At 67.2% G+C, this 113235-nt stretch carries 108 protein-coding genes (2 of these 108 cut by a window edge); 49 read left to right on the top strand and 59 right to left on the bottom strand.

Going from position 1 to position 113235, the window contains the following annotated elements:
* The 3 genes in view from NFE57_RS01290 to NFE57_RS01280 are tightly spaced (at most 37 nt apart) and all read right to left on the bottom strand, a layout consistent with a single transcriptional unit that may run on beyond the window.
* Positions 1-390, bottom strand: the 5' portion of a protein-coding gene (locus NFE57_RS01290; protein ID WP_252133743.1) for a VOC family protein. It extends 6 nt beyond the left edge of the window; 390 of the gene's 396 nt are visible here — the first part of the coding sequence; its start codon is at positions 388-390; the stop codon falls past the left edge of the window.
* 37 nt (positions 391-427) lie between these two features.
* On the bottom strand, positions 428-883 hold the full coding sequence (locus NFE57_RS01285; RefSeq protein ID WP_252133742.1) for a vgr related protein: 456 nt from the start codon (positions 881-883) through the stop codon (positions 428-430).
* Positions 884-887: 4 nt separating this feature from the next.
* Entirely contained in the window at positions 888-1340 is a 453-nt protein-coding gene (locus NFE57_RS01280) for a copper chaperone PCu(A)C (RefSeq protein ID WP_252133741.1), read from the bottom strand.
* A 166-nt stretch (positions 1341-1506) separates the two neighbouring features.
* Here NFE57_RS01280 and dnaK point away from each other — a divergent pair, with 166 nt between their 5' ends.
* Together dnaK and dnaJ are read left to right on the top strand one after the other, a co-directional pair.
* A complete protein-coding gene (gene dnaK, locus NFE57_RS01275; protein WP_252133740.1) occupies positions 1507-3417 on the top strand; it encodes a molecular chaperone DnaK in 1911 nt (636 codons plus the stop codon).
* Positions 3418-3540: 123 nt separating this feature from the next.
* Positions 3541-4671 carry a molecular chaperone DnaJ gene (gene dnaJ / locus NFE57_RS01270; RefSeq protein ID WP_252133739.1) on the top strand — a complete coding sequence of 377 codons (1131 nt, stop codon included), beginning with the start codon at positions 3541-3543 and terminating at the stop codon, positions 4669-4671.
* A gap of 565 nt (positions 4672-5236) precedes the next feature.
* On the opposite strand, the gene purB is transcribed toward dnaJ, so the two are convergent.
* Positions 5237-6538, bottom strand: coding sequence for an adenylosuccinate lyase (gene purB / locus NFE57_RS01265; protein ID WP_252133738.1), 1302 nt, complete (start codon positions 6536-6538; stop codon positions 5237-5239).
* A gap of 138 nt (positions 6539-6676) precedes the next feature.
* Positions 6677-7360, bottom strand: coding sequence for a RadC family protein (radC, locus tag NFE57_RS01260; RefSeq protein ID WP_252133737.1), 684 nt, complete (start codon positions 7358-7360; stop codon positions 6677-6679).
* A 110-nt stretch (positions 7361-7470) separates the two neighbouring features.
* Between radC and NFE57_RS01255 the strand changes: the two genes are divergently transcribed.
* From NFE57_RS01255 to NFE57_RS01180, 16 genes are all read left to right on the top strand, one after another.
* On the top strand, positions 7471-10665 hold the full coding sequence (locus tag NFE57_RS01255; protein ID WP_252133736.1) for an intermembrane phospholipid transport YdbH family protein: 3195 nt from the start codon (positions 7471-7473) through the stop codon (positions 10663-10665).
* 47 nt (positions 10666-10712) lie between these two features.
* Positions 10713-10898, top strand: coding sequence for a YnbE family lipoprotein (locus tag NFE57_RS01250; RefSeq protein ID WP_252133906.1), 186 nt, complete (start codon positions 10713-10715; stop codon positions 10896-10898).
* A 17-nt stretch (positions 10899-10915) separates the two neighbouring features.
* Positions 10916-11287, top strand: coding sequence for a YdbL family probable chaperone protein (locus tag NFE57_RS01245; protein ID WP_382279252.1), 372 nt, complete (start codon positions 10916-10918; stop codon positions 11285-11287).
* Between the two features lie 218 nt (positions 11288-11505).
* Entirely contained in the window at positions 11506-11811 is a 306-nt protein-coding gene (locus tag NFE57_RS01240; RefSeq protein WP_252133734.1) for an AtpZ/AtpI family protein, read from the top strand.
* Positions 11812-11821: 10 nt separating this feature from the next.
* Positions 11822-12580 carry a F0F1 ATP synthase subunit A gene (locus NFE57_RS01235; protein WP_252133733.1) on the top strand — a complete coding sequence of 253 codons (759 nt, stop codon included), beginning with the start codon at positions 11822-11824 and terminating at the stop codon, positions 12578-12580.
* A 33-nt stretch (positions 12581-12613) separates the two neighbouring features.
* Positions 12614-12838 carry an ATP synthase F0 subunit C gene (gene atpE, locus NFE57_RS01230; RefSeq protein WP_119037020.1) on the top strand — a complete coding sequence of 75 codons (225 nt, stop codon included), beginning with the start codon at positions 12614-12616 and terminating at the stop codon, positions 12836-12838.
* Between the two features lie 26 nt (positions 12839-12864).
* Positions 12865-13347, top strand: coding sequence for a F0F1 ATP synthase subunit B family protein (locus tag NFE57_RS01225; protein WP_252133732.1), 483 nt, complete (start codon positions 12865-12867; stop codon positions 13345-13347).
* A 10-nt stretch (positions 13348-13357) separates the two neighbouring features.
* Complete coding sequence (locus tag NFE57_RS01220; RefSeq protein ID WP_252133731.1) at positions 13358-13915, top strand: F0F1 ATP synthase subunit B family protein; 558 nt, start codon at positions 13358-13360, stop codon at positions 13913-13915.
* Positions 13916-14103: 188 nt separating this feature from the next.
* Positions 14104-14424, top strand: a complete 321-nt coding sequence (locus tag NFE57_RS01215) for a DMT family transporter (RefSeq protein ID WP_252133730.1) — start codon at positions 14104-14106, stop codon at positions 14422-14424.
* Between the two features lie 44 nt (positions 14425-14468).
* Positions 14469-16415: an excinuclease ABC subunit UvrC gene (uvrC, locus tag NFE57_RS01210; RefSeq protein ID WP_252133729.1), complete on the top strand. Its 1947-nt coding sequence runs from the start codon at positions 14469-14471 to the stop codon at positions 16413-16415.
* Positions 16416-16542: 127 nt separating this feature from the next.
* Complete coding sequence (locus NFE57_RS01205; protein ID WP_252133728.1) at positions 16543-19350, top strand: DUF3857 domain-containing protein; 2808 nt, start codon at positions 16543-16545, stop codon at positions 19348-19350.
* A 351-nt stretch (positions 19351-19701) separates the two neighbouring features.
* Positions 19702-20658, top strand: coding sequence for a polysaccharide deacetylase family protein (locus NFE57_RS01200; protein ID WP_252133727.1), 957 nt, complete (start codon positions 19702-19704; stop codon positions 20656-20658).
* Positions 20655-21569, top strand: a complete 915-nt coding sequence (locus tag NFE57_RS01195; protein ID WP_252133726.1) for a GNAT family N-acetyltransferase — start codon at positions 20655-20657, stop codon at positions 21567-21569. Before NFE57_RS01200 ends, NFE57_RS01195 begins: the two co-directional genes overlap by 4 nt.
* Positions 21570-21603: 34 nt before the next feature.
* Positions 21604-22335, top strand: a complete 732-nt coding sequence (gene recO, locus NFE57_RS01190; RefSeq protein ID WP_252133725.1) for a DNA repair protein RecO — start codon at positions 21604-21606, stop codon at positions 22333-22335.
* A gap of 55 nt (positions 22336-22390) precedes the next feature.
* Positions 22391-23443, top strand: a complete 1053-nt coding sequence (gene leuB, locus NFE57_RS01185) for a 3-isopropylmalate dehydrogenase (RefSeq protein ID WP_252133724.1) — start codon at positions 22391-22393, stop codon at positions 23441-23443.
* A complete protein-coding gene (locus NFE57_RS01180; protein WP_252133723.1) occupies positions 23440-24543 on the top strand; it encodes a glycosyltransferase family 2 protein in 1104 nt (367 codons plus the stop codon). Before leuB ends, NFE57_RS01180 begins: the two co-directional genes overlap by 4 nt.
* Positions 24544-24647: 104 nt before the next feature.
* Here the strand turns inward: NFE57_RS01180 and NFE57_RS01175 are convergent, their stop codons facing one another.
* The 3 genes from NFE57_RS01175 to NFE57_RS01165 all read right to left on the bottom strand — a co-directional run bounded on the left by NFE57_RS01175 (position 24648) and on the right by NFE57_RS01165 (position 27708).
* On the bottom strand, positions 24648-25655 hold the full coding sequence (locus NFE57_RS01175; RefSeq protein ID WP_252133905.1) for a sugar kinase: 1008 nt from the start codon (positions 25653-25655) through the stop codon (positions 24648-24650).
* Positions 25656-25747: 92 nt separating this feature from the next.
* Positions 25748-27121 (bottom strand): Nramp family divalent metal transporter, encoded by a 1374-nt coding sequence (locus NFE57_RS01170; RefSeq protein WP_252133722.1) that lies wholly within the window; start codon positions 27119-27121, stop codon positions 25748-25750.
* The gene (locus NFE57_RS01165) at positions 27091-27708 is read right to left on the bottom strand and encodes a DNA-3-methyladenine glycosylase family protein (RefSeq protein WP_252133721.1); all 618 of its coding nucleotides are present in this window, start codon (positions 27706-27708) and stop codon (positions 27091-27093) included. Before NFE57_RS01165 ends, NFE57_RS01170 begins: the two co-directional genes overlap by 31 nt.
* A 66-nt stretch (positions 27709-27774) precedes the next feature.
* Between NFE57_RS01165 and NFE57_RS01160 the strand changes: the two genes are divergently transcribed.
* A complete protein-coding gene (locus NFE57_RS01160; protein ID WP_252133720.1) occupies positions 27775-28092 on the top strand; it encodes a 2Fe-2S iron-sulfur cluster-binding protein in 318 nt (105 codons plus the stop codon).
* Positions 28093-28238: 146 nt separating this feature from the next.
* Here the strand turns inward: NFE57_RS01160 and NFE57_RS01155 are convergent, their stop codons facing one another.
* Positions 28239-29369, bottom strand: a complete 1131-nt coding sequence (locus NFE57_RS01155) for a hypothetical protein (protein WP_252133719.1) — start codon at positions 29367-29369, stop codon at positions 28239-28241.
* A gap of 326 nt (positions 29370-29695) precedes the next feature.
* On the opposite strand from NFE57_RS01155, the gene NFE57_RS01150 reads away from it, so the two are divergent.
* Complete coding sequence (locus NFE57_RS01150; protein ID WP_252133718.1) at positions 29696-29977, top strand: type II toxin-antitoxin system Phd/YefM family antitoxin; 282 nt, start codon at positions 29696-29698, stop codon at positions 29975-29977.
* Positions 29978-30050: 73 nt separating this feature from the next.
* A complete protein-coding gene (locus NFE57_RS01145) occupies positions 30051-30374 on the top strand; it encodes a hypothetical protein (RefSeq protein ID WP_252133717.1) in 324 nt (107 codons plus the stop codon).
* A gap of 590 nt (positions 30375-30964) precedes the next feature.
* On the opposite strand, the gene NFE57_RS01140 is transcribed toward NFE57_RS01145, so the two are convergent.
* From NFE57_RS01140 to uvrA, 3 genes are all read right to left on the bottom strand, one after another.
* The gene (locus NFE57_RS01140; RefSeq protein ID WP_252133716.1) at positions 30965-31150 is read right to left on the bottom strand and encodes a hypothetical protein; all 186 of its coding nucleotides are present in this window, start codon (positions 31148-31150) and stop codon (positions 30965-30967) included.
* Positions 31128-31682, bottom strand: coding sequence for a hypothetical protein (locus NFE57_RS01135; RefSeq protein WP_252133715.1), 555 nt, complete (start codon positions 31680-31682; stop codon positions 31128-31130). Before NFE57_RS01135 ends, NFE57_RS01140 begins: the two co-directional genes overlap by 23 nt.
* A gap of 61 nt (positions 31683-31743) precedes the next feature.
* On the bottom strand, positions 31744-34611 hold the full coding sequence (gene uvrA / locus NFE57_RS01130) for an excinuclease ABC subunit UvrA (protein WP_252133714.1): 2868 nt from the start codon (positions 34609-34611) through the stop codon (positions 31744-31746).
* A gap of 199 nt (positions 34612-34810) precedes the next feature.
* On the opposite strand from uvrA, the gene NFE57_RS01125 reads away from it, so the two are divergent.
* Entirely contained in the window at positions 34811-36421 is a 1611-nt protein-coding gene (locus NFE57_RS01125) for a DNA methyltransferase (RefSeq protein WP_252133713.1), read from the top strand.
* A 42-nt stretch (positions 36422-36463) separates the two neighbouring features.
* Here the strand turns inward: NFE57_RS01125 and NFE57_RS01120 are convergent, their stop codons facing one another.
* The 5 genes from NFE57_RS01120 to NFE57_RS01100 form a co-directional block, all read right to left on the bottom strand.
* On the bottom strand, positions 36464-38110 hold the full coding sequence (locus NFE57_RS01120) for an MFS transporter (RefSeq protein ID WP_252133712.1): 1647 nt from the start codon (positions 38108-38110) through the stop codon (positions 36464-36466).
* 282 nt (positions 38111-38392) lie between these two features.
* Positions 38393-38584: a hypothetical protein gene (locus NFE57_RS01115; protein WP_252133711.1), complete on the bottom strand. Its 192-nt coding sequence runs from the start codon at positions 38582-38584 to the stop codon at positions 38393-38395.
* Entirely contained in the window at positions 38581-38796 is a 216-nt protein-coding gene (locus tag NFE57_RS01110) for a hypothetical protein (protein WP_252133710.1), read from the bottom strand. Before NFE57_RS01110 ends, NFE57_RS01115 begins: the two co-directional genes overlap by 4 nt.
* Positions 38797-39120: 324 nt before the next feature.
* Positions 39121-40515, bottom strand: a complete 1395-nt coding sequence (gene fumC, locus NFE57_RS01105; RefSeq protein ID WP_252133709.1) for a class II fumarate hydratase — start codon at positions 40513-40515, stop codon at positions 39121-39123.
* A gap of 149 nt (positions 40516-40664) precedes the next feature.
* Positions 40665-41144 carry an SspB family protein gene (locus tag NFE57_RS01100; protein ID WP_252133708.1) on the bottom strand — a complete coding sequence of 160 codons (480 nt, stop codon included), beginning with the start codon at positions 41142-41144 and terminating at the stop codon, positions 40665-40667.
* A gap of 73 nt (positions 41145-41217) precedes the next feature.
* Here NFE57_RS01100 and hisB point away from each other — a divergent pair, with 73 nt between their 5' ends.
* From hisB to hisF, 5 genes are read left to right on the top strand one after another with little or no spacing between them, the layout of a single operon-like run.
* Positions 41218-41805 carry an imidazoleglycerol-phosphate dehydratase HisB gene (hisB, locus tag NFE57_RS01095; RefSeq protein WP_252133707.1) on the top strand — a complete coding sequence of 196 codons (588 nt, stop codon included), beginning with the start codon at positions 41218-41220 and terminating at the stop codon, positions 41803-41805.
* The gene (locus tag NFE57_RS01090; protein WP_252133706.1) at positions 41805-42119 is read left to right on the top strand and encodes a YciI family protein; all 315 of its coding nucleotides are present in this window, start codon (positions 41805-41807) and stop codon (positions 42117-42119) included. The genes hisB and NFE57_RS01090 overlap by 1 nt, the downstream gene beginning before the upstream one ends.
* Complete coding sequence (hisH, locus tag NFE57_RS01085; protein WP_252133705.1) at positions 42116-42721, top strand: imidazole glycerol phosphate synthase subunit HisH; 606 nt, start codon at positions 42116-42118, stop codon at positions 42719-42721. Before NFE57_RS01090 ends, hisH begins: the two co-directional genes overlap by 4 nt.
* A complete protein-coding gene (gene hisA, locus NFE57_RS01080; protein ID WP_252133704.1) occupies positions 42709-43446 on the top strand; it encodes a 1-(5-phosphoribosyl)-5-[(5-phosphoribosylamino)methylideneamino]imidazole-4-carboxamide isomerase in 738 nt (245 codons plus the stop codon). The genes hisH and hisA overlap by 13 nt, the downstream gene beginning before the upstream one ends.
* Positions 43443-44213 carry an imidazole glycerol phosphate synthase subunit HisF gene (gene hisF, locus NFE57_RS01075; RefSeq protein WP_252133703.1) on the top strand — a complete coding sequence of 257 codons (771 nt, stop codon included), beginning with the start codon at positions 43443-43445 and terminating at the stop codon, positions 44211-44213. Before hisA ends, hisF begins: the two co-directional genes overlap by 4 nt.
* Positions 44214-44354: 141 nt before the next feature.
* On the opposite strand, the gene rdgB is transcribed toward hisF, so the two are convergent.
* Positions 44355-44990 carry an RdgB/HAM1 family non-canonical purine NTP pyrophosphatase gene (gene rdgB, locus NFE57_RS01070; protein ID WP_252133702.1) on the bottom strand — a complete coding sequence of 212 codons (636 nt, stop codon included), beginning with the start codon at positions 44988-44990 and terminating at the stop codon, positions 44355-44357.
* Entirely contained in the window at positions 44987-45703 is a 717-nt protein-coding gene (gene rph, locus NFE57_RS01065; protein ID WP_252133701.1) for a ribonuclease PH, read from the bottom strand. The genes rdgB and rph overlap by 4 nt, the downstream gene beginning before the upstream one ends.
* 181 nt (positions 45704-45884) lie before the next feature.
* Between rph and hrcA the strand changes: the two genes are divergently transcribed.
* Together hrcA and grpE are read left to right on the top strand one after the other, a co-directional pair.
* Positions 45885-46931, top strand: a complete 1047-nt coding sequence (gene hrcA / locus NFE57_RS01060) for a heat-inducible transcriptional repressor HrcA (RefSeq protein ID WP_252133904.1) — start codon at positions 45885-45887, stop codon at positions 46929-46931.
* 113 nt (positions 46932-47044) lie between these two features.
* Positions 47045-47593, top strand: coding sequence for a nucleotide exchange factor GrpE (gene grpE / locus NFE57_RS01055; RefSeq protein ID WP_252133700.1), 549 nt, complete (start codon positions 47045-47047; stop codon positions 47591-47593).
* A gap of 135 nt (positions 47594-47728) precedes the next feature.
* Here grpE and NFE57_RS01050 read toward each other — a convergent pair whose 3' ends face one another.
* Positions 47729-48895 carry a PrnB family protein gene (locus tag NFE57_RS01050; protein ID WP_252133699.1) on the bottom strand — a complete coding sequence of 389 codons (1167 nt, stop codon included), beginning with the start codon at positions 48893-48895 and terminating at the stop codon, positions 47729-47731.
* Positions 48896-49062: 167 nt separating this feature from the next.
* On the opposite strand from NFE57_RS01050, the gene NFE57_RS01045 reads away from it, so the two are divergent.
* Complete coding sequence (locus NFE57_RS01045; RefSeq protein WP_252133698.1) at positions 49063-52371, top strand: PAS domain-containing protein; 3309 nt, start codon at positions 49063-49065, stop codon at positions 52369-52371.
* Here NFE57_RS01045 and queG read toward each other — a convergent pair.
* Positions 52346-53488 (bottom strand): tRNA epoxyqueuosine(34) reductase QueG, encoded by a 1143-nt coding sequence (gene queG / locus NFE57_RS01040; RefSeq protein WP_252133697.1) that lies wholly within the window; start codon positions 53486-53488, stop codon positions 52346-52348. The genes NFE57_RS01045 and queG overlap by 26 nt on opposite strands.
* Before the next feature lie 74 nt (positions 53489-53562).
* Between queG and NFE57_RS01035 the strand changes: the two genes are divergently transcribed.
* The 3 genes from NFE57_RS01035 (at position 53563) to NFE57_RS01025 (ending at position 57060) form a co-directional block, all read left to right on the top strand.
* Positions 53563-54480 carry an ABC transporter ATP-binding protein gene (locus tag NFE57_RS01035; protein WP_252133696.1) on the top strand — a complete coding sequence of 306 codons (918 nt, stop codon included), beginning with the start codon at positions 53563-53565 and terminating at the stop codon, positions 54478-54480.
* Positions 54477-55697, top strand: coding sequence for an ABC transporter permease (locus tag NFE57_RS01030; protein ID WP_252133695.1), 1221 nt, complete (start codon positions 54477-54479; stop codon positions 55695-55697). Before NFE57_RS01035 ends, NFE57_RS01030 begins: the two co-directional genes overlap by 4 nt.
* Positions 55698-55827: 130 nt before the next feature.
* The gene (locus NFE57_RS01025; RefSeq protein ID WP_252133694.1) at positions 55828-57060 is read left to right on the top strand and encodes a cytochrome P450; all 1233 of its coding nucleotides are present in this window, start codon (positions 55828-55830) and stop codon (positions 57058-57060) included.
* Between the two features lie 128 nt (positions 57061-57188).
* On the opposite strand, the gene NFE57_RS01020 is transcribed toward NFE57_RS01025, so the two are convergent.
* The 5 genes from NFE57_RS01020 to NFE57_RS01000 form a co-directional block, all read right to left on the bottom strand.
* Positions 57189-57746: a CHAP domain-containing protein gene (locus NFE57_RS01020; protein ID WP_382279126.1), complete on the bottom strand. Its 558-nt coding sequence runs from the start codon at positions 57744-57746 to the stop codon at positions 57189-57191.
* Positions 57747-57899: 153 nt separating this feature from the next.
* On the bottom strand, positions 57900-59813 hold the full coding sequence (locus NFE57_RS01015) for a M1 family metallopeptidase (RefSeq protein WP_252133693.1): 1914 nt from the start codon (positions 59811-59813) through the stop codon (positions 57900-57902).
* Between the two features lie 83 nt (positions 59814-59896).
* Complete coding sequence (locus tag NFE57_RS01010) at positions 59897-61759, bottom strand: M61 family metallopeptidase (protein ID WP_252133692.1); 1863 nt, start codon at positions 61757-61759, stop codon at positions 59897-59899.
* Positions 61760-61829: 70 nt separating this feature from the next.
* Positions 61830-63293: an MFS transporter gene (locus NFE57_RS01005; protein WP_252133691.1), complete on the bottom strand. Its 1464-nt coding sequence runs from the start codon at positions 63291-63293 to the stop codon at positions 61830-61832.
* Positions 63290-64120 (bottom strand): SDR family NAD(P)-dependent oxidoreductase, encoded by an 831-nt coding sequence (locus tag NFE57_RS01000; protein ID WP_252133902.1) that lies wholly within the window; start codon positions 64118-64120, stop codon positions 63290-63292. Before NFE57_RS01000 ends, NFE57_RS01005 begins: the two co-directional genes overlap by 4 nt.
* Positions 64121-64266: 146 nt before the next feature.
* Here NFE57_RS01000 and NFE57_RS00995 point away from each other — a divergent pair, with 146 nt between their 5' ends.
* From NFE57_RS00995 to NFE57_RS00985, 3 genes are all read left to right on the top strand, one after another.
* Complete coding sequence (locus tag NFE57_RS00995) at positions 64267-65454, top strand: acyl-CoA dehydrogenase family protein (protein ID WP_252133690.1); 1188 nt, start codon at positions 64267-64269, stop codon at positions 65452-65454.
* Between the two features lie 114 nt (positions 65455-65568).
* On the top strand, positions 65569-66357 hold the full coding sequence (locus tag NFE57_RS00990) for an SDR family oxidoreductase (RefSeq protein ID WP_252133689.1): 789 nt from the start codon (positions 65569-65571) through the stop codon (positions 66355-66357).
* Between the two features lie 50 nt (positions 66358-66407).
* Positions 66408-67898, top strand: a complete 1491-nt coding sequence (locus NFE57_RS00985) for a DUF4403 family protein (RefSeq protein WP_252133688.1) — start codon at positions 66408-66410, stop codon at positions 67896-67898.
* Between the two features lie 181 nt (positions 67899-68079).
* Here the strand turns inward: NFE57_RS00985 and NFE57_RS00980 are convergent, their stop codons facing one another.
* The 3 genes from NFE57_RS00980 to NFE57_RS00970 form a co-directional block, all read right to left on the bottom strand.
* On the bottom strand, positions 68080-70341 hold the full coding sequence (locus tag NFE57_RS00980) for an NADP-dependent malic enzyme (protein ID WP_252133687.1): 2262 nt from the start codon (positions 70339-70341) through the stop codon (positions 68080-68082).
* Between the two features lie 65 nt (positions 70342-70406).
* Positions 70407-71897, bottom strand: coding sequence for a tryptophan 7-halogenase (locus NFE57_RS00975; RefSeq protein ID WP_252133686.1), 1491 nt, complete (start codon positions 71895-71897; stop codon positions 70407-70409).
* A complete protein-coding gene (locus tag NFE57_RS00970) occupies positions 71894-73402 on the bottom strand; it encodes a tryptophan halogenase family protein (protein WP_252133685.1) in 1509 nt (502 codons plus the stop codon). Before NFE57_RS00970 ends, NFE57_RS00975 begins: the two co-directional genes overlap by 4 nt.
* 131 nt (positions 73403-73533) lie before the next feature.
* Between NFE57_RS00970 and NFE57_RS00965 the strand changes: the two genes are divergently transcribed.
* Positions 73534-74430, top strand: a complete 897-nt coding sequence (locus NFE57_RS00965; RefSeq protein WP_252133684.1) for an ROK family protein — start codon at positions 73534-73536, stop codon at positions 74428-74430.
* A gap of 102 nt (positions 74431-74532) precedes the next feature.
* Here NFE57_RS00965 and NFE57_RS00960 read toward each other — a convergent pair whose 3' ends face one another.
* The 8 genes from NFE57_RS00960 to NFE57_RS00925 all read right to left on the bottom strand — a co-directional run bounded on the left by NFE57_RS00960 (position 74533) and on the right by NFE57_RS00925 (position 84485).
* A complete protein-coding gene (locus tag NFE57_RS00960) occupies positions 74533-75588 on the bottom strand; it encodes a glycosyltransferase family 2 protein (protein ID WP_252133683.1) in 1056 nt (351 codons plus the stop codon).
* On the bottom strand, positions 75585-78074 hold the full coding sequence (locus NFE57_RS00955; RefSeq protein WP_252133682.1) for a DegT/DnrJ/EryC1/StrS family aminotransferase: 2490 nt from the start codon (positions 78072-78074) through the stop codon (positions 75585-75587). Before NFE57_RS00955 ends, NFE57_RS00960 begins: the two co-directional genes overlap by 4 nt.
* A 56-nt stretch (positions 78075-78130) precedes the next feature.
* On the bottom strand, positions 78131-78940 hold the full coding sequence (locus NFE57_RS00950; RefSeq protein WP_252133681.1) for a class I SAM-dependent methyltransferase: 810 nt from the start codon (positions 78938-78940) through the stop codon (positions 78131-78133).
* Complete coding sequence (locus NFE57_RS00945; RefSeq protein ID WP_252133680.1) at positions 78940-81315, bottom strand: hydrolase; 2376 nt, start codon at positions 81313-81315, stop codon at positions 78940-78942. The genes NFE57_RS00950 and NFE57_RS00945 overlap by 1 nt, the downstream gene beginning before the upstream one ends.
* An 84-nt stretch (positions 81316-81399) precedes the next feature.
* The gene (locus NFE57_RS00940) at positions 81400-82572 is read right to left on the bottom strand and encodes an acetyl-CoA C-acetyltransferase (protein ID WP_252133679.1); all 1173 of its coding nucleotides are present in this window, start codon (positions 82570-82572) and stop codon (positions 81400-81402) included.
* A 63-nt stretch (positions 82573-82635) separates the two neighbouring features.
* Positions 82636-83166 (bottom strand): DUF488 domain-containing protein, encoded by a 531-nt coding sequence (locus tag NFE57_RS00935; protein WP_252133678.1) that lies wholly within the window; start codon positions 83164-83166, stop codon positions 82636-82638.
* 7 nt (positions 83167-83173) lie between these two features.
* A complete protein-coding gene (locus NFE57_RS00930) occupies positions 83174-83386 on the bottom strand; it encodes a hypervirulence associated TUDOR domain-containing protein (protein ID WP_252133677.1) in 213 nt (70 codons plus the stop codon).
* A 34-nt stretch (positions 83387-83420) separates the two neighbouring features.
* Positions 83421-84485 (bottom strand): alpha/beta fold hydrolase, encoded by a 1065-nt coding sequence (locus NFE57_RS00925; protein ID WP_382279112.1) that lies wholly within the window; start codon positions 84483-84485, stop codon positions 83421-83423.
* Positions 84486-84499: 14 nt separating this feature from the next.
* On the opposite strand from NFE57_RS00925, the gene phaR reads away from it, so the two are divergent.
* Both phaR and NFE57_RS00915 read left to right on the top strand, forming a co-directional pair.
* Positions 84500-85045 (top strand): polyhydroxyalkanoate synthesis repressor PhaR, encoded by a 546-nt coding sequence (gene phaR, locus NFE57_RS00920; protein ID WP_252133676.1) that lies wholly within the window; start codon positions 84500-84502, stop codon positions 85043-85045.
* A gap of 18 nt (positions 85046-85063) precedes the next feature.
* Positions 85064-85255: a hypothetical protein gene (locus NFE57_RS00915; RefSeq protein WP_252133675.1), complete on the top strand. Its 192-nt coding sequence runs from the start codon at positions 85064-85066 to the stop codon at positions 85253-85255.
* A 21-nt stretch (positions 85256-85276) separates the two neighbouring features.
* On the opposite strand, the gene NFE57_RS00910 is transcribed toward NFE57_RS00915, so the two are convergent.
* Complete coding sequence (locus NFE57_RS00910; protein WP_252133674.1) at positions 85277-86461, bottom strand: aspartyl protease family protein; 1185 nt, start codon at positions 86459-86461, stop codon at positions 85277-85279.
* A 153-nt stretch (positions 86462-86614) separates the two neighbouring features.
* Positions 86615-88147, bottom strand: a complete 1533-nt coding sequence (locus NFE57_RS00905) for a TadA family conjugal transfer-associated ATPase (RefSeq protein ID WP_252133673.1) — start codon at positions 88145-88147, stop codon at positions 86615-86617.
* A gap of 133 nt (positions 88148-88280) precedes the next feature.
* Here NFE57_RS00905 and mutS point away from each other — a divergent pair, with 133 nt between their 5' ends.
* On the top strand, positions 88281-90848 hold the full coding sequence (mutS, locus tag NFE57_RS00900) for a DNA mismatch repair protein MutS (RefSeq protein WP_252133900.1): 2568 nt from the start codon (positions 88281-88283) through the stop codon (positions 90846-90848).
* 28 nt (positions 90849-90876) lie between these two features.
* Here mutS and NFE57_RS00895 read toward each other — a convergent pair whose 3' ends face one another.
* Positions 90877-91782 carry a glycoside hydrolase family 130 protein gene (locus tag NFE57_RS00895; RefSeq protein WP_252133672.1) on the bottom strand — a complete coding sequence of 302 codons (906 nt, stop codon included), beginning with the start codon at positions 91780-91782 and terminating at the stop codon, positions 90877-90879.
* Entirely contained in the window at positions 91779-92549 is a 771-nt protein-coding gene (locus NFE57_RS00890; RefSeq protein WP_252133671.1) for an SDR family oxidoreductase, read from the bottom strand. Before NFE57_RS00890 ends, NFE57_RS00895 begins: the two co-directional genes overlap by 4 nt.
* Positions 92550-92657: 108 nt before the next feature.
* Here NFE57_RS00890 and NFE57_RS00885 point away from each other — a divergent pair, with 108 nt between their 5' ends.
* Positions 92658-93197 carry a glycoside hydrolase family 108 protein gene (locus NFE57_RS00885; protein WP_252133899.1) on the top strand — a complete coding sequence of 180 codons (540 nt, stop codon included), beginning with the start codon at positions 92658-92660 and terminating at the stop codon, positions 93195-93197.
* A 79-nt stretch (positions 93198-93276) separates the two neighbouring features.
* Positions 93277-93690 carry a holin family protein gene (locus NFE57_RS00880; RefSeq protein ID WP_252133670.1) on the top strand — a complete coding sequence of 138 codons (414 nt, stop codon included), beginning with the start codon at positions 93277-93279 and terminating at the stop codon, positions 93688-93690.
* Positions 93691-93839: 149 nt separating this feature from the next.
* On the opposite strand, the gene NFE57_RS00875 is transcribed toward NFE57_RS00880, so the two are convergent.
* Positions 93840-95042 (bottom strand): Yip1 family protein, encoded by a 1203-nt coding sequence (locus NFE57_RS00875; RefSeq protein ID WP_252133669.1) that lies wholly within the window; start codon positions 95040-95042, stop codon positions 93840-93842.
* 141 nt (positions 95043-95183) lie between these two features.
* On the opposite strand from NFE57_RS00875, the gene hslV reads away from it, so the two are divergent.
* Together hslV and hslU are read left to right on the top strand one after the other, a co-directional pair.
* Positions 95184-95738: an ATP-dependent protease subunit HslV gene (hslV, locus tag NFE57_RS00870; RefSeq protein WP_252133668.1), complete on the top strand. Its 555-nt coding sequence runs from the start codon at positions 95184-95186 to the stop codon at positions 95736-95738.
* Positions 95739-95775: 37 nt separating this feature from the next.
* A complete protein-coding gene (gene hslU / locus NFE57_RS00865) occupies positions 95776-97074 on the top strand; it encodes an ATP-dependent protease ATPase subunit HslU (RefSeq protein WP_252133667.1) in 1299 nt (432 codons plus the stop codon).
* A gap of 52 nt (positions 97075-97126) precedes the next feature.
* On the opposite strand, the gene NFE57_RS00860 is transcribed toward hslU, so the two are convergent.
* The 13 genes from NFE57_RS00860 to NFE57_RS00800 form a co-directional block, all read right to left on the bottom strand.
* Complete coding sequence (locus NFE57_RS00860; RefSeq protein ID WP_252133666.1) at positions 97127-97540, bottom strand: hypothetical protein; 414 nt, start codon at positions 97538-97540, stop codon at positions 97127-97129.
* 8 nt (positions 97541-97548) lie between these two features.
* On the bottom strand, positions 97549-97950 hold the full coding sequence (locus NFE57_RS00855) for a hypothetical protein (RefSeq protein ID WP_252133665.1): 402 nt from the start codon (positions 97948-97950) through the stop codon (positions 97549-97551).
* A gap of 55 nt (positions 97951-98005) precedes the next feature.
* A complete protein-coding gene (gloB, locus tag NFE57_RS00850) occupies positions 98006-98740 on the bottom strand; it encodes a hydroxyacylglutathione hydrolase (protein WP_252133664.1) in 735 nt (244 codons plus the stop codon).
* Between the two features lie 2 nt (positions 98741-98742).
* Complete coding sequence (locus NFE57_RS00845; protein ID WP_252133663.1) at positions 98743-99198, bottom strand: VOC family protein; 456 nt, start codon at positions 99196-99198, stop codon at positions 98743-98745.
* 66 nt (positions 99199-99264) lie between these two features.
* Positions 99265-100017: a tetratricopeptide repeat protein gene (locus NFE57_RS00840; protein ID WP_353653855.1), complete on the bottom strand. Its 753-nt coding sequence runs from the start codon at positions 100015-100017 to the stop codon at positions 99265-99267.
* Positions 100014-100748 carry an alpha/beta fold hydrolase gene (locus NFE57_RS00835; RefSeq protein ID WP_252133662.1) on the bottom strand — a complete coding sequence of 245 codons (735 nt, stop codon included), beginning with the start codon at positions 100746-100748 and terminating at the stop codon, positions 100014-100016. The genes NFE57_RS00840 and NFE57_RS00835 overlap by 4 nt, the downstream gene beginning before the upstream one ends.
* A 277-nt stretch (positions 100749-101025) precedes the next feature.
* Positions 101026-101232, bottom strand: coding sequence for a helix-turn-helix transcriptional regulator (locus NFE57_RS00830; protein WP_252133661.1), 207 nt, complete (start codon positions 101230-101232; stop codon positions 101026-101028).
* Complete coding sequence (locus NFE57_RS00825; RefSeq protein ID WP_252133660.1) at positions 101229-101645, bottom strand: hypothetical protein; 417 nt, start codon at positions 101643-101645, stop codon at positions 101229-101231. Before NFE57_RS00825 ends, NFE57_RS00830 begins: the two co-directional genes overlap by 4 nt.
* An 81-nt stretch (positions 101646-101726) precedes the next feature.
* A complete protein-coding gene (locus NFE57_RS00820) occupies positions 101727-101984 on the bottom strand; it encodes a hypothetical protein (protein ID WP_252133659.1) in 258 nt (85 codons plus the stop codon).
* A gap of 1 nt (position 101985) precedes the next feature.
* Positions 101986-102519: a GNAT family N-acetyltransferase gene (locus tag NFE57_RS00815; RefSeq protein WP_252133658.1), complete on the bottom strand. Its 534-nt coding sequence runs from the start codon at positions 102517-102519 to the stop codon at positions 101986-101988.
* On the bottom strand, positions 102516-103304 hold the full coding sequence (locus tag NFE57_RS00810) for a LysR family transcriptional regulator (RefSeq protein ID WP_252133657.1): 789 nt from the start codon (positions 103302-103304) through the stop codon (positions 102516-102518). Before NFE57_RS00810 ends, NFE57_RS00815 begins: the two co-directional genes overlap by 4 nt.
* Before the next feature lie 10 nt (positions 103305-103314).
* On the bottom strand, positions 103315-103713 hold the full coding sequence (apaG, locus tag NFE57_RS00805) for a Co2+/Mg2+ efflux facilitator ApaG/CorD (protein ID WP_252133656.1): 399 nt from the start codon (positions 103711-103713) through the stop codon (positions 103315-103317).
* The gene (locus NFE57_RS00800) at positions 103710-104915 is read right to left on the bottom strand and encodes a trans-sulfuration enzyme family protein (RefSeq protein WP_252133655.1); all 1206 of its coding nucleotides are present in this window, start codon (positions 104913-104915) and stop codon (positions 103710-103712) included. The genes apaG and NFE57_RS00800 overlap by 4 nt, the downstream gene beginning before the upstream one ends.
* A gap of 49 nt (positions 104916-104964) precedes the next feature.
* Between NFE57_RS00800 and NFE57_RS00795 the strand changes: the two genes are divergently transcribed.
* The gene (locus tag NFE57_RS00795; protein ID WP_252133654.1) at positions 104965-106263 is read left to right on the top strand and encodes a glycosyltransferase family 39 protein; all 1299 of its coding nucleotides are present in this window, start codon (positions 104965-104967) and stop codon (positions 106261-106263) included.
* Positions 106264-106362: 99 nt separating this feature from the next.
* Here NFE57_RS00795 and NFE57_RS00790 read toward each other — a convergent pair whose 3' ends face one another.
* From NFE57_RS00790 to NFE57_RS00780, 3 genes are all read right to left on the bottom strand, one after another.
* A complete protein-coding gene (locus NFE57_RS00790; protein ID WP_252133653.1) occupies positions 106363-107652 on the bottom strand; it encodes a homoserine dehydrogenase in 1290 nt (429 codons plus the stop codon).
* A gap of 134 nt (positions 107653-107786) precedes the next feature.
* Positions 107787-108740, bottom strand: coding sequence for an isopenicillin N synthase family dioxygenase (locus NFE57_RS00785; protein ID WP_252133897.1), 954 nt, complete (start codon positions 108738-108740; stop codon positions 107787-107789).
* Between the two features lie 78 nt (positions 108741-108818).
* Entirely contained in the window at positions 108819-109322 is a 504-nt protein-coding gene (locus NFE57_RS00780) for a hypothetical protein (protein ID WP_252133652.1), read from the bottom strand.
* 91 nt (positions 109323-109413) lie between these two features.
* Between NFE57_RS00780 and NFE57_RS00775 the strand changes: the two genes are divergently transcribed.
* The 4 genes from NFE57_RS00775 (at position 109414) to NFE57_RS00760 (ending at position 112652) form a co-directional block, all read left to right on the top strand.
* Complete coding sequence (locus NFE57_RS00775; RefSeq protein ID WP_252133651.1) at positions 109414-110658, top strand: multidrug effflux MFS transporter; 1245 nt, start codon at positions 109414-109416, stop codon at positions 110656-110658.
* A gap of 94 nt (positions 110659-110752) precedes the next feature.
* Entirely contained in the window at positions 110753-111121 is a 369-nt protein-coding gene (locus NFE57_RS00770; protein ID WP_252133650.1) for a DNA primase, read from the top strand.
* Positions 111122-111200: 79 nt separating this feature from the next.
* The gene (locus NFE57_RS00765; RefSeq protein WP_252133649.1) at positions 111201-111881 is read left to right on the top strand and encodes a hypothetical protein; all 681 of its coding nucleotides are present in this window, start codon (positions 111201-111203) and stop codon (positions 111879-111881) included.
* Positions 111882-112082: 201 nt separating this feature from the next.
* Complete coding sequence (locus tag NFE57_RS00760; RefSeq protein ID WP_252133648.1) at positions 112083-112652, top strand: opacity protein; 570 nt, start codon at positions 112083-112085, stop codon at positions 112650-112652.
* Between the two features lie 66 nt (positions 112653-112718).
* On the opposite strand, the gene NFE57_RS00755 is transcribed toward NFE57_RS00760, so the two are convergent.
* Positions 112719-113235 carry the 3' portion of a glucokinase gene (locus NFE57_RS00755; RefSeq protein WP_252133647.1) on the bottom strand. 455 nt of this gene lie beyond the right edge of the window, so the window shows 517 of its 972 coding nt (coding positions 456-972); the start codon falls outside the window, past its right edge; the stop codon is at positions 112719-112721.

Below are 113235 nucleotides of genomic sequence, written 5' to 3'. Positions count from 1 at the left end.
CTCAACCAACCGGCTCGGCCAGCCGATCCGCACCAGCAGCCCGTCCGGCCCGTGGAGCGCGCATTCGTACATCCCCCAGGGCTTGTGCTCGGGCGCCTTGCCGGGCTCGATGACAAAGCCGCGCATCGCCGCGGCGATCTGCGCGACGCGGCGCGTGTAGAGGTAAACGCCGAACGGATTGTGGCTCGGCACCACCCATCCCTCGGCCGATTGGTTGAGGTGCACCTCGCTGCCCTCGTCGTCGGCAAGCATGCGATAGCCGGGATAATCCTGATCGGGCGGGCGCCGGAAGCCGAGCCGGTTCCACCACGCCTCGGCGGCGTCGAGATCGTTGCAGGGGATGATCGCCACAAGGCGCGGTTCGCGGTCGGATATTTCGCGGTCGGACATGGGGCTGTTCCTGCCGAGTCGATCCGCCGATCATGCCTCACACGCGAAACGGAAGCACGCTTTCATATTGGCCGAGCGGCGGCGCCCCCGCCACGATCGCGCCGGCGCGCAGCAGGAAGGCGTGGCGGACGATCTCGGCCTGCTGCTCGATCCCGTAGCGCACGAGCGGCCAGCCGGGATGGAGCGCATAGCCGTAGCGGCAGAAGGGGTGTCGCGCGATCGGCAGGAAGATGCCCTTCTGGTGCTGCCACACATGCGTCATCTCGTGGATGAACAGCCCCTGGTCGATGAGCGCGGCGGCGGCGAAATCGTCGCGATAGAGCGTGCCTCGGGGATGGAAATGGATGCAGCCCGATGGCGCCATCACCACACGGCGCGGCTGGAAAAACGCCCATTTCGTCCGCGCGATCGTCGCCTGGCGGTAATCGATCGCGTCGCCGAACACGCCGCGGGCGAGCGCGATCTCGCCGCTGGTGAGCGGCCGCGCGGTCAATCGCTCACTTGTCCTTGAACGGCGCGGGATCGCCCGCGGCGACCACGACCGCATCGACTTCGATCCGCGGGAAGCCGGTGAAGGTCAGCGTCAGCGGGATCGTCGATCCGGGTTTGACCGACGGATTGACGTCGAACAGCATGACGTGCTTGCCGCCGGGCGTGAACGCCACGGTCGATTTGGCGGGGAGCGGCACCGCGGTGATCGCCGCCATGGTCGACATGTTGTCGTGCGTCATCGTCTCGTGGATCTCGGTGCGCAGCGACACCGGGTTGGCGACGTCGATCAGCGTCGAATCCTTCGAATAGCCGTGCAGCGTGAAATAGGCCGCCGCGGGGCGGCCCTCGACCGCGGCCAGTCGCACCCACGCATCGGTGACATAAATGTCATCCTGCGTCTGGCAGCCGGACAGCGTGGCAACGGCCGCAAGGGCAAGGGCAACGGGGGCAAGTTTCAACGTAAGCTCTCTTGTGCAGCTTCGGGACAAGCGCATTCTACGAGCGCGGCAATCTTGCGGCAAGGACAAGCCCCCCTATATCCGATCACGTAACGGTTGCGCGCGCCGTCGCTTCGGCGGCGTGTGCAGCCGAATCTGTTTTAATAGTCGGGGCCAACGAGGGATTATGGCTAAAGTTATCGGAATCGATCTGGGCACCACCAACAGCTGCGTTGCAGTGATGGAGGGCGGCAAGCCCAAGGTCATCGAAAATGCCGAGGGCGCACGGACGACGCCGTCGGTGGTCGCCTTCGCCAAGGATGGCGAGCGGCTGATCGGCCAGCCGGCCAAGCGCCAGGCGGTCACCAATCCTGACAACACCATTTTCGCGGTCAAGCGGCTGATCGGCCGCCGGTTCGACGATCCGTTGACCAAGAAGGACATGGAACTCGTCCCCTATGACATCGTCAAGGGATCGAGTGGCGATGCCTGGGTGAAAGCGGGCGGCCAGGATTATTCGACCGCGCAGATTTCGGCCTTCATCCTTCAGAAGATGAAGGAAACCGCCGAATCCTATCTGGGTGAGACGGTGACGCAGGCGGTGATTACCGTGCCGGCCTATTTCAACGACGCCCAGCGCCAGGCGACCAAGGATGCCGGCAAGATTGCGGGCCTCGAAGTGCTGCGCATCATCAACGAGCCGACCGCGGCCGCGCTCGCCTACGGGCTCGACAAGAACGAGAACAAGACGATCGCGGTCTATGACCTCGGCGGCGGCACGTTCGACATCTCGATCCTCGAGGTCGGCGACGGCGTGTTCGAGGTGAAGGCCACCAACGGCGATACCTTCCTCGGCGGCGAGGATTTCGACGCCAAGCTGCTGAAATTCCTCGCCGAGGATTTCAAGAAGGCCGAGGGGATCGATCTCACCAAGGACAAGCTCGCGCTCCAGCGCCTCAAGGAGGCTGCTGAAAAGGCGAAGATCGAGCTGTCGTCGGCGCAGGCGACCGAGGTCAACCTGCCCTTCATCACCGCCGATCAGAACGGTCCCAAGCATCTGGTGAAGGCGATCACCCGCGCCGATCTCGAGCAACTGGTCGAGGATCTCATCAAGCGCACGCTCGAGCCCTGCAAGAAGGCGCTCAAGGATGCGGGGCTCAAGCCCGATGCGATCGACGAGGTCGTGCTCGTCGGCGGCATGACGCGGATGCCCAAGGTCCGCTCGATCGTGAAGGATTTCTTTGGCAAGGAACCGCACACGGGGGTCAACCCCGATGAAGTGGTGGCGATCGGCGCCGCGATCCAGGCGGGTGTGCTCCAGGGCGACGTCAAGGACGTGTTGCTGCTCGACGTGACTCCGCTGAGCCTCGGCATCGAGACGCTCGGCGGTGTGTTCACGCGCATGATCGATCGCAATACGACGATCCCGACCAAGAAGAGTCAGACCTATTCGACCGCCGATGACAACCAGCAGGCGGTGACGATCCGCGTGTTCCAGGGCGAGCGCGAAATGGCGGCGGACAACAAGATGCTCGGCCAGTTCGATCTGGTCGGTATCCCGCCTGCGCCGCGCGGCGTGCCGCAGATCGAGGTCACGTTCGACATCGACGCCAACGGCATCGTCAACGTCTCCGCGAAGGACAAGGGCACCGGCAAGGAACAGCAGATTCGCATTCAGGCCTCGGGCGGCCTGTCGGATGCAGACATCGAATCGATGGTCCATGACGCCGAGCAGTTCGCCGAAGAGGACAAGAAGCGCCGCGAGGCGGCCGAGGCGAAGAACAACGCCGAAAGCCTGATCCACACCACCGAGCGCGAGCTGGCCGAACATGGCGACAAGGTCGATGCTGCGCTCAAGGGCGAAATCGAAGCGGCGATCGCCGAGGCCAAGACGGCGGTCGAGGGCGGCGATGCCGAGGCGATGAAGGACAAGGCCAACGCCCTCGCGCAGGTCGCGATGAAGCTCGGCCAGGCGATCTACGAGAAGCAGCAGCAGGCCGAAGCCTCGCCCGATGCGGGTGCGACGGGGAGCGAGGCGGGCGCCGACGAGGATGTGGTCGACGCCGAATTCTCGGAAGTGGACGACAACAAGGCATAAGCGAATGCGCACCACCCGTCATTCCCGCGCCAGCGGGAAGCTGGCTCCTTGCCGTCCCACGCGATGGATGAGGATGCGGGTTCCCCGGATCGCCGGGGATGACGGGGTGGGCGGGGGCCGACGATGACCAGCCAGATCGATTATTATGAGCTGCTCGGCTGCGCGCGCGATGCGGATGCGGCGACGCTCAAATCCGCCTATCGCCGCCTCGCGATCAATCTGCACCCCGACAAGCACGGCGGGTGCAAGGAGCACGAGGCCAAGTTCAAGGCGGTCAACGAGGCGTATGAATGCCTCAAGGACCCGCAGAGGCGGGCCGCGTACGATCGCTTCGGCCATGCCGCCTTCACCAACGGCGGCGGCGGCCATCGTGGTGGCGGCGGCGCGGGCGATTTCGGCGCGTTCAGCGACATTTTCGAGGATATTTTCGGCGAGTTCATGGGCGGTGGTGCCGCGCGTGGTCGCCCGCAGGCGCGCCGGGGCGCTGATCTGCGCTACGATCTCGAAATCACGCTCGACGAGGCGTTTCACGGCAAGTCGGCCGACATCACGATCGACGTGTCGGGTGCGTGCGATACGTGCGAGGGATCGGGCGCCACGCCGGGCACCGAGGCCCAGACCTGCCGCACCTGTGGCGGCATGGGCAAGGTGCGCGCGCAGCAGGGCTTCTTCGTCGTCGAGCGCGCCTGCCCATCGTGCGCGGGGGCGGGCGAGACGATCGCCGATCCGTGCCGTCATTGCCGCGGCGAGGGCCGGGTCGACACGACCAAGACGCTGAGCGTCAATATTCCCGCCGGGGTCGACGAGGGCACCCGCATCCGCCTGTCGGGCGAAGGCGAAGCGGGCGCGCGCGGCGCGCCGCCGGGCGATCTGTATATTTTCATCCACGTCGCACGCCATGCGCTGTTCGAGCGTGAGGGGACGACGCTTTATACGCGCGCGCCGATCAGCTTTACCACCGCTGCGCTGGGCGGCACGATCGACATTCCCAATCCCGACGGTGAGACCTACGAGATCAAGATTCCGGCGGGAATCCAGTCGGGGCGCGAATTGCGCCATCGGGGTGCGGGGATGCCGGTGTTGCAGGGCAGGGGGCGCGGTGATCTGGTGATCCGGATCGAGGTCGAAACGCCGACCCGCTTGAGCGCGCGCCAGAAAGAGTTGCTTCAGGCGTTCCGCGAGACCGAAACCGGTGAGGAATGCCCTGAATCGACGGGCTTTTTCGCGAAGATGAAGAAAGCCGTCGGCGGCTAGCCTCGATCCGGTTCTGATCGAACCGCCTCGGCGCTGAAGTATCTTTTGTTTGTCGTTATTTCCGAGCCGCCGGACGATTCCATCTGGCCCGAAATCGCTGTAACGCGATAGCGCGTCGGGTGGACTCACACCGGGCGCTGTGGCCAATCGCGGTCATCGAAGAAAAGAAAAGCGTCGGTTGCCGCCCACCGCACCCGATGGTGCGGTAGGCGGGATCGCCGAAACCTGTTTAGGGCGCGAAGATCGCGGCCACGACCAGCGCCTGGGCAATCAGGGCCACGGCGCCGAACGCCGTCGTCTCATATTTGCTCATGTACGGTCTCCTCATCTTGCCGAGCCCCTTGCCCGGCCTCCGCTCCGTTGCGGTGCAACATAGATAGGTACGGCAGAAAAAAGGACAACCGCAAAGAGCTTCTTCGCACTTGCAGCAAACGCATTCGCAGGCGTAACGATCTGCATCACGCCGACGATCGGACAAACGAAAGCGGCGCCGGCCTGCTCCCGCACCGTTTTTGGGTGACAGGGAGCGGGCCGGCGCCGCCGCGATGCAGCCTTGGGTTAGCGCTTAAGCGCCGAACACGCGCGCGAAGATCGTGTCGACATGCTTGAGGTGATAGTCGAGGTCGAAGCGCGCCTCGATCTCGTCGGCCGACAGCGCGGCGGTCACGTCGGGATCGGCCTTGAGCAACTCCATCAGCGACAGCGTGCCGTCCGAATCCCACACCTTCATCGCGTTGCGCTGCACCAGCCGGTACGCGTCCTCGCGGCTCACGCCGGCTTGCGTCAGCGCCAGCAGCACGCGCTGCGAATGGACGAGGCCGCCCATCCGATCGAGATTCTTCTGCATCCGCTCGGGGTAGACGACCAGCTTGTCGATCACGCTCGTCAGCCGCGCGAGCGCGAAATCGAGCGTGATCGTGGCATCCGGCCCGATGAAGCGCTCGACGGAAGAGTGCGATATATCGCGCTCATGCCACAGCGCCACGTTCTCCAGCGCCGGGGTCACATAGCCACGCACCATCCGCGCCAGGCCGGTCAGATTCTCGGTCAGCACCGGATTGCGCTTGTGCGGCATCGCCGACGAGCCCTTCTGGCCGGGCGAGAAATATTCCTCGGCCTCGAGCACCTCGGTGCGTTGCAGGTGGCGCACTTCGGTCGCCAGCCGCTCGATCGAACTCGCAATCACGCCCAGCGTCGCGAAGAACATCGCGTGGCGGTCACGCGGGATGACCTGGGTCGACACCGGCTCGACGGTGAGCCCCAGCTTTTCGGCGACATGCGCTTCGACAGAGGGGTCGATATTGGCAAAGGTGCCGACCGCGCCCGAAATCGCGCAGGTCGCGACATCGGCACGCGCCGCCTTCAATCGCGCACGGTTGCGGTCGAACTCGGCATAGGCCTGCGCGAGCTTGAGCCCGAAGGTGACGGGCTCGGCATGGATGCCGTGGCTGCGGCCGATCGTGGGAGTGAGCTTGTGCTCGAACGCGCGCCGCTTGATCGCCGCGAGCAATTTGTCGAGATCGTCGATCAGGATATCGCTCGCGCGCGCCAGTTGCACCGCAAGGCAGGTGTCGAGCACGTCGGAACTGGTCATGCCCTGATGCATGAAGCGCGCGGGCTCGCCGACATGCTCGGCGACGTTGGTGAGGAAGGCGATGACGTCGTGTTTCACCTCGGCCTCGATCGCGTCGATCCGATCGACCTCGAACGCGCCCTTTTCCCAGATCGCCCTGGCGGCTTCCTTGGGGACGACGCCGAGTTCGGCGAGCGCGTCGGTCGCGTGCGCCTCGATCTCGAACCAGATGCGGAAGCGCGATTCGGGGGTCCAGATATCCGACATCGCGGGGCGGGCGTAACGCGGCACCATGCGGGCAAATCCTTTGCTGAAATGTTGTTGCAGGGCGTCTCGTTGCAAACCGGGCTCGGAGTCGCGGCGAGGGGCGCGGTAGCAGGGACCGGCCGCGCCGACAAACCACGGGGCCATGCCGCCCCGTGCCCCGAACGATCAGATCAGCCCCATCGACCTGAGGCTGGCATGGCCGCCGCGGCCGATGATGAGGTGATCGTGGACGGCGATCCCCATCCGTTTGCCCGCTTCGATCACGTTGCGGGTGATCTCGATATCGGCGCGGCTCGGTGCGGGATCGCCCGAGGGGTGGTTGTGGACGAGGATCAGCGCCGCCGAGCCCAGCTCGATCGCGCGGCGGATCACCTCGCGCACATAGACTGCCGATTCGTCGATCGACCCGCGACTCATCTCCTCGTCGCGGATCAGGATGTTGCGCGTGTTGAGGTGGAGTACGCGCACGCTTTCGATCGTCTGATGCGCCAGCCGCGCGGTGAGATAATCGATCAGCGCCTGCCAATTGGCGAGCACGGGCTGCGCCGATGCTTCCGCCTGGAGCACGCGCAGCGCCACCGCCTGCGCGATCTTGATCGCCGCGACCACGCTGTCGCCGGCATCCTTCACTCGCGCGATCGACCCCGCATCGGCGGCGAGCAACTCCGCCATCCCGCCGAATTCGGCGAGCAGCCGCTTGGCGAGCGTCTTGGTGTCGCGCCGCGGCACCGCGAGCATCAGCAGATATTCGATCAGTTCGTGGTCGAGCAAACTGTCGCCACCGCCCGCGATCAGGCGCGCACGCAACCGGCTGCGATGGCCGATATAATCTGGCGAAGGCGCATCCATGAATGCCTAGGATTACGCAGCGCCGGGGGTCTATGCAATTGTGTCTGCGTTCATCTTGCCTATGCTTGAAGGACGCCCGCGGATCAGACGGGTGAGGAGTTCCGAACGGCGTGACGCGTGACGATGACGATGACGAGGCGGCCGTCGCGCCCGCACCGGCGCCGCGTCGTCGTTCCGTGCCCCGGATCGGGGCGCTGCGCTGGTGGCTGATCGGCGGTTCGGCGCTGGTGCTCGTGCCGCTGGTCGGGCTGTGGACGCAGCGCAAGCCGATCGCGGCGAGCTATGTCGATGCGTTTCTCGCGGCAAAGGGCGTCACCGCGCGCTATCACATCGCCGATCTCGGGCTGGGCCGCCAGCGGCTGACCAACCTCGTCATCGGCGATCCCGCCCACCCCGATCTGGTCGCCGACTGGGTCGAACTGTCGACCGGGATCGGCCTGTCGGGCGCGTCGGTCACCGCGGTGCGCGCCGGGCATGTCCGGCTGCGCGGGCGGCTGGTCGATGGGGCGCTGTCGCTGGGCACGATCGACAAATTGCTGCCGGCGCCTTCGGGCGCGCCGTTCGCGCTGCCCGCGCTCGATATCACCGTCGCCGATGCCGGGATGCGGCTTGAGACGCCGTATGGCGTGATCGGCCTCCATGCGAGCGGCAGCGGTCGGCTCGACGACGGTTTTTCGGGGCGCGTCGCGGCGGTGGCGGAAACGCTCGATCTGTCGGGTTGTACGGCGGGGCGCGCGGCGGCGCTGCTGCGCGTGTCGATCGCCGATGCACGCCCCACACTGGCCGGGCCGGTCAGCGCGGGCAGCGTGGTGTGCGGCGATACCCGCGCCGGTGGCGCGCACGCCGACATCGCGGTCACGCTGGGCGAACGGCTCGATCGCTGGCAGGGGCGCGCCGGGGTCAAGCTGGCCGATCTACGCGCGCCGATCGGTCACCTGCGCGCGCTCGCGGGCAGCCTCGATTTCAATGGCTCGCCGACGCGCACCTCGGGGACGCTCAATCTGGCAAGCGGCGCGGTCACGGCCGATCGCGGCGGTGCGGCGCGGCTTGCCCTGGCGGGCGGCTATCGCATCGAAAACGGCTTCGTCGCCTTTCAGGGCAGCGCCGGCGCGCGCTCGGCGCAACTCGCCGATGCCGGCCGCGCGGCGATCGTCCGCGCGGGGGCATCGGCCGAAGGATCACCGGTTGGCCCGCTGGTCGCCCGGCTCGCCCGCGCCGGGGCCGCCGCGGCGGGCGATTTCAATGTCACCGCCAATATCGATGCGCTCCATGCACGCGGGCAGGGCCGGGTCGGCGTGTCGCGGCTGATCGTCTCCGCGGCAAGCGGGGCCAGCGCGACGCTCGCCGGCGGCGACGGCATCCAATATGGCTGGCCCGATGCGGGGCTGCGCGTCGATGGCCTGCTCACGCTCAGCGGCGGCGGGATGCCCGAGGCTGCGATCCAGCTCCATCAGACGCAGGCGCGCGCGCCGATGACGGGCAATGCGTTGATCCAGCGCTACGCCGCCGATGGTGCATCGCTCGCGCTCACCCCGGTCACATTCACCGCCCATGCCGATGGTTCGACCCGCTTTTCGACCAACGCGACGCTGTCGGGGCCGCTCGGCGACGGGCGGATCGAGAAGGCGTCGCTCCCGATCAGCGGCGTGTGGAACGGCGCGGGGCGGCTCTCGATCAATCCGCGCTGCGCGCCGCTGGCGTTCGATCGGCTGGCGGTATCGAGCCTCGTGCTCATGCCGACCCGGCTCACGCTCTGCCCGGTGGGCGGCGCGCTGGTCGCGGTCGATGGCGGCAGTGTCACGGGCGGCGCCCGGGTCGCGGCGTCGCATCTTCAGGGCCGTCTCGGGCAGACGCCGCTGTCGCTCGATGCCTCGGGTGCCGAACTGGCGCTGGGCACGCGCGGCTTCGTGCTCCGCGATGTCGCGGCCGTGCTGGGCGCCGAGGGCAGCCAGACGCGGATCGAGGCCACGCGGCTCGATGGCCGACTTGCCGGGAGCGCGGTTGCAGGCACGTTCGCGGGCGCGCGCGGGCAGATCGGCAATGTCCCGCTGTTGCTCTCGGAAGGCGCGGGCGACTGGCGCTTTGCCGCCGGCAAGCTCGCGCTTGCCGGCGGCCTCACCGTTGCCGACGCGGCCGAGGCGCCGCGCTTCAATCCGCTGGTCACGCACGATGTGGCGTTCGATCTCGTCGCCAATCGCATCACCGCCACCGGAACGCTTGCCGAACCCGAAACCGGCACCAAGGTCGCCGACGTCACCATCGCGCACGATCTCTCGTCGGGGGCGGGCAGCGCCGATCTCACCGTGCCCGGCATCACCTTCGGCAAGGGCTTCCAGCCCAATCTGCTAACGCGCCTCACCTATGGCGTGATCGCCGACGTTGCCGGCACGGTGCGCGGGCAGGGGCATATCGCCTGGACCCCCGAGGGCGTGACAAGCACCGGCACGTTCGGCACCGACGCCACCGATCTCGCTGCCGCCTTCGGCCCGGTCGAAGGGCTGGCGACCGAGATCCATTTCACCGATCTGTTGGGGATGGTCACCGCGCCCGGCCAGCGTGCGACGATCGCCTCGGTCAATCCCGGCGTTGCGGCGACCGGCGGCGTGATCCGCTATCGTCTGCACGGCCCCACGCAGGTCGAGATCGAAGGCGGGCGCTGGCCGTTCGCGGGCGGCGAGTTGGTGCTGGAGCCGACGCTGCTCGATTTCGCCGAACACCGGAAACGCCACCTCACCTTCACGATCACCGGCATGGATGCCGCGCAATTCCTCCAGCAGTTCGATTTCAAGAATCTGAGCGCGAGCGGCGTGTTCGACGGCACGATGCCGATGGTGTTCGATGAAAGCGGCGGCAGGATCGAGGGCGGGCACCTCGCGGTACGCGCGGGCGGCGGCGCGCTCGCTTATGTCGGCCCGGTATCGCAGGAAAATCTCGGCACCTGGGGCGACATGGCGTTCCAGGCCCTCAAGGCGCTTGATTACAAGAGCCTGACGATCACGATGAACGGTCCGCTGGCAGGCGAAATGGTCACCGAGGTCCATTTCGCGGGCGTCAATCAGGGGCAGGGCACCAAATCCAATTTCCTGATTCGCCGCCTGTCGCGCTTGCCGCTGGTCTTCAACGTCACGATCCGCGCGCCCTTTCGCGGTCTGATCGATTCGGCGCGCGGCCTCTACGATCCCACGCGGCTGGTCGAGCGCAACCTGCCCCAACTCATCGAGCGCCAGAACGAGGCGGGCGCCGCGCCCTCGACAACCCCCGCCGAACATCCCATTCAGCCCACCGAAAGCGAGACCGTGCCATGATCGAAACAGAATTGATGCCCATCGACAGGAGGGTGACCACGGCAGGGATGAAGGGCGCCATCGCGGCGCTGCTCGTGATCGGCGCAGGTGCCGCCACCAGCGGCTGCATCACGGTGAACGCGCCCGACAAGCCGATCGAGATCAACCTCAATATCAAAATCGACCAGGAAGTGGTGTATCGTCTCGATGGGGAGGCGAAATCGCTGATCCAGGACAATCCGGGAATTTTCTGATGAAGCAGGGTAAAATGATGTTCGTCGCGGCCCTGGCGGTCGGCACGCTTGTGGTGGCGGGTCTCGCCACCAGCGCCTATGCCCAGCGCGACCCGGCCTATGCCGCGGCGCGCGCCGGTGGCCAGATCGGCGAACAGCCCGACGGCTATCTCGGCATCGTCGGCGCGGCGACGCCCGATCTGCGGGGGCTCGTCAACAACATCAACATCCAGCGCAAGGCCGCTTATACCAAGCAGGCCGCAAGCGGCGCGACGGTGGAGCAGATGGCGTTCGTCGCCGGCTGCAACCTGATCCTCAAGACGGTCGCGGGCGAGAAATACAAGGCGCCCGACGGCACCTGGAAGACGCGCGGCGCCGCTGCCCCCGAACGCGATCCGCGCTGCGTCTGATTACCGGTCATGCCAGCGCAAGCTGGCATCTCCCGGCCATCGCGTGACGCCGGCTGTGGCTGGGGCGATCGGTGCCGCACGCGGCCGGGTCACAAGAGTTGACTCGGTCTCGCCCCTTTCCTAAACGGGCGCCGCAACGGGGGCCTTACGTCCCCCGATGCCGTTTTCGTCGCCGGCAGTTGCTTGGCGGCGTTTCTATATCAGGGTGTATTCGAGCGTTGGCTGACGACCGCCAGAACGAGTCCGATGATCTGGACCGCCGCATCGCGCAGGCCAAGGCCGCGCATGAGGCGCCGGTGAATCGTGCCGGCGGCTCGGCCGAAACCAAAGGTTGGGCGGTCGGCATCGAATTCGTCGGCACGATACTGGTCAGCGCGCTGATCGGCTTCCTGCTCGACAAGGGGCTCGGCACCGCGCCCTGGATGATGATCGTGTTCCTGCTGCTCGGCTTCGCCGCCGGGCTGCGTCGCGCGATCAAGACGTCGAAGCAGTTCGACACCGATCCGACCAACGATAACGAGTAGAGCTGAAGCGATGGCCGGCAACAATCCGATGGAACAGTTCGCGATCCGGGTGCTGCACCCGATCCCGCCGGTGGCGGGCGTGGATCTGTCGTTCACCAATTCATCGCTGTGGATGCTCATCGCGCTCGGCGTGGTGGCGGTGTTCCTCTATGCGGGCACCGCGCGTCCGACGCTGGTGCCGAGCCGGATGCAGGCCGCGGTCGAAACGATTTACGGCTTTATCGTCGGCATGATGGATGAAAACGTCGGCCCCAACGGCCGCCGGTTCGTGCCGCTGATCTTCGCGATCTTCATTTTCGTGCTCGCGCTCAACATCCTCGGGCTGATCCCCTGGGTCGGCGCGTTCACGCCCACCAGCCATGTCGCGGTGACGCTCGCGCTTGCCTTCATCATCTTCGGCATCGTGCTGATCGTCGGTTTCTGGAAGCACGGGCTCCACTTCTTCACGCTGTTCTGGCCGAAGGGCGTCAATGTGGCGCTCGGCATCGTCATCCTGCCGATCGAGGTGGTGAGCTTTCTTGCCCGCCCGTTCACGCTGGCGGTCCGGCTGTTCGCGAACATGACCGCAGGGCACGTACTGCTGAAGGTGTTCGGCACCTTCGTCGTCGCGCTGGGGTCGTTCGAGGCTATTCCGGTTGTGTTTGGTATTCTGCCGCTCGCGGTCAACGTCGCGCTCGCCGCGCTCGAACTGCTGATTGCGCTTATCCAGGCTTATGTTTTCGCCCTGCTCGCGTCGATCTATCTCAACGACGCGATCAACCTCCACTAAGTCACTGACGTTTAATCCAAGGGAAGAGAGATCATGGATCCAGAAGCAGCCAAGTTCATCGGTGCCGGCCTCGCGGCGATGGGTGCGGGCCTCGCCGGCATCGGTGTCGGCTATGTGTTCGGCAGCCACCTCCAGGGCGCGTTCCGCAATCCCGATGCCGAACCGCGCATCTCGGGTCGTCTGTTCCTCGGCTTCGCGGTGGTCGAAGCGCTTGGTCTGATCGCGGCGGTCGTGTCGCTCTACCTCGCGTTCGCCTGACCCTCGTACACTAGAGTCCCAGTCCGATGCCTCAGTTCGAGCTCGCCAATTTCGCACCGCAGATGGTTTGGTTGTGCATCGCCTTCGCGATCCTGTTTTTCGGGATCGTGATGCCGACGTTGCCCAAGCTCGGTCGCGTGGTGCAGGCGCGCGCGGACAAGGTGTCGGGGGATATCGATTCGGCGGCGAAGGCGAAGGCCGATGCCGATGCCATCGCCGCCGACTATCAAGCCGGGATCGCGTCCGCGCAGGAATCGGCGCGGGCCAGGCTCGACGAGGCACGCGGTTCCGCCGCTGCCGCGCTCGAGGCGAAGCTCGCAGAGTCCAAAACGGCGCTCGATGCGCGCACCGCTGCGGCTGACAAGGCGCTCGCCGCCGCCCAGGCCAAGGCGATGGGCGAGATCGAACGTGTTGCCGCCGATGCCGCGACCCAGATCGTCGAGAAGCTGACGGGCGTCCGCCCCGACACCGATACCACCACCGGCGCCGTCCGCGCCGCGCTGGCGTAAGGAGGCGTTGATGCTGCTTTCGCTCGCTGCCGCCGCGCATGCCGATGCCGGCGCCCACGGCATCACCACCGGTGAAACCATGCTCGGCCTCAACGCCGAGGGCTGGGTCTATGTCAGCCTGACGATCTTCATCGTTGCGATGATCTGGTTCGGCCGCGCGCATCACCGCGTGCGCGACGCGCTCGACGCCCGGATCGCCGACACCCGCCGCGAACTCGACGAGGCCGCCCGGCTGCGCGCCGAGGCCGAGGCGCTGCTCGCCGAAGCGCAGAAGCGCAACGCCGCGAGTGCCGGCGACGCGCAGGCGATCATCGCGCAGGCCGAGGCCGAGGCGAAGGGCCTGCTCGCCAAGGCCGAGGCCGATGCCAATGATCTGGTGGCGCGCCGCGCCGGCATGGCTGAGGACAAGATTGCCGCCGCCGAACGTCAGGCAATCGCCGATGTCCGCGCGCGTGCCGCCGAGGCTGCCGCGGCTGCCGCAGGCGATATCATCGCTCGTCAGCACGGCGCCAAGGCGGACAAGCCGCTGATCGACCGCACGATCGCGGGCCTCGGCCGCCCGAACTGACCGCCCCGAACTGACTGCTACGTCACCCCGGACTTGTTCCGGGGGCCAACGCGCCGCAAACGCGGATATTTGTGGCAAACAGGTGCCGTGCCAAGCCCGGCATCGCGTCGCTAGCCATGCAACGCGCCCCGCCTCTTTACGGGTTTCCGGCGGCTGCGCCTTTTCTTCGAGCCCGTGGGAGCAACCCCATGTCCTGGCTCATCCTCGGCATCGCCGTGTTCACCGAAATCTGCTGGGCGCTCAGCCTCAAATGGGCGGCGACGGTCGCGACCTGGCAGGCCTCGTCGGTCCCGATCGTGCTGTCGTTCGTCAACATGGGGCTGCTCGCGCTGGCGATGCGCGGGATTCCGGCGGGCACGGCCTATGCGGTGTGGACCGGGCTGGGCGCGGTCGGGGTCATCATCGGCGGCATGATCTTCTTCGATGACAAGGTGAGCGGCGTGCAGGCCGCCTTCATGGCGCTGATCGTGATCGGCGTCGTCGGCACCAAGCTGTTCGCCGCCAACTGAACCCGGCGGTGGCGTGCGGCGGCGCGATTGCCTACATCCACGCCATGCCGCCCAGCAAAGCCGACCGACCCGATCGACCCAACGCCGCCTCGCGCTTCAACGAGGCCAAGCAGACCTATATTGTGCGCGGCGCGGGCCAGCCTGATCTCGAGGCGGGGATTGCGGCGATCCGCAACGTCCTCAAGACGCTGCCGACGCGCCCCGGGGTCTATCGGATGCACGATGCGCGCGGCGACATCCTCTATGTCGGCAAGGCGCGCGCGCTCCGGAACCGCGTCACCAACTACACCCAGGTCGATCGCCTCCCCAAACGCCTCCAGCGCATGGTCGCGCAGACGCGCAGCATGACGATCGTCACCACCAATAACGAGGCCGAGGCGCTGCTGCTCGAGGCGCAACTGATCAAGCGCCATCGCCCCGCCTACAACGTGCTGCTGCGCGACGATAAGAGCTTCCCGTTCATCCTGCTGCGCGCCGATCACGCTTACCCCCGCATCCAGAAGCATCGTGGCGCGCGGCGGGCGAAGGGCAATTATTACGGCCCCTTCGCCAGTGCGGGCAGCGTCAACCAGACGCTCAACGCGCTCGAAAAGCTGTTCCTGCTGCGCAGTTGCACCGACGGCTTCTTCAAGAGCCGCGATCGGCCGTGCCTGCTCTATCAGATCAAGCGCTGCTCGGCGCCGTGCGTCGGCCGGATCAGCGAGGCGGATTATGCCGAACTGGTCGACGATGCGAAGCGCTTCCTCTCGGGCAAGGCCACCGACGTTCAGGCCAAGCTCGGTGCCCGGATGGAGGCAGCGGCCGAGCGGCAGGATTTCGAACTCGCCGCGATCCTGCGCGATCGGCTCAAGGCGCTCACCTTCATCCAGGGCAGCCAGGCGATCAACGCCGACGGCGTCGGCGATGCCGACATCTTCGCGCTGGCGGCGAAGGAAGGCGTGATCGGCATCCAGGCGTTCTTCATCCGCGGCGGGCAGAATTGGGGGCATCGCAGCTTCTTTCCCGCGCACACCGCCGACGTGCCCGAGGCCGAGGTGCTCGCGAGCTTTCTCACCCAATTCTACGAAGACGTGCCCCCTGCACGCACGATCCTGCTCGATCGCGATCTGCCCGAAGCCGCGCTGATGGCGGAGGCGCTGGCCGCGCGCGCGGGCGGCAAGGTCGCGCTCTCGGTCCCCCAACGCGGCACCCGCCGCCGCCTGATGGAGCAGGCGACGCGCAACGCCGCCGAAGCGCTCGACCGCCGCCTCGCCGAATCGACCACGCAGGCCAAATTGCTGCGCGAGGTCGCCGATCTGTTCGAGCTGGGCGAGCCCCCCAACCGGATCGAGATCTACGACAACAGCCACATTCAGGGCACCAATGCGCTCGGCGCGATGGTGGTCGCGGGGCCGGAGGGCTTCCGCAAGGGCCAGTATCGAAAATTCAACATCCGTGGGCAAGACATCGTCCCCGGCGACGACTTCGCGATGATGCGCGAGGTGTTCCAGCGCCGCTTCGCGCGCGCGCAGGCCGAAGACCCCGATCGCGATGGCGACACCTGGCCCGATCTGGTGCTCATCGACGGTGGCCGGGGTCATCTGAACGCGGCCAGGGCGGTGCTCGAGGAGATGGGGATCGAGGATATCTGCCTCGTCGGCGTCGCCAAGGGGCCGCACCACGGCCGCGAGGGGCGCGAAATCTTCCACCTGATGGACGGTCGCGAACTGACGCTGCCGGTCAACGCGCCGGTCCTCTTCTACCTCCAGCGGCTGCGCGACGAGGTGCACCGCTTCGCGATCGGCGCGCACCGTGCCAAGCGCGCCAAGGCGATCGGCGCGAGCCCGCTCGACGAGGTGCCTGGCATCGGCCCGGCGCGCAAAAAGGCGCTGCTGATGCATTTCGGCACCGCGCGCGCGGTGCGTGGCGCCAGCCTCGAAGACCTCCAGCGCGCGCCCGGCGTCAGCGTGGCGGTCGCGCAACAGGTCTATGATTTCTATCACGCGCAATAAGGCAAGGTGGCCTTTGTGGCGACCTTTCTGCTGAAATGGCGTCACTTCATCGTGGCATTTGCACGGATTGTCGCTTGCCTGAGCTCGGCATCGCGCTACACCGTGACGATGCAATGAGGGCAAGGTGATGTTTCGTAAGGCTGTTTTCGTCGCGGCGTTGCTTTGTAGCGCCGGTGTTGCTCAGGCCAGCGACAAACCGGTTTATGCCGCGGTGCCCGAGTGGGTGAAGCCAGCACCCGCGATCGATGCCGCTACGCTTGGCGATGACGCCCCCGTGCTTCTGATTCTCGATCGACAGCAGCGAATCGCGGACGGGCAGGTCTGGTCGTACCAGGATACCGAAACGCGCGCGGCCAGCCCCGAAATCCTGTCGCAGATCGGTACTGTGTCGTTGCGTTGGTCGCCCGATAAGGGGGATCTCATCATCCACCGCGCAGAGATCGTTCGCGGCGGTGAGCATATCGATCTATTAAAGGCTGGCGATCCCTTCACTGTGCTGCGGCGCGAGCAGCAACTCGAGCAATTCCAGCTCGATGGGATGTTGACGGCGACGATGCCTGTCAGTGGTCTGCGCGTCGGCGACGCGTTACGGTTGACCTACTCGACCACAGAGAAGGATCCCACCCTCGGCGGCAACGTCCAGTTGGCCGCGCCGATCGTCGCCGATCCGTTCCGGGTTCGTTTCGCACGCGAGCGCATGGTGTGGCCCCGCGGTACCGATCTTCATTACCAGGTGTTGGGGGACAAGATCACCCCAACCTTGTCGGCCGTGGGGGGCTATAACGAACTGGTCATCACCGAGCCGGTCGCCAAACAGCCCGAAACACCCGAGGACGCGCCGCCGCGCTATAAACGCGGAACGATGATCGAAGCCACGACCTTCCCCGATTGGGCATCGGTATCGAAGGTGATGGCGCCGCTCTACGATACCAGCGGGTCGATTGCCGCCGGCAGTCCGCTCGCGGCGGAGGTCGCCCGCATCGAACAGGCGACCATCGATCCGGCGCAGCGCGCGATGCTTGCGCTGCAATTGGTTCAGGACAAGGTCCGCTACCTGTTCAATGGCATGGATAACGGCAATTACGTGCCGCAAAAGCCTGCTGATACCTGGCAGTCTCGTTACGGCGACTGCAAGGCGAAGACCATGCTGCTCCTCGCGCTGCTGCATGCGATGAAGATCGACGCGGAACCGGTGCTGGCATCGAGCCAATTGGGGGATGCGGTTCCGGTGCGGTTGCCGATGCCCGGCGCGTTCGATCACGTGCTGGTCCGCGCCATGATCGGCGATAAGTCGGTCTGGCTCGACGGCACTGATATTGGCGCGCAGCCCGTTGATATCGCCGATATCCCGGCGTTCACGAACGTTCTGCCTTTGCGCGCCAATGGGGCGGCGATCATGCCGCTGCCGGTTCCAGCCACGGCTCGCCCCGATGCCGTCATCGATATCGTCTTTGATCAGTCGGCCGGGCTCTCGTTGCCGACGCTCTACACCCTAACCATGAAGACGCGCGGGCAAATGGCCCAGATGGTTCATGCGGCAAAGAGCCAGGCGAGCGACGACCAGATCGAATCTATGGTGCGGGCGACTATTCAGCCTTATGTCGGTCAGGCTGTCATTGCCGATCACGCGATCGCCTATGACGCGGCGGATGCCACCGCGACGATCACGGCATCGGGCTTACTCGCGACAAAATGGAACCGACAGGATCAACGGTACCGGACCACGCTCGATTATTTTATCGACAATCTTAACTTCAATCCGGATCGCAGCCGTCCCGCGTGGAAGGACATTCCCGTCTCGGTCAACCAGTCGTTCAACCTGTTATTGCGCACGACAATGATATTGCCCGATGGCGGCAAGGGTTTCTCGGTGGAAGGCGACAAGACGCTATCCGCCGATCTTGCTGGTGGTCGAATCGAACGGCGCTTTTCCTTCGGTGAGGGCAAGGTTTCAGTCGAGGATCACGTCAGGTCCAGCGAACGCGAAATCGCCGTGGCGGATTTGCCGCACGTGCGTGCGGCGGTCACTGCCGCCAAATCCCGTATGCTCCGCGTCTTGGCGCCCAGCGAATATCCGACGCACTGGCAGGTGGCACAACGCCTGGCGCGCGATGACGGGGCGAAGGCGATCCTTGGCGTCTATGCCAAGGCACTCGCCAAACAGACCGACGATGCGGACAAGGCTTGGGCATATGGCAACCGCGCCTATTTCGAGGCTGGGATCTACGATTATCATGCGGCGGTCGCCGATCTCGATCGGGCGATCGCCCTGCAGCCTGGTGCCGATCTGTATCGGCGGCGCGCGGCGCTCTACAATACGCTCGGGGATCAGCCCAAGGCGCTGGCCGATTATCAGGCGGCCCAGGCACTTGATCCCGGATCGGACGAAACCATCGGTGCCTTCGCGACCCTTGAGGCCGATGTCGGCAATACCGATGCCGCGCTAGCGCTCGTGCAGCCGCGGATCGACGCCGGCGGCAAGGAAAAGCCCGTCTTTCTCTCGCTCAAGGCTGATATCCTGAGCCGCGCTCATGATAAGGACGCGGCACTGGCGTCAATCGACGAGGCGATCACTGCCAGCCCCGGCAACGCGAACCTGCTCAACAGCCGGTGCTGGATCAAGGGGACGCTGGGCGTCGCGCTCGATACCGCGCTCAAGGATTGCACCAGGTCGATCGAACTTGCCGATTCGTCCGCCGCCGCGCTCGATAGCCGCGCGCTCGTGTATTTTCGGATGGATCGGCTGGACGAGGCGCTCGCCGATCTCAACGCCGCGCTCGACGCGGCACCGGGGCAGGCGGCGAGCATGTTCATGCGCGGGGTGATCCACAAGCGGCAGGGCAATGCCGCGAGCGCCGCCGCCGATCTTGCCGCGGCACGCCTGATAGAGCCGAAGATCGACAAGGATTACGCCCGCTTCGGCATCAAGCCATAAGGGGCGGTCACATCATGTATGTCACCCCGGACCCGTTCCGGGGCCCAACGTGACTCAGGCGCTGACGCCTGCGAATGGTTGAACGCCGGAACGAGCCGGGATGATGTGGCAATTCGTCCTGTCCTACAAGCAGGCGGTCATGGCATGGTCGTCACCGCTCTTTGACGTCGTCGACTCGCTTGCGCCGCATGCGCCCGTGCACGCGCTCGGCGATACCCCTTCGTCACCGTCAACTTTGTCAACTTAGCCCGATCGCGCACGGGCACCGGATACGAGCTTTGCCGCGGCTTCTTCGCTATTTATCGCCGTGCATTGGCAAATTCTTCACTTGCCCGGGCTAGCACTGGCGTCATGCCTACTCCCGTGTTTCTCACCGTCGATACCGAGATTGCGTGGCGCCACCACGCCGCCGGGCTCGATCCCGCCCAGATCGTCGAGCGCTCGCTCGATCCCGCCGGGGTCGGGGTGCGCTACCAGTTGGAACGGCTCGGGATGCACGGGCTCAAGGCGTGTTTCTTCGTCGATCCGATGCCCGCGCTGGTGTTCGGGCTCGAATGGCTCAAGCCGCTTGTCGCGACGATCCTCGGGCACGGGCAGGAAATCCAGCTTCATCTCCACCCCAATTGGGCGGGCGCGCGGGCCGGTGACGGTGGCGCGGTCCACGCTCGCTTTGAGATGGTCGAATATTCGGCCCACGAACAGCGCGATTTGATCGCCGGCGCGATCGACCTGCTTACCGCCGCCGGCGCGCCGCAACCGATCGCCTTCCGGGCCGGCAGCTATGGCGCCAACGATGAAACGCTGGCCGCGCTCGCCGCGCTGGGGTTCGTCTACGACAGCAGCCACAACGGTGCCGCGACCCCCTGGCCTAGCCAGATCGACCTGCCCGCCGCAGCGATCGCGCCGGTCGTCCGCGCCGGGCTGGTCGAGCTTCCCGTGACGCTGATCGAAGACGCGCCGGGCAGTCTGCGCAACGTTCAGGTCTGCGCCTTGTCGATCGGCGAACTCCGCGCGGCGCTCGATCATGCCGTCGCGGCGGATCACGCCGCGGTGACGATCGTCAGCCATTCGTTCGAGCTCGCCAACCGCGCCGGCACGCGCGCCAACGGCATCCACGTCCGCCGTTTCGAGGCGCTGTGCGAGATGCTGCGCGCACGCCGCCACGACCTGCCGACCTGCCATTTCACCGATCGTCCGTTGCTGCGCTTGGGCGCCGCCGATCGCCCGCTCGCGCCCAACACGCTGCGCACGCGCTGGCGCCAGGCCGAACAGCTCTGGTCGAACATGGTCGAGGAACGCGCGGCGTGACCGCGGTCGTCCTGCCGCTCAAATTTCAGGTCGGCGCGCGTACCTTGTGGTCGATCCCGCGGCGCTTGGTGCGCGTACCGCAGGCGCTCGCCGACGTGCTCGAGCCGCGCGCGATCCAACTCCCGTTGCTCGACGATACGGCCGACGGCATCCTCGTCACGTCGCTGCCCGAGGCCCGCATCGCCGCGGTGGCGGCGCAGGCGCCCGATCTGCTTGCTTTCGTCCGCCAACGCTACACGCGCTATTTCGCCGATCTCACCGGCGGGTTCGATGCCTATTTTGGCAGCATGTCGTCGGGCACGCGGTCCGGCCTCAAGCGCAAGGCGAAGAAGCTCGCGACGCGGTGTGGTGGCACGCTCGATATCCGCGCCTATCGCACCCCCGATGAACTGGCGGTATTCCACCCGCTGGCGCGTGCGGTGTCCGAACTGACCTATCAGGAGGTGTTGCTCGGCAGCGGCTTGCCTGATTCGCCCGTCTTCGTCCGCACGATGCTCGCCGCTGCGGCTGCCGACGCGGTCCGCGCCTGGCTGTTGTTCGTCGATGGGCGTGCGGTCGCCTATCTCTATTGCCCGGCCGAAGGCGATACGCTGCGCTACGACTATCTCGGCCACGATCCCGAGGTTGCGAACTGGTCGGTCGGCAGCGTGCTTCAGATCGAGGCGATGCGCGCCTTGTTCGCCGAAGGCCGGTTTGCCCGGTTCGACTTCACCGAGGGCGAGGGCCAGCACAAGCGCCAGTTCGCGACCGGCGGAGTGGAATGCGTCGATCTGATGTTGCTGCGCCCCACGCTCGCCAACCGCGCCGCGATCGCCGCGCTGTCGGGGTTCGATGCGGCGATGGCGCTTGCCAAGCGCGCGACCAAGAAGATGCGTGCCGAAGCATTGGTGCGTCGCCTGCGCCGCCGCTGATTGCGCTTCGGCTCGGCTCGGCTATGCCGGGGCCATGCACTTGCGTGCCGAAGCCATCGTTCTTGCCGTCCGCGCGCATGGGGAGCACGGCGCGATCGTCCGCGCGCTCACCCCGGCGGACGGGCTGCGCGCGGGCTATGTACGGGGGGGGCGGTCGCGCACCCTGCGGCCGATCCTCCAGCCCGCCAACGTCGTGCGTGGCGAATGGCGTGCTCGCACCGACGATCAGCTTGCGCAGCTCGCGGTCGAACTCGTCCACAGCCGCGCCCCGTTGTTCTCCCAGCCGCTGCCGGCCGCCGCGCTCGATTGGGTGACCGCGCTCACGGCCACGGTGTTGCCCGAAAGCCAACCCTATCCGGTGGTGCACACTGCGCTCGTCGGGATGCTCGATGCAATCGAGGCGGCGCCCGCGGCGCGGGGCTGGGCGGTGGCGCTGGTGCGCTACGAACTGCTTCTGCTCGCGCAACTGGGGTTCGGGCTTGCGCTCGATCGCTGCGTGATGACGGGGGGCGCCGACGATCTCGCTTTCGTCAGCCCCAAAAGCGGTGCCGCGGTCAGTCGCGCCGTGGGTGCCGGTTATGCCGACCGCCTGTTTGCCTTGCCGCCGTTTTTGGTCGCCGGAGGCATAGCCGATTGGCCCGACATCCTCGCCGGGCTGGCGATCACCGGGCATTTCCTCGCGCGTGATCTGTTCGGCGATCGTCGCGTCGATACCCTGGCGGCCCGCGCGCGGCTGGTCGACCGGCTCAAGAGAGCGGTTGCGTGATCGGGCGCCGCGCGGCTAGTCGGGCGCGATACGTAACCTGCCGGGGAAAAGACTGATGCCGCTTGTCGCGATTCTTGCTGGAGACGGGATTGGCCCGGAAGTAACCGCTGAGGCGCGGCGCGTGCTCGATGCCCTCGATCTCGGGATCGATTTCGAGGAAGGGCTGGTCGGCGGGGCCGGCTATCACGGCGCGGGCCATCCGCTGCCGCCTGAAACGCTGGCGCTCGCCAAGCGTGCCGATGGCGTGCTGTTCGGTGCGGTCGGCGACCCGACCTGCGACGCGCTCGATCGCGCGCTGCGGCCCGAACAGGCGATCCTGGGCCTGCGCAAAGAATTGGGCCTGTTCGCCAACCTGCGGCCCGCGACGCTGTTTCGCGGGCTCGAGGATGCCTCGGCGCTGCGCCCCGAGGTTGCGGGCGCGATCGACATGGTGATCCTGCGCGAGCTGACCGGCGACGTTTATTTCGGGGAAAAGGGCATCCGCACCACCGATGCCGGTCTGCGGCAGGGCTATGACATCATGGCCTATGACGAGGCCGAGGTACGGCGGATCGCGATCGTGGGTTTCGAAATGGCGATGCGGCGCAAGAAGCGGCTGCATTCGGTCGACAAGGCCAATGTGCTCGAAACCTCGCAATTGTGGCGCGACGTGGTGAGCGAGGTTGCCGCGGGTTATCCCGAGGTTGCGCTCGTCCATATGTATGCCGACAATGCGGCGATGCAGCTCGTGCGCAATCCCGGCCAGTTCGACGTGATGGTGACGGGCAATATGTTCGGCGACATCCTGTCCGACCTCGCCAGCATGTGCGTGGGCTCGATTGGCATGCTGCCCTCGGCGGCGCTGCGTGAATGGGCGGGCGCGTGCGGCCTGTACGAACCGATCCACGGCAGTGCGCCCGATATCGCCGGGCAGGGCAAGGCCAATCCGTGCGCGGCGATCCTGTCGGCGGCGATGCTGCTGCGTCATTCGCTCGATATGCCCGAGCCCGCCGATCGGATCGAAACCGCGGTGGCCGCGGCGATCGCCGGCGGCGCGCGGACGCCCGATCTCGGCGGGACGCATTCGACCACGGCGATGGGCGATGCGGTGCTTGCCGGGCTTGCATGACCGCCGGGCGCATCGAGCTGGCGGTCGTTATCCCGACCTTCAACGAATCCGCGAACGTCGCGGCGCTCGTTGCCCGGCTCGATGCGGCGCTCGCGGGGCATAATTGGGAAGCGATTGTCGTCGACGACAATTCGCCCGATGGCACGGCCGATGCGGCGCGCGACATCGCCCGGCACGATCGCCGGGTGCGGGTGATCCAGCGGATCGGGCGGCGCGGGCTCTCGACGGCGTGCATCGAGGGCATGTGCGCCACCGCTGCGCCGCTGGTCGCGGTGATCGACGGCGATCTCCAGCATGACGAGACCTTGCTACCCCGGATGCTCGATGCGCTGGAGGGCGATCCCGCGCTCGACATCGTGATCGGTTCGCGCTTCGCCGAAGGCGGCGGGACGGGCGATTGGGACCGCGACAGGATTGCCAAATCGGCGCTTGCGACGCGGCTCGCGCGCCACGTGCTGCGCGCCGATCTCACCGATCCGATGAGCGGTTTCTTCATGGTGCGCACGGCGATCGTTCGCCGCCTCGCCCCCGACCTGACGGGGATCGGCTTCAAGATCCTGCTCGATATCATGACCACGAGCCCACGTCCGCTTGCCTTTGTCGAGCTTCCCTACACCTTCCGCAGCCGCACGCAGGGCGAGAGCAAGCTCGATCACGTCGTCGCGATGGAATATCTGATCGCGCTCTACGATCGCATGTTCGGGCGACTGATCCCGGTGCGGTTCGCGATGTTCTCCGCCATCGGTTTGCTCGGCGTCGGGATCCATATGGCGGCGCTGTCGCTCTTGCTGTTCGCGTTCGGCACGACCTTCGTCGCCGGGCAGATTATCGCCGCGACGGTGGCGATGACCGCCAATTTTTTCCTCAACAACGCGCTGACCTATCGCGACCGGCGCCTTCGGGGGCTGCGCCAGCTCGCCGATGGCTGGGTGTCGTTCTGCGCCGTCTGTTCGGTAGGGTTGGTCGCCAATGTCGGCGTTGCGTCCTTCCTTCACGAGGCGCGCAGCGGCACCTGGGCGGCGTCTGCGCTCGTCGGCGTGCTCGTCGGTGCGGTGTGGAACTACGCGCTGTCGTCGCGCTTCACCTGGGGGCGGTATTAGCTGTACCGGCCCGCTCGCCCACCCCGCCTCCCATGCAGCATAATGACTTGGGAGGCGGGGTGGGCGAGCGGGCCGGTGCGGCTAAACCACGACAGTGGATCGCGCTAACGCCGGACGTCGACGCCGTCGGCGGTGAAGGCGTCGAGATCGGCGCGGCTGAACAGGCTCGCGTCGCCGGGCAGCGAATGTTTGAGGCAGGTAAGCGCCAGGCCGTCGGCCGCTGCGCGCTCGATGCTTTGATCGAGCAGCAGCGCGTGGAGCACCCCGGCGGCAAACGCATCGCCCGCGCCTATCCGGTCGACAATCCCAGACAGCGCGATTTCCTCGGTCTGGACGAAGGTGTCGCGCGCGTCGATCCGCGCCGAGAGGCGGTGGCGGTCGGCATCGACGACGTGGCGCGCGGTCGAGGCCATGACGCGCAGTTTCGGGAAAGCGGCGAACGCGGCCTCGGCGGCGGCGCGGCGGCGATCTTCGCCGTCCTCGCCGAAATCGCGGTCGAGCAGCAGCGCGATGTCGCGGTGGTTGCCGAACAGGATGTCGGCATGGCCGACGAGTTCGGTCAGGATCGTGCGCGGATCGCTGTCCCAGGCTTCCCACAGCCGGGCGCGGTAATTGCCGTCGAACGAGATCGGGATGTTCCGTTCGGCGGCGGCGCGGGCGGCGGCGAGTGCGCTTGCGGCGGGCACCGGGCCAAGCGCGGGGGTGATCCCCGATAGGTGCAGCCGGGTTACGCCTTCGAGCAGGACGTTCCAATCCCATGTTTCGGCTGGGGTTTCGGCAAAGGCGGAGCCGGTACGGTCATAGACGACGTCGGTTGGGCGCAGCCCCGCGCCGGGGGTGACGAAATAGAGCCCCATCCGCCCCTCGCGGCGGATGACGCGGCGGCAATCGACCCCGTGCCCGCGCAGCGTCCGGATGGCGGAATCGCCGAGCGCATTTTGGGGGAGGGCGGTGGCGAGAGCGACATCGTGGCCCAGCAAGGCGAGCGCGGTCGCGACATTGGCCTCTGCGCCCGCGATCCACACGTCGAGATGCGGGGTCTGGAGCAGTAGTTCGCGGTTGGGCGGCGACAGCCGCAGCATGATTTCCCCAAAGGCGAGGAAGCGCCCCATCATCATCTCCCGGTTCGCGCCGCGCGGACGCGGCGTCGGTTCACCATGCGCATAGCGGGCGATGACACCGATGGCCATTGCCTGCGTTCACATCAGAAAAAGCCGATCACCAGCGTCAGGTTGAGGCCGATGATGACGAGCGCGATCGCCCAGGCGAGCGCCGCCAGCCAGCGCGGATTGACGAATTCGCCCATCAATTTGCGGTCGCCGGTGAAGGCAACCAGCGGCACGATCGCGAAGGGAAGCTGGAGGCTCAGCACCACCTGGCTCATCAGCAATAGCTCGGTAGCCGATCCTTCGCCGGCGATCGCGATCATCACGACGGCGGGGATGATCGCGAGCAGCCGGGTCACCATCCGCCGTGCCCAGAAGGGGAGGCGGAGATCGAGGAAACCCTCCGCGACGATCTGGCCGGCGAGCGTGCCGGTGATCGTCGAATTCTGCCCCGAGGCGAGCAAGGCGACGGCGAAAACGACGCTTGCCGCGCTCGCCCCCAGCATCGGGCTGAGCAGGTGATAGGCCTGATCGATGTCGGCGACATCATGGCGGCCGGCGACGTGGAACGTCGCGGCGGCGAGGATCAGAATCGCGGCGTTGATGAACAGGGCGAGCGTCAGCGCAACGCTCGAATCGAGCGTGGCGAGGCGCAGCGCCTGGCGCTTCGATGCCGGATCGGGCGCCACCGCACGGGTCTGGACGATGGCGGAATGAAGATAGAGATTGTGCGGCATCACCGTGGCGCCGAGGATGCCGATCGCCAGATAGAGCATCACCGGATCGGTGACGATCTGGCTGGTGGGGACGAGCCCGCCGGCGACCGCGGCCATATCGGGTTTGGCGAGCCACAATTCATAGGCGAAACTGCCCGCCACGACGATGAGCAGGGTGGCGATCACGGCTTCGATCTTGCGGAAACCGAAGCGTTGCAACCCGAGGATGAGCATCACGTCGAAGGTGGTGATCGCGACGCCGGTGAGCAGCGATATCCCGAACAGCAATTGCAGGGCGATCGCGGTGCCGAGCACTTCGGCGAGGTCCATCGCGATGATCGCGATTTCGCATAGCACCCACAGCCCGATCGTGGTGCGGCGCGAATAGCGGGCGCGGCACGCCTGTGCCAGATCGAGCCCGGCGACGATCCCCAGCTTGGCCGACAGCGCCTGCAACACCATCGCCATCAGGCTCGACAGCAGGATGACCGAGAGCAGGGCGTAGCCGAAGGCCGACCCGCCGGCGATGTCGGTGGCCCAATTGCCGGGGTCCATATAACCGACCGCGACCAGATAGCCGGGGCCGGCGAAGGCGAACAGCCGCCGCCAGATCGGGCCGCTTTTGGGCACCGCAATCGTGCGGTGGCTTTCCTCGAGCGAGGGATAGCGGCTGGCGTGGGGTGGGGCGTCCGGGGCGATCGAGGCCGAAGGCGGTGGCATGGCGATCAGATAACCTCGATCTTGTAATGGTGCCACGCCATGATCGCCGCTGCGCCGCGATGCGGGCGCCAGTCTTCGGCGAGCGCGCGCAGCGCCTTTTCGCTGGGGCGTTCGGGATGGCCGAGGATGCGGCCGATTTCAATCTGGACCGCGAGATCGCCCGCGGGCCAGACATCGGGGCGGCCTTCGGCGAACAGAAGATAGATTTCGGCGGACCAGCGGCCGATGCCCTTGATCCGGGTGAGCGCCTTGATCGCGTCCTCGTCGTCGGCGGGGAGGTGATCGAGATCGAGCCGGCCGCTCGTCACCTCGTCGGCGAGACTGCGGGCATAGCCTGCTTTCTGGCGCGACAACCCGGCGGCGCGCAGTTGTTCGTCGGTGGCGGCGGTGATCGTGGCGGGTTGGGTGAGATCGCCGACCTGTGCTTCGAGCTTGCGCCAGATCGACGCGGCGGCGGCGACGCTGACCTGCTGGCCGACGATCGTGCGCAGCAAGGTGGCGTAGCCGCGGTCCCGAATCCGGGGCTCGGGATAGCCCGCGCGGGCGAGCGCGGCGGCGAAACCGGGTTCGCCGGCGGCGAGCGCATCGATGCCGGCACGGAGCTGGTCGGCGGTGAGGCCCATCGGTCGATCCCTTGATCTCGCCGCGCGGGGGCGGCATGGCGGCGGCGACACCGCCAGGAGGATTGCATGCCCACACTTATCGTCGTCACCCGCGAAGGGGAAGAACGCGTGGTTACGGGGGAAGCGGGGCTTTCGGTGATGGAAGTGATCCGCGACAACGGCATCGACGAAGTCCTCGCCTTGTGCGGCGGGTGCTGTTCGTGCGCCACCTGCCACGTCCATGTCGACCCGGAATTTGCGGCCAAACTGCCGCCGATGAGCGAGGACGAGAACGATCTGCTCGATTCGTCGTCCGATCGCGACGCCGACTCGCGGCTATCGTGCCAGATCGAATTCAGCGACGCGCTCGACGGGTTGCGCGTAACGATCGCCGCCGAGGACTAGGACCAGGACCGACCGCCATTCAGTTCTGGCGGGCTGCAAATGGTGGTTCTCCGCGCTTCCGGTGCTCACGGACCTGTAGTCCGCTGCGCTCCGGGTCACGGAAAACCACCATTTTCGCTCCGCCATCTCCTGAATGGCGATCAGTCCTAGCGCACCGGATCGGGCGACTCGGGCTGATCTTGCCGGGGATCGGCGTCCGGACCCTCGGCATCAGCGCGATCCGCTGAGTCGGGGGCAGGCGCCCCGGCCGCATCGGGCGCGTCGAGGCCGATCTGGGCCGCGAGCGCGGCGAACCAGGTGGTGCGCTCGGGGGCGTGTTCCGCGCACAATTCGGCATTTTCGATCGCGGCGGCGGTTTCGACCAACAGCGCTTCCTCGACCGTCAGCGTGCGGCTGTAATCGTCGTCGCCGAAGCGGCCGTCCTCGGTGCCGTCGAAACCGGCGGGCGGGGCGAAGCGGGTGCGCCAATCGTCGGCATAGGGGCACCACCAGACGGGCGATTCGGGCGCCGCATCGGGATCGGGCGCGGCGCGATCCTCGCCCTCGTTCGTGTTGGGGCTAAGTTGACAAAGTTGACGCGCTGGAGGGGGTGCGATCGCGACCAGCCCGGCGGCCTCGGCGCGGGCCCATTGATCGGCGCTCCAGCCTGCGCGCTGCGCCGGATCGAGATCGGCGGTGTCGATATCGGCGGCCAGCCCCGCGCCGGTGCGCAGCCAGTGATCGGCGCGCGCGAGCGTGGCGATCGCGGCGAGATCGGGCGCGTCGTCATCATGCGCGCGGCCCGAGAGGAACAGCGCGGCGCGTGCGGGGCCGGGGCTGCGCTCGATCAGATCAAGATAGGCGTCGAATTCGCGCGCGGCGAGGCGCGCGGCGTGCGCCTCGGGTTCGGGCGCGGTCTCGACCATCCGATCGAGCCGCGCGAGCAAGGTGGTGGCGAGGCGATTATCGTAGCGGTGGCGCGTGATCTCGGTGCCGTCGGCGCGGGTATAGGTATCGACCTGCCCGTCGATCGCGCGGGTGAGCAGCGTATCGGCGATATGCTCGCGCGCGATCATCGTCGCCGCCGACCAGCCGACCGCAAACGCGGCCCCGGCGGCGCGATGGCGCAGCGCATAAGCCGATTGCCGCGTCATCCCGACGATCCGCGCGGCGGCATCGACATTGTGCCCCTCGGCGATCGCTTCGAGAAAGGCGCGCTGCCGATCGGGCGTCCAGCCATCGCACCGGGTGCGATCCGACGCGGCGGGCGTGGCGGTGATGTGGGTGATGGCATTCATGGTCGTCCTCCCCAAGAGCGCGAAGGACCGACCATATATACCGAAACGGGGTTTGTAGGACAGCCCGGCGCCCGAGGGATTAGCGAATGCTAATCACGAGGCCGCGCCAAGGGGCGCGGAGCCGAGGCCGGCCGGCGGGCGCCGTGAGGCGGCCCGTCCGACGACGCGGGATTTACTCCCGCGTTGGCTCAAAGCCGATCATAAGCGATCATAAGCGATCACAAGCGATCACAAGCGATCACAAGCGATCACAAGCGATCACTCTTTTGTTGAAATTACCCAAATAGGGTATTATAACTACTTTCCCTAGACAGCAGGGTATCGCTATGCCAGACCCCCTTCTTGAAGTCTCGGCGCGGGATGTCGCCAACCGTTTCGGCTTCTACACCGACGAGGCGATGCAGCGGCCGGTGGGAATCCAGCGGCATGGCACCACGCGCGTGGTGATGCTGTCGCTGAAGGAATATGAGCGGCTGAAGCGTCGGGACCGGCAGGTGATCCGTACCGAGGACCTTGATGACGAAACGCTCGACGCCATCCTCAATGCTCCCATCCCCGAAGAGGCCGAGCGGCTCAACGCCCTCATGGACGATCCCGCAGCCGACTGACGTTCTGGCCTATGTCTATCTCTGGGCGCGCGAAGCAGATCAGGGACGCGACGAAGGGGGCAAGGAACGGCCGGTGGTGGTCGTGCTGTCGGTGGCCGAGGGTGAGGGCGGCACGCGGGTGGTCGTCGCGCCGGTGACGACGCAGCCACCGCGCACGGATGATGCGGTGGTGGAGATGCCCGCAATGGTGCGGGCGCATCTCGGGCTGGGCGACGCGCGGTGCTGGATCGTCGCCAGCGAGGTCAACAGCTTCCTCTGGCCGGGCCCGGACTTGCGGCCGGTGCGACGCGTGGGCGATCTGTCGCCTTATTATGGTAAGGTGTCGGGCAATCTGCTGCGCAAGGTACGGGAGTTGTATCGGAAAGCCGGGCCGAGGATCACGCCGAGACCCATGTGATTTGGTGCATTTGGTAAATTGTCACCTTAATCCCATCGTGATTCACCGTAATCCCGAAGCGCAGCTTCCGCCCGCGCCCATACAGCGGGTACACCGAGGAAGAGATGAGCGCGACACGCTCCGTTAGGATTTTCGCTGTAGCTTCAGGCGCATGTCGTCTGAGATAAACACGATGAGATTTCGTATCGCAGTTAGCATTTCGGTGTTCTGGATCGCGGCCTGTGTGGTCATGGGCGTGATAGGATTTCACGCGGCAATCGCGGAGCACCGTTGGTTTGGCACCTGCTCTGAGTGGCTTGCAGACATTCTATGTCGAGACGAATGGCAGGCTCATCGAAGTGTGCTCGTGGCGGCTGAGTGGAAGGTTGTAAGCAGCACGATTAAGTGGGCCGTCGTTCCTCCCTTCGTGCTCTTGGTCCTCGTCATCTATTGGGATGGGATCGTCGGCATGGCCCGTCGGTATGTGCGGTGGGTGAAGGGGGACCCCGGCGACGAAAGCGAGCAGCACTCCGGGTAGAGAGTTAGAATGCGATTATCGTGACAGGGGATTTGATAGATTGCGGCGGGATTGCGCCGACAGTTTACTCAACTCACCACTTTCCTCCAGCCGTCTCGATTGCCTTGAGCAGCGCCTTCTTGCTCGGCGTGCGGCGCTTGCCGGTGTTGCGAGGGAGGGCGGGATCGCCGGCTGCGGCGCGGCGCTCGGCGAGCGCGGCGGCGAAGGTCGAATGATCGACGCGCCGGCCGGGCCAGTCAGTCGAGGTCTTCGATGCCATAATCGCCTCCTGTTTCGTCGCGAACACGGCGATCAAGATAGGCACGATCGCAGTTCGGGTGAAGCCGGAAGAGAATGCGGGCTTGCTCCCTCATCTCGGGCGCGGCTCCCGATGCGAATTGGCCCATGCGATCGGCGATCAAATCCTCGACCGGGATCGTCGCGAATGCCGCGTCCTCCTCAAGGCCCTCGACGAGGATGATGCGGCGGTAGTCGACATTGCCGTCCATCGGGGTCGCTGCGACGATCTCGAAGCCGAGGCCGAGTGCGGGGTGGACCCAGCCGAGCGGCGTGTGGCCGAGACCTTCGGGTTTGACGAAGCCGAGGCGGGCGAGTTCTTCCTCGAGCTCGGGCTGGACGGGAGAGGTCAGGTCGATGTCGCCGGTCATCACGGCGCTGCCGGAATAATATTCCGCCGCCGCGCCGCCGACGAGGATGGGACGGGGGAGGCCGCGGGCAACCATCGCCTCGTTGAGGCGGGCGAGGAGGCGGAGGGCGTCGAGGAGCTGCGGTCTGTGTGGTGCTTTCGACATGCCTTCACCCTTCCGCCGCTTCGCGGCTCCCTCCCTCTCCCGCAAGCGGGAGAGGGAATTGTTATTCCGCCGCGACCGCCTCTCGCTTGTTCAGGAGCGGGGCGAGATAGCGGCCGGTGAAGCTGCGCGGTTCGTCGGCGACCTGTTCGGGCGTGCCTTCGGCGACGATCTCGCCGCCTTTGATGCCCCCCTCCGGCCCCAGATCGATCACCCAGTCGGCGGTCTTGATGACGTCGAGATTGTGCTCGATGACCACCACCGTATTGCCCTGCTCGACCAATGCGTGGAGCACTTCGAGCAATTTGCGGACGTCGTCGAAATGCAAGCCGGTGGTGGGCTCGTCGAGGATGTAGAGCGTGTTGCCGGTCGCGCGGCGGCTGAGTTCCTTGGCGAGCTTGACGCGTTGCGCCTCGCCGCCCGAGAGCGTCGTCGCCTGCTGGCCGACCTTGACGTAGCCCAAGCCCACTTCGACCAGCATCGCCATCTTGTCGCGGATCGGGGGCACGGCTTTGAAGAATTCGGCGGCGTCCTCGACCGTCATGTCGAGCACGTCGGCGATCGAATGGCCCTTGAACTTCACCTCGAGTGTCTCGCGATTGTAGCGCGCGCCCTTGCAGACATCGCACTGGACGTAGACGTCGGGAAGGAAGTGCATCTCGATCTTGATCAGGCCGTCGCCGGTGCACGCCTCGCAGCGGCCGCCCTTGACGTTGAACGAGAAGCGGCCGGGCTTGTAGCCGCGCGCCTGGCTTTCGGGCAGCCCCGCGAACCAATCGCGGATCTGGGTGAAGGCGCCGGTATAGGTCGCCGGGTTCGAGCGCGGGGTGCGGCCGATCGGCGACTGATCGATGTCGATCACCTTGTCGAGATGCTGGAGGCCGGTGATCTTGTCATGCTTGCCGGCGAGGATGCGGGCGCCGTTGAGCGCGCGCGCGGCGGCGGCGTAGAGCGTGTCGATCGTCAGGCTCGACTTGCCCGAGCCCGAGACGCCGGTGATGCAGGTGAAGGTGCCCAAGGGGATGGTCGCGGTGACATCGCGCAGGTTGTTCGCGGTGGCGCCAACCACGGTGAGCTTCTTGCCATTGCCCTTGCGGCGGTGCGCAGGCACGGGGACCATGCGCGTGCCGTTGAGGTAATCGGCGGTGATGCTGCCCTCGCTCGCGAGGAGCTGATCGAGCGTGCCGTGCGCGACGACATGGCCGCCGCGCACCCCTGCGCCCGGGCCCATGTCGATCACATAATCGGCGGTGCGGATCGCGTCCTCGTCATGCTCGACGACGAGGACGGTGTTGCCGAGATCGCGCAGGCGCTTGAGCGTGACGAGGAGCATGTCGTTGTCGCGCTGGTGGAGGCCGATCGAGGGCTCGTCGAGGACGTAGAGCACGCCCGACAGGCCGCTGCCGATTTGGCTGGCGAGACGGATGCGTTGCGATTCGCCGCCCGACAGCGTGCCGCTGGTGCGATCGAGGTTGAGGTAATCGAGCCCGACATTGTTGAGGAAGCCGAGGCGTTCGCGGATTTCCTTGAGGATGCGCTCGGCGATCGCATTCTGCTGATCGGTGAGATCGGCCGAGAGCGACGCGAAGAAGGCGAGCGCATCGACCACCGAGAGGCGGGTGACGCTGGAGATGTCGCGCATCGCGACCTTGACCGCGAGCGCCTCTGGCTTGAGGCGGGCGCCGTGGCACATTTCACAAGGCTGCGCGGCCTGATATTTGCTCAGTTCCTCGCGCATCCAGGCGGATTCGGTTTGCAGCAGGCGGCGGTTGAGGTTGCCGATCACGCCCGCGAAGGGCTTGTTGACCTCATAGGATTTGCGGCCGTCGACGAAGCGTAGCGTGATGGGTTTGCCGCGCGTGCCGTGGAGGATGACGGTGTGGACCTCCTCGGGCAGATCCTTCCACGGCGTGTCGAGATCGAAATCGAATTCGCGCGCGAGGGAGCCCAGCACCTGCATGTAATAGGGTGAGGGCGGGTTGGACTTCGCCCAGGGAACGATCGCGCCCTTCTTGATCGACAGCGCGTGGTTGGGGACGACCAGATCCTCGTCGAACAGCATCGTCTCACCGAGGCCGTCGCACGCGGGGCACGCGCCTTGCGGCGCGTTGAAGCTGAACAGGCGGGGCTCGATCTCGGCGATGGTGAAGCCCGAGACCGGGCAGGCGAAACGCTCGGAGAAGACGATGCGGTTGGCGTCGGCAACCGTGGTGTCGACCAGATCGACATAGGCGAGGCCGTCGGCGAGCTTGAGTGCGGTCTCGAAACTGTCGGCGAGGCGGGTGGCGAGATCGGGGCCGACGACGAGGCGATCGACCACCACCTCGATGTCGTGCTTGTATTTCTTGTCGAGCGACGGCGCGTCCTCGATCTCGTACAAGTCGCCGTCGAGCCGCACGCGCGTGAAGCCCGCTTTCTGCCACTCGGCGAGTTCCTTGCGATACTCGCCCTTGCGGCCGCGCACGACGGGGGCGAGCAGATAGAGCCGCGTGCCCTCAGGCAGCGCGAGCACGCGATCGACCATCTGGCTGACGGTCTGCGCGCTGATCGGCAGCCCGGTGGCGGGCGAATAGGGGATGCCGACGCGCGCCCACAGCAGCCGCATGTAATCGTAAATCTCGGTAACGGTCGCGACCGTCGAGCGCGGGTTGCGGCTGGTGGTCTTCTGCTCGATCGAGATCGCGGGGCTGAGCCCCTCGATATGATCGACATCGGGCTTCTGCATCAGTTCGAGGAACTGGCGCGCATAGGCCGAGAGCGACTCGACGTAGCGGCGCTGCCCCTCGGCATAGATGGTGTCGAACGCGAGGCTCGACTTGCCCGACCCCGACAGGCCGGTGATCACCGTGAGCGTGTCGCGGGGGATGTCGATCGCGACATCCTTGAGGTTGTGCTCGCGCGCGCCGCGAACCGAAATGTGCGTCAATGCCATGAAGCGGGTTCTACTTCTGTTCTTTGTCGGAGGCTAGAGGGGAGATAGGGAGCCGGGGCGGCGGGTGCCAGCAGGCGACGATCGCATCCGATATGGAGCGGACTCCCGCCCGGAAAGCGGCGACGCCTCCGAAGCTGCGCCATCGCCGCGGGCTTTCGCCCCGCCGCCGCCCGAGGATGCGATGCCGGGGGGACCGGCGATGCAACCGACAAACCATCTGTTCTACGGCGACAATCTCGACGTGCTGCGCGCGCATGTGCCCGACGCGAGCGTCGACCTGATCTATCTCGACCCGCCGTTCAATTCGAACGCCAATTACAACATCCTGTTCAAATCGCCCGAGGGCCGGCAATCCGAATCGCAGATCGAGGCGTTCGAGGACACCTGGCACTGGAACGACCGCGCCGAACGCGCCTTCGACGAGGTGATGCGCAGCGGCAATACCGGCGCCTTCACGCTGCTGCGCGCGATGCGCGAGTTTCTGGGCGACAACGACATGATGGCCTATCTCGCCATGATGGCGGTGCGGTTGATCGAACTGCACCGCGCGCTGAAGCCGACGGGGTCGCTCTATCTGCACTGCGACCCTACCGCGAGCCATTATCTCAAGTTGCTGCTCGACGGGGTGTTCGGGGCAACGAACTACGTCAACGAGATTGTGTGGAAGCGAAGCGATGCGAAGAATGACGCTGGCCAGGGTGCCAAGCATTTCGGGCGCGTGAACGACATCATCCTCTTTTACCAAAAGACGAATGATAGGATCTGGAATGCGCTCTACGAGCCGCTTTCAGACGAATACGTCCGCAAATTCTATAAATATCGAGATGCGGATGGTCGTCGCTGGAAAATGGACAATATGCTTGGTCCCGGCGGTGCAGCGAAAGGCAACCCTTATTACGAGGTCATGGGGGTGTCGCGTCACTGGCGCTATTCGCGCGAGCGCATGCAGCAGCTAATCGACGAGGGCCGGGTTGTGCAGACAAAACCGGGCAACGTCCCGATGTACAAGCGCTATCTCGACGAGAGCAAGGGAACGCAGGTAACGACCAACTGGTCCGATATCAGTATGTTGCGGGGATGGTCGGGCGAGAAGATGCCCTATCCCACGCAAAAGCCCCTCGCGCTGCTCGAACGGATCATCTCGGCATCGTCCGACGAGGGCGGTGTGGTGCTCGATCCGTTCTGCGGCTGCGGCACCGCCGTCCATGCCGCGCAGAAGCTGGGACGGCGATGGATCGGAATCGACGTGACCCATCTGGCGATCGGCCTGATCGAAAAACGGATGACCGAGGCCTTTCCCGGCATCGCGTTCGAGGTGGTCGGCCGGCCGCAATCGCTGGCCTCCGCGCGGGATCTGGCGCGGCGCGACAAGCATCAGTTCGAATTATGGGCGCTCTCCGTCGTCGAGGCCGATCCGTGGAAGGGCGGCCGCAAAGGCCCCGACGGCGGCATCGACGGCATCATCTGGTTCAAGCCCGACGGCCGGAAGACCGAAAAGGCGATCGTCGAGGTCAAGGGCGGCGGGACGGGCGTGAAGGATGTCGGGCGGCTGGCACAGGTGATCCAGCGCGAGAATGCGAAGATCGGCGTGCTGATCACCGCGCAGATGCCGACGCGCGCGATGGAACGCGACGCGGCGGCGGTCGGCGTCTGGGCCAACGAATATACCGGCCGCAAGCACGGGCGGTTGCAGATCATCACGCTGGCCGAATTGTTCCAGAACAAGCGCCCCGACATTCCGTGGGTCGACACGACCGTCGGTAGGCAGGCGCGGCGCGAGGAGAGTGCTAAACAGGGATCGCTGCTGTAATTGCGGGATGCGCGCGCGCCGGTGTGGGGCCGGGCGGTGGGTTTACCAATGCACCTGCCGCAAGCCCGGCAGGATATTGCCCAGCCGGTCGCCCAGCGTCGCGGAGATGTCGCGTTCGAGCATCCGCGTCACCGGCGGGGGCCAGGCGCCGCGGTGGAGGCGGCGGAGTTCTTCGGTGACAGCGGCATCGGCGCGGGTGCGGCGCTGGTTGTGGCGGACGTAATCGAGCCAGGTGGGCACGTGATAGCGCTCGATCCAGCGCGTGCGATCGGCAAGGTCGCGCAGCAGATGCCAGTGGCGCGCGCCGTCGCGGCGGCGGATGCGGCGGCGCTCGGCCATCACCGTCAGGAAGGCGACCTCGTCCTGCTCGGCGATATCGTAGGAGATGGTGACGACCACCGGGCCGCTGCGCGCGTTGACGGGAACATCGGTGTCCGGGGCGGTGAAGTCGCGCAGCGGGGCGAGATCGAGATCATCGACCGGGGCGAGGCGGAACGGCAGCGCGACGACCAGCGCGACGATCTGGACGAGGCCCGCCACGATCAGCGCGGTGCCGACATGATGCAGATCGGCGACGACGCCCCACACCCAGCTGCCCAGCGCCATGCCGCCGAAGGTCGCCATCTGGTAGAGCGCGAGCGCGCGCCCCACCACCCAGCGCGGCGCGGCGAGCTGGATGACGGTGTTGAAGCTCGACAGCACGATGATCCACGCCGCCCCGGTGATCGCGAGCGCGAGCAGCGTAAGCGGCAGAAAGGGTGAGACGCCGGCGATGACGGTCGCGATCGCGAAGGCGAGGCTCGCGATCCGCACCACCCCCTCGGTCGAGAGCCGCTGGTGCAGGACGCCGCTGCCGACGGCGCCGCCGACCGCACCGATCCCGAACGCCCCCAGCAAGACGCCGTAGGTGAACGAGCCGCCGCCGACGAGATCGCGCGCGACCAGCGGCAGCAGCGCCTGGATCACGATCGAGCCCACGCCGAACAGCGTCGAGCGGACGAGCACGACGAGGATGTGCGGCGACATCGCGACATAGCGCACGCCCGCGGCCATCGCATCGCCGATCCGTTCGCGCGGCAGCGTGCGTTCGGGAAGCTCGGGGTGCCAGCGGCCGAGCACCCCGATCAGCCCGAGATAGGACAGGACGTTGAACGCGAAGGCGGCGGCGGCGCCGAACGCGGCGACGATCATCCCGCCGACCGCCGGGCCGACGCTGCGCGCGAGGTTGAACCCCATCGAATTGAGCGTGACCGCCCCCGCGAGATCCTCACGCGGCACCATCTCGCCGACCGAGCTTTGCCAGGCGGGGCGGTTGAAGGCGTTGCCGCAGCCGATCAGGAAAGTGAAGACGAGCAGCAGCCACGGCGTCACCACATCGAAAAAGGTGACCAGGCACAGCCCCGCCGAGGCGAGGAACAGGAACCATTGCGCGCCGATCAGCACCCGCCGCCGATCGAACTGGTCGGCGATCGCGCCCGCCATCAGCGACAGCAGCATCACCGGCAGCGCCTTCGACGCCTGGACCAGCGCGACCATGCTGGCGGGGGCCGAAAGCAGCACCATCATCCACGCCGCGCCGACGCCCTCGATCAGCCCGCCGAAATTGGAGACGGTGTTCGCGATCCACACCGATCGGAAGGTGCGGTGGCGGAACGGTCGGAACAGGGAAAGGCGGGGGGCGTCGGCCAACGTGGTGCGGGGCTCCTTGCAGCGTGCGTCTTCTTGAGTGCCGGTGGGGCGGGAATCAAGCCGTCTGCGCCGCCCCGGACGAAATCGTGATCGTGTGTGGCCGTGCCGCCGCGATGAGGCGGTCTTTCGCTTCGCTGAAGACGCGCGGCCCTTCGACAGGCTCAGGGCGAACGGTTCGGAACGGACGCTGGGCGCCCAGAGTCGATCCGGTTCTCATCGAACCGGAGCGTCCCTGGATTATCTTTTGATTGCCGTTATTTTCGGGTCGCCAGATGGAATAATCTAGCGCCGTGCCTTGCGGCGGTCATAGGCTTTCTTGGCGGCATAGGCGCCGCCGAGCGCGAGGCCGAGCGGGCCGAGACGACGCATCGCGCCCACCGCGACCGCGCCGATCGCGGCGCCCTTGATCCCGCTTTTGCCGTCGCGGCGGTCGATTTCGCGGCCCACAAGCGCGCCGATGAGCTTGCCGATCATGCCGTCTCTCCCTCTTTCGCGACCCGATCCCAGGCCGCGCCCAACCCGCGCAGCACCAGCCAGCCGACCGCCCAGGTGGCGGCGACCGGCACCGCGACCTTGAGGACGTTCGCCGCCACCGCGCCGACGATCGCGCCGTCGACCGCGCCGTCATCCCCGCTCATGCCGTCGATCGCGGCGCCGACGATGGCGCCGATGGTGGTTGCTCCCATGGAGTGCTCCTTGCCTTGGTATCGGGGGTTCAATCCCCGGAAAGGGGGGCGGGTTCCCGCAGGGCGGCAAAAGCGGTGCGCGCCGGGGATGTCGGATGCGGTTCGCCATCCCAAGGGCGCGGGCGCTCGTGGAGGGTTGGCCCCCGGCACAAGGCCGGGGTGACGGGAAGAATGGGGTGTTTGAGAAATCGCGAAAGGGCGATTTCCGAAGCGGCACCGGCCCACTCCCCCACCCGGCCACCCATAGAATACCCTGTTGGGTGGCCGGGTGGGGGAGTGGGCCGGTGCCGCAATGCGCCGAAAGGCGCATTCCCAAGCTTACGCTTAGCGGCCGACCATGGTTTCGGGGCGGACGACGCGATCGAACGTGGCTTCGTCGACCAGCCCGAGCGCGAGCCCCGATTGTTTGAGCGTCAGCCCCTTTTCATGGGCGTTCTTGGCGATCTTCGCGGCGTTGTCATAGCCGATCTCGGGGGCGAGCGCGGTGACGAGCATCAGCGAGCGGCCGACCAGATCGGCGATCTGCTGTTCGTTGGCCTCGATCCCGTCGACGCAGCGCTCGGCGAAGCTGGCCATGCCGATCGCCATCAGATGGGTCGAGCGCAACACGTTGGCGCCGATCAGCGGCATGAACACGTTGAGCTCGAAATGGCCCTGCATCCCGCCGACGGTGACCGCCTGGTTGTTGCCGATCACCTGGGCTGCCACCATCGTCAGCGATTCGCACTGCGTGGGGTTGACCTTGCCGGGCATGATCGAGCTGCCCGGCTCGTTGGCGGGTAGCGACAATTCGCCGAGCCCCGAGCGCGGGCCCGAGCCGAGGAAGCGGATGTCGTTGGCGATCTTGTTGAGCGCGACCGCGAGCGTGTTGAGCGCGCCCGAGAAGAACACCAGCCCGTCCTTGGCGGCGAGCTGCTCGAACTTGTTGGGGGCGGGCTCGAATGCCATGCCGGCGATATCGGAGATCGCCGCCGCCATGTCCCCGGCCCAGCCCGCGGGCGCATTGAGGCCGGTGCCGACCGCGGTGCCGCCGATCGCGAGCTTGCGCAGATTGCCGTCGAGCGCGCCGGTGAGGCGCGCGCGGCAACTGATGAGCTGCGCGGCATAGCCCGAAAATTCCTGCCCGAGCGTGAGCGGGGTCGCATCCTGCGTGTGGGTGCGGCCGATCTTGACGATATGATCCCACGCCTTCGCCTTGGCGGTGAGCGCGCCTTCGAGCCGATCGAGCGCGGGGAACAGCGCGTCGTTGGCGGCGCGCGCGGCGGCGACGTGGAGCGCGGTCGGGAAGCTGTCGTTCGACGACTGGCTCATGTTGACGTGATCGTTGGGGTGGACCGGCGTCTTGCCGCCGCGCGTGCCGGCGAGCATTTCGTTGGCGCGGCCCGCGATCACCTCGTTGACGTTCATGTTGGTCTGGGTACCGCTGCCGGTCTGCCAGATCACGAGCGGGAATTGATCGTCGAGCTTGCCGGCGATGACTTCCTGCGCGGCGGCCTCGATCGCGTCGGCGATTTTGGCGTCGAGCCCGTGCTTGCGGTTCACGCGCGCCGCGGCCTGCTTCACGATCGCCTGCGCGTGGACGATGTCGATCGGCATGCGTTCGGTGGCGCCGAACGGGAAATTCTCGATCGAACGCTGCGTCTGCGCGCCCCAATAAGCGTCTGCGGGAACCGCAATCGCGCCCAGCGAATCGGTTTCGGTGCGGGTCGTCTCAGTCACACAGCCTCCATTCGCCCCGCGTTGGTCGAAGGGCCGCTCTTGTCGTGTGACAGGCGCTCTAGAGCGAAGGACGGTGTTTCGACAAGGCTCGCCTGAGCTTGTCGAAGGGCTCGGCACCGACGCAAAATGGGGGCGCAGCGCCGGGCCGCTTATTTCTTGCGCTTGAAATCCACCGCGACGACGTTCGAGCCGTCTTCGATCGGCTCGGCCACGGGGCCGTCGTTTTCGGGCTCGCCGATGTGTTCCTCATCGGCTTCCTGCGCCTGGAAGCGCAGCTCGAAATTGACCGCGGGATCGTGGAAGCCGGTGATCGCCGCATAGGGAATCACGAGCTTCGACGGAATCTGGTTGAAGCTGAGCCCGACCGAAAAGCGTTCGGCATCGACCGTCAGATCCCAGAAGCGATTCTGGAGCACGATCGTCATCTCGTCGGGAAAACGCTCGATCAGGCGCTGCGGGATGTCGACGCCGGGCGCCTGCGTCTTGAAGGTGATGTAGAAATGATGCTCGCCGGGCGCCGTGCCGCCGTTTTCGGCAACCGAACCGAGCACGCGGCCGACCACCGCGCGCAACGCTTCCTGGACGATTTCGTCGTAGGGAATCAGGCTATCGGGCAGGCCATCGGTCATCCGCGCATGAAGTAACGCGCTTTGGCCCGCGGTCAAGATTGCATGGTGCGGCCAACACGCTATGGACGCGACCATGCGTACCGCCACCATCGCCCGCAAGACGAGCGAAACCTCGATCGACGTGGCCGTCAACATCGACGGCACCGGCCGCTACACCGTTTCGACGGGAATCGGTTTCTTCGACCATATGCTCGAGCAGCTCTCGCGCCATTCGCTGATCGACCTCGACGTGAAAACGGTGGGCGACCTCCATATCGACCAGCATCACACCGTCGAGGATACCGGGATCGCGGTGGGCGAGGCGATTGCCAAGGCGCTGGGCGAGAAGCGCGGCATCCGCCGGTATGGCGACGCGCTGAGCCCGATGGACGAGACGCTGACGCGGGTCGCGCTCGATATTTCGGGGCGGCCGTATCTGGTGTGGAAATGCCCGTTTTCGCAAAAGCGACTCGGCGAGATGGATACCGAGATGTTCGAGCATTTCTTCCACAGCTTCGCGCACGGCGCGGGGCTGACGCTCCACATCGAGCTGCTCCACGGCAAGAACAACCACCATATCATCGAAGCGGCGTTCAAGGGCGTGGCGCGCAGCCTGCGTGCGGCGGTCGAGATCGATCCGCGCAAGGCCGATGCGATCCCCTCGACCAAGGGGATGCTGTGATGACCGACGGCTTTCGCAGTTCGGGGCCGCTCTCGATCATCCTGCTGACCTATGTCGCGCCGCTCGAGGACGTCGACGCGCAGTTGAAGGCGCATGTCGCCTGGCTCGAGGCCGGGTTTGCCGAGGGGGTGTTCCTGATCGCCGGGCGGCGCGATCCGCGCGTCGGTGGCGTCATCATCGCGCGCGGCGCCGCCGACGAGGTGGCCGCGATCGCCCAGACCGATCCGTTCGTGACCAGCGGGGTCGCGACCGTCGAGCTGGTGCCGTTCAACGCCAGCTTTGCCGCACCGGAGATCGCCGGGCTGCTCGCATGAGCATCGCGCTGGTCGATTACGGCGCGGGCAATCTCCAGTCGGTCGCCAACGCGCTCCACGCCGCGGGCGCCGCCGACCTGATCGTCACCGCCGATCCCGACGCGATCGCGCGCGCCGATCGGATCGTGCTGCCCGGCGTCGGTGCGTTCGGCGCGTGCGCGGCGGCGCTCCGGGCGATCCCCGGCATGATCGCGGCGCTCGACACCCGCGTGCGCGGCGAGGGCGCGCCCTTTCTGGGGGTGTGCGTGGGGATGCAGCTGATGGCCGATCGCGGCGACGAGCAGGGCAGCCATGAAGGGCTCGGCTGGATCGCGGGGACGGTGCAGGCGCTGCACCCGGCCGATCCAGGTGCCAAGGTGCCGCATATGGGCTGGAACGATGTGGTGCCGGTGGCCGACCACCCGCTGATCGTGCCCGGCGAGGCCTATTTTCTGCACGGCTACGCCTTTGCGGGCGATCATGTGCTTGCGGTGACCGACCATGGTGGTCCCGTCACCGCCGCGATCGGGCGCGACAATATGCTCGGCGTCCAGTTCCACCCCGAAAAGAGCCAGCGCTACGGCATTGCGCTGCTGGAAAGGTTTCTTGCATGGCGGCCCTGATCGTTTTCCCCGCGATCGACCTCAAGCAAGGCAAGGTCGTGCGCCTTGCCGAGGGCGATATGGCGCGCGTGACGATCTATGGCGACGATCCCGCCGCGCAGGCGCGCAGCTTTGCCGACGCGGGCGCGACGCATCTGCATGTCGTCGATCTCGACGGCGCGTTTGCGGGCGGTTCGGTCAATGGCGAGGTCGTCGCTGCGGTGGTCGAAGCCTTTCCGGGCCATGTCCAGCTGGGCGGCGGGATTCGCACGCGCGACGCGATCGAACGCTGGTTCGAGCTTGGCGTTGCGCGGGTCGTGATCGGCACCGCCGCGCTCAAGAACCCCGATCTGGTACGCACCGCCGCGCGCGACTTTCCCGGCGGGATCGTGGTCGCGGTCGATGCCAAGCATGGCATGGTCGCGACCGAAGGCTGGGCCGACGTGTCCGACGTGTCGGTGGTCGATATGGCGCGCCGGTTCGAGGATGCGGGCGTGGCGAGCCTGCTCTTCACCGATGTCGGCCGCGACGGGCTGCTCAAGGGCGTCAATATCGAGGCAACCGTCGATCTCGCGCGCGCGACCGACCTGCCGGTGATCGCCTCGGGCGGGGTCGCGGGGATTGCCGATATCCATATGCTCGCGCTTCATGCGAAGGACGGGATCGAGGGCGTGATTACCGGCCGGGCGCTCTACGACGGGCGGCTCGACCTGGCGGCGGCGCTGAGCGTGGCGGCCGCGGCGTGACCGTTCGCGCGCGCGTGATCCCGTGCCTCGACGTGGCCAATGGCCGCGTGGTCAAGGGTGTCAATTTCGTCGATCTCAAGGATGCCGGCGATCCCGTGGAACAGGCGCGCGCCTATGACGCGGCGGGCGCGGACGAATTGTGCTTCCTCGACATCACCGCGACGCATGAGGCGCGCGGCACGATCATCGACGTGGTGCGGCGCACGGCCGAGGTGTGCTTCATGCCGCTGACCGTCGGCGGCGGGGTACGCAGCGCCGAGGATGCGCGCGCGCTGCTGCTCGCCGGCGCGGACAAGGTCGCGGTCAATTCGGCCGCCGTGGCGCGGCCCGAGGTCGTGTCCGACATCGCCGGGCGGTTCGGCAGCCAATGCTGCGTCGCCAGCGTCGATGCGCGGCGCGTGGGCGAGGGCGCCTGGGAGGTGTTCACCCACGGCGGGCGACGCGCGACGGGAATCGATGCGGTCGCGCACGCACGGCATCTGGCGGAATTGGGGGCGGGCGAGTTGCTCGTCACCTCGATGGATCGCGACGGGACGCGCGACGGCTATGATCTCGATCTGGTCCGCACGATCGCCGATTCGGTGGCGGTGCCGGTGATCGCGAGCGGCGGCGTCGGTGGGCTCGATGATCTGGTCGCGGGGATACGCGACGGCCATGCCAGCGCGGTGCTGGCGGCGTCGATCTTCCATTTCGGTGAGGCCAGCATCGCCGACGCGCACGCCGCGCTGGCCGCGGCGGGGATCGCGGTGCGGACGCCGATTGCCTGAGGCTGGCGGCGTTTGTGGCGCCGCGCTCTCTCATAAATTGCCGTCACCCCGGCCTTGTGCCGGGGTCCAACGCGCCTCAGGCGCTAGCGCTCGTGGAGGGTTGGATGCCGGAACAAGTCCGGCATGACGGGAAGGGGAAGGTTACAGGACCGCGGAGACCATCTGGCGGAAGGCGTCGGCGCGGTGGCTGATCGCGTGCTTGGCGTCGGGGTCCATCTCGCCGAAGGTCTGGGCGCCGTCGGTGGGCAGGAACACCGGATCGTAGCCGAAGCCGTGGTCGCCGCGCGGCGGCCAGACCAAGGTGCCGTCGACGCGGCCCTCGAACCATTCGACATGGCCGTCGGGCCAGGCCAGCGCGAGCGCGCAAATGAAATGCGCGCCGCGCCCGGCATTGGGGCCGGCGTCGCCGAGCCGGGTTTCGACGCGGCGCATCGCCTCGTTGAAATCGCGTCCCGTGGCGGTTTCCGCCCAGCGCGCCGAGAAAATGCCGGGCTCGCCGTCGAGCGCGTCGACGCACAGCCCGCTATCGTCGGCGAGCGCGGGGAGGCCGGAGAGGTCCGACGCCTGGCGCGCCTTCAATTCGGCATTGGCGACGAAGGTGGTGCCGGTCTCCTCGGGCTCGGGCAGGCCGAGCGCCTTGGCCGAGACCGTGTCGATCCCATAAGGGGCGAGCAGGGCACCGATCTCGCGGACCTTGCCGGCATTGTGGCTGGCGATCACGAGCTTGCCGGGGGCGAGCTTGCGGATCGCCTGCGGTGCGGTGCCCTCGCCGCTCACGAAGCGAGCGCCTTGTCCTGCGCGCGGAAAATCTCGGTGCAGCCCATCCGCGCGAGTCGCAGCAGCCGCAGCAGGCTTTCCTCGTCATAGGTCGCGCCCTCGGCGGTCGCCTGCGCCTCGGCGATATGGCCGTTTTCGAGCAGCACGAAATTAGCGTCGGCGTCGGCGTTCGAATCCTCGTCATAATCGAGATCGAGCACCGGATTGCCCTGATAGATACCGCACGACACCGCCGCGACCTTCTGGCGGATCGGATCGACTGTCAGCTTGCCGTCCTTGAGCAGGCCGTTGACGGCGAGTCGCAGCGCCACCCACGCGCCCGAAATCGCGGCGGTACGGGTGCCGCCATCGGCCTGGATGACGTCGCAATCGAGCGTGATCTGGCGTTCACCGAGCAGCTTCAAGTCGGTGACGGCGCGCAACGACCGGCCGATCAGCCGCTGGATTTCCTGCGTGCGCCCCGATTGCTTGCCCTTGGCGGCCTCGCGGCTGCCGCGCGTGTGCGTGGCGCGCGGGAGCATCCCATATTCGGCCGTCACCCAGCCCTCACCCTTGCCGCGCAGCCAGGGCGGCAGGCGTTCCTCGACGCTCGCGGTCACCAGCACGCGCGTATCGCCGAAGCCGATCAGCACCGATCCCTCGGCGTGGCGGGTGAAATGCGGTTCGATCGTGACGGGTCGCATCTGGTCTGGGGCGCGGCCGGAAGGGCGCATGCGGGTCTCCTTGCTTGGGTCGGTCGTGGTCAATGGTTCAGGCGTGCACCTAGACGCGCCGGACGCGGCACGCCAGTCTCCCACGGCGGTAACGCACGAAACGCATGACCGGGCGCGACAATGAACCGCGAAACGGGGACGTCTGCTTCCATCCGCCACCGGGAGACCCTAGATGAGCGTGATGCCGGCCTCGCCCATCACCGAACTCAGCGATCGCGCGCGTGACGTCTTTCGGGCGGTGGTCGAGAATTATATCGATTCGGGCGCGCCGGTGGGCTCGCGGACGATATCGCAGCTTTCGGGGCTTCATCTGTCGCCCGCCTCGATCCGCGGTGTGATGCAGGAGCTGGAGGAACTGGGGCTGCTCGCCGCGCCCTATACCAGCGCGGGGCGGATGCCGACCGATATTGGATTGCGGCTGTTCGTCGACGGGATGATGCAGGCGCTCGAACCCTCGGCCGACGAACGTGCCGCGATCGAGGCGCGGATCGGGCGCGGCGGCGGGCCGATCGAAGATGCGCTGGCGGCGACCACCGCCGCGCTGTCGGGGCTGTCGGCGTGCGCGGGGCTGGTGTTCGTGCCCAAGCGCGAACTGGTGGTGCGCCAGTTCGCGTTCGTGCCCTTGTCGCCGGTCAAGGCGATGGCGGTGATCGTCAGCGAGGACGGCTCGATCGAGAATCGCGTCATCGATCTGCCGCCCGGCGTCGGCGCCGCCGCGCTGGTCCAGGCGGGCAATTATATGAGCGCGATGCTCTCCGGGTTGACGCTGGGCGAGGCGCGGGCGCGGATCGAGCACCAGATCGATGCCGAGCGCGCCGCGCTCGACGATGCGGCGCGCGCACTGATCGAACAGGGGCTTGCGGTGTGGAGTGAGGATGGCGATCGCCGCCCGGTGCTGATCGTGCGCGGGCAGGCGCGGCTGATCGACGACGCCGCCGCCGCCGATCTGGAGCGCGTGCGCGAGTTGCTCGACGACCTCGAAGGCAAGCAGGAGATCGCCCGGCTGCTCGACAGCGCGCGCGAGGGCGATGCGACGCGGATCTTCATCGGCGCCGAAAACAAGCTGTTTGCCTTGTCGGGATCGTCGGTGATCGCCAAGCCGTTCCACGGGGTCGACGGCCATGTGGTGGGCGTGGTGGGCGTGATCGGCCCGACCCGGTTGAACTATGCGCGCGTTGTGCCAATGGTGGATTTCACCGCGGCGACGCTCGCAAGGTTGATGACCTGAGGCTTGATGAAGTCGGTGCCGGCCCGCTTCCCCTCCCGGCCACCCATAGAATACTGCCGTTGGGTGGCCGGGAGGGGGAGCGGGCCGGCACCGAAGAACGAAGAGAAAGAACAATGATCGAAGACGACAAGACCCCGGTAGCCGACGCCGAGGACAGCGCCGAGGCCCCGGCCGGCGCCGAGCCCGATGCCGCGGCCGGCTTTGCCGCGCTTGAGGAAGAACTGGCCGAGGCCAAGCAGGCCGTGCTCTATGCGCAGGCTGAGGTGCTCAACGTGCGCCGCCGCGCGGAAAAGGAAGCCGCCGACGCGCGCACCTATGCCGCGACCGGTTTCGCGCGCGACATCCTGTCGGTGTCGGACAATCTGGCGCGCGGGCTTGCCGCCATCCCCGACGATCTGCGCAGCGACGACAAGATCAAGGGGCTGGTCGCCGGGATCGAGGCGACCGCGCGCGAGCTCGATTCGGTGTTCCAGCGCCACGGCATCAGCAAGATCGTGGCGATGGACGAAATGCTCGATCCCAACCGCCATCAGGCGATGTTTGAAGTGCCCACCGCCGATGTCGCGCCGGGGACGATCGTGCAGGAAATCCAGACGGGCTACATGATCCGCGACCGGCTGCTCAGGCCGGCGCTGGTGGGGGTGGCGAAGAAGCCCGACTGAGGCGGGGTTCGGGGAGCGCCAACGTTCAGCCCCCCGCCACCCCGGACTTGTTCCGGGGTCTAACCCTCCACGAGCGGTAGCGTATGAGGCACGTTGGATCCCGGAACGAGTCCGGGGTGACGGATTTGCGGGTGCCTAGAGCATCTGGCGTTCGGTCTCGTTGCGGTGCTTTTTGAGGTATTTCATGAACGGCGTGCCGCCGGTGCCGACATTGGGGTCGTTACCCGCGCCCGCCGGGGCCTGATGCGCGATATAGGTCGCGGCGAAGCGCAGGTGCATCGTGCGGAACTCGGCGACCGCCTGGATCGCGGCGTTGAACGCGGCCTTGAGCGAGCCGCCGGTGTCGCGGGCGAAGGCGCGTAGCTGGCTCGCGGCCGCCAGATCCTCGATGAAGGCGCGGTGGCGCGGCAGCCGGTAGCGGTGGAGGTCTTCGAGGAAGACGCGCAGCTCGTCGCGCTCGTGGGTGACGCCGAACAGCGCATCCATCGCGGGGACGATCGAGCTTTGCGAGCCGGTCTGCCCGCGCATCGCGATCGGCCGCTCGGCGAAGCGATCGACGCCTTCGTAGACCATCCCCTGCGGCAGTGCCGGATTGTCGTGCCAGCCGTTGAGATAGGGGCGGATGCGGGTGAAGTAGAAGGCGGGATCGCAGCGCTCGGTCATGCGATCGAAAATGCCGCAGATCGCGCGCCATACGGTCGCGAGGTCGTGGAGCATCGCCTCGGCGGCAAGCGCGTCGCGCGCGTCGGCGGCGTGCGTCAGCTCGACCGCGAGATCGAGCGCGGGGCCGGCGGCGGCCTCGATCGCGACGTGCGTGAGCACGAACCCGGCCTCGTCGGTGCCGCCCGCGAAATGCTGGTGCATCGCGATATTGTCGAACACGATCGGCTGGCTTTTGTCGATCCGCAGCCAGTTATCGAGCACATAGCCCGAATAATTCATCACCGGCGGCACCCCGAGCGTGTCGGCGATGCGGACGAAGGGCACCGCGAGATTGGCGGGCAGGCGGTGCGACGGATCGGGTTCGCCCCAGACATAGGCCTGGGTCAGGAACGAATAGCGCACCATCGCGACGATCAGCTCGGCTTCGCCCGCGTGCGCGAGGAACCCATCCACATCGGGCAGCGGCAGCCGATCGAGCCAGTGGCGGACGCGACCGGTGGTGAGCAGATCGGGCAACAGCCGGCCCGCCGCCTCGATCTCGTCGAAATCGGGGGGCAGCGCGACCTCGTCGCTTTCACGCTGCGACAGGAAACCGCGATCGGCCGCGAGCCCGTAATGCGCGAGATCCCCGAGCGCCATCGAGTCCATATCCTATCATTTGCAACTAAATCCTGCCGCGTCTCTATCGCGGGCGCGGGGGCGTTGCCAACCTCCTGTCGCACGATCGACGCCTCGCATTGACAAGCGGCGGCTGTGCCCGCCACGGTTACGCCGCCGATGCCCACCGATCCGCCCCCCATCGCGCGATGACCGCCTCGCCCGACTTCCTCGCCGGCGGCGGCGATATGGGCGCTCGCATTCGCGCGTTCGACTGGGCGGCGACGCCGCTTGGCCCGGCGGAGCACTGGCCTGCCGCGCTGCGCGTCGCGGTCAACATCTGCCTCCATTCGGGCCAGCCGACCGCGGTCTATTGGGGCCCCGAGCTGCGGCTGATCTACAACGACGCCTGGGCGCCGATCGCCGGCGAGCGCCATTCCTGGGCGCTGGGCCAGCCCGCGCACGCGGTCTGCGCCGACGTCTGGGATGTGCTGGCGCCGCAGTTCGCGGGGGTGATCGACACCGGCGAGGGCTTTGCCACGGTCGGTCAGATGCTGATGATCGAGCGCGGCGGCGCGCGCCGCGAGACCTATTGGGATTACAGCTTCAGCCCGATTCGCGATGACGACGGCACCGTGCTCGGGGTGTTCAACCAGGGAGCCGAGACGACCGCGAAGGTATTCGTCGAACGATCCAATATCGCCGAACTCGAGCGCTTTTCGGCGATGCTCGAACAGGCGCCGGGGGCGGTCGCGCTGCTGCGCGGGCCGGACCATGTGTTCGATTTCGCCAACCGCGCCTATTTCGATCTGGTCGGGCGCGATGACATTATCGGCCGCACCGTGGCCGAGGCGATCCCCGAAGTGATCGACCAGGGCTTTGTCGCGCTGCTCGATCAGGTGTTTACCAGTGGCACGCCGTTCCGGGGCCATTCGGTGCCGGTCGAACTGGCGCGCGGCAGCGGGCGCGAGGAGCGGCTGCTCGATTTCGTCTACCAGCCGGTGCGCGATGCCGGCGGCGCGGTCGCGGGCATTTTCGTCGAGGCGACCGATTCGACCGAACGCGCCTGGGCCGAGACGGCGCTGCGCGAGAGCGAGGAACGGCTCCAGCTTGCGCTTGATTCGTCGGGGACGATCGGGATCTGGGATTGGGACGTGCCCACCGGCCGTATCCATGGCGACGAGCGATTCGCGCGGCTGTGCGGGCTCGATCCGGCGATCGCGGCCCAAGGCGTTTCGTTCATCGAGATGATCCGGCGGCTGCATCCCGACGATCTCGAGCGCGTGCGCGCCGAGATCAGCGGCGTGTTCGAAACCGGCCGCGAATATGTGGTCGAATATCGCGTGCGCGGCGAGGGCGGCGGGTGGCGATGGATCCACGCGCGCGGCCGGTGCAGCTTCGATGCCGAGGGCGTGCCGCAGCGCTTTGCCGGGGTCGCGATCGACGTCAGTGAGCGCAAGGCCAACGATGCCGCGCTAGTGGCGGCCAAGGAAGAACGCGACTTCATCCTCGATCTCGCCGAACGCCAGCGGGTCGAGAACGATGCCGAGGCGATCATGGCGATCGGCGCCGAGGCGCTGGGCCGGCGGCTGGGGGCCGATCGCGCGGGGTTCCTGCGGATCGTCGATGGCGATCAGATCGCGTTCGGGGTCGGCTGGAGCGACGGCAGCGTGCCGCCGATCGAGGGCCGCGCGCCGCTTGCCATGCTCGGCAGCAATCTGCGCAGCGCCGCGCTTGAGGGCGCCACGCTCAAATTTCACGATTCGCGCAGCAGCGCGCGATTCGCGGGCACGATGATCCCCGCGCTCAAGATCGTGTCGGGGATCGGCGTGCCGTTGCTGCGCGACGGGCGTTTCGATGGCGGTTTCTACATCACCCAGGCGCAGCCGCGCTGGTGGACGCCGGCCGAGATCGCGCTGAGCGAGGAGGTCGCGATCCTGTCATGGGATTCGGTGGCGCGCGCCGATGCGCTCGCGTCGCTGCGCGACCTCAACCGCGCATTGATCGGCGAGGTCGAGGATCGCACCGCCGAGCGCGACCGGATCTGGGAGGTGAGCCAGGACATGCTGGGGATCGCCGGCGCCGACGGCACCTGGCTGAGCGTCAACCCGGCGTGGGAGCGCGAGCTTGGCTGGGCGCCCAGCCAGATCGTCGGGCGGACCTCCGAATGGCTCGAACATCCCGACGATCGCACGCGCACCAGCGCCGAGGTCGCGCGGCTTGGCGAGGATGTCGAGACCGTCGCGTTCGAGAATCGCTTTCGCAGCAAGACGGGCGGCTACCGCACGCTGTCATGGAAGGCCGTGCTCGCCGATGGCCGGCTCTACACCACCGCGCGCGACGTGACTGCCGAGCGCGAATTGGGCGAGCAATTGCGCCAGGCGCAGAAGATGGAGGCGGTGGGCCAGCTCACGGGGGGGATCGCGCACGATTTCAATAACCTGCTGACGGGCATTTCGGGCGCGATGGAAATGCTCGACCTGCGGCTGTCGCAGGGGCGCACCGGCGATCTCGCGCGCTATATCGGCGTTGCGCAGACCGCGACCGCGCGCGCGGCGGCGCTCACTCACCGGCTGCTGGCCTTTTCGCGGCGCCAGCCGCTCGATCCGCATCCGATCAACGTGTCGCGGCTGATCGCCGACATGGAGGATCTGGTCCGCCGCACGGTGGGGCCGTCGATCACCGTCGAGATCGTCCACCCGGCCGAACCCTGGCCGGTTCTGGCCGACGCCAACCAGCTCGAAAACGTGTTGCTCAATTTGTCGATCAATGCGCGCGATGCGATGCCCACGGGCGGCAAATTGACGATCCGGAGCGTGTGCGCGCATTTCGAGGGCAAGGCGGCGGCCGATCGCGGGGTCGAGCCGGGCGATTATCTGGCGCTGAGCGTTGCCGATACCGGGACGGGCATGGCGCCCGACGTGCTCGAGCGCGCGTTCGAGCCCTTTTTCACCACCAAGCCCAAGGGGGCCGGGACCGGGCTGGGGTTGTCGATGATCTATGGCTTCGTGCGCCAGTCGCGCGGGCAGCTCAAGATCGAGAGCACGCCGGGCGAGGGGACGACGATCTGGCTGTATCTGCCGCGTCATGATGGGCCGCTGGTCGATGTCGCCCCCGATGTCGCGACGCGCCCGCTGCCCGCGGCGGGGGCCGGCGAAACGGTGCTGCTGGTCGACGACGATCCGATCGTGCGGCTGTTCGTCGGCGAACTGCTCGGCGAACTCGGCTATGGCGCGATCGAGGCGTCGGACGGCGCGGCGGCGGTCGAATTGCTGCGATCGGACGTGCGGATCGATCTGCTGGTTACCGATATCGGGCTGCCGGGGGCGATGAACGGGCGGCAGGTCGCCGATGTCGCCCGCGCCAGCCGCCCCGATCTGCCGATCCTGTTCATCACCGGCTATGCCGATGCGGTGACGGGCAACGACCAGCTTGAGGCGGGGATGCGGCTCGTCACCAAGCCGTTCACGATGGACGTGCTGGGGCAGCGGATCAGGGCGATGCTCGATCGGGGCTGAGCGCGGCCCATTCGGCGATGACATCGGAATCGGTTTCGCCTGCATGGCGCGCGTGTTCGGCGCGGCAGCGCGCGGGATCGAGCCGGGCCAGCGCCCAGATCGCGGCGCCGCGCACGACCGGGGCGGCATCGTCGAGCAGCGCCGCGACCGGCGTGGCCAGCGTGGTGTCGCCGCTGTTGCCCGCCGCGATCAGCGCGTTGCGCACCATCCGATCACGCCCGATGCGCTTGATCGGCGAGCCCGAAAATACCTGGCGGAAATCCGCGTCGTCGAGCGCGAGCAGATCGGCGAGGCGCGGCGCCGTCAGCTCCGCGCGCGGGGCGAAGGCGAGATTGGCGTGCGCGGCGACCGCGAACTTGTTCCACGGGCACGCGGCGAGGCAATCGTCGCAGCCATAGATATGGTTGCCGATGCCGGGGCGCAGATCGGCCGGGATCGGGCCCTTGAGCTCGATCGTCAGATACGAGATGCAGCGCCGGGCATCGAGTTGGTAGGGGGCGGGGAAGGCATTGGTCGGGCACGCGCGCTGGCACGCGTCGCACGAGCCGCAGGTATCGTGGCCCGGCGTATCGGGCGTCAGCGCGAGCGTGGTGTAGATCGCGCCCAGAAACAGCCAACTGCCGTGCGTCCGGCTGACGAGGTTGGTGTGCTTCCCCTGCCAGCCGAGCCCGGCGGCTTCGGACAGCGGCTTTTCCATCACGGGCGCGGTATCGACGAATACCTTGAGATCGCTGCCCGGCGCCTCCGCCACGATCCAGCGCGCGACCGCCTTCAACTTGCGTTTGACCAGATCGTGATAGTCGCTGCCCCGCGCATAGACCGAGATGCGGCCATGATCGGGGTGATCGGCGAGCGCCATCGGATCGGTGGCGGGGGCGTAGCTCATCCCCAGCGCGATCACCGAGCGGACCTCGGGCCACAGCCCTTGCGGCGCGGCGCGCTGCTCCGCGCGTTCCTCCATCCAGATCATGGTGCCGTGGCGGCCGTCGTCAAGCCATTGCCGCAGCCGCGTGCCGGCCCGCGGCGCGGCATCGGCGCGCGCGATTCCGCAGGCGATGAACCCTTCGGCTTCGGCCTGCGCTTTCAGGCGTGCCTCGAACGACTTGTGTTCGACCATGCCGAGCCGCTAGCACGGGAAGACGAGAAGCACAGCCTTTCCCTGATGCGCGGATCGGCCAAGCGGGGAATCGCATGACGCAGGATCTGGCGCTGAGTGCCACCGGTCTGGTCAAGAAATTCGGTGGGCGGCGCGTGGTCGACGGGGTCGATATCGCGGTGCCGCGCGGGGTGATCTACGGCGTGCTCGGCCCCAATGGCGCGGGCAAGACGACCACGCTCAGGATGCTGCTCGGGATCATCGAGCCCGATGCGGGGAGCCGCGAACTGCTCGGTTTCACGCGGCCGCGCCGCGCGAGCGACCGGGTCGGCTATCTGCCCGAGGAGCGCGGGCTGTACCCGGCGATGAAGGCGGTCGAGGCGATCGCCTTCATGGGCGCGCTGCGCGGGCTCGACTGGCGCACCGGGCGCAAGCGCGCGCGCGAGATGCTGGCCGATGCCGGGATGGCCGACGCCGCCGATGAGAAGATCCGCAAGCTCTCCAAGGGGATGGCGCAGCTCGTCCAATTGGTGGGCTCGATCGTCCATCACCCCGAATTGCTGGTACTCGACGAGCCGTTTTCGGGGCTCGATCCGGTCAACCAGGAAAAGCTCGAGAAACTGATCCGCGCCGAGCGCGCGCGCGGCGCGACGATCCTGTTTTCGACGCATGTCATGGCCCATGCCGAGCGGCTGTGCGACCGGCTGGCGATCATCGCGCGCGGCAAAAGGCGGTTCGAGGGGACGGTGGCCGATGCGCGCGGGATGCTGCCGCTCCAGGTTCGCTACGTACCGCACCATCCGGGCGAGGGGCTGGCGGCGTTGCTGCCCGACGATGCCGTGCGCGAGTCCGACGGCTGGCGGTTCACGATGCCCAAGGAGGGGATCGAGACGCTGCTGTCGCGGCTGATCGCGGCGGGGCACGGGATTTCGGGGCTGTCGATCGAACGGCCGAGCCTGCACGACGCGTTCGTCCGCATCGTCGGGCGCGACGCGCTGGAGGACGCGGCATGAAGCGCAACCTTCGCCAGACGATGACGATCGCGCGGCGCGATTTCATCGCCACCGTGTTCACCCCCACCTTCCTGATCTTCCTGCTCGCGCCGCTGATCATGGCGTCGTTCGGTGCGATCGGCGGGCTGGGCGCCGCGACGATGGCCGAAGGATCGGTCGATCGCAGCCGGATCGTCGCGATGGTGCCGCCCGACGAGGGCGCGCGCATCGTGGCGGTGGATGCAGCGTTGCGCACCGTGTTCCGCGCACCCGAAGCACCGCCCGCGTTGCGCATCGTGCCCCCCGGCGCCGATCCGGCGGCCGAGGCGCGCGCGCTGTTCGACGCGCGCGATGTCGAATCGGCGGCGGTGCTCTACGGCCCGCTCGAGCGGCCGACGATCCTCTATGGCGCGCAAGGCGAGCGCACCGCCGATTACATGGCCGAACTCGCCGAACAGACGCTGCGTGCCGAGCGGGTGGGGGGCGTCGCGCTGAGTGTGGCGACGCGGACGCCGATCGTGCGCGACGGCGCCTCGGTATCGGGGCAGCATCAGGCGGCGTTCTTCACGGTGTTCGCGATCTTCCTGCTGACCGTGCTGCTCGCGGGGCAGGCGGTGGGGACGATGGCCGAGGAGCGATCGAACAAGGTGATCGAGGTGCTTGCCGCCGCGGTGCCGCTCGAATCGGTGTTCCTCGGCAAGCTGATCGGGATGTTCGGCGTCGCGATGGTGTTCATCGCCTTCTGGGGGACGATCACGACCCAGATCGGCACCTTCCTGCCGCCCGAGGCGATGCAGGCGCTGCGCGGGATCGGCCCCGCGGTGGGCTTTCCGGTCTTCGTGCCGCTGTTCTTCGCCTATTTCACGATGGCGTACATGCTGCTGGGCGCGGTGTTCCTGGGGGTGGGCGCGCAGGCCTCGACGATCCGCGAGATCCAGATGCTGTCGCTGCCGATCACGATCCTGCAGGTGGCGATGTTCGGCTGGGCCTCGGCGGCGGCGTCGAACCCCGGCACCTGGGTGGCGACCGCCGCGGAGATTTTCCCGCTTTCCTCGCCGTTCGCGATGGCCGCGCACGCCGCGAACGCGCCCGATCTGTGGCCGCACGCGCTCGCGCTGGCGTGGCAATTGCTGTGGGTGTCGATCGTGATCTGGGTGAGCGCGGGCTGGTTCCGGCGCGGCGTGCTGCAATCGGGCGGGGGCCGTCGCGGGTGGCGGGCGCTGTTCCGGCGGGGCTGATCGCATCGGCTATTGACATTGGTGTCAGTTAGCGTTGTGCTGGGGTGTGTCCACCCAAGTGGAAGCGGTGCCGGACCGGTACCGAACCCGGACGTCGGTTTACCGATGCCGGCCAAAAAGGAGAGGCAGCATGGCGACCCTGGCTAAGGACCAGCTTCACCCGGTCGATCCGCTCGACGTGAGCCGGTCCGAACTCTATCGCGACGACACCTGGCAGGCGCCGTTCCGGGAATTGCGCGCGACCGCGCCGATCCATTATACCGAACATTCGGATTACGGCGCGTACTGGTCGATCTCGACCTATAAGCCGATCGTCCATATCGAATCGCTGCCCGAGATTTTCTCGTCCGAGGTGGGCGGCATCACGCTCGCCGATTTCCTGCCCGAATCGGACGTCAAGATGCCGATGTTCATCGCGCGCGACCGGCCGGTGCACACCGCGCAGCGGCGCACGGTCGCGCCCGCCTTCACCCCGTCCGAAATGGTCCGCATGTCGGACGATATCCGCCGCCGCACCGCGGAGGTGCTCGATACGCTGCCGGTGGGCGAGGCGTTCGACTGGGTCGATACGGTCTCGATCGAGCTGACCACGCAGATGCTCGCGATCCTGTTCGATTTTCCGTGGGAGGAGCGTCGCAAGCTGACCTTCTGGTCTGACTGGGCGGGCGATATCGAACTCGTCAAGAACGAGGAATTGCGCCAGCAGCGGCTGCAACATATGTTCGAATGCGGGGCGTATTTCCAGAATCTGTGGAACCAGAAAGTCGGCAAGGAACCGACCCCCGATCTGATCTCGATGATGATCCATTCGGACGCGATGAGCCATATGGATCAATATGAGTTCATCGGGAATCTGATCCTGCTGATCGTCGGCGGCAACGACACCACGCGCAATACGATGTCGGCTTATGCTTACGGGTTGAGCCAGTTTCCCGACGCGCGCGCGCAACTCGAGGCCAATCCCGAGCTGATCCCCAACGCGACGCAGGAGATCATCCGCTGGCAGACCCCGCTCGCGCATATGCGCCGCACCGCGACGCAGGATTACGAGATCGACGGCCAGACGATCCGCGCGGGCGACAAGCTCGCGCTTTGGTATCTTTCGGCCAATCGCGACGAGAGCATGTTCGAGGATGCCGACCGGATCATCGTCGATCGCCCCAATGCGCGGCGCCATCTCGCGTTCGGCCACGGCATCCACCGCTGCGTCGGCGCGCGGCTGGCCGAATTGCAGATCAATATCCTGATGGAGGAAATGGCGAGGCGCCGGCTGCGTGTGAACGTGACCGGCGAGCCCACGCGCGTCTCGGCGTGCTTCGTTCATGGCTATCGCAAGCTGCCGGTGGAATTGAGCCGATATTAGGAGCAGGCGACCTTAAGGCGTCATGCCGGACTGGTTCCGGCATCCAACGTTCCACGGACGGTAGCGCTTGAGGTGCGTTGGCCCCCGGAACACGTCCGGGGTGACGGTGGCAGGAGAGGCGCGCGGCCTTAGAAGCGCTGGGTGGCCGCCAGCGCGATGAGGTTGGCGGCCTTCGCATCCTGCTGGGCGATCGTGACCGGGGCGTCGAAGCCATCGTTGCTGTCGGCGGGCGCGCGATCGGCGTAGATGAAGCCCTTGGTCGGATAGACGCTGGTGCCGAGATCGCCGATCGGGCCGTACCAGACCTTGACCTGCGTCCAATCGTTGTTGGGCGACACGTCGATCGCGCGGACATTGGCCTCGACGCGGCCGGGGCGCGACCAATTGGCGTGGGTGAGCAGGACTTCGCGGTCGCTGACGATCTGCGAGACCATCGCGACATGGCCGAGCCGCATCTTGCCCGAGGCGGCGAAGGCGAGGACGGCGCCCTGTTTGGGGGTGTGGCCGCGCTCGTACCGGCCCTCGGCCTGGGCCCACCAGGTGTAGGCGTTGCCGCGAAGCTCGATGCCGGACGCCTGACGGGCGTAGGTGACGCACTGCCAGAATTGCGCGAAGGCAGGGGTGGCGGTCATCAGGCTGCACGCGACGACCAGCGCAAAGCGCGCTGCAAATTTCTCGAATTTCATGCGACCCCCCGCTGGTCAGGCTTGCGTGTGCAGCCTGCTAAGCAGGTCGCGGCGCGCACGAAAAGAGCGGCGGGAACCATTTCCGACGAACCGTGTTGGCGCGCCGGTGACTGGAGGGTGGGGGAGCGGGCCGGTGCCGGTTCTAACTGGCCTTCAGCCCTGCCAGCCCACGATTCTGTCGACCGTGCCGACCGTCAGCGGGTGATAACCGGGGCGCGCCTTGGTGTAGATTCGCTTGGCGGCAGCCGGGCCCCAGCCGGGTTGCGCCATCAGCCGCGTGAATAAGGGCGCGACGAACTTGCGGCGGCCCTGCGAGGTCAGGAAGTCCTCGGCCGAGGCGTCGGCGGGCGGATAATGGTTGGCGATCGCCAGATCGAGCCACGCGAAGCGGATTTCGCTATTGCCGGTGGTGGACCAGTGGAATGCGGCGTCGAGCGTCGCGAGTTTGGCGTTGCCGATATTGCGCGGAAGCTGGTTGATGAAGCGCAGAAATTCCTGCGTCGAGACGTCGCGCGGGGCCTGCGCGATGTCGCCCGTCGCGGCGAACGCGGCCGCCGCCTTGTCGATGGGGATGAACGCGGTCGATTGCACATGCACCGCATTCGCCGGAATGCCCGGCTGATAAACCCATTGATCGAGCCCGATTTTCTGCGCGGTTGCCGTGTCCTTGATCAGATTGGCGCGCAGATCGGCGAGGAAGCCCGCGCTGGTCTGCGGCTGGAAGGCGTGGCGATCGAAATAGGCCTTGAGATAGGCATCCCACTTCTCGCGCCCGACCGCCTGTTCGATCGTGCGCAGGAAGGTTGCGCCCTTGGCGTAGGCGATTTCGCCGGTTGCGGTATCGGGGTCCATCTCGGGGGTCAGGTTGAGGTGGAGCTGGGTGAGCTTGGAGTCAGGGCCGCCGGCCTCGTCGACTGCCTGCTCCATGTCGCTCCACAGCAGATCGGCCTCCATCGCCGCGCGCTCGGGGCCGTAGACGCGCTCGATGATGCGGTTCTCGGCATAAGTGGTGAAGCCCTCGTTGAGCCAGAAATCGTCCCAGGTCGCGTTGGTGACGAGGTTGCCCGACCAACTATGCGCCAGCTCGTGCGCGATCACGCTGACGAGGCTCTTGTCGCCGGCGATGATCGTCGGGGTTGCGAAGGTCAGCGTGGGGTTCTCCATGCCCCCGTAAGGGAAGCTCGGCGGGAGGACGAGCACGTCGTAGCGGCCCCAGCGATAGGGGCCGTAGAGTTCCTCGGCGGCGGTCATGAACTTGCCGAGATCGGCGAATTCGGCCGCCGCCTTGTCGACCATCGCGGGTTCGGACCAGACCCCCATCGTGTCGTTGATCGCCTTGAAGCGCAGATCGCCGATCGCCATCGCGATCAGATAGGGCGCGACCGGCTTGTCCATCTTGAAGCTGAAGGTGCGGCGATTGCCGGGGGCGGTCTCGCCGAGCACCGATTGCGAATCGCCGCTCATCACCGCAGTCAGCCCCTCGGGCACGGTGATCCGCGCGTTCCACGTCTGGCGGATGCCGGGCGAATCCTGCGTCGGAATCCAGGTGCGGTTGAGGATCGCCTCGCCTTGCGTGAACAGATAGGGCTTCTGCTTGCCGAGCGTCTGTTCGGGCGCCATCCATTGCAGTGCGGTTGCACCGGGCGCGCTTTCGTAGGTGATGACGATCCGCCGCGCGCCCCCAAGCTGGACGGTGAGCGGTGCGCCGTGGATCGGATCGGCCGTGCCGACCTGATACGCGAGCGCCTTGCCGGCCGCGTCGGTGATGCTCTTGATGACCAGCCCGTTATCGTCGAGCACGATCTTCTGCGCGTCCTTGGCCGCGGCGATGTCGAGCGTCGCGGTGCCCGACAGCACATGGCGCTCGAAATCGGCGGCGAGATCGAGCGCGACATGGGCGACGCGCGCTTCGAGCGGGTTGGCGTAGCTGTTGACGTCCTTGCCCTCAGGCGTGGCGAGGATCGCGGGCGCGGCCGCCGCGGCGGCCTTGGTCGCGCTATCGTTGGCGGGGCCACAAGCGGCGAGCATCGCCGCGGCGGTGAGAAAAGCGATCGAACGCAAAGCCATCATCATCATCCTGCCATCGGCTGGGAGGGAAAGGGGAAGCCTAGGCGCATCGCGGAGGGCAAGCAAAGTGCGGCGGCCGGGCGCTATTGCTCGCCCAGCCACGCGGTGCGGAACGCCTGTTGCGCGGGGGTCAACGTGCCGCCGACCGCTTCGGTGGCGACCACCTCGAGCGTCGGATCGGTGACGGCCTTGAGTGTTGCGGTGCGTTCGCCGGCGCGGTTGCGGTAGACCAGTTTGACGTCCTGCCCCGGCTTGAGCGCGCCGATGGCGGTGGTCCAGCTATCGGCGGTTGCGAGCGTGGTGCCGCCGAAGCGTAGCAGCACGTCGCCTTTGTCGATCCCGGCCTTGTAGAGCGGGCTGTCGGGGAGCGGAATCTGATCGAGCGTGAGCTTGCCATCGGCGCTCGCGACCCGATTGGCGCCGAGCCATCCTTGCTGCGGGTTGGCCGCGCGCACGATCAGCCCGGCGTGCGCGAGCAAGGGGGCGAAATCGGGGAGCGCGCTGCCGCGGATCGAGGCGTCGAAGAAGGCTTTGGCGAACGCCGCGTCCTTGGTCAGTTCGGCGAGCCCGGCCTGCAGATCCTCGGGCGTATAGGGTTTGGCGGGGGCGTAATCGACCTGCGCGGCGCCGTTGCGCTGCCACATGTGGCGCATGTAAGCGTCGAGGGTGAGGTCGTAGCGCTCACGCAGCGTCATATCGAGCGCGAGCGCGATCATCGCACCGTAGTGATAGTAAGACGTGAAGATGGTGCCGTTGACCGGGTCGATCGCGGTCGCGGCATCGACGAACGGCGCGCGCAGGCTCATTTCCTGCGGCGAGCCATACGCCCGGCCGGGCGCGTTGACGACATAGTCGAGCGTCGCGCCCAACCCTTCCAGATAATCGTCGAGGCTGCTCTCGCCCGCGCGGTGGATGAGGAGCGGGCCGTAATATTGGGTGAAGCCTTCGGCGAACCACAGGGAGCGCGTCGAATCGGCCTGGGTGTAATCGAACGGTTCGAGCCCCCTGGGGCGCAGCCGCTCGACGTTCCAGGCATGGATATATTCGTGGCTGAGCGTGTCGATCTGCGCGAAATTCGCGGCCTTCAATGACCGCGGCTGGCTGATCATCGTCGAGTTGCGATGCTCCATCCCGTCGCCCGAGATTTGCGGCATGTAATCGGCGATGAAGGTGTAGGTGCCGAAATCGAGCGGGGGCGGGGCGCCGAATACCTTGTTGTGCTGGGCGACGACGGCCTTCGCCATGTCGGTGAAGCGATCGATGGCGGCGGGATCGTCTTGGGTGTGGATCGCGAGGCGGAAGGTGTAGGCCTTGCCGTCGGGGCCGGGCACCTGCCATTCGCGCAGCGCGAAATCGGAAAGCTCGGTCGGGCTGTCCATCAGATACTGGAAATTGGGCGCCCAGAAGGTGTTCGCGGTGCCCGCCGCCGGGGGAAGCTGGGTTGCGATTTTCCAGTCGGGCCGCAGCGGGTGGAAGGTCACGCGGATCGGCCGGTCGTCATATCCCACCGCCCACATGAAGGTCGCCGGCGCGTTGAGATGCGCGTGGGTGGGATCGATCTGCGCATAGGTGCCGTCGCCGCGATCGCCGTAGAGCGTGTACCGGATCGTGACCGCGCCGTCGTGATCGGCGACCGTCCAGCTATAGGGATCGCGGCGGGTGATCGGCAGGGTCTTGCCCGCGCCATCGACCGCGGTGACCGAATAGACGTTCTTGGCGAATTCGTGGATCGCGTAGCGCCCCGGCGATGAGCGCGCCATGCGGAAGGTGATCGGGCCGGGCTTGAGATCGCGATAGGTGACCGCGATCTGCGCTTCGTGATGCGCGGCATTATCGAAGCGGAGGTCGTAGGCGACGGGCGCATCGGGGCCGGGATCGGTCGCCTCGGCGTGTGCCGTGCCCGCGATCAGCGCCAGCAGCGCCCCTGCCAGGATGTGCCGCTTCATACCGCTCCCCTTCTTGCCGTGGTGCCGTCATAGGCGTGTGAGACACCGCGGGTCCAGAGGGCGCCCGCGCTTACGATCCCGCGTGGGGGGCGCCCTCTTCCTCCGCGCTGGCCGCCATCCGCGCGAGGCGGGCTTCGTGTTCGGCGCGGCCGAAGGGGAAGCGCGTGAACAGCCAGGCGGCCAGCAGCCCGAGCACGACATAGACCCCGGCATAGATCAGGATCAGCCGGTCGAGCGTCGCTGCCGGCACCTGCCCCGGATGCGCGCCCTGCGGGAAATGCGCGAATTGCAGCATCAGCCCGGCGCAGAAGATGCCGATCCCCGAGGTGCATTTCTGGACGAAGAACGATCCCGCGAAGAACACGCCTTCGCTGCGCCGCCCGGTATGCGCTTCCGAATCCTCGACCACATCGGCCATCATCGAGGCGGCGAGGATGAACGCCGAGACGCTGCACGCGGTGTGGATCACGATCAGGGCGAACAAGAGCGGCACCAGCCATGGCGAGCCGACCTCGGGGAACAGCCTTGCCAGCCGCAGCCAATAGGGGATCGTCAGGAACACGACATTGGCGGCAACCAGCCAGACCGCGGCCCTGGGCTTGCTCGTCCGGCGCCCGATCAGCGGCGCGATCACGAACGCGCAGAGCACGCCGCTGAACAGCGCGAACGGCAGCAATGCGAAGGTGCGGCCGCTGAATTCCCAGACGAAGCTGTAGAGATAGTTCGACAGCGCGTAGCCGATGCCCTGGTTGGTATAGACGCACATGCCCGCCAGAATCAGGATGAGGAACGCGCGGTTCTTCATCGTCTGTGCGAGTTCGCGGAAATGGCCGACGAGGCTCTGGGGTGCGATCACCGGATGCGGCAGCCGCTTGATCTCGCGATGCGTGCCGAGCGCGGAAAACAGGATCGCGACCACCATCAGCGCGGCAGCGACCAGCGCCATGTCATGATAGCCGCCCGCGCGCAGCAGGCCGTTTTCATAGCCCGGCCGCGGGGTCAGGAACACCTGATAGGCGAGCAGCAGCATCAGCATCCCGCCCGCCCAGCCGAGCAGATAGCGCCACGCGGTGATCCGCGTGCGCTCGTCATAATCCGAGGTGAGTTCGGGGGTCAGCGCCTGCGACGGCACTTCGTAGCAGGAGACCGCCGACCGCACGAACACCGCGGTGACGAACAGCCAGACATAGGTCGCCCCTTCGGACATTTCGGGCGGATTCCACAGCAGCAGCCAGCCGATCGCGATCGGAAGCGCTGCGGCATACATCCACGGATGGCGCCGCCCCCAGCGGCTGCGGGTGCGATCCGAGAGCGCGCCCACCGCGGGATCGATGAACGCGTCGAATACCAGCGCGCACATGATGATGAAGCCGACCGTGCCCGGCGCCACGCCGATGACCTGGTTGTAGAACAGCAGCAGGAAGGTGCCGAAGCCCGAATCCTTGATGCCGTAAGCGGCCGCCCCGAAGGCGTAGGCGAAGGTGGTCGAATTGCTGACCCGACGCGGGGCGGGGGTCGCGGTGCCGGCGCTCATTTGGCGAAGGCTTCCAGCGCGGCGAACAGCGACGGCGTGTCGGGATCCCAGCTATGGCGCGGGCCGACCGTCAGCCCGCCATCGACGGTGAGCGACGTGCCGGTGATGAACGACGCGTCGTCGCTGGCGAGAAAGGCGATCGCCGCGGCGATATCTTCGGGGGTGCCGGTGCGCTGGATCGGCTGCGCCTTGGCGGCGCCCGCGGCGATCATCGCATTGGCCTGTTGCTGCGCCGCGCCGGCGATCCCCATCGAGGCGGTGAAGATGTTGGTCGCGATGAAGCCGGGCACCACCGCGGTGACGCGGATATGGTGGCGCGCGAGATCGGCCGCGGCCATTTTGGTCAAATGGAGCACGCCCGCCTTGGCGGTCGAATAAGCGGTGGGGGCATAGCCGCTGCCCAGCGCTGATACGCTCGCGACGTTGACGATCGCGCCGTGCCCGCGTGCCGCCATCAACGGCGCGGCGTGGCGGATGCCCATCGCCACCGAGCGTAGCAGCAGCGCGTGGGTGCGATCCCAATCCTCGGGGCTGATCGTGTCGATAGGATCGCGCGCGCCGCCCGCGCCGGCATTGTTGACAAGAATGTCGAGCCCGCCCGCTGCATCGGCGGCGGCGACCAACGCGGCGATATCATCGACTTTCGTGACATCGGTACGCTGGAAGGTGATGCGGCCGCCGGCGGCTTGCGCCAGCGCGGCGCCGCCGGTGTCGTCGACGTCGCCGACCAGTACCTCGGCGCCCTCGTCGGCCAGGCGAAGCGCGGTCGCGCGGCCTATTCCCGATGCGCCGCCGGTCACGACCGCTCGTTTGCCCGCAAAGCGCATCCCGCTCTCCATCCTGATTTCGGGCGCAGCATAGGCGCGATGCGATAGCCGTCAATTGCATGGTTTGAATATCGGGTAGGCTAATCGGCTTGCTCGATGCGCGCCAAGACCGTAATCGTCACCGGCAGGATGGAGAGGAGAGAGGCGTGGCGCTGGACCCCGAAACCTTCGACGCGCTGATCGAGGCCGTGCGGCGTTTCGTCGCCGAGCGGCTGCGGCCGCTCGAGGCGCAGGTCGAGGCCGACGATGCGGTGCCCGAGGCGATCGTCGCCGAGATGCGCGCCCTCGGGCTGTTCGGGCTGTCGATCGCCGAGGATTATGGCGGGCTGGGGCTGACGATGGCCGAGGAGGCGCGCGTCGCCATCGAATTCGGCCGCACCACGCCCGCCTTCCGATCGACCTTCGGCACCAATGTCGGGATCGGCAGCCAGGGTCTCGTGATGGCGGGAAGCGAAGCGCAGAAGGCCGAGTGGCTGCCCGGCATCGCGCGCGGCGAGATCATCACCAGCTTCGCGCTCACCGAACCCGATGTCGGCAGCGATTCGGGCAGCGTGAAAGCGCGCGCGGTGAAAGATGGCGACATCTATCGCCTCACCGGCACCAAGCGCTTCATCACCAATGCCGACAAGGCCGACCTGTTCACCGTGATGGCGCGCACCGGCGACGATCCCGGCGCGCGCGGCGTCTCGGCGTTCCTCGTGCCGCGCGATCTGCCCGGCGTGTCAATCGGTACGCCCGAAAAGAAGATGGGGCAGCGCGGCGCCAAGGTCGCCGATGTGATCTTCGACGACGTGGCGGTGCCCGCCGCCAACCGGCTGGGGGCGGAGGGCGAGGGGTTCAGGATCGCGATGCGCGTGCTCGATCGGGGGCGGCTGCACATCGCGGCGGTGTGCGTCGGGGTCGCCGAGCGGCTGATCGCCGATTGCGTCGCTTATGCGGGCGAACGGCGCCAGTTCGGCAAGCCGATCGCCGAGCATCAGTTGATCCAGGCGATGATCGCCGATTCGAAGACCGAGGCGCTGGCGGCGCGCGCGCTGGTGCTCGACACGGCAGCGAAGAAGGACGCGCTGGAACAGAGGGCTGTCCGGGGGACAGACCTCCCAGCGCGTGGCGAGGATGTCGTGCTCGAATCGGCGGCGGCCAAATATTTCGCGTCCGAGATGGTCGGCCGCGTCGCCGATCGCGCGGTGCAGGTGTTCGGCGGCGCGGGCTATATCACCGATCACGGCATCGAGCGGCTCTATCGCGATGTGCGGCTGTTCCGCATCTACGAAGGCACCAGCCAGATCCAGCAACTCGTCATCGCGCGCGAGACGATGAAACGCGGGGGGTAATCCCCCTCCCGCCTGTGAGAGGGGCCAGGGGAGGGCCTGTCTCGCGTGGCATTTCAACAAGCCCTCCCCCGACCCCTCCCGCTTGCGGGAGGAGAGTAAAAAGAAGGAGCATTGATGGATACCACCAACCTGTTTCGCCTCGACGGCCGCGTCGCGCTCGTCACCGGGGGCAGCCGCGGGATCGGCCGGATGATCGCCGCGGGGTTCCTCGCGCAGGGAGCAAAGGTCTATATCTCGTCGCGCAAGGCCGATGCCTGTATCGCGGCGGCAAAGGAACTGGGTGCGAATTGCATCGCGCTGCCGCAGGATGTGTCCACCGTTGCGGGATGCAAGGCGCTCGCCGCCCAACTCGCCGAGCATGAGGGCCGGCTCGACGTGCTCGTCAACAATGCCGGTGCCGCCTGGGGCGAGCCGTTCGAGGATTTCCCCGAAAAAGGGTGGGACAAGGTGATGGACCTCAACGTCAAATCGCCCTTCTTCCTGACGCAGGCACTCCACGCCGCGCTCAAGGCGGGCGCCGGCGCCGCGCGCCCGGCCAAGGTGATCAACATCAGTTCGATCGACGGAATGCGGGTCAATCCGTGGGAGACGTACAGCTATCAGGCGTCGAAGGCGGCGCTGATCCATCTGACGCGGCGGATGGCGGCGCGGCTTGCCGGCGACGGCATCCACGTCAGTTCGATCGCGCCGGGGGCGTTTGCGAGCGAGATGAACCGCGCCGCGCGCGACCATGGCGACGCGGTGGCACAGCGGATTCCCGCCGGCCGGATCGGGATCGCGGAAGACATGGCCGGGGCGGCGATCTACCTCGCCAGCCGCGCGGGCGATTATGTCGTCGGCGACACGATCGTGGTCGATGGCGGGCTGGTCCATGCCACGCTGGGAACGTCGATCGACGCTTAGGGGTTGAGGTGTTTCGGGCGGCCGATGCCGCCCGGAACAGGGAGACACGGATGGGGTGCGTGCGGGGCAGGGGGCGGACGCTCGGCGCGGCCATCGCCTTTGCGGCCGTGCTCGCGGGATGCTCGCGGCCTGCCCCGATCGAGCCGCCGCCGCGCGCGCATGATGCGCCCCGAATCCCGCCCGAAAGCTCGATCATCGCGGTGCCGATCGATGCCGATGCGGCGATGCTGACGCGCGCGATCGAGCGCGCGGTGCCCCGGACCTTGTGGACGATCGACCGCCGGATCGAGCGCTGCGTTGCGCCCCAACGCGTCAAATTGTTCGGCAAGCAGGTGAAGGTGACCCCCGAGATCGGCTGCACGATCGTCGGCACGGTGACGCGCGGGGCGGTGCGGCTCCATGGCAAGGGCAAGGTGATCGTCGCCGATCTGCCGATCCATGCCGAGATCAGCGCGCGCGATGTCGGCGGCGTGCTCAAGGGCGAGACCGCGACCGGCAGCGCGATGGCGCACGCGCGGATCACGCTCGATCTCACCCCGGATTGGCAGCCGCGCGCCACGGTGGCCCTTTCCTACGACTGGACGCGCCCGCCGGGCATCGACTTCCTCGGCCAGCGCATCACCTTCACCGATCAGGCGGACGCCAAATTGCGCCCCGTGGTGCGCGATCTCGAACGCTCGCTGCCGCGCGAACTCGCCAGGCTCGATGTACGCAGCAAACTCGACAGCTTGTGGCGGCAGGCCTTTACGTCGATCGATCTCAACGCCGAAAACCCGCCGGTCTGGGCGCGGATCACGCCGCGCGCCTTGTCCTATGCGGGCTATACGCTCGACGGCAGGCGGCTGCGGCTCAACGTCGCGCTCGAGGCGGGGACGGAGACCTTCGTCGGCCCGCGCCCCGCCGATCCGGCCCCGACGCCGCTACCGCCGATGACGCCGGCGAGAGGCGCGGGGCAGCTCAAACTCTTCGTGCCCGTGGTCGCCGATTATGCCCAGCTCGAGCCGGTGATCCTGCGCGCGCTCACCAAACGCGCGGCGCGGCCGTTCGTGGTGCCGGGGATCGGGCCGGTGACCGCGCGGTTCGACAAGGTGACCGCTTATGGCAGCCCCGGCGGGCGGATCGCGGTGGGGCTGACGGTCGCCGCGCGGCCGGCGGCGGGGAATGTCGGTGCGACGCACGGCGTGATCTGGATCGCCGCGCATCCGGTCAACGCGCCGGGATCGGCCAAGGTGGGGTTCCGCGATCTCGTCGTGACCGGCGATACCGACGGGGTGGCGGCCGATCTGCTGCTTCGGCTCGGCAACAGCCCCGGCGTCGCCGCGCTGATCGCCGACGCGCTCGGCCAGAATTTCACCGGCGATTACCACAAATTGCTCGGCAAGATCGGCCGTGCGATCGATGCCAAGCGGGTTGGCGATGTCGTGATTCACGCCGATCTCGGCACGGTCGAGACCGGGGTGATCGAGGCGCACGGCACCGGGCTGTACCTCCCCGTGCGGCTCAGCGGCGATGCCCGGATTACCTATCAGCCGACACGCTAGAGCGGCGAGCATAAAGCCTGAACCCGTTCGCCCTGAGCCTGTCGAAGGGCCGTTCTCCTCTTTCGACCGGCCAAAGAATAGAGCGGTGCTTCGACAAGCTCAGCACGAACGGGGTGGGACGCATTTGATTCCATGCGCGGCAGGCGGCGGCCCGCATATATCGGCCCGCCGCCCCGTTTCCTCAGCCCGCCATGCCCCCCGCGGCGAGGACGGCCAGCGTCACCAACTCGCTCGCGCTCGAGGTCATCGGGGCGATCTGGATCGACTTTTCCATCCCGATCAGCATCGGCCCGATCATCGAATCGCCGCCCAGTTCGCGCAGCAATTTGGCCGAGATATTGGCCGATTGCAGCCCCGGCATGATCAGCACGTTGGCGGGCCCCGAAAGCCGCGCGAACGGGTAATTGGCAAGCTGGCGCGGGTTGAGGGCGACGTCGGGGGCCATTTCGCCCTCGAACTCGAAGCTGACCTTGCGTTCCTCGAGCACGTGGACCGCTTGACGCAAATTCTCGAGCCATTTGCCCTCGGGGTTGCCGAAGGTCGAATAGCTCAGGAACGCGACGCGCGGCTCATGGCCCATCCGGCGCGCGACCTGCGCGGTCTGTTCGGCGATATCGGCCAGCGCCTCGGCCGACGGGCGTTCGTTGATCGTCGTATCGGCGATGAACACGGTGTGGCTCTGGCCGACCAGGATGTGAATGCCGAACGGGGTGCGCCCCGGCGCGGGATCGATCACGCGCCTGAGCTCGCGCATCGTCCGCGCGAAGGTGCGCGTGATGCCGGTGATCATCGCATCGCCTTCGCCCAATTGGAGCAGCAGGCTGCCGAAGACGTTGCGATCCTGGTTGACCATCCGCTCGCAATCGCGGCGCAGATAGCCGCGGCGGTGGAGCCGATCGTAGAGGAAGTCGACCATCTTGGGCACCAGCGGCGAATGGCGGCTGTTGTGCAGTTCGAAACTGTGCGGATCGTCGACCCCGAGCGCGGCCAGCCGCTGATAGACGTCGTCGCGCCCGACCAGCACCGGCGTGCCATAGCCGCCGTCGCGGAACGCGATCGCCGCGCGCAGCACGACTTCCTCCTCGCCCTCGGCGAAGACGACGCGCTTGGGCTTCGCGCGCGCGCCCTCATAAGCGAGGCTGAGCACCGCGGTGGTCGGGTTGAGCCGCCCGCGCAGCGTCTGGCGATAGGCCTCCATGTCGGTGATCGGCCTGGTGGCGACGCCCGAATCCATCGCCGCCTGCGCGACCGCGACGGGGATTTCCTCCATCAGTCGCGGATCGAACGGCGCGGGGATGATATATTCGGGGCCGAAGGTGTGCTGCGTGCCGTAAGCCAGCGCGACTTCCTCGGGCACCTGCTGGCGCGCCAGCGCGGCGAGCGCCTCGGCCGCCGCGATCTTCATCGCGTCGTTGATCCCTGTCGCGCGCACGTCGAGCGCCCCGCGGAAGATGAACGGGAAGCCGAGCACGTTATTGACCTGGTTGGGATAATCCGACCGGCCGGTGGCGATGATGACATCGGGCCGCGCGCGCTTGGCCTCGGGCGGGCTGATCTCGGGATCGGGGTTCGCCATCGCGAACACGATCGGGTGCGGCGCCATCGTCTTGAGCAGATCGGCGGGCAGCGCGCCGGCGGCCGACAGCCCCACGAACACGTCGGCACCGGCGAGCGCCTCGGCGAGCGTGCGCTTGTCGGTCTCCACCGCGTGCGCCGACTTCCACTGGTTCATGTCTTCGTCGCGGCCTTCGTAGACCACGCCGTGCCGGTCGCACATGTAGAGCTGGTTGCTGGGCAGCCCCATCGCCTTGATCAACTCGGCGCAGGCGATCGCCGCGGCGCCGGCGCCGTTCATCACCACGGTGGTTTGCTTGATGTCGCGCCCGGTCAGATGGAGCGCGTTGATAAGCCCCGCGGCGGCGATGATCGCGGTGCCGTGCTGGTCGTCATGGAAGACGGGAATGTTCATGCGTTCGCGCAGCGTCTGCTCGATGATGAAGCATTCGGGGCTTTTGATGTCTTCGAGGTTGACCCCGCCGAAGCTCGGTTCGAGCAATTCGACCGCGTCGATGAAGCGATCGACGTCCTCGGTCTTGAGTTCCAGGTCGATCGCGTCGACATCGGCGAAGCGCTTGAACAGGACGGCCTTGCCTTCCATCACCGGCTTGGCGGCGAGCGGGCCGAGATTGCCCATCCCGAGGATTGCGGTGCCGTTCGAGATCACCGCGACCAGATTGCCCTTGGCGGTATAATCATAAGCCTTGGCGGGATCGTCGGCGATCGCCTGCACCGGCACCGCGACGCCGGGCGAATAGGCAAGCGCGAGATCGCGCTGGGTCGCCATCGGCTTGGAGGCGATGATTTCGATTTTGCCGGGCCGCCCTTCGGAATGGAACAGCAGCGCCTCGCGCTCGGAGAAATGGACATTCGATTCGTCGGCCATTTATTTCCTTCCTAAGGGCATACGCCCAATCCTCTCGCGGTCTTTACGCAGGCTTGCCCACCGCGTCACCCCGGCTGTACGCCGATCATGCCGCGATAGAAGTCCCGATAGGGCAATGCCAGCCCCGGCGCCGCGCGCGCGCGATCGAGCGCGGTGTCGAGCATCGCGCGGCGCGCGCCGGGCGGCATTGCCTGCGCGGCGGCGTCACCACGCGCGGGGCGCACCCCCATGCCGAGCAATATAGCGCGCCAATCGTCGGGTGCGGCAAGGTCTTCCTCAAAATGGGGAAGGTGGCCGCGCCCGGCGAATTGATCGAGCGTGATGGCCAGGCTGTCGGGCCGGGTGCAGCGATCGAGCGCGCGCCAGAATATCCCCGACCGCCGCCCGCTCGCGAGATAATGCGCGGCGGTGAAATCGCGCGCGCGCGCGGCCTCGTCGGCGGTGCGGCGGTTGAATTCGGCGAGCAGGGTGGGCGGCATCGTCGCATCGGGAAGCAGATCGATCGCGCGCAGGATCGCGCTCTGCGCAAGCGCGAGGCTGATGCCGGCAAGCGGATCGAGCATGATCGCCGCATCGCCGATCGCGAGCACATTGGCGATCCAGGCGCGTGGCCGCCGGCCGGGGCGAAGCGCGAGTCGGTCGTGCGGCCGGGCGCCGGTCTCGGCCGCCAGCACGCGCGCGGCCTCATCGTCGGGGGTCAGCGCGGCGGCATAGGCAAGCCCGATGGCGGTATGCGTGCGGCCGGGGGCAAGCCACCACCAGCCGGCATCGACCGCGTGGCGCTCGTCGACCAGCCCCAGCGCGGGCGCGCCGGGCTCGGCGATCAGCAGCCGATCGCAGGGCAGAATCGCGCTCCAATCCTCGAAACCGTCGTCGAGGCTCGACAGGATCGGCGCGGTGGGGCCGCCGGCATCGACGAACAGATCGGTCGCGATCCGCTGCCCATCGGCGAGGATCAGCGCCGCCACGCCGCCATCGTCGCGGCGGTCGATCGCCGCCAGGACACCCGCAACGATATGGACGCGCAGATGGCGGGCAAGCCCGGTCAGGTGTGCGGCGTAAGCGGGCGGGTCGAGCCGCAGGGCATATTCCACATCGGCGAGCGGCGAGGCGGGGTCGTCGCTCGGCGGCGCCATCCGCCCGGCCACCGCGAGCGCCGCGGCGGGGGCATAAGCGTGGAACGGCGTCGTATCGCCGGCGCGCGCGGCGATCAGCCAATGCTGGTGGAAATTGGCCTGCGCGCGCGGGCCGTGCGCGCCGAAACTGTGGAGCCAGCCGCTGCCGTCGGCGGACCAGCCGGTGAAGGCGGTGCCCAGCCGGTGGGTCGCCCCGGCGTGGTGGAGCAGCCCCGGCTCGTCGAGCCCGATCGCCGCGTGGAAGCGCGCGGTTCGGGGCCAGGTCGCCAGCGCACGATCGGCGAGCGCGGCCGGATCGGGCGGGGTCGCGATCAGCGTCACGCGCGTCGCGGGCAGCGCGCGGGCAAAGGCGCACGCCGCCGACAGCCCGACGATGCCGCCGCCGAGAATCGCGATGCTGCGAATCGCCCGATCGCTCATGCGGGGCTGCCGGCGTGGTGCGCGGCCAGCGCCGCGCGGTGGCCGGGGGTGCGCGCCGCGGCCTCGGCGAGCGCGCGGTCGAGCCCCGCCAGCGCGCGATCGAGTTGCGCTTGGTCGGCGAGGTCGGCGCGCTGGTCCCAGCGGTCGGGGACGATGCCTTGCCCGAGATAGACCGCGACCCAGCTCGGTTCGAGGAACAGCCCCTTGGTATATTTGGCGACCCGGCCCGAGGCGCGGAACATCGCGATCTTCTCGTGCAGGCTGTCGGGCACGCGCATCGTGCGGACGTGGTTCCAGAAATCCGAATCGTCGCGCGTGGTGGCGTGATAATGGAGAATCAGGAAATCGCGGATGCGATCGTGTTCGAGGTCGATCACGCGGTTGAATTCGTCGCGATCCTTGTCGATCGCGCGGCCGTCTTCGGGGAACAATTCGATCAACTGGGTGATCGCGGCCTGCGCGAGATAGAGGCTGGTCGATTCGAGCGGTTCGAGAAACCCCGACGACAGCCCGATCGCGACCACGTTCTTGACCCAGCCCAGCGTGCGCCGCCCGGCGCGGAAGCGCAGCACGCGCGGATCGGCGATCGGCTTGCCTTCGACCGTACTCGTGATCGCGCGGCACGCGTCGTCGTCGGACAGATGGCTGCTCGAATAGACATAGCCGTTGCCGACGCGGTGCTGGAGCGGGATGCGCCAGCGCCAGCCGCAAGGCATCGCGATCGCGCGCGTCAGCGGCTCGATATCACCTTCGGGCGATTCGCACGGCAGTGCCGCGGCGCGATCGCACGGCAGCCAGTGCGACCAATCCTCCCACGGTGTTTTGAGCGTGTCGCCGAGCAGCAGGCTGCGAAACCCCGAGCAATCGATGAACAGATCGCCGGCGATCGCCTCGCCCGATTCGAGATGGAGCGCGGTGACGTCGCCGGTCTCGGGATGCTGCTCGACGCGCACCACCTTGCCCTCGGTGCGCACCGCGCCGCGCGCGATCGTATAGTCGCGCAGATAGGGGGCAAAGCGCGTCGCATCGAATTGATAGGCATAGCCATAGGTCGAGGTGATCGGATCGCCATCGGGCGTCGGCCGCGCGAACTTGCGCGCCTCGGCGAGCACGACCGGATAGGAATAGGCGCCGATGCCGCGCGCGCGCCCGGCGGCGTGCATCCGCCGCCAGTAATGGTGGAAGCCCACGCCTGCCAATTCGCTGCCGAAGCCGCCGAAGGGATGGATATAGGCGGCGTCGCGATGCCCGAACCCCTCGAACGCGATCCCCAGTTTGTAGGTCGCGCTGGTGGTGCGCATGAACTCGGCCTCGTCGATGCCGAGCGTTTCGACAAAGGCGCGCAGGTGCGGCAGCGTCGCCTCGCCGACGCCGACGATGCCGATTTCCGCCGATTCGATCAGCCGCACCTCGACCTGCGGCAGCAGCCGCACGAGCGCGGCTGCCGTCATCCAGCCCGCGGTGCCTCCACCCAAGATGACGACGCGCGTCGCGCGGTCGGCCATGCCGTCTCCCCCTCGGCGATCTTGTGCGTCAGCGCCCCCCTCCAGCGCAAGCGGGGCGGTGCGATCAGGTCTTGCAATTGTAACGACGGCGCGTGATTCGTATCACCATCGGGGCAACACGGGGCATGGGCATGAGCATCGGTACGACAGCGCTGCCGCTGGTCGGGATCGAGCTTGGCGGTACCAAATGCGTGTGCGTGCTCGGCCATGGTCCTGACGCGGTGATCGTCGAGGAGCGTGTGCCGACGACGATTCCGGCCGAGACCCTGCCCGCGATCCGCGCGCTGCTCGATCGCTGGTACGCCGATTATGGTTTCCGCGCGGTCGGGATCGCAAGCTTCGGCCCGGTCGATCTCCATCCGGGCTCGCCGACCTATGGCTTCATCAAGATAACGTCGAAACCGCATTGGGCCGAAACCGATGTCGCCGGCGCGCTGGGCGGCGGGTTCGGCGTGCCGGTGGGGTTCGATACCGATGTCAACGCCGCCGCGCTTGCCGAGATGCGCTGGGGCACGGGGCGGGGCCTTGCCGATTTCGCCTATATGACGGTGGGCACCGGGATCGGCGTCGGGCTGATCGTCGGGGGCAGGCCGACGCGCGGGATCGGGCATAGCGAATTGGGGCATGTCCGCGTGCCGCGCTTCGCCGGGGATGACTTCGCCAGCGTGTGCCCGTTCCACGCGGATTGCGTCGAGGGGCTGGCGTCGGGGAGCGCGATCAAGGCGCGGATCGGGGCGCGGCATTTATCGGCGATCGCGCCCGACGATCCGGTCTGGGCCCCGGTGGTCGATTCGATCGCCACATTGTGCCACGCGCTCGTCTGCGCGACGGGGCCGCTGAGGATCGCGATCGGCGGTGGGGTTTCGGGCGGCCAGCCGCACTTGCTGCCGCGGATCGAGGCGGCGCTGATCGAGAGCCTCCATCATTATCTGACGCTGCCCGAGGGGCCGTATATCGTCGCCCCGGCGCTCGGCGGACAGGCCGGGCCGATGGGGGCGCTGGTGCTCGCCGAGCAGGCGGTTGGTTGAGGGTTAGCGGCACCGGCCCGCTCCCCCGCCCCACCTCCCATTCAGTATACTGCCGTTGGGAGGTGGGGCGGGGGAGCGGGCCGGTGCCGCCGCTGTTTCAAACTATAGCGCTGCGCGGCGGCGTATCTCGCGGGCGCCGCCGATCAGCCGCGAGAACACGATCTCGTCGGCGCGGGCATAGCCGAGCCCCATGTGATCGGGGCGCACCGCGATCGCGTCGCTGACGCCGATCGTGCCCGATCGGAGCGCCGCGCGCCCGATCCGGCCCCACAGGCGTGCGGTTTCCCAGCGGATCAGCGCGAGATCGTCGCCCGTCACGCCGCGGTCGGCGATGAAGCGTTCCTGCAACGACCGGATCGTCTCGCCGAGCGCGATCAGCGTCGCGCGATCGGGCACCGGATCGCCCGCCATCACGTGGCGCGCGAGCAGATCGGCGGCCGCGGTCGCCGCCTCGCCCAGCACCGGGCGATGCGCTTCGGCGAGCACGCGCGCCGCGCTCGCGATCATCGCATCATGGTACCGCTTTGACGCGCCGCCGGCATGGACGTGGTAGAGCAGCAATTCGTCGTCGATCCGCGCGATCCGGCCGAACCGCGCGATGCGGTGGTAGAAATCGAAATCCTCGGCATAGAGATTCTCGTGCCGCGTGAACGGATCGAGCCGCCGCGCCGCCTCGGCCCGCACCATCACCGACGACCAGACCAGCGGGTTGCGGATCTGGAGCATCCATTCGACCAGCAGCGGGGTGGTGACGGGTTCGAGCGTCGAGCCCCGCGTCACGCCGTCGCACAGCGTGCCCGCGGCGCTTGCCACCAGCACCGTGTCGGGATGGGCGTCGAGATAGGCGACCTGCCGGGCGAAGCGATCGGGCAGGCAGATATCGTCCTGGTCGAGCGCGGCGAGATAGCGGCCGCGCGCCTCGGTAACCGCGCGGTTGCGTGTTTTGACCGGGCCCTGATTCGTCTCGGCGGCGATCACGCGGATGCGGTGATCGGGCCAGCCATGGAGCAACGCGAGCGTGTCGTCGGTCGAGCAATCGTCGACGACGATCAGTTCGAAATCGCCGAAGGTCTGGGCTTGCAGGCTGGCGAGCGTCTCGGGCAGCAGCGCGGCGCCGTTATACGCCGCCATGATGACGCTGATCGTGGGCGCGCTCATGCCACGGCGCGCGCGTGCTGGCCGAGCACCTGATCGACGATCATCAGCCCGACATCGTTCTGCCATTGCCACAGCCCGTTGGCCTGGCCGACGAAGCTCTTCTCGCCGCCCATCGGCCCCCAGGGCACGAACCCGGCGGCAAGCCCGATCCCGAACGCGTTGGCCACCGGCGCGCCATCGGCGCCGACGATCCGGCATTGCCGGTCGACCATCGCCGTATCGTGGTGCGCGGCAAGATCGATCGCGTTGCCGTTCGCGTCTTTTAGCGGCAGCGCACGGGGGCGATAACCCATCGCGGCGATGACGAGATCGGCCGAATCGATAAGGCGCCGCGCCTCGGCATCGTCGTCGGCAAGTTGGTGGAAGCGCACGCGCGGTTCGGGGGTGCGGCCGTCGATCTGCATCATGCGGAGCACCAGTTCGCGCGCCTCGAGCCGGAAGCCCGCGAGGCGATAGACGAAGCCCGACACCGGGCAGATGTCGTCGGGGCCGAAATCGGTGAAGCCTTCCTCATGCGCCGCCTCGGGCGTGGGATAGAAGGGGCGCAAGGGGCGGCGGTGGAGCAGGGTGATCGCCTGCGGGCCCCAGGGCAATGCGGGCGTGCTCTTGAGCAATAGCGCGATCGTCGCGATCGCGCTGGTCGAGCCGCCGATCACGACGACGCGCGGATCGCGCTTGCCCGCCAGCAGATCGGCGACGCGGGCGTAGCCGCCGACGCCGAGCACCTCGTCCGACTGGATCAGCCGGTCGCCCGCGCTGGCGACGAGCGGGGCGCCCGCCACCTGTTGCTGCGCAAGGCGGTCGAGCGGCTGGTGGCCGCCGGTCGCGATCGCGATATGGTGCGCGCGCTGCTCGATCTCGGTGCCGTCGGCGAGCCGCCGCAGCCGCACAGCCCACAAGCCGTCGCCGGTCTGCTGCGCCTCGATCGCCTCATGCCCGGTCAGCAGCGTGCCGCCATGGCGTTCGACGATCCGGCCGAGCCGATCGCCCAATATGCGGATCAGCGGCCCGGCGACCGTCAACGGCACCCCGAGCGCGCCCGAATAGCGGGCGACCTCGCGCGCCGCGGGATGATCGATCAGATCGGTGAGTTCGGGATGCACATTGTCCTTGATCGCCGACAGGAAGGTCTCGGCGGTGCTGTCCGAATTGATCCCGTAGCGGCCGAGTCGTCCACCGCCGAGCGCGGCATCGCGTTCGACCATCACCAGCCCCGAGGCGGCGAGATCGGGCAGCAGCCCGCGCTTGGTCGCGGCATCGAGCAATGCGGTTCCCGCCGGGCCGCCGCCGATCACCAGCAGCGACGCGACGGCGGGCGCCCTGGTATGCGCGGCGACCGGCGCGGGGCTGGCGTGCGAGGCGCAGATGCGCGTCAACATGGCCGCGATTCTCCGCGCGTCGTCGGCGGTCATCGCGTCGGTGACGGGGAGCGACAGCATCCGCCCGGCGACCCTGTCGCTGACCGGGGTCGGCTCGATCACCGCGGTGTCGCGGAACCACGGCTGCTCGCCCAGATGCGGGCTGAAATACTGGCCGCAGCCCACGCCCTCGGCCGCCAGCGCCTCGACGATCGCGGCGCGCTTGCCCGCCAACGCCGCGGGCAGCATCACCGGCATGAACTGGATCGCGCGGCGCGTGCCGAGCGGCGTCTGAAGGATGAAGCGATCGCCCAGCGCGTCGCGATAGGCGGCTTCGACCAGCGCGCGGCCCGCGCAGACCGGCTCGATCTCGGCCAGCTTGGCGCGTGCCATCACCGCGAGCACCTCGGGTAATTTGGCGTTGAGGCCGGGCATGGTCGCGCTGCGCTGTCCCTCGAAGCCGAAGTTGATCATCGCGCGCAGCCGGTCGATCAGCCCGGCATCGCCGCTATGGACGAGCCCGCCCTCGGCGACCGCGAAGGTCTTGGTCGCGTGCATCGAGAACACGGTGGCGAACGGCGCCTCGGCGCCGAACCCCTTGCCCGCCGCATCGATCGTGCCGAGCGACGACGCGGCATCGATCACTACGCCGACCGAATAGCGGCGTTGCAGCCAGGCGTAACGATCGAGATCGATCGCGTTGCCGAAGGTGGCATATGGCACGATGACGGCGATCCGCTCGCCATGCAGCGCCAGCAGGCGCTCCTCCTGCTCGGGGTCGGTGTTCCACGTCTCGGGGTCGATATCGGCGATCAGCGGGGTCAGTCCTGCCCATTGGGCGGCCTGCGCGGTCGCCGCGAAGGTGAGCGCGGGCATCAGCGCGAGCGCGCCCGGCGCGAAGCGCGGTGTGGCCGCATCGCGGATCGCGACCATCAGCCCCAGCGTGGCGTTGGCGACCGCAAGGCTTGCGCCCGCGCCGCCGAACAGCTGCGCGGTCACCTCGGCCTCGAAGCCGCGCACCTCGGGGCCGTTGTTCGAATAGATGCCCGATTGCTCGACGCGGCGCAGCGCGTCGAGATGCTCGCTCAGCTTGGGCGGGCGCGGGGCGATCAAGGGGTAATGGGTCATGCGGATGTCCGGCAGAGGGTTTCCGCCTGCCTATCCCTCAATCGCCTAAGAAGCCGTTACGCCGCCGCGCGATCCTGCCAGTCGAGCACCGCCAGATAGTTGCGCAGGCGGTTGATCTCGATCGTCTCGAGCAGTCGGTTGTCATGATAGGGCACGAGCAAGGTCGCGAGATCGGGGCTCCACGGTGCCGCGGCATCGAACAGCACGCCCAGCCCCAGCACCGCCGGAATGCGTGCGAAACAATAGGCGCCTTCGGGGGCATCGGCGACGAAATCCTCGATCGCGGTGAGCACGCCGTTGCGCGGGCCGCCTTCGCCGAGCGCCCAGGCGAACTGCCCCGCGCCGCGCAGACCGCGCCCCGCGTGCAGCCCGCTATCGCCCAGCACCACGCCGCCGTCGAAGCAGAAGGGCTGGCGGAAGTCGGCGGGCACGCGGTCGGGCGCGTAATAGAGATCGCGCCGGGCGCACGGCCAGCCGACATCGTGCAGGAACGCGAGCAGCGGCTTGCCGTCGCGCCGGCATGCCGCCTCGATCGCCTTGAGTTCGTGGTGGACGGTATACCAATTATGGTCGCCGTCGACGATCCAGGCGTCGGCCGCCGCCACCTGCGCGAGCGCCTCCAGGCTGGGCTGGGCGATATGGGTCACTTCGGGATGCTCGCCGAGCCATGACGCGAAGGCGGGCTTGGGCTCGGGGTCGATGCTGGTGAGGCGGCCGTCCCGCGCGCGTGCGAACGCGGCGAGCCGCGCGGACATGCCGCCGAACTCGGCGCCGATCTCGACGATGTCGCGCACACCTGCGAGGCGGAGCCCGTCGAGGATCAGGTCGCCGAACTCGGCCATCGAATGGAGGTAGAGATCGCTCATCACGCGGCCTCGCGTTGCTGGGCCGCGGCGGTGCGCCGCACGACCGGGCGAAAGATCAGCGACAGGACGACCGGTTCGTTGCCGCCGGGCGGCGGCGCGACGAGCACGCCGGTCTCACCGCAGCGATAGAGCCCGGTGCCCTGTTCCTCCATGCTATCGGGGATCAGCACCGCATGCGTCCCGCACGCGGGGTTGCGCGCGTCGACATTGGCGAGCGTTCGCCACGACGCCGACTCGATCTGCGCCCATTCGCAGATCGCGCCGAGCTGGATCGCGGGCGTCCATCGAGTCTTCGAAACCGGCACGTCGAGCCGGTAGAAACCGTCGGAGGTGGGGATGGCCTCGAACCGGTGAATCCCGCTCTCGCTGCCGTTCATCAGGATGACGGGCAGATCGATGCCGCCGACGGTGAAATCGCTATCGCGCAGATCGAGCGCGAAGCGGCTCGACGAGAATAAGGCGAGGTTGAGCGGCAGCCCGTGCCCGCGCAGCTCGCCGGGGACGAACATGCGGTCGGTCTCGTTGATATAGGCAAGCCCGCGCCACCGCAGGCCGATCGCCGCTTCCTGCGGATCGAGCAGCCGCACGACCTCACTGGTGCCGAGATTGACGTCGTGATCGAACGCTTCGAGCAGGTGTGCCTCGGTGTCGCAGGGCATGAACAACAGCCGGCCCAGCGCCGCGGCGGCGGCGCGCCGGGTGGCATCGGCATCAGAATCGGCGCCGCCATCGGCATTGGCGCCGCGCACGATATGGTGTCCGGCGTGCAGGGAAAAGTCGACGCAGGCATCCTGCACCGCGTCGCGGATCGCGCTCTGGCCACCCTTGATATCGGCCGCCTTGCGGATCGGCGTGCCGTCGGCCTCGTAATCGACCACCGAGCCCTGCGCGAGCGTCGAGAGTTGCTCGATCACCGCGATGCAGCCGCACAAGGCGTGCAGCATCCGCGCGTCGTAATGGCGTACGTCGAGCAGCCCCTTCTTGTCGTGCCCGGTCAGCTGTTCCTCGCGCAGCAACAGGTATCGGCCCGCGACGTCGAGCCCCATCCGTTCGACCAGCACGGGCTCGATCAGATTCTGGACCGATCCGTTGTAGCCGAGGTCGATCAGCATCACCGCGTCGCCGTGCGCCACGCCGGCGTGGTTGAGGTGTGCGATCAACCGGTCGGTGAATTTGCGCGACCGGGCGATGATCACGCGGGCAAGATCGGGCCGGGTCACCGCGCGGCAGAAGGCGCGCGGCGTCAGCTTCGCAAGCTTCTTCGCCTCGTGACCGGGGAGCATCAGTTGATCGGCGACCACCGCGAGCGGCGCGCGGTCGACCGCCTCGACGACGACCCGGCGCAGCGCCTCGACATCGGTGAGCGACGCGCGCAGCGACGCGATCCGGCTGATCTCGACCGGCGCGGCGGGTTCGCCGTCGTCGAAGGCTGCCCGGAACACGCGGAGCGGCAAATGCCCGTCGCGCATCAGAAACAGCGGGTGTACGGGTTTGCCGAGCCGCGCCGACAGATCGGCGATCTCGCTTTTCAGCCAGTGCGCGAAGGCGTGCATGATCGGGCCCAGCACGTCGTGCCCGAGCTGGGCGGCGGGATCGTTCGCGACGCGCATCGCCACCTCGGCGCGATGCGTCTGGCTGATCGGCGTCGATACCCGCGCCGTCGGTTCGATCATCGCGGCGGCGACCGATTCGAGCCGCAGCCGCTCGGCGGCCCGATCGTCGAACTGGACGAGGTGCGCGCTGTGGATGCCGAGCGCGTCGGGCGCGACCTGATCGGCGATGCGGTTGTCGCCGCAATGGAGGATCGTCTCGGGCCGGGCGCCCAGCGCGTCGAGGACAGGGCGGAACAGGCCGTCGCCCTTGCTCACGCCGTGTGCCGACGACACGAAGATGCGGTCGATCAGCGCGCGGACATCGTTGCCGGCGGCGCGCGCGATCAGCGTCGAGAGCTGATCCTCGTCGAGATAGGTATCGCTGACGATGATGACCTGGAGGCCCTTCGCTTTGGCGGCGCGTATCAGCGCGATCGTGGGCGCGAAGCCGAAGCAATGCCGCGCCTCGAGATCGAGTTCGTGCGCGACCGCGGCGTCGATCGCCGGGCGCGCGGCGCCGGGCAGGAAGCGTTCGTAGATCGCGGGCAGCACGGTCTCGCTGCGGCCGCTATCGGCTTTCGCCGCGCGCCGCGCCGCCTGTTCGGCCCACATCCGCATCTCGATCGCCCCGCCGGGCGCCTCGATCCCTGCGAACACGTCGCGCGGCGCCTGGACGTCGCGCCACAACAAGGTGTCGAAACAATCGAGCGACAGCGTCGTGACACCCACGGGCGCGCGATCGAGCAGCGTCGCCATCTCGTGCGCGCGGACGGAAATCTTCATGGCACTGCCCCCTGTCGTTCTCAGGGGAGCAGCTATCCTACGATCGTGGTAACCAAAGCGTTAACCAGTCAGGCGCGCGCGAACTCAGCGTTCGACGCACATCGCGATGCCCATGCCACCGCCGATGCACAAGGTCGCCAGCCCCTTCTTGGCGTCGCGCTTCTGCATCTCGTAGAGCAGGGTGATCAGCACGCGGGCGCCCGACGCGCCGATCGGATGGCCGATCGCGATCGCGCCGCCGTTGACGTTGATCTTGGCCGCATCCCAGCCCATTTCCTTGTTCACCGACAGCGCCTGCGCGGCGAACGCCTCATTGGCCTCGATCAGATCGAGATCGGCGATCTCCCAGCCCGCCTTTTCAAGCGCGCGGCGGCTCGCCGGCACCGGGCCGATCCCCATGATCGACGGGTCGACGCCCGCCGAGGCCCAGCTCCTGATCGTGGCAAGCACGGGGGCGCCGCGCTTCTCGGCCTCTTCGCGCGTCATCACCACCAGCGCGGCGGCGCCGTCGTTGAGGCCGCTCGCGTTGGCAGCGGTGACGGTGCCGTCCTTCTTGAACGCGGGGCGTACCCCCGACACGCTCTCGATCGTCACGCCCGAGCGGATATATTCGTCGTCGGCGACGATCGTGTCGCCCTTGCGGCCCTTGACCGTGACGGCGGCGATCTCGTCCTTGAAGCGCCCCTCGGCGCGCGCTTTCTCGGCCTTGTTCTGCGATTGAACCGAGAATTCGTCCTGCTGGGCGCGGGTCACCTGATATTTCTCGGCCAGATTCTCGGCGGTGATGCCCATGTGATAGCCGTTGAACACATCGGTCAGCCCGTCGCTGATCATGGTATCGACCAGGCTCAGATTGCCCATCTTGGTGCCGCCGCGCAGGTTCTGCGCGTGCATCGCAAGCGACATCGATTCCTGCCCGCCCGCGACCACGATTCGGGCGTCGCCGGTGGCCACCGCCTGCGCCGCGAGTGCGACCGCGCGCAGCCCGCTGCCGCATACCTGGTTGACACCCCAAGCGGGGACTTCCTTGGGCACGCCCGCGGCCATCGAGGCCTGCCGCGCGGGGTTCTGCCCCTGCCCGGCGGTAAGCACCTGCCCGAGGATCACTTCGGACACCTCGTCGCCCGACACCCCCGCTTGCGCCAGCGCGGCCTCGATCGCGACGCGGCCAAGCTCGTGCGCAGGCACGGTGGCGAACGCCCCGAGGAAGCTGCCGACCGGCGTGCGCTTGGCGGCGGTGATGACGATGTCCGACATGGGTAGTCTCCGACTGGCTTGATTTGCGTCCTCCTTACGGCGAGCGCGCGCGAATTGGTAGGTTCAAGCGGCTGCAGGATAGGTAACGCGATTCGCCGCCACCCGCGCACCCGGCGTCAGCGTCGCGGGGTCGATCCGGTCACCCATGATGTGAAACACCGATTCGCCGCGCGCGATCAGATGGTCGGCGACGATCCGGCGATGGCAGCGCCACCACAAAGCCTCGGCGCACATCATCGCCGTGCGCCGCTCACGCCCCAGCGCGATCAGTTGGTCGAGCCCTTCGGCAAACGCCAGCCCTTGCGCGTAATCGGCATAATTGCGGAAGCTCGCGTTGCGCCACAGCGCGTCGGTTTCGGGCGGCACGTCGCGCGCTTTGCCGCGCAACCCCCCGAGCGCGGGCAGCAGCACATAGCCGATGTGGAACGCGGCGAGGCTGTGGGGCAGCCGATCGGCGTTGAACTGCGGATTGGTGCGCGATCGCGGCACGGTGCGGATGTCGGCAACCATCGCAACCCCGGCCGCTTGCAGCCTGGCCGTGAACGCGTCGATCGTCAGCGTCGAATGGCCGATCGTGTAGAAGGGCAGCGCCACGTCCGCGTCAGTCGATCCGGGTCAGCGCGCCGCCCTTGTGCGCGGCGATGTGATCGGTCTTGTCGCTTTTGATCTCATATTGCGGATCATCGGGCGTGGCGCGGTGGCGGTGGCCCTTATGCTCGAAGTCGCTGGTGTGGATCTTGCGGATCGTGCCCGTGACGTGCCCGGCCTCCGAATTCCAGCGGACGTGATCGCCGACCTTGAAATCGTGGCGCATGACGCCTCCTTTCGTATCGACCAACACGCCCCGGTCAGGCATGGTTCCCTATGCCGGTGAGCCACGCGTCGAGCGGTTCCCACAATTGCGCGCGCGCGCGACCGCCGACGATCATGCCGACATGGCCCGCGGAAAGATCGCGGCGGTCGGGCAGGCCGGCGGCGCTGGCGGCGGGGACGATCCGGTCGGTCAGCGACACGAAATCGACCGCGGGGCAGGTGAGCGCGGCGGGATCGATCGTCTTGCCCGCAACGCGCCATTGCCCGCTGCCGGGCACGTCGCGGGCGATGAAATCGAACATCTCGATCCCGGTGGCATAGGGCAAGGGCGCGCCGGCATTGGCCCAATCCTCCAGATTGACGAAGGCGCGCGCGTCGGCGCTGGCTGGGTCGAGCCCGGCGAACCGCTCGTATTTGGTGATCGTGCGTCCCGGATCGAGCCGCCAGAACCCTGCCTGAAGCACCTCCATCGGCACCAGCCCCAGCGTCGCGCAGGCGGGCTCGGCATTCTGCCACAAGGCCGTCATGTCGGCGCGGGCGCGGCGGGAAAAGCCCGAGAATCGCCAAGGCGCCGCGATCAGCGCCAACCCCGCCACCGGAATCGCGCACGCCGCCGCCAGCGCCATCGTTCCGCCGAGGCAATAGCCGACGAGGATCGGCGGCGCCTCGAGTCGTGCGAGCAAGGGCAGCAACAGCCGTTCGACATGCCCTGCCACATCCATCGTGCGTTCCTCGGGGGTGGGGGTGCCCCAATCGACCAGCAGCACGCGGTGGCCGCGCACCGCCAGCCAGCGCAGCAGCGATCGTTCGCCGAGATCGAGCACGAACGGCGGATTGATCAGCGAGGGGACGAACACCACCGGCGGCCCGTTGCCGCCATAGCAGCGCAGAGACGCGCGGCCTTCACGGTGCAGCGCGGCAGGCGGCGCCCATGTTGCGGTGCGCGGCGCGGCCTGGAACGCGCGCAGCCCGGCAAGGGCAAGCGCCCGGCGTTCGGGCGATGCTGCGGTCTCGCTGCGCAGCATTTCGAGGAACAACGGCAGCGGCCGAGGACCGTGTTGCGGTGCGGTATCGAACAATGGTAGACCGTTCCGAGTCACGTAGGGGTCCTTTGATGAAAAAACGGAACAGCGACGACACGGTGATTATCAAGAAATACGCCAACCGGCGGCTCTACAACACCGAAACGTCCTCCTACATCACGCTCGAACATCTTGCCGCGATGACGCGTGAGGGCCGCGATTTCAAGGTCGTCGACGCCAAGACCGATGCCGATATCACGCACAATGTGCTGACCCAGATCATCATGGAAGAGGAAGCGCGCGGCACCTCGATGCTCCCCGTAAATTTCCTGCGCCAGTTGATCGCGATGTACGGCGATTCGATGCAGGCGATGGTACCGGGCTATCTCGATGCCTCGATGGAAAGCTTCCGCCGCAATCAGGCACAGTTCAAATCGGCGGTCGAAGGCGCGTTCGCCAATTCGCCTTTCGCCGAGATCGCCAAGCGCAACCTCGAGATGTTCGAGGTCGCGACCGAGGCGTTCAAGACCGGCCAGCCGATGCCGACCGGTGCCGAAGCGAGCAAGGATGACGAGATCGCCGCGCTCAAGGCCGAGATGACGCGGTTGCGCGACAAGATCGAGAAACTCGACAAATAGGCCGTGCCGATGCCGGTGATGACGACACGCGACTGGTGCTTTGCCGCGGCCGGGCTGTCGCTGGCGCTCGCGATCGGATCGGGGGTGGCCGATCGCCGCCGCGCGCGCCGCAAGAATGCCGATCGCGTGGGGATGGTCAATTGGGCCACGGTGCAGGTGTTCGCGCTGATCGCGACCGCGGTGCTGACGAGTATCGGCTTCAATTCCTGATCTCGTCCTGCCCGCGCGGGCTCAATAAAAGCGCGCGAGCGTCAGGCGGCGGGTGGGGCCGTTGCACAGGCCGAGCGCGACGGTGCGGCCCGGCCGGCCCACCGACCAGCTTGCGATCGTGCTGCGCCGGTAATCGGCGGGAATTGCGGTGCCGTCGACGCTGCAGATCGCCTCGCCACCGCGCCAGCCGGCGGCGGCGGCGGGCGAATTGCGCATCACATGGAGCACGTCGAGCTGGCGGCCGTTGGCGCGCACCAGCAGCCCGCTGGTCGATTTGAGCGGCGGCGCGGCGGCGGTGCGGCCCGGCGCCAGCACCATCCGCCCGGCGCCGGGATCGAGCAGCACGCGGTAGCGCTGGAGGAAGCTTGCGCCGATCCGTCCCGCGGCGCCCACGCCCTGCGAAAAGCCCTTGGCGCGCTCGATCCGTACCTCGACCTCGCCGGCGGTGAGATCGCCGAGGCGCAGTTCGGGCACCACCGCCAGATCGGTCACGATCGCGCCGCCGATCCCGAACGAGATCGCACTCGTCATCGCGTGCCGGGGCCCCGCGAGCGTTTGCCACGCATCGGCTGACAGCGTGATCGCCGAGCCGTCGCCGGTATCGACGATCATCGGCCGGATCCGCCGCCCGCCGAGGGTGATTTCGCTTTCGTAGACCTGCCGCGTCGGCGAGATGACGAGCGGCGCGGTGACGCCGGTGAACGGCAGGCGGCCCGAGGTGAGCAGGCGGAACCGCCGCGCGTCATAATCCAGATCGAGCGCATAGCCGCCGATCAGGTCGCGGCCGACGAGCAGGTCGACGGGGGTCGTTTCGCCGGTCGCGATCGCGGGCAGGTCGACCACCGCGATCCGTCCCCCGGTGCGCGTCACCCCGCCGAGCGAGAGCGTTCGCGTCGCCGCCCACGCCAGTGGCACGCGGCCCCCGATCGCGTCGGCGGCGCCGTGCTCGACGATCCGTTCGCCGGTCGCTGCGGCATAGCGGCGCGACATCACCGAATAAGAGACGCCGGTATCGAGGATGGCGGTCGCCGGGTTGCCGTCGATCGTCATCGTGAAGCGGATCTGGTTGCCCTCGGTCAGGTCGAAGGGCACCCAGCGCGCTTCGCTATCGTTCGCGAGGATGCTCACCGGCGGCACCGTCTTGAGCGGCGGCCCGGCCGCGCCCAGCAGCGCGAACAGCATCAACGGGGCGGCGAAGCGGCGCATCGGTCCGTCGATACTATGGAACGCTTGGGCGCGCCAGCTTGTAGCGGCACCGGCCCACTCCCCCACCCGACCACCCACGAGCGTATCCTGATGGGTGGTCGGGTGGGGGAGTGGGCCGGTGCCGCCAGGATGCGCCTTGGGCGCATCCTCAAATCAAAGCGTCGCTTCGAGATACGCCTGGTCGAACCCGAACTGGCGTGCCTTTTCGAGCGTGTAGGGGCGCAGGCCCATCGAGCGATATTCTCCGACGATCTTGCCGTCGCTGCCTTCGTCGAGATATTCGAACTTGAACAATTCCTGCGTCACGATCACCGGGCCTTCCATCCCGATCACCTCGGTGACGTTGGTGACGCGGCGGCTGCCGTCGCGCAGGCGCTTGACCTGAACGATCAGATCGACCGAATCGGCGATCTGGCGGCTGATCGCTTCCTTGGGCACCTTGATGTCGCTCATCATCACCATATTCTCCATCCGCGCGAGGCATTCGCGCGGCGAGTTGGAGTGGAGCGTCGCCATCGAGCCGTCGTGGCCGGTGTTCATCGCCGAGAGCAGGTCGAAACATTCGGCGCCGCGAATTTCGCCGAGGATGATGCGATCGGGGCGCATACGCAGCGCGTTCTTGACGAGGTCGCGGATCGTGATCTCGCCCTGACCTTCGAGGTTGGCGGGGCGCGTTTCCAGCGGCAGCCAGTGCGGCTGCTGCAGCCGAAGCTCGGCCGCGTCCTCGATCGTCAGCACGCGCTCGCCGGGGTCGATCATCTTCGACAGCGCGTTGAGCATCGTCGTCTTGCCCGAGCCGGTGCCGCCCGAAATGACGATGTTGAACCGGCACGCGCCCGCGATCTTCAAGGCGGTCGCCATCTTGTCGGACATCGAGCCGAACTTGGCCATCATGTCGAGCGTGATCGGCTTGGCGGAGAATTTACGAATCGAGATCGCGGTGCCGCGCAAGGAGAGCGGCGGCACGATCACGTTGACGCGGGAACCGTCCTTCAGCCGCGCGTCGGCGAGCGGCGTGGTCTGGTCGACACGCCTGCCGACCGAGTTGCAGATGCGCTGCGCGATCTGGAACAGATGCTCCTCGTCGCGGAACTGGATCTGCGCAATCTCGAGCTTGCCCTTGCGTTCGATGAAGGTCTGGTCGGGGCCGTTGACCATGATGTCCGAAATGTCGGGGTCGGCGAGCAGTTCCTCGAGCGGGCCGAGGCCGAGCAATTCGTCGACCAGCACCTTTTCGAGCGCGAACTGCTCGCGCCGGTTGAGCGTCAGTTTCAGCTCGGCGAGGACTTCGCCGATGATCGGGCGGAATTCCTCGGCCAGTTCGTCCTTGTTGAGCGTCGCGGCGGCTTCGGGATCGACGCGTTCGAGCAGGCGCGGCAGCACCTGTTCCTTGATCCGGTGGACCGAGGCCTCGAAGCCTTCGGTGCGGCTCGATCCGGCCTCGCCCGAGGCGGCCTGCCGCTCGGCGAGCCGGGTGAGGGCGTCGGGCTGCGGCGCGGCGGTCTGGCTCGACACATCGGCGACCCCGCTCGAATCGTCGAGCGGCTCGGGCACCGGGAGCGGCGGGAATTGTTCGCCGCCCTGCGGCTCGGCGGGCCTGGGCGCGCCGCCGCCGTGCATCGGGCGGGCGACCCCGAAGCCGGGCCGCGTGCCCGTCAAGCCATTGCGTCGTCCAAAAGCACTCATGCGCTGCCTGTCCTCGCGAAAGTCATGCGTGAAGACTAGGCGCCAAGGCTTGAGATTTGACTAACCACATTCCGCCCACTGGAGGCGGCCCGCAAATCCCGCTACGTCCCACGCAATGTCCGCACCCACCCCGATGATGGCGCAATATCTGGCGCTCAAGGCCGAGGCCGAGGATTGCCTGCTGTTCTACCGGATGGGCGATTTCTTCGAACTGTTCTTCGACGACGCCAGGGTGGCGAGCGCGTGCCTCGATATCGCGCTCACCGCGCGCGGGGCGCATGACGGCGACAAGGTGCCGATGTGCGGCGTCCCCGCGCACGCCGCCGAGGGCTATCTCGCGCGGCTGATCAAGGCCGGGCACCGCGTCGCGATCGCCGACCAGACCGAGACACCGGCCGAGGCCAAGGCGCGCGGCGGATCGAAGGCGCTGGTCGCGCGCGGCATCGTCCGCGTCGTCACCGCGGGCACGCTGACCGAGGAAGCCCTGCTCGATTCGCGCAGCGCCAATTGGTGCGCGAGCGTGGGCGAAGCGGCCGGCGGGGTCGCGATCGCCGCCGCCGACATCTCGACCGGCCGATTCGAGATCATCGAGACGAGCGCCGCCGGGCTCGCGGCCGAGCTCGCGCGGCTGGCACCGGCCGAGACGATCGGCGCCGAGGGCATGGATCACGCGACCGTCGTGCGACCCAAAGCCGATTTCGACAGCGCGCGCGGCGAGGCGCGGCTCAAGGATCTGTTCGGCGTGGCGACGCTCGACGGATTCGGTGCCTTCTCGCGTGCCGCGCTGGCCGCGGCGGGTGGGCTGGTCGCCTATCTCGATCATAATGCGCGCGGCAGCCTGCCGTTCCTGCGCCCGCCGCGCGTGACGCGGGCTGCCGAGACGATGGCGATCGACCGCGCGACGCGCGAAAGCCTCGAACTCACGCTCACCGCTACCGGGCAGCGCAAGGGCAGCCTGCTCGATGCGGTCGATCGCACCGTCACCGGCGCGGGTGCGCGGCTTCTGGGGCAGGACATCGCCGCGCCGCTGATGGATCGCGCGGCGATCGAGGACCGGCTCGATCTGGTCGCTTTGTTCCACGACGATGCTCCCTTGCGCGAGACGCTGCGCTCGGCGGTCCGCGCGCTCCCCGATATCGGCCGCGCGATCGGCCGGATCGCGGCGGGGCGGGGGAGTCCGCGCGATCTCGGCCAGCTCCGCGACGGGCTCGATGGCGCGTGGCGGCTGGGCGAGCGGCTCGACAAGATCGATCCCGCACCCGCACTGTTGGGTGAACTCGCGCCGCAATTGCGGGGGCATGGCGCGCTGATCGACCTCTACACGCGCGCGCTCGTGCCCGCGCCGCCGATCGAGGCCAGCGCGGGCGGCTATATCGCCGAAGGCTATGACGCCGCGCTCGACGATCTGCGCGCGACCGGGGCGGGCGGCAGGCGCGCGATCGCCGTGCTCGAGGCCGATTATCGCGCGCGGACGGGCATCGCCGCGCTCAAGATCCGCCATAATAATGTGCTCGGCTATCATATCGAGGTGGCGGCGCGCCACGCCGATGCGCTGATGAAGCCCGACAGCGGCTTCACCCACCGCCAGACGCTGGCGGGGGTGGTGCGCTTCAACGCCCCCGATCTGCACGAGGTGGCGATCAAGGTGGGGCAGGCGGGTGCCCATGCGCTTGCCGCCGAGGCCGCGCATCTCGAAGACCTGATCGCAACCGCGCTTCGATCACGCGAGGGCGTGGCCGCCACCGCCGACGCGCTTGCCCGGCTCGACGTTGCCGCGAGCCTTGCCGAGCGCGCGGTCGAAGGCGGCTGGGCGCGCCCCGAACTGGTCGAGCATCCCTGTTTCGAGGTCGAGGGCGGCCGCCATCCGGTGGTCGAGACCGCGCTCGCGGCGCGCGGCGATCGGTTCGTCGCCAACGATTGCCGGCTGTGGGAAGACTCGCGGCTGTGGCTCGTCACCGGCCCCAATATGGGCGGTAAATCGACTTTCCTGCGCCAGAACGCGCTGATCGCGGTGCTCGCGCAGGCGGGCAGTTATGTCCCCGCGACCGCCGCGCGGCTGGGGCTGGTCGATCGGCTGTTCAGCCGCGTCGGCGCGTCGGATAATCTCGCGCGCGGGCGCTCGACCTTCATGGTCGAGATGGTCGAAACCGCTGCGATCCTCGCGCAGGCGACGCCGCGCAGCTTCGTCATCCTCGACGAGGTCGGGCGCGGCACCTCGACCTATGATGGCCTCGCGATCGCCTGGGCGGTGGTCGAGGCGATCCATGAGGACAATCGCTGCCGCTGCCTGTTCGCGACGCATTATCACGAACTGACCCGGCTCGCCGAACGCTGCGAGGCGCTTACGCTCCACCATGTCCGCGCGCGCGAGTGGAAGGGCGATCTCGTCCTCTTGCACGAAGTCGCAGACGGCCCCGCCGATCGCAGCTACGGCATCGCGGTGGCGCGGCTGGCCGGGATGCCGCCCGCCACGGTTGCCCGCGCCAGGGCGGTGCTCGACAAGCTCGAGGCGGGGCGCGCCAAAACCGGCGGGATCGCCGCCGGGCTCGACGATCTGCCGCTGTTCGCCGCCGCCGTGGAGATCGACGACGCGCCGACCGATACGCTGCGTGACGAAATTGCGGCGCTCGATGTCGATGCGATGACCCCGCGTGACGCGCTCGACGCGCTCTATCGCCTGCGCGATCTGGCGCGCGAATAGCCCTGTCGGCGCCGCCGAACGCGGAATTTCACCCGTACCGGATGATCGCCGCGCGCGCGAGCCGCCGGTCCTCGAGCGAATAATAGAGCCAGATCGTGCCGTCGCGCACGATCACCGAGGCGGCAAAGGCGATGTCGGTGGCGCTGCGATCGTCGACCGGGGGCGGGATGATGAGGGGTTCGATCCCGCGATCGATCACCCGGCGGCAATCGCGGTCGAACGCCACCCAGCCGATCCGCCAGCGCGCGTCGCGCGTCGCGCCGTTGTAGAACATCACCGGGCAATCGGGGGTGTCCATCAGCATCGGCCCGGTCGACAAATGCCAATTGTCCCACGAATTGGGGCGCGGCAGGAACGGCGTCGGCTGCTCGTCCCACGGCCCCGCGACCCCGGGCCCGATCGCCAGCCCGACGCGCGAGGCATTGTCGGCGGCATATTCGTACCACAGCCGCCAATGCCCGTCGGCGGTGCGCCCGACGGTGGCTTCCTTGGTGTTGCCCGCCGTCTTGGACGAGGCGAGCGCGACGCCCTGCTTGACGAGCGCGTCGATGCTCGGGCCGGTTGCATACAGCATCTCGCCATGCGCCCGATCGGCCTCGACCCCGGTATAATAGACGACATAGCCATCGTCGGTGCGCAGCACGGTGGGGTCTTCGACGCCGCCGATGTCGATCGCGTCGGGACCCGGTACGATGGCGGGCGTGTCCTCCATCTCGAAGGTCCGGCCGTCGTCGCTCCACCCGGCCCAGATCACCCCGGTGTCGCTGCGGTCGCCCTGTTGCGTCGGCACCGCGCGCACCATGATGCCGAAGCGCCCGGTCGCTTCCTGCCAGACATAGGGGCTCATCAGGTCGCGCTCGGCGAGCAGCGGCGGCCCGTGCAGCGTCACCGGTTCGAGCGTCTCGACCGCGAAGTTGATGCCGGTGCGCCTCATGCGCCTTGCCCCAGCAACAGCGACAGCCCGCCGTCGATCGTGAACGACGCGCCGGTGACATAGGCCGCCTCGTCCGAGGCGAGCCAGCGCGCCATCGCGGCGACTTCCTCGGGCCGTCCGGCGCGCTGCATCGGGATGTTCTTCTCCAGGCTGGCGCGATAGGCGGCGTCGTCGACCGCGCGTTCGTTCATCGGGGTCAGGATCATGCCGGGGCGGATCGCGTTGACGCGGATGCCGCGCGGCGCTTCCTCTATCGCGAGCGTCTGCACCAATTGGGTGAGCCCGCTTTTGGCCGCGCAATAATCGGCGCCGCCCGCGCGCGCGACCGCGGCATGGATCGACGAGATATGGATCAGCGCGGCCGGATCGGTGGCGGTGCCGCGCCCTTTCAGAAACCGGCGTGAGACGAGGAACGCGCCGGTCAGATCGGTCGCGATCGTTGCCTGCCAGCGCTCGGCGGTCATCGCACGCAACGGCACGCCCGCCATATTGACCCCGGCCGAATTGATCGCGACCGAGGCCGGGCCGAACGCCGCCTCCGCGGCATCGAACGCGGCCTCGACCGAGGTTTCGTCATCGACCGCGCATTGGACCGTCGTCGCGCGGCCGCCGGCGGCGATCACCGCGTCGGCGGATTGGCGGGCGCGCGCCGCGTCCTTCAAATAGAAGATCGCGACATCGGCGCCGGTCGCGCCGAAGGCCGCCGCGCAGGCCGCGCCGATCCCCGATTCCGCGCCGGTCACCACGACGCACCGTGTGTTGCCCATAAGCTCTCCTTTGGCGGGTGAACGCACGGATGCGCAGACGGTTGCGCGCGTCCCGCTGTCCTACAAGAACCAGATAGGTTATATGAGCGCGCTGGAGGAGGCCGGATGATGACAATCGACGATCTGATCGAGGCGGTAATCGTGCGCGAGGGCGGCTATGTCGACGACCCCGCCGATCGCGGTGGCGCGACGCGCTGGGGCATCACCGAGACGGTGGCGCGGCAACATGGCTATGCCGGTCAGATGCGCGCCTTTCCGCGCGACGAGGCGGCGGCGATCTACCGGCGGCTCTATTGGCTGCGGCCGCGTTTCGATGCGGTGGCGACGCGCGCGCCCGCGCTTGCGGCGGAACTGTTTGATACCGGGGTCAATATGGGGCCGGCGGTGGCGGTGGGTTTTCTCCAGCGGGCGCTCAACGCGCTCAATCGCGGCGCGCGCGATTATCCCGATCTGGCGCGCGACGGCGCGATCGGTCCCAGAACGCTTGCCGCGCTCGATGCACTGCTCGCGCATCGCGGGCGCAGCGGCGAGGCGGTGCTGGTCAAGGCGATCGAGGCGCTTCAGGGCGAACGCTATCTCCACCTCGCCGAGACGCGCCCGGCCAACGAAGCCTTTGTCTATGGCTGGCTTGCCAACCGTATCGGTTAAATATCGTGTCTGTGGATCGCGCGCGTGCGCGTGGGACTGTCAACTTTGTCAACTTCGCCTGTAACCGAAGGAACCGACCATGAGCATTCTCGATAGCATCATCGGCCCGCTGGCGGGGCTGATCGACAAGATCATTCCCGATCCCAAGGCGCGCGACGAGGCCAAGCTGAAGCTGATCGAAATGCAGGGCGCGCAGGAACTCGATCAGGTCAAGGCGCAGCTCTCGGCGATTCTCGCCGAGGCGCAGGCCGCCGACCCGTGGACGAGCCGGGCGCGCCCGAGCTTTCTCTACGTGATGTACGCGCTGCTCTTATGGTCGATCCCGATGGGGCTGATCGCGGCGGTGCGACCTGAGATGGCGCGGGCGATCGCCGACGGGATGAACGCCTATCTCGCGGGGATTCCAGAGCCGCTCTACGCGCTCTTCGGCACCGGCTATCTCGGCTACACCGCCGCGCGCCAATGGGGAAAAGCGAAAGGCATCGACAAATAGCGCCTTGTGCTTGCCGTGCTCCTATCCCCTTTCCGTCACCCCGGCCTGGTGCCGGGGTCCAACGTGGTCTGAACAATATCCGTTATTGTTTTGCACAACGTTGGATGCCGGAACGCGTCCGGCATGACGGGAAAGGGCAATGCGTGCTGTTAGTTGCCGAGCGCGACGAGCTTGCGCGCGTCGATCGCGGCGACCGCCTGCTTCAGCATGTCGATCGAGGGGGCATCGCCATCGGCTTCGACCGCAAAGCGGCTCGCGACCATCGTCGAATAGCTCCCGTTGCTGGAGGCGCTGTCCCACTTCTCGCTCACCATATTGCCGTTCTCGACCGCGGTCTTTTCATAGCCGCTCTCGGTCTGGCGGCTCGATTGGCCGCTGATCGCGCCGCCCATCGTCGCCAGCGCGCCCAGCGCACCGGCATCGGTGATCGACAGCGTGAACGATTGGTCGCCCGAGCGATAGCGCGCTTCGGCATGGCTGCCGCCGATGCCCGCGGCGGCGCCGCCCTGGCTCGAGATTTCGGTGCGGTTCCAGCCGGCGATGCTGGCGGGCAGCAGCGCCTGCAACGCGTCGGGGGCGATCGGCTTGATCTCGCCCGATTGCATCCCCTTGGCGGTGGCCTCCATCTGCTTGGTGGCGGCCTCGATCTTGCCGAGATCGATGCTGCCGGCGCCGGGGATGGTCACCTTGCCGCCAGCGCTCGTGCTGCCGATCGACCCCAGCGTGGGCATCGACCGCGGCGCTATCCGCGAGGTCACCGCGGTGGTGATCGCGCCGATGACGAAGAACACCACGATCGCCGCGATGATCGTCGTCACCGTATAGGCCATCGTCTTGGCAGGGGGTGCCTTCATCAGGATCGGCAGGCCGAGATAGAGCAGGTAGATGCTGTAAAGCCCGACGATCCCCAGCCAGCCGAGGCTCGGCACGATCTGGAAAATGCCCGCCAGCCATCCGGCGGTCGCCGCATAGGCTGCGACCTTCAGCGCCTGGACCGGGTTCTTGGTCGCCTCGAACGTCGGGGCGAGCGCGTTGATGATCAACGACAGCACCCAGACGCCGACAAAGGCCATCACATAGCTGACCAGCGCGGTGGTGACCGCACTGCCGATGCTCGGGCGGAAATGGATGCCGAACGCGCCATAGCCGAAGACGAGCGCACCGATCAGCGCCGCAATCGGGCCGATCGCGGCGAGCGGCGCCACCCAGCCCTTGAGCAGCGCGGTGGTGGTGGTCGCCTCGGTATCGATGACGGCCCATTCCGTCTTGGGTTGCAGCAGGATGCGCTTGACGCGATCGACGATGGCCCGGTGGCCGTCATTGGGTTGCAGATTATCCGGATTGGTCGCCATGATGCCCCTCTCGTGGTGCTTTCCGAGTTGATTGAAGTGCTGCGATCAGCGTGCCCGCCTCAGGCGTGCAATGATTGGACGAAGCCGACAAAAGCGTCGTCACGATTGCGGCGTGCTGCCGCCGCGCCCATATACCATGCCATGAGTGAGAATGACATGAAATGGCACGGTACGACGATCGTGTCGGTGCGCAAGGGCGGAAAAGTCGTGATCGCCGGCGACGGCCAGGTCTCGATGGGGCAGACGGTGATGAAGCCCAATGCCCGCAAGGTTCGCCAACTCGCCAATGGCAAGGTGATCGCGGGGTTCGCCGGGGCCACCGCCGATGCCTTCACCCTGCTCGAACGGCTGGAGGCCAAGCTTGAGCGGCACCAGGGCCATCTGATGCGCGCCGCGGTCGAACTCGCCAAGGATTGGCGCACCGATAAATATCTGCGCAATCTCGAAGCGCTGATGATCGTCGCCGATAAGGACACCACGCTGATCCTCACCGGCAATGGCGATGTGCTCGAACCCGAGGCGGGGATCGCGGCGATCGGATCGGGCGGCAATTATGCGCTGGCCGCCGCGCGGGCGCTCGCCGAATACGAGCCCGATGCCGAAACGCTCGCCCGCCGCGCGATGAAGATCGCCGCCGAGATCTGCGTCTACACCAACGACAATCTCACGATCGAGACGCTCGCCAGCGATGCGTGATCGCCACCGCAATTCCATGTTTTCCCCTGAGAAGAGAATGAACGACAAGCTCACCCCCAAGACGATCGTCGCCGCGCTCGACGAACACATTATCGGCCAGCGCGATGCCAAGCGTGCGGTTGCCGTCGCGCTCAGGAATCGCTGGCGCCGGCAGCAACTCGACGCCGATCTGCGCGACGAGGTGACGCCCAAGAACATCCTGATGATCGGCCCCACGGGCTGCGGCAAGACCGAGATTTCGCGGCGGTTGGCGAAGCTCGCCGATGCGCCGTTCGTCAAGGTCGAGGCGACCAAATTCACCGAGGTCGGCTATGTCGGCCGCGACGTCGAGCAGATCGCGCGCGATCTGGTCGAGGAAGCGATCCGGCTCGAAAAGGAGCGCCGCCGTGCCGTGGTCAAGGACAAGGCCGAGGAGGCGGCGGTCGGCCGCCTGCTCGACGCGCTGACCGGCAAGGATGCCTCCGCCGCGACGCGCGAGGCGTTTCGCCAGCGTTTTTTCGACGGCCATCTGAACGACAAGGAAATCGAGCTTGAGCTCGACGTGACGCCGCAGATGCCGTTCGAGATGCCCGGCGGCGGCTCGGTCGGGATGATCAACCTGTCGGACATGATGGGCAAGGCGTTCGGTGGTGGCCAGAAGAAGCGCCGCAAGCTCACCGTCGCCGCGGCGTGGGAGAAACTGGTCGAGGAGGAAGCCGATGCGCGGCTTGATCAGGACGAGGTCAGCCGTGTCGCGCTGTCCGACGCCGAAGAGAATGGCATCGTTTTTCTCGACGAGATCGACAAGATCGCGGTCTCGGATGTGCGCGGCGGTTCGGTCAGCCGCGAGGGCGTTCAGCGCGATCTGCTGCCGCTGATCGAGGGCACCACGGTCTCGACCAAATACGGCCCGATGAAGACCGACCATATCCTGTTCATCGCGTCGGGCGCGTTCCATATCGCCAAGCCCAGCGATCTGCTGCCCGAGCTACAGGGGCGGTTGCCGATCCGCGTCGAACTGACGGCGCTGACCGAGGACGATTTCGTCGCGATCCTCTCCGACACCAAGGCATCGCTGCCGCAGCAATATAAGGCGCTGCTCGGCACCGAGGGCGTGGGCGTGGAATTCGCCGAGGATGGGATCAAGGCGATCGCGCGGATCGCGGCCGAGGTAAACGCGCAAGTCGAGAATATCGGCGCCCGCCGGTTGCAGACGGTGCTCGAGAAACTGCTCGAGGACATCAGTTACGAGGCGGAGAATCGCGCCGGCACCACGCTGACGATCGACGGCGCTTATGTCGACCAGCAGCTCGCGAGCATCGCCCGCAACACCGATCTCAGTCGCTTCGTGCTCTAGATCTGGCCCCTTCGTTCTCCCGCTCGCTTGAGCGGGAGCGCGACGGGACCGATCAGTTCCTCACGCGCTTATATTCGGTGAAGCTGTTGAGCCGGCAGAAGGCTGAAGGGATCGAGGTGCCGGGTTCGATCGTGCGGAACATGTCGTTCCGGCACAATTGGCCGCTCTTGATCTCGGTGATCAATGTCTGGCCTTCGCGCAGCGACGGGCAATTGCCGATCACATCGTTGCGCCAGATGCGCCCGCCGGTCTCGCGATAGAGCAAGGTGGTGTTGCCGATGATCTGCGGCCCGCTGACGGTGCGGGGGTTGACGCAGTCGCTCGACTTGCCGGTCGCGGCATAGCCGTCGAGCGCTTGGGCCAGGTCTTTCTGTCCCTCGGCTCGCACCTTCTCGTCATATTGGCCGTTGGCACAGCTCGATAGCGCCGCGGCGGCGGCGATCAGGAGCGGGAATGACATGCGCATCGCGGACCTCATTTCTTGTAGGGCACGAAATCGCCGAGCCCGCACGAGCCGCTGGGCATGCGCGATCCGGGGGAAACCATGGTGATGATCTCGCCGCGGCAAAGCTGCGACGTGGGCGTCTTGGTGACGATGATATCGCCCCGGCTCAGCCCGAAACAGCCGTCGGAAACGTTGTTGCGATATTTCTCGCGCGGCGAATATTCGTAGATGATGGCGCCCGCATATTTACGGACGTTCTGGACGCGGGTCTGGTCGATACAGCTCTTGGGTTCGCCCGGAGTGAGGCCCTTGAGCGTGTCGGCGATCTCGGCTTCGGTCTTGGCTTGGCGATCGGCGTTGGCGGCCTGATCCTGCGCGGTGGTGGCGCAGCCGCCAAGCAGCACCAGGGCGATCAGGGACGTGCGGATCATAAAACCTCCATTTCAGTCCCCCCGGGGGGATGCTGCCTCCCTTGCTATGACGGAGTCAGCCGCGGAAACCATCCTTTGCCGCGCGGCGCGCCTTCAATTCCGCTGCCGAGGTCGCGCGGAGGAAGGGGTTGGTCGCCTTCTCCGCGCCGATCGTCGTCGGCACCGTCGGTTCACCGCGCGCCCGCGCCGCATCGACGTCCGCCATCCGTTCGACGATCGAAACGTTGTCTGGTTCCGCCACCAGCGCGTAGCGGCCGTTCGATTGCGTATATTCATGCGCGCAATAGACGATCGTGTCGTCGGGAAGCGCCTTCAACCGCTGCATATTGGCGAACATCTGATCGGCATCGCCTTCGAACAAGCGCCCGCAACCCATCGCGAACAGGGTGTCGCCGACGAAGACGATGTGGTCGCCCGCGAGGTGGAAGCTGATGTGTCCTGCCGTGTGCGCCGGGGTTTCGATCACGATCGCGACGTGGCGGCCGATGGTGACGGTATCGCCCTCGCGCAGGCCATGATCGAGCGTCGGGATTTTCGCGGCTTCGGCCGCCGGGGCGTAAACCTGTGCGCCGGTCGCGTCCTTGATCGCCTGATTGCCGCCGGTGTGGTCGGGGTGCCAATGCGTGTTCCAGATCGCGTCGATCCGCCAGCCGCGCGCCTGCGCGGCAGCAAGCACCGGCGCGGCCTCGGCAGGATCGACCACGATCGTCTCGGTGCTGGCGGGATCGTGCACCAGCCAAATGTAATTGTCGCTGAGGGCGGGGATGCGGACGATCTCGAGGCCGCTCATCGTCACCAACTCCCGCTGTTGGCCATCGACGCCCAGGGCTCGGCGGGGGCGAGCGGTTCGCCATCCTGAAGCAGTTCGATCGAGATGTTATCGGGGGTTTTGACGAACGCCATATAGCCGTCGCGCGGCGGGCGGTTGATCGTCACGCCGCCTTCCATCAGCCGTTGGCAGGATGCGTAGATATTATCGACGCGATAGGCGAGATGACCGAAATTGCGCCCGCTTGTATAAGTTTCGGGGGCGCTGCCGTCCTCGGCGGGCCAATTGTAGGTCAGCTCGACCTCAGCGTGGGCGCGCTCGCCGGGGCCGGCCATGTCGCCCGGCGCGGCGAGGAAGATCAGCGTGAAGCGGCCCTGCTCGCTCTCCATCCGGCGAACTTCCCTCAGGCCCAGCAGGTCGAAGAAGCGGATCGTCGCGTCGGGATCGGTGACGCGGATCATGGTGTGCAGATAGTTCATCGACGGCAACTCCCGATGTCGTGGCGTCGAACAAGATAGGGCCCCGCGGCGCGGGGCGCCAGCCGTTCAGCGCTGCGGCGTGGGAGTGAATTGCTGGAGCGCCACGCCTGCCGCGCGGCCGGCGGCGGTTTCGGGGCCGATACGCATCGCTTGATCCCATGCGCCCTTCGCGGCCTCCTCGTCGCCGGTGGCGGCGGCGATATTGCCCGCTTCAAGCTGCACAGAGGCGTCGTCGGCGGCACGGCTGAGCGCCTCACCAATGTCGTGCTTGGCGCGCGGCCAATCGTTCATCCGCCGCGCCAGCGTTGCGGAGAGCAGCCAGGCGAGCGGATCGTCGCCCGCATCGGCCAGCGCGGCATCGATATCGGTGCGCGCCGGCGCCAATGCCCCCGCAGCGACCAGCGCGCGGGCGCGGTCGAGATGCGCTTCGCCCAGGTGGAGCCCGCTCAGCGTGCCGCTGGCGAGCGCGGCGTCGAGTGCGTGCTGCGCCTTGACCGCCTCGCCGGCAGCGAGCCAGGCATTGCCCGCCTGCGCCCAATAGCTGCCGACATCGGGATCGCGCGCGGCGTGTGCGTCGCTGGCGGCGCCCTCGAATTCTTCGGCGGCACTCATCCAGTGTTGCTGGTTGGCGAGGGCGACGCCGAGGCATTGTCGCGCCTGCACGCCGCCGCCCACCGCCTTCCAGCGCGTCGCCTCGCTCTCGCCCTCGGCGGGGCGCTGCGTCGCGGCGGCGAGACAGCGGTGATAGCGGTCGCCGGCGGGGGCGGGCGGGCCCGCAACGGCCTGCAAGGCGGCGGCGAAGACGATGGGTATTATCACTCGATGATCACATCCTCGACCGCCCGGAGGATCAACGCAATGTCTCCATCGCGCGACAGGCGGTGTTCGCCGTCCTTTATCATCCACGTCTGGACGTCGGCTGAACGCAGGCGCTTGGCGAGCCTGAGCGCGATCTCGAACGGGACGTCGGCATCGGCCTGGCCGTGGATCAGCCGGACGGGCACGTCGATCGCGATCTCGCCGTGCATCAGCCGGTTGGCCTCGCCCGACGACCAGAAGGCGCGCGTGGTGAGCGTCGGTTGATCCGAATAGACGCTCGGCTGTTCGAGCTTGCCGGTATTGAGGATCGCCATCTTCTCGTCGATCGTGAAGCCCCAGTCGGTGAAATCGGGCGCGGCGGCGATGCCGACCAACCCGGCCACGCGATCGGGCCGGGCAAGCGCGGCGAGCAGCATGATCCACCCGCCCATCGACGAGCCGACCAGCACCACCGGGCCGGTCACCGCGCGATCGATCATCGTCAGCACATCATCGCGCCATCCGGCGAGCGTCTGATCGGCAAACGCGCCCTCGCTGCGGCCGCACCCGGCATAATCGAAGCGCAGATAGGCCTGGCCGCGTGCTTTCGCCCATGCCTCGAGCGCGATCGCCTTGCTGCCCGCCATGTCCGAGGCATAGCCGGGCAGAAAGATCACGGTCGGGCCGGCGCCTTCGGTCAGATGATAGGCGAGGGCGGGGCGGGGGGCGGCATCGGGGACGGCGTCAGACATGGGGCATGTCTAGGGGCACGCGGCAAGCATGGGAAGCGATGGACCGCGCCGCGCCCCGCGCCGAGCGCAGCCACACACCGGCCCATCGACCCTCGGGCCCGATCCGGGTATCCGATTATCCACAACCACCAGCGCCCGAGGCAGGTCGCCTCCGGGACAAGGCGGAGCCCCGGCGCCTATTTCGGCAACGACCCCGCCGCCGCGGCGAATGTTGCGGGCAGGAGGATGGTGCGTGGCGCGACCGCAGCGACGAACAGGCGATGCGCGATACGCGGCATCATTGCTCGCTCTCACTTGGGTTGATGAAAATCTCTTCGATCGTCAGCCCGAACAGATCGGCGATCCTGAAAGCGAGCGGGAGCGAGGGGTCGTAGCGCCCGGTCTCGATCGCGTTGACGCTCTGGCGCGAGACGGCGAGCCGCGCGGCCAGATCCTGCTGGCTCCAGTTTCGTTCGGCGCGCAGCAGCTTGAGGTGGTTGTTCATGCCGCCTTCCCGGCGAACCGCTCTTGCAGCCCGCGCACGCATTGCGCGAGGCCCCAGGCGGCGCACCAGACGATGAAGGCCCAGTAAGCGGGGACGTGCGGCACGACGCCACCTTCCTCGAGAAAGCCCCAGGCGCTTGCGATCGACAGCATGATCGCCAGCCCTACCAGCATCGCGGTAACGGCGCGCTGGCGGACATATTCGTCGGTTTCCTCGATCAGATAGAGCCCCATCACCCCGATCACCGCAATGATCGGCAGCGCGGGCAGGATCGCAAGCGCGACCAGCGCCGCCCCGGTCGGGTGCCACGCGTTGATCGCCCAATTCGCCCCGCCGAGCGCGACGACATACGCCACCATCGTCGGGTAGAAGCGCCGCAGATAGCGTCGGCCGGCTTGCGAATGCTTGTTCATGGAAAGAGCTCCCTTCGACTCGGTAAAGGGAGCTTTACAGTCAAGTAAACTTGATAGTCAAGGAGACTTTACAGTGCGACCCTATTCACCGCGCATCCGGCGCCGATGGTAGCGGGTGCGGCGGACGATACCGAACAGCATCAGCACGATGCCCGCGCCGATCAGGACCGGGGGCAGCCATGCGGGATAATCGGACCAGCCCGAACGGCGCATCCACAGCGTTGCGATGCCGACCAGGGCAAGAAAGATGCCCCAATAACGCTGGGTGCGGGCGACCTGCATCAACTCGCGGCGATAGGCGCGGCGCTGTTCGGGATCACCAAGGTCGGGTGCGGTCATGTCAGTCTTTCCACTCGGTGGCGAGCAGCCCCCAGATCACGCTGTCGCGGATTCCGATATGGGTTTCCCACTCGCCCCGCAACAGCCCCTCGCGCCGAAAACCGAGCCGTTCGAGCAGCGCGTTCGAGGCGGTGTTTTCAGGATCGGTATCGGCGAAGATACGGCGCTTCCCCTCGGCGAAAATCTGCGTGATGACCGCCGATACCGCCTCGCGCGCGATCCCGCTGCCCCAATGCGCGCGTGCCAGGAGATAGCCGATCTCAGAGACGCCGCCCTGCCGCTTTTCGCCCGTCGCGACCCAGCCGATCGCCTGATCGTCGCCCGCCAGCGTGATGGCCCAGCAGCGCCATCCCTCCATATCGGGTCGCGGCCCGAAATAGTCGCGCACCTCCGCGACGGTGTCGAACGGCGGCCGCGACCACCAGGTCATCAGGTCGGGGTCGGACAGCGACGGGAACATCGCTTCGGCATCGTCCACCCGCAGCGCGCGTAGCCGCAGCCGCGCGGTCGCCAGTGGTGGCGTGGCCGCGGTCATAGCACGAGCGCGTCAACCAGCGTGCGCACCTTCTGCTGGCGCCATTGCGGCAGCGGCGCGACCAGCCAATAGCCCACTGTCGAGGGTTGCGGGTCGCCCACCAGCGCGATGCGCCCGGCGGCGATGTCACGGGCGGCGAGCAATTCGGGCACGGTGGCGCGGCCCAGGCCTTGCGCGGCGGCATCGATCGCGAGCCCCGCATCGCCAACCTGTACCGCCGCATTGCTGTCTTCGGTCGCGCAGCCGGGCCAGGCGATCGCGCCATCGGCGCCGCCACCGGTACGCTCGACCGTGACCATGCCGTCCGATTCGATCGCTTCGCCTTCATGTTCGCCGGGCCCGGTGCCCCAGCGGATCGCGAGATCGAGATTGGCCTCGGTGAAATCGACATCGTCGTCGGCGGTGACGAGCACGATGCGCTGGTCGACGTTGGACGCGATCTCGGCGAGGCGCGGCATCAGCCATTTGACGATCACCGCGCGCGGCGCCGCGATCGTCAGCGAGCGCGACGATTGCCCGGCCTGCATCGCACGCACCGCCTCCTCGAACTGAAGGAAGCCATGGCGCAGCGCCTCGAGCCCGGCCGCGGCCTCTGGCGTCAGTTCGAGCCCGCGCGTGGTGCGGCGGAACAGGACGACGCCCAATGTGTCTTCAAGCGCGCGGATTTGCTGACCGACGGCGGCGGGCGTCACCGCGAGTTCGTCGGCGGCGCGGGTGAACGACAGATGACGCGCGGCGGCATCGAGCACGCGCAGCCCGTTCAGCGGAAGATGCGTTCGCTTCATGCCTACCCCTTCATTCCGCCGCCACCGGCGCGATCAGCGCGAAGCGGGGGATCTCGACGTCGAAGCTCGATCCGTCTTCGGCGGTCATATGATATGTGCCCTGCATCTGCCCGGTCGGCGTCGCGAGCGGGCAGCCCGAGACATAATCGAAACTGCCGCCGGGTTCGATCATCGGCTGCTCGCCGATCACGCCTTCGCCCTCGACCGAATGGCGCGCGCCGCGGCCATCGGTGATCACCCAGTGGCGAGTCAGCAACTGGACCGTCTGCTTGCCCTCATTCTCGATACGGATGTGATAGGCCCAGAACCAGCGACCACGATCGGGCTCGGACTGTTCGGGCAGATAGCTCACCGACACGCGGACGATGACGCCGCGGGTCTGGGCCACATTGGGGAACAGCGCCTTCACAATCCGACCTGGCGGAGCGCCTGATCGAGATCGTCGATCAGGTCGCGAACGTCTTCGAGCCCGACATTGAGCCGCAACATACCTTCGCCGACGCCCATATCGCGGCGCACGTCCTCGCTGACGCCGGCGTGCGTGGTCGAGGCGGGGTGTGTCATCAGCGAGCGCGCGTCGCCGATATTGTTCGAGATGTCGATCAGCGCGAGCGCGTCGAGCAGCCCATGCGCCTGCGCGCGGTCCGCGACCTCGAACGCGAAGATCGGCCCGGCGGCGTCCATCTGCCTGGTCGCCAGCGCGTGCTGCGGGTGGCTGGGCAGGCCGGGGTGGAGCACGCGCGGCACGCGGCCTTCGAGGAAGCGGCCGACCTCGAGCGCCGCCTCGCTCTGTCGCCGCGCGCGCAGATCGAGCGTCTCCATGCCCTTGAGCACCACCCAGGCGTTGAACGCGCTCAGAGTCGGCCCGGTGTTGCGCGTGAAGGCGAGCAAGGTGTCCTCGATGAACGATTTGCTGCCGGTGACGGCGCCCGCGAGCACACGGCCCTGACCGTCCATCAGCTTGGTGGCCGAATAGGCGACCACATCGGCGCCGAATTCGAGCGGCCGCTGGAGCGCGGGGGTGGCAAAGGCATTATCGACCACCGACACGATATTGTTGGCGCGCGCGATGGCACACACCGCCGCGATATCGACCACATCCATCGTCGGGTTGGCGGGGGTTTCGAAGAAGAACACCTTGGTATTGGGGCGCAGCGCATCGGCAAAGGCCTGCGGGTCGCGAGCATCGACCGTGGTGGTCTCGATCCCGAAGCGCGGCAGCAGCGTATCGATCAGCCAGCGGCACGATCCGAACGCGGCGCGGCCCGCGACGACATGGTCGCCCTGGCTGAGCTGGCACAGCAACGCGGCGGTCATCGCCGCCATTCCCGATGCCATCGTCCGACACGCCTCGGCGCCTTCGAGCAACGCGATCCGTTCCTCTAGCATCTGCACGGTGGGATTCTGGAGGCGCGAATAGGTCATGCCGTCTTGCGTGCGCGCGAACCGTGCCGCGGCATCGCCCGCGCAATCGTACGAATAACCCGAGGTGAGGAAGATCGCTTCGGACGTTTCGCCCCATTCGGAACGCGCCGTGCCGCCGCGGATCGCCTGGGTTGCGGGGCGCCAATGCTGGGTGATCGCGCGGTTCTGACCGGTGTCTTTCTTCATGACCCTCGCTTTGCAAGCGGCGATACCCGCGCGTCAACGCTCTTTCCTTTTGGCAAGCCCCAAGCCTTCCTGCACCTCGGGCACCGCGCTATGCCGCTGGGCGATGATTGCCGCGCGCCCTCGCCTCCGTCCGATGCTGGTCGCCGCGCTGCTGGGGCTGGTCGCCGAAGCGCTGTTCCTGTTCCGCGTCGCTATGCCGCATATCCTCGTGTTCGACGAGGTTCATTATGTCCCGGCCGCGCGGACGCTGCTGGCGCTGGCGACCCCCGTGAACACCGAACATCCGCTGCTCGGCAAGGCGATCATCGCGGCGGGAATCGCGCTGTTCGGGGACAATAGCCTCGGCTGGCGGTTCTTTTCGACCGTCGCGGGGGCCGTCACCGTCGTCGCGCTGTTCGCGATCACCTGGCAGGTGCTGGGCCGGATGCGCCCGGCGGTGCTCGCCGCGCTGTTCGCGATGCTCAACATCACCTTGTTCGTTCAGGCGCGGATCGCGATGCTCGACGGGTTCATGGCCGCGTTCGTGGTCAGTGGCATCGTGGTGCTGCTGGCGTCGATGCGCGCGGCGGGAGGCCGCGCGTTCGCCGGGGTCACGCTGGGCGGTGCCCTGATCGGGCTGGCGATCGGATGCAAATGGGCGGCGGTGCCGTTCCTTGGCTATGCCGGGGTTGCGATCCTCATTCTGCGCCGGCGCGGGGTGGGCGGGCGCGTGCATTGGGCTGGGGTGGGCACTCTGCCACTGTTGCTCGCGCTCACGCTGGGGGCGGCGGTGGCGTATTTGCTCACTTTCCTGCCGGCCTTTTTCTATGCGCGCGATCCGCTGACGCTGGCGGCGCTCTTGCCGTTCCAGCTCACCATCTACGCCGAGCAGACGCACGTGCTGCCGCCGCATCCCTATCAGTCGGCATGGTGGAGCTGGCCGCTGATGCTGCGGCCGATCTGGTATTTCTACGAACCCGCCGACGGCGCGATGCGCGGCATCCTGATGATCGGCAACCCGGTGATCCTGTGGGGCGGGCTGGTCGCATTGGCGGCGTGCCTGTGGGCGGGGGTGCGCGACCGATCGGCGCCGCTGCTGACGATCGCGGCTCTATGGGTGGGCGCCTATCTGCCGTGGATCGTGATCCCCAAATCCCTGGGTTTCTTTTATTATTATTTCCTGCCCAGCCTGTTTCTGTGCCCCGCGCTCGCGGCCGCGCTCGATCTTCATGCGAGCAAAGGGCGGCAGGCGGGATTCGTGATCCTCGCCGGCGCCCTGTTCGTCTATTTCTACCCGATCATTGCCGCGATGCCGCTTGCCGGGCCCGATGCGTTCCAACGCTGGACGTGGTTCGCGCGCTGGATCTAGGGACGATTCGGTTCTAATCGAACCAGATCGTCCCTAGATTATCTTTTGTTTGCCGTGATTTCCGAGTCGCCAGATGATTCCATCTGGTTCGAAATCACTCTAGCCCAGAATCGGCATCCACATCGGCGCGCCCGCGAGGCTCGACGAGCCGCTGAGCTGATCGAGGGCGGCCGCGACGCTGCGTTCGGGGCCTTCGTGGGTGACGATCGCGACCACCACGCTGCCGTCGGGCATCGCGCCGCGCTGGATCAGGCTCTCGATCGAGACGCCGGCATCGCGCATTGCCGCGGCGATCTCGGCGAGCACGCCCAGCTTGTCGGCAACCGTGAAGCGCAGATAGGCGCGGCTGCGGCGGTCGCCGGTATCGGCCCCGGCTTCAGCCGAAAGCGCATCGGCGGGCATCGCAAAGGCGGGGCCGAATTCGCCGCGCGCGATGTCGATCAGATCGGCGACCACCGCGCTCGCGGTCGGGCCATCGCCCGCGCCTGCACCTTCGAAGAACAGCCGGCCGACGAAATTGCCCTCGGCGACGACGGCGTTGAGCGAGCCCGCGACATGCGCCAGCGGATGATCGAGCGGGACGAGGTGCGGATGGACGCGCTGGAACATCCCGGTGCCGTTCGCCTCGGCGACCCCGACCAGACGGATGCGATAACCGAGCGAGGCGGCCTCGGCGATGTCGGCGGCGATGACGTTGCGGATGCCGGTGATCGCGACCTGATCGAATGCGGGCCGCGTGCCGAAGGCAAGGCTGGCGAGGATCGCGAGCTTGTGCGCGGCGTCGACGCCGTCGATGTCGAAGCTCGGATCGGCCTCGGCATAGCCCAGCGCCTGCGCCTCGGCGAGCACGTCACCGAAATCGCGGCCTTCGCTTTCCATCTTGGTGAGGATGAAATTGCAGGTGCCGTTGAGCACGCCGTAGACGCGTGCGATCTCGTTCGCGGCGGCGCCTTCGCGCAAGCCCTTGATCACCGGGATACCGCCCGCGACCGCGGCCTCGAACTTGAGCGCGGCGTTGGTGGTTTCGGCGGCACGCGCGAGTTCGAGCCCGTGATGCGCGATCATCGCCTTGTTGGCGGTGACGAAATGGCGACCCGCTTTGAGCGTTTCGCGGGCGAGCGTGAGCGCAGGGCCGTCCGACCCGCCGATCAGTTCGACGACCACGTCGGCGCCGACGTGTCGCGCCAGCGCGCCGGTATCATCGACCCATTCGAAACGGGTGATATCGACGCCGCGATCCTTGGCGCGGTCGCGCGCGGAGACCGCGACGATCTCGATTGGACGACCAGCGCGGCGCGCGATCAGCGCGCCATTGGCGTCGAGCAGCTTGATCACGCCGGCGCCCACCGTGCCGAGGCCGGCGATCGCAACGCGCAAGGGGTCGGTCATGCAAGTCCCTTTTTCATCTGTCGTGGAGAACTCGTTTCAGCATTGGCCGTACGGCCCGCGCCACAGGGCCGCTCTAGCGGCACTTTGGGCTTCGAAACAAGGTCAGCGTGGCAGACGAATTTGGCGGCGCCGGCTTATTTTGTCACCAGCCCGATTTCGACCAGCCGTTCGTGCAGGTAATCGTGCGCGGTGATCGGCGCGGGATATTGATCGGGACGGTCGGCGGTGATGCAGCCCGGCAGTGTCCTAATCAGGAAATCGGGTGCGGGATGGAGGAAGAAGGGCATCGAGTAGCGCGAATGGCCGCGCCGTTCGGGCGGCGGGTTGACGACGCGGTGCGTGGTCGAGGGCAGAACATGGTTGGTCAGCCGCTGCAACATATCGCCGACGTTTACCACCATTGCGCCTTCGGGCGGCCGGATCGCCAGCCAGCGGCCGTCCTTGTCGAGCAGTTCGAGTCCGGCTTCCTCGGCGCCGAGCAGCAGCGTGATGAGGTTGATGTCTTCATGCGCGCCCGCACGCACGCCCTCGGCATCGGCGGGGATCGGCGGATAATGGAGCAGGCGCAGCACCGAATTGCCGTCGTGGACCGCGTGATCGAACCAGTCGGGGGCGAGCCCGAGGTGGCGCGCGATGGCCGAGAGAAGTCTGTCGCCTGCGGTGTCGAACGCGGCGAACAGGTCGATGAAAGTGTCGCGGAAGCCCTCGGGCTGGTCGGGCCAGACATTGGGCGCCATCGCATGGGCATATTTGTGGCCCGCGGCCAGATCGCGGCCGACGTGCCAGAATTCCTTGAGGTCGACCGCCGTCGCGCCCTTGGCGATCTCGGTCTTGAACGGCGTGTAGCCGCGCGCGCCGCCGCCGCCGGGAATGTGATAGCCGCGCTTTTCTTCGTCGGGACGATCGAACAATGCTTCGGTGAGCGCCCAGGCGCGCGAGATCAATTGTGGATCGATGCCGTGATCGGCGACGATCGCGAAGCCGAATCGCTCGAACGAGCCGCCGAATGCCGTCGCGAAACCGTCGGGATCGCGTGCCTGATCGGCGAGACTGAGCGTTGGAACCTGAGCGGCGGGCGTATCCAGCATAACGATCGAACCCATGTGCATTCGGTGAAGCCGTGGAAACGATCAATATAGAACTCTGATGCCGCCCCGAACAACCGGTTAGCCGCTGACGACGATCTTGCCGGTCGCATGGTCGCTCGCCGCCGGGGCGAGCGTGAGCCGGAAGGGTTTGCCCTCGTCGGTGGTGCCGACCAGGTTGTCGCCTGTCGCAGTCAACGCGAAGCCCGCGGCCTCGAGTCTCTGCTTGAACCAGTCGCGGACCGTTGCGGGCGCGGCCGGGCTGTCGAAATCGACCGTCACCACGCCGCCGTTCCCGTTTTTGGCATCGACCGCGATGTTGGCGATCTGCGATCCGGGATAGAGCGGCACCCCGTTCAGGTCGAAATCCTTCGCATCCAGGTGCATTTTGGGCAGCTTGAGTTCGCCCGAAAACCCCGGCAGCGCGACCGATACCTTGCCCGACACGCCATCGGCGCGTGCGGTGACATTGCCGCCGCCGTCACCATCGGTGCCATTGATCGAGATCGTTGTGCCCGGCCCGTCGTTCGAGCCGCACGCCGCCAGCGGCGCGACGGCGGTGAGGAGGATCAGCGAGCGCCACATGCGATGGCTCCTTCGTGTGTTGCTTGAGCAATACACTAGGGTCATCCGCGGCACGCGTCAAGACGGGGTGACGCGGCATCGGCTTTCGGGCATGACGCAGCGCAGCATGAGCACCCAGCCCGCCAGGATCACGCCCAACGCGCCACCGCTCGGCTTTCGCGAGTTCGTGGCGCTCGTGGCGGCGCTGATGGCGCTGACCGCGCTCGGGATCGATTCGATGCTGCCCGCGCTGCCGGCGATCGGCGAGGCGTTGGGGGTCAAGACCGCGAACGAGCGCCAACTCGTCATCACCGCTTTCCTGATCGGCTTCGGTGTCGCGCAATTGGCACATGGACCACTCGCCGATCGTTTCGGGCGCAGGCCCGTGCTCGGGGCGGCGTTGGCAGCCTATGTGATTGCCAATTTCGTCGCGGCGTTTTCGGCAAGCTTCGAACTGCTTCTGATCGCGCGCTTTATCGGCGGCACCGCGATCGCGGCGTCGCGCGTGGTGACGGTGGCGCTGGTGCGCGATTGCTATTCGGGTCGCGCGATGGCGCGCGTGATGAGCCTTGCCTTCATCGTTTTCATGGCCGCGCCGGTGCTTGCGCCGACGGTGGGGCAGGCGATCCTGCTGTTCGGATCGTGGCGGCTGATCTTTGCCATGATCGGTGTGATCTCGGCGGGGGTGATGCTGTGGTTCTGGTGGCGGATGCCCGAGACGCTGCATCCGATCGATCGGATGCCACTCTCGCTCCGGCGCCTGGTCGGCGGCTGGCGGATGACCGTTACCGAGCGCTGGTCATTGGGCTATACGCTGGCCTCGACCGCCTTGCTTGGTGCGCTGTACGGCTTCATCAATTCGGTGCAGCAGATCATCTTCGACGTGTTCGAGGCGCCGGGGCTGCTGGTGGCGGTGTTTGCAGCCGTCGCTTCGACGATGGCGATCGCGAACTTCCTCAATTCACGGATCGTGATGGCGGTGGGCACGCGGCGGATCTCGCATTCGGCGCTGGTTGGGCTCATCCTGTGTTCGGGGCTGCACCTCGTCGTTACGCTGGCGGGGTGGGAGACGCTCGTCACTTTTGCTGTCATCCAGGCGCTGACGATGGGGTGCTTCGGGCTCGCCACGTCAAATTTCTCGGCGATGGCGATGGAGAATATGGGCGCGATCGCGGGTACCGCTTCGAGCGTGCAGGGCTTCGTCACGGTCACGTTCGGGGCGCTGATCGGCGCCGTGATCGGCCAGGCGTTCGACGGCACGACGATCCCGCTCTCGCTCGGCTTCTTTATCGCCGGGCTGGTGTCGCTGGCGATCGTTGCCGTGGTCGAGCGCGGCCGCCTGTTTAAACCCGCCTGACCGTCATTTCACCGCAGGTTACGGGAACCGTCATCCCTCCTTTGCCGTTCGCGAGAGACTTGGCAGGCACATGCGCGGCGCGTGGAGACGGACGATGGGCGGTTTTCAGATTTCCGGGCACGGCCCGGGCGACGATGGTTACGATGAGGACGGCTATGACGAGAGCCAGCGCGCTGAAATCCTCGAGACCACACGCACTGGCCCGAGCGACGGCACCGTCCTGATCGATCTCGATCCCGATCTCGGCGATGACGACGATGTCGACAAGCAGGACGACCTGCTGATGGAAGATGACGAACGCGGCGAGGAGAGCGATGATTATCGTATCGCCGATCTCGACGACGACGACGACGACGACGATGACGATGACGATGACGATGACGATGACGATGACGATGACGATGACGATGACGACGACGATGATGATGATGACGATGACGACGACGATGTGGACGAACCTTGAGCCGGCCGGATCGGGTCGTTAGATTTACGGTGCCCGGCTCTGGGGCGTCTTCTCATTATCGTGGATCGGGATACGGATCGTGCATCGCAGTTTGAGCGTCGTGGTTCTGTCGCTGGCGTTGGCCGCGTGTGGGGAAAACGAGCCAACCACGATCGGCAACGGCGCGCGTGAAGCACTCAATGCGATCGATATCAATGCGGCAGCGACCGAGGCGCAGGGCGATATCGACACTTATGCCGCCAACGCGCTTGAGAATCAGCCAATGCCCGCGCCGCGGATGCGGCCGCTGCCCGCGCCAAGTCCGCTTGCCACTCCGCCGGCACCGGGCGAACCCGGCGGCCTGCCCGACGATCGCACGCCGGTTGCCGAAGCGCCCTTCACGCCTGAAAGCGCGCAAGGCGCAGCGAGTGTCGTTCAGACCTATTACGCCTTGCTCGAACAAAGGAAGTATCGCGCGGCGTGGCAGCTCTGGAGCGACGGCGGCAAGGCCTCGGGGATGAGCGCCGACGCGTTTGCGGCGGGCTTTGGCCAATATCACGCCTATCACGCCAATATCGGTGCGCCGGGCCGCGTCGATGCGGGGGCCGGGCAGCGTTATGTCGAGGTGCCTGTGCAGATTTATGGCACGCTCAAGGATGGCGAGCGGCCTTTCAATATGCGCGGCTCGATCACACTCCACCGCACCGCTGAAATTCCGGGCGCGAGCGCCGAGGATAAGAGCTGGCACATCGTCAAGGCGGTGATCGACCCCCAATCCTGACGGCTTTGTTTGCGCTGCGGCATGATTTGTTCATCGCAGCGAAAGAAAGCGTGTCTTGGACGCAACAGTCGACGAAATCTGTGTATTTTCTGTCACTGCAATGCAACAATTCGGGGCGTGGCCTGTTAGGATGACCGTGGCCGACCCGCGACCCTCTCGGGCGCCGGCTGATGTAACGGGTACAACAAGAGGAATTTCCCCATGCGTAAGATTTTCTGGACGGCTGCTGCGGCGGCCGTGTTCGTCGCCGTTCCGGCGATGGCGCAGGATGGCGATGCGGTCGAATCGTCGGGCAACACGCGCGCCATCCAGCCCTATGTCGGCATCCTGGGCGGCTATGAGCGCTTCGACAACGAAGCCACCCATTCGGGTATCCCGATGCCTGCGAGCGGCAGCTACAAGGGCGGTCTCGTCGAGGGCGTCGTGGGTGTGAACGTGCCCGTCGGCCCGCTGTTCGTCGGCGCCGAAGGCAGCGTTGCCAAGGGTTTCACCGGCGATATCGATTGGGAATATGGCGCCGCGGGCCGCTTCGGCGTCCGTTCGGGGGATAGCGGGCTGTTCTACGGCAAGGTCGGCTATCGCTGGGTCAATTTCGACGCGCTCGGCAAGAACAGCGGCGATTACGGCGAGATGGTCTACGGCGTCGGCACCGAGTTCGCGCCTGCCGCGATGAGCGGTGGCAAGAGCAACGTCCGCGTTCGGCTCGAGGTCGACACCTATGGCAATGCGCACAGCTTCCGCCCGATGGCGGGGTTGATCGCGGCGTTCTGATCGCGACATTGCTACGGCAAGGGGCCGGTGGATCATATCCGCCGGCCCCTTTTTCGTGTGCGGGCGCTACCCCGCCAGCGCGGCAGCGGCGCCCAGCAGTTCGAGATCGTTGCGATTGACCACGGTGATCGGAACCTCGGCGAGCTGGCGGCCGAAAGCAGCCTTGTCGGTCATTCGACGGCGTAACAGCGGGTCGGCGAGTTGATGATGCAATGCGCGCGAGATGGCGCCGGTCAGAAACACCCCGTCCCATGCGCCGAAAGCAAGCACGAGATCGCCGATCACCGATCCGAGCGCGCCGATGAAGGTGGTAAGCGCGGCGTGCGCGATGGGATCGCGTGCGGCGCTGCGGGTGATTTCCTCGGGTGCCAGCGTGTTGCCGTCGCTCAATGCCTCATAGGCGGTGACGAGCCCGGCGCCGCTCAGCAGCGCTTCGTTGCTCGCCGGGCGTGCCTTGCGTGCGAGATAATCGACGATCCGCGCTTCTTCGGGGGTGCGCGCGGCGAACGTCATATGCGCGGCCTCGCTTTGTACCGGTACGAACCGGTCGCCGGCGGTCACAAGCGCCGAGACGCCGAGCCCG

Origin of the sequence: Hephaestia sp. MAHUQ-44, from assembly GCF_023806085.1 — a bacterium.
Lineage (GTDB): Bacteria > Pseudomonadota > Alphaproteobacteria > Sphingomonadales > Sphingomonadaceae > Sphingomonas.
The sequence above is the reverse complement of the archived record's forward strand: the minus strand, read 5'-3'. Positions and strand labels throughout refer to the sequence as shown.

What these genes read in the sequence shown, in the direction of transcription:
- hisB (WP_252133707.1), top strand. Translation starts at nt 41,218, where the DNA reads ATGCGTACCGCCACCATCGCCCGCAAGACGAGCGAAACCTCGATCGAC.
- NFE57_RS01000 (WP_252133902.1), bottom strand. Translation starts at nt 64,120, where the DNA reads ATGCGCTTTGCGGGCAAACGAGCGGTCGTGACCGGCGGCGCATCGGGA.
- NFE57_RS00785 (WP_252133897.1), bottom strand. Translation starts at nt 108,740, where the DNA reads ATGCTGGATACGCCCGCCGCTCAGGTTCCAACGCTCAGTCTCGCCGAT.
- NFE57_RS00830 (WP_252133661.1), bottom strand. Translation starts at nt 101,232, where the DNA reads ATGAACAACCACCTCAAGCTGCTGCGCGCCGAACGAAACTGGAGCCAG.
- NFE57_RS00890 (WP_252133671.1), bottom strand. Translation starts at nt 92,549, where the DNA reads ATGGGCAACACACGGTGCGTCGTGGTGACCGGCGCGGAATCGGGGATC.
- dnaJ (WP_252133739.1), top strand. Translation starts at nt 3,541, where the DNA reads ATGACCAGCCAGATCGATTATTATGAGCTGCTCGGCTGCGCGCGCGAT.
- NFE57_RS01140 (WP_252133716.1), bottom strand. Translation starts at nt 31,150, where the DNA reads ATGGCATCGAAGACCTCGACTGACTGGCCCGGCCGGCGCGTCGATCAT.
- NFE57_RS01150 (WP_252133718.1), top strand. Translation starts at nt 29,696, where the DNA reads ATGCCAGACCCCCTTCTTGAAGTCTCGGCGCGGGATGTCGCCAACCGT.
- NFE57_RS00810 (WP_252133657.1), bottom strand. Translation starts at nt 103,304, where the DNA reads ATGAAGCGAACGCATCTTCCGCTGAACGGGCTGCGCGTGCTCGATGCC.
- NFE57_RS01035 (WP_252133696.1), top strand. Translation starts at nt 53,563, where the DNA reads ATGACGCAGGATCTGGCGCTGAGTGCCACCGGTCTGGTCAAGAAATTC.
- NFE57_RS01030 (WP_252133695.1), top strand. Translation starts at nt 54,477, where the DNA reads ATGAAGCGCAACCTTCGCCAGACGATGACGATCGCGCGGCGCGATTTC.
- leuB (WP_252133724.1), top strand. Translation starts at nt 22,391, where the DNA reads ATGCCGCTTGTCGCGATTCTTGCTGGAGACGGGATTGGCCCGGAAGTA.
- NFE57_RS00760 (WP_252133648.1), top strand. Translation starts at nt 112,083, where the DNA reads ATGCGTAAGATTTTCTGGACGGCTGCTGCGGCGGCCGTGTTCGTCGCC.
- grpE (WP_252133700.1), top strand. Translation starts at nt 47,045, where the DNA reads ATGATCGAAGACGACAAGACCCCGGTAGCCGACGCCGAGGACAGCGCC.
- dnaK (WP_252133740.1), top strand. Translation starts at nt 1,507, where the DNA reads ATGGCTAAAGTTATCGGAATCGATCTGGGCACCACCAACAGCTGCGTT.
- queG (WP_252133697.1), bottom strand. Translation starts at nt 53,488, where the DNA reads ATGGTCGAACACAAGTCGTTCGAGGCACGCCTGAAAGCGCAGGCCGAA.
- uvrA (WP_252133714.1), bottom strand. Translation starts at nt 34,611, where the DNA reads ATGGCATTGACGCACATTTCGGTTCGCGGCGCGCGCGAGCACAACCTC.
- NFE57_RS00835 (WP_252133662.1), bottom strand. Translation starts at nt 100,748, where the DNA reads ATGTCTGACGCCGTCCCCGATGCCGCCCCCCGCCCCGCCCTCGCCTAT.
- NFE57_RS00820 (WP_252133659.1), bottom strand. Translation starts at nt 101,984, where the DNA reads ATGACCGCACCCGACCTTGGTGATCCCGAACAGCGCCGCGCCTATCGC.
- NFE57_RS00905 (WP_252133673.1), bottom strand. Translation starts at nt 88,147, where the DNA reads ATGAGTGCTTTTGGACGACGCAATGGCTTGACGGGCACGCGGCCCGGC.
- NFE57_RS00855 (WP_252133665.1), bottom strand. Translation starts at nt 97,950, where the DNA reads ATGATCCGCACGTCCCTGATCGCCCTGGTGCTGCTTGGCGGCTGCGCC.
- mutS (WP_252133900.1), top strand. Translation starts at nt 88,281, where the DNA reads ATGATGGCGCAATATCTGGCGCTCAAGGCCGAGGCCGAGGATTGCCTG.
- NFE57_RS01215 (WP_252133730.1), top strand. Translation starts at nt 14,104, where the DNA reads ATGTCCTGGCTCATCCTCGGCATCGCCGTGTTCACCGAAATCTGCTGG.
- NFE57_RS00965 (WP_252133684.1), top strand. Translation starts at nt 73,534, where the DNA reads ATGAGCATCGGTACGACAGCGCTGCCGCTGGTCGGGATCGAGCTTGGC.
- hrcA (WP_252133904.1), top strand. Translation starts at nt 45,885, where the DNA reads ATGCCGGCCTCGCCCATCACCGAACTCAGCGATCGCGCGCGTGACGTC.
- atpE (WP_119037020.1), top strand. Translation starts at nt 12,614, where the DNA reads ATGGATCCAGAAGCAGCCAAGTTCATCGGTGCCGGCCTCGCGGCGATG.
- NFE57_RS01020 (WP_382279126.1), bottom strand. Translation starts at nt 57,746, where the DNA reads ATGAAATTCGAGAAATTTGCAGCGCGCTTTGCGCTGGTCGTCGCGTGC.
- hisH (WP_252133705.1), top strand. Translation starts at nt 42,116, where the DNA reads ATGAGCATCGCGCTGGTCGATTACGGCGCGGGCAATCTCCAGTCGGTC.
- NFE57_RS01015 (WP_252133693.1), bottom strand. Translation starts at nt 59,813, where the DNA reads ATGGCTTTGCGTTCGATCGCTTTTCTCACCGCCGCGGCGATGCTCGCC.
- NFE57_RS01045 (WP_252133698.1), top strand. Translation starts at nt 49,063, where the DNA reads ATGACCGCCTCGCCCGACTTCCTCGCCGGCGGCGGCGATATGGGCGCT.
- rph (WP_252133701.1), bottom strand. Translation starts at nt 45,703, where the DNA reads ATGCGCCCTTCCGGCCGCGCCCCAGACCAGATGCGACCCGTCACGATC.
- NFE57_RS01115 (WP_252133711.1), bottom strand. Translation starts at nt 38,584, where the DNA reads ATGATCGGCAAGCTCATCGGCGCGCTTGTGGGCCGCGAAATCGACCGC.
- NFE57_RS00950 (WP_252133681.1), bottom strand. Translation starts at nt 78,940, where the DNA reads ATGAGCGATCTCTACCTCCATTCGATGGCCGAGTTCGGCGACCTGATC.
- NFE57_RS00770 (WP_252133650.1), top strand. Translation starts at nt 110,753, where the DNA reads ATGGGCGGTTTTCAGATTTCCGGGCACGGCCCGGGCGACGATGGTTAC.
- NFE57_RS01025 (WP_252133694.1), top strand. Translation starts at nt 55,828, where the DNA reads ATGGCGACCCTGGCTAAGGACCAGCTTCACCCGGTCGATCCGCTCGAC.
- NFE57_RS01160 (WP_252133720.1), top strand. Translation starts at nt 27,775, where the DNA reads ATGCCCACACTTATCGTCGTCACCCGCGAAGGGGAAGAACGCGTGGTT.
- NFE57_RS01175 (WP_252133905.1), bottom strand. Translation starts at nt 25,655, where the DNA reads ATGGGGCGCTTCCTCGCCTTTGGGGAAATCATGCTGCGGCTGTCGCCG.
- NFE57_RS01100 (WP_252133708.1), bottom strand. Translation starts at nt 41,144, where the DNA reads ATGACCGATGGCCTGCCCGATAGCCTGATTCCCTACGACGAAATCGTC.
- NFE57_RS00985 (WP_252133688.1), top strand. Translation starts at nt 66,408, where the DNA reads ATGGGGTGCGTGCGGGGCAGGGGGCGGACGCTCGGCGCGGCCATCGCC.
- NFE57_RS00790 (WP_252133653.1), bottom strand. Translation starts at nt 107,652, where the DNA reads ATGACCGACCCCTTGCGCGTTGCGATCGCCGGCCTCGGCACGGTGGGC.
- NFE57_RS01090 (WP_252133706.1), top strand. Translation starts at nt 41,805, where the DNA reads ATGACCGACGGCTTTCGCAGTTCGGGGCCGCTCTCGATCATCCTGCTG.
- NFE57_RS01155 (WP_252133719.1), bottom strand. Translation starts at nt 29,369, where the DNA reads ATGAATGCCATCACCCACATCACCGCCACGCCCGCCGCGTCGGATCGC.
- NFE57_RS00780 (WP_252133652.1), bottom strand. Translation starts at nt 109,322, where the DNA reads ATGTGGCGCTCGCTGATCCTCCTCACCGCCGTCGCGCCGCTGGCGGCG.
- NFE57_RS00955 (WP_252133682.1), bottom strand. Translation starts at nt 78,074, where the DNA reads ATGACCCATTACCCCTTGATCGCCCCGCGCCCGCCCAAGCTGAGCGAG.
- NFE57_RS01010 (WP_252133692.1), bottom strand. Translation starts at nt 61,759, where the DNA reads ATGAAGCGGCACATCCTGGCAGGGGCGCTGCTGGCGCTGATCGCGGGC.
- NFE57_RS01200 (WP_252133727.1), top strand. Translation starts at nt 19,702, where the DNA reads ATGCCTACTCCCGTGTTTCTCACCGTCGATACCGAGATTGCGTGGCGC.
- NFE57_RS00960 (WP_252133683.1), bottom strand. Translation starts at nt 75,588, where the DNA reads ATGAGCGCGCCCACGATCAGCGTCATCATGGCGGCGTATAACGGCGCC.
- NFE57_RS00930 (WP_252133677.1), bottom strand. Translation starts at nt 83,386, where the DNA reads ATGCGCCACGATTTCAAGGTCGGCGATCACGTCCGCTGGAATTCGGAG.
- NFE57_RS00970 (WP_252133685.1), bottom strand. Translation starts at nt 73,402, where the DNA reads ATGGCCGACCGCGCGACGCGCGTCGTCATCTTGGGTGGAGGCACCGCG.
- NFE57_RS00990 (WP_252133689.1), top strand. Translation starts at nt 65,569, where the DNA reads ATGGATACCACCAACCTGTTTCGCCTCGACGGCCGCGTCGCGCTCGTC.
- NFE57_RS00945 (WP_252133680.1), bottom strand. Translation starts at nt 81,315, where the DNA reads ATGAAGATTTCCGTCCGCGCGCACGAGATGGCGACGCTGCTCGATCGC.
- NFE57_RS00885 (WP_252133899.1), top strand. Translation starts at nt 92,658, where the DNA reads ATGACAATCGACGATCTGATCGAGGCGGTAATCGTGCGCGAGGGCGGC.
- phaR (WP_252133676.1), top strand. Translation starts at nt 84,500, where the DNA reads ATGAAAAAACGGAACAGCGACGACACGGTGATTATCAAGAAATACGCC.
- NFE57_RS01245 (WP_382279252.1), top strand. Translation starts at nt 10,916, where the DNA reads ATGTTCGTCGCGGCCCTGGCGGTCGGCACGCTTGTGGTGGCGGGTCTC.
- NFE57_RS00775 (WP_252133651.1), top strand. Translation starts at nt 109,414, where the DNA reads ATGACGCAGCGCAGCATGAGCACCCAGCCCGCCAGGATCACGCCCAAC.
- NFE57_RS01205 (WP_252133728.1), top strand. Translation starts at nt 16,543, where the DNA reads ATGTTTCGTAAGGCTGTTTTCGTCGCGGCGTTGCTTTGTAGCGCCGGT.
- NFE57_RS00915 (WP_252133675.1), top strand. Translation starts at nt 85,064, where the DNA reads ATGACGACACGCGACTGGTGCTTTGCCGCGGCCGGGCTGTCGCTGGCG.
- NFE57_RS00860 (WP_252133666.1), bottom strand. Translation starts at nt 97,540, where the DNA reads ATGCGCATGTCATTCCCGCTCCTGATCGCCGCCGCCGCGGCGCTATCG.
- NFE57_RS01005 (WP_252133691.1), bottom strand. Translation starts at nt 63,293, where the DNA reads ATGAGCGCCGGCACCGCGACCCCCGCCCCGCGTCGGGTCAGCAATTCG.
- NFE57_RS00910 (WP_252133674.1), bottom strand. Translation starts at nt 86,461, where the DNA reads ATGCGCCGCTTCGCCGCCCCGTTGATGCTGTTCGCGCTGCTGGGCGCG.
- NFE57_RS00940 (WP_252133679.1), bottom strand. Translation starts at nt 82,572, where the DNA reads ATGTCGGACATCGTCATCACCGCCGCCAAGCGCACGCCGGTCGGCAGC.
- recO (WP_252133725.1), top strand. Translation starts at nt 21,604, where the DNA reads ATGCACTTGCGTGCCGAAGCCATCGTTCTTGCCGTCCGCGCGCATGGG.
- NFE57_RS00875 (WP_252133669.1), bottom strand. Translation starts at nt 95,042, where the DNA reads ATGGCGACCAATCCGGATAATCTGCAACCCAATGACGGCCACCGGGCC.
- NFE57_RS00845 (WP_252133663.1), bottom strand. Translation starts at nt 99,198, where the DNA reads ATGAACTATCTGCACACCATGATCCGCGTCACCGATCCCGACGCGACG.
- NFE57_RS01235 (WP_252133733.1), top strand. Translation starts at nt 11,822, where the DNA reads ATGGCCGGCAACAATCCGATGGAACAGTTCGCGATCCGGGTGCTGCAC.
- hslU (WP_252133667.1), top strand. Translation starts at nt 95,776, where the DNA reads ATGAACGACAAGCTCACCCCCAAGACGATCGTCGCCGCGCTCGACGAA.
- NFE57_RS00975 (WP_252133686.1), bottom strand. Translation starts at nt 71,897, where the DNA reads ATGAGCGATCGGGCGATTCGCAGCATCGCGATTCTCGGCGGCGGCATC.
- NFE57_RS01110 (WP_252133710.1), bottom strand. Translation starts at nt 38,796, where the DNA reads ATGGGAGCAACCACCATCGGCGCCATCGTCGGCGCCGCGATCGACGGC.
- NFE57_RS01225 (WP_252133732.1), top strand. Translation starts at nt 12,865, where the DNA reads ATGCCTCAGTTCGAGCTCGCCAATTTCGCACCGCAGATGGTTTGGTTG.
- hslV (WP_252133668.1), top strand. Translation starts at nt 95,184, where the DNA reads ATGAGTGAGAATGACATGAAATGGCACGGTACGACGATCGTGTCGGTG.
- uvrC (WP_252133729.1), top strand. Translation starts at nt 14,469, where the DNA reads ATGCCGCCCAGCAAAGCCGACCGACCCGATCGACCCAACGCCGCCTCG.
- hisA (WP_252133704.1), top strand. Translation starts at nt 42,709, where the DNA reads ATGGCGGCCCTGATCGTTTTCCCCGCGATCGACCTCAAGCAAGGCAAG.
- purB (WP_252133738.1), bottom strand. Translation starts at nt 6,538, where the DNA reads ATGGTGCCGCGTTACGCCCGCCCCGCGATGTCGGATATCTGGACCCCC.
- NFE57_RS00895 (WP_252133672.1), bottom strand. Translation starts at nt 91,782, where the DNA reads ATGAGGCGCACCGGCATCAACTTCGCGGTCGAGACGCTCGAACCGGTG.
- NFE57_RS01250 (WP_252133906.1), top strand. Translation starts at nt 10,713, where the DNA reads ATGAAGGGCGCCATCGCGGCGCTGCTCGTGATCGGCGCAGGTGCCGCC.
- NFE57_RS00880 (WP_252133670.1), top strand. Translation starts at nt 93,277, where the DNA reads ATGAGCATTCTCGATAGCATCATCGGCCCGCTGGCGGGGCTGATCGAC.
- NFE57_RS01050 (WP_252133699.1), bottom strand. Translation starts at nt 48,895, where the DNA reads ATGGCGCTCGGGGATCTCGCGCATTACGGGCTCGCGGCCGATCGCGGT.
- NFE57_RS01165 (WP_252133721.1), bottom strand. Translation starts at nt 27,708, where the DNA reads ATGGGCCTCACCGCCGACCAGCTCCGTGCCGGCATCGATGCGCTCGCC.
- NFE57_RS01220 (WP_252133731.1), top strand. Translation starts at nt 13,358, where the DNA reads ATGCTGCTTTCGCTCGCTGCCGCCGCGCATGCCGATGCCGGCGCCCAC.
- NFE57_RS00825 (WP_252133660.1), bottom strand. Translation starts at nt 101,645, where the DNA reads ATGAACAAGCATTCGCAAGCCGGCCGACGCTATCTGCGGCGCTTCTAC.
- radC (WP_252133737.1), bottom strand. Translation starts at nt 7,360, where the DNA reads ATGGATGCGCCTTCGCCAGATTATATCGGCCATCGCAGCCGGTTGCGT.
- NFE57_RS00800 (WP_252133655.1), bottom strand. Translation starts at nt 104,915, where the DNA reads ATGAAGAAAGACACCGGTCAGAACCGCGCGATCACCCAGCATTGGCGC.
- gloB (WP_252133664.1), bottom strand. Translation starts at nt 98,740, where the DNA reads ATGAGCGGCCTCGAGATCGTCCGCATCCCCGCCCTCAGCGACAATTAC.
- NFE57_RS00980 (WP_252133687.1), bottom strand. Translation starts at nt 70,341, where the DNA reads ATGGCCGACGAATCGAATGTCCATTTCTCCGAGCGCGAGGCGCTGCTG.
- NFE57_RS01125 (WP_252133713.1), top strand. Translation starts at nt 34,811, where the DNA reads ATGCAACCGACAAACCATCTGTTCTACGGCGACAATCTCGACGTGCTG.
- NFE57_RS00815 (WP_252133658.1), bottom strand. Translation starts at nt 102,519, where the DNA reads ATGACCGCGGCCACGCCACCACTGGCGACCGCGCGGCTGCGGCTACGC.
- NFE57_RS01180 (WP_252133723.1), top strand. Translation starts at nt 23,440, where the DNA reads ATGACCGCCGGGCGCATCGAGCTGGCGGTCGTTATCCCGACCTTCAAC.
- NFE57_RS01135 (WP_252133715.1), bottom strand. Translation starts at nt 31,682, where the DNA reads ATGTCGAAAGCACCACACAGACCGCAGCTCCTCGACGCCCTCCGCCTC.